Annotated in this window: 94 protein-coding genes, 2 tRNA genes and 1 riboswitch (1 of these 97 running past the window's edge); of the genes, 55 read left to right on the top strand and 41 right to left on the bottom strand. The window is 73.1% G+C overall.

Annotation, left to right across the window (positions count from 1 at the left end):
• Both ACZ4M8_RS20715 and ACZ4M8_RS20710 read right to left on the bottom strand, forming a co-directional pair.
• Positions 1-477: the 5' portion of an ABC transporter ATP-binding protein gene (locus tag ACZ4M8_RS20715; RefSeq protein ID WP_467609403.1), read on the bottom strand. 453 nt of this gene lie to the left of the window's left edge; only the first 477 of its 930 coding nucleotides appear in the window; it begins with the start codon at positions 475-477; its stop codon lies off the left edge, out of view.
• 161 nt (positions 478-638) lie between these two features.
• The gene (locus ACZ4M8_RS20710; RefSeq protein ID WP_467609401.1) at positions 639-1133 is read right to left on the bottom strand and encodes a GNAT family N-acetyltransferase; all 495 of its coding nucleotides are present in this window, start codon (positions 1131-1133) and stop codon (positions 639-641) included.
• Between the two features lie 141 nt (positions 1134-1274).
• On the opposite strand from ACZ4M8_RS20710, the gene ACZ4M8_RS20705 reads away from it, so the two are divergent.
• On the top strand, positions 1275-2078 hold the full coding sequence (locus ACZ4M8_RS20705; protein WP_467609399.1) for an exodeoxyribonuclease III: 804 nt from the start codon (positions 1275-1277) through the stop codon (positions 2076-2078).
• 224 nt (positions 2079-2302) lie between these two features.
• Here the strand turns inward: ACZ4M8_RS20705 and ACZ4M8_RS20700 are convergent, their stop codons facing one another.
• Positions 2303-3487 carry a helix-turn-helix domain-containing protein gene (locus tag ACZ4M8_RS20700; protein ID WP_467609397.1) on the bottom strand — a complete coding sequence of 395 codons (1185 nt, stop codon included), beginning with the start codon at positions 3485-3487 and terminating at the stop codon, positions 2303-2305.
• A 180-nt stretch (positions 3488-3667) separates the two neighbouring features.
• Here ACZ4M8_RS20700 and ACZ4M8_RS20695 point away from each other — a divergent pair, with 180 nt between their 5' ends.
• Complete coding sequence (locus ACZ4M8_RS20695; protein ID WP_467609395.1) at positions 3668-4120, top strand: glycine-rich domain-containing protein; 453 nt, start codon at positions 3668-3670, stop codon at positions 4118-4120.
• 64 nt (positions 4121-4184) lie between these two features.
• A complete protein-coding gene (locus ACZ4M8_RS20690) occupies positions 4185-4826 on the top strand; it encodes a class I SAM-dependent methyltransferase (RefSeq protein WP_467609393.1) in 642 nt (213 codons plus the stop codon).
• A 77-nt stretch (positions 4827-4903) separates the two neighbouring features.
• Here ACZ4M8_RS20690 and ACZ4M8_RS20685 read toward each other — a convergent pair whose 3' ends face one another.
• Entirely contained in the window at positions 4904-5716 is an 813-nt protein-coding gene (locus tag ACZ4M8_RS20685; protein WP_467609392.1) for a MerR family transcriptional regulator, read from the bottom strand.
• Between the two features lie 177 nt (positions 5717-5893).
• Here ACZ4M8_RS20685 and ACZ4M8_RS20680 point away from each other — a divergent pair, with 177 nt between their 5' ends.
• From ACZ4M8_RS20680 to ACZ4M8_RS20665, 4 genes are all read left to right on the top strand, one after another.
• Entirely contained in the window at positions 5894-7411 is a 1518-nt protein-coding gene (locus ACZ4M8_RS20680; protein ID WP_467609390.1) for a flavin-containing monooxygenase, read from the top strand.
• Positions 7408-8397, top strand: coding sequence for an alpha/beta fold hydrolase (locus ACZ4M8_RS20675; protein WP_467609389.1), 990 nt, complete (start codon positions 7408-7410; stop codon positions 8395-8397). The genes ACZ4M8_RS20680 and ACZ4M8_RS20675 overlap by 4 nt, the downstream gene beginning before the upstream one ends.
• Positions 8394-9275 (top strand): SDR family oxidoreductase, encoded by an 882-nt coding sequence (locus ACZ4M8_RS20670; RefSeq protein ID WP_399089799.1) that lies wholly within the window; start codon positions 8394-8396, stop codon positions 9273-9275. Before ACZ4M8_RS20675 ends, ACZ4M8_RS20670 begins: the two co-directional genes overlap by 4 nt.
• Positions 9276-9536: 261 nt before the next feature.
• The gene (locus ACZ4M8_RS20665) at positions 9537-9695 is read left to right on the top strand and encodes a hypothetical protein (protein WP_467609388.1); all 159 of its coding nucleotides are present in this window, start codon (positions 9537-9539) and stop codon (positions 9693-9695) included.
• A gap of 226 nt (positions 9696-9921) precedes the next feature.
• On the opposite strand, the gene ACZ4M8_RS20660 is transcribed toward ACZ4M8_RS20665, so the two are convergent.
• A complete protein-coding gene (locus ACZ4M8_RS20660; protein WP_467609993.1) occupies positions 9922-13275 on the bottom strand; it encodes a S41 family peptidase in 3354 nt (1117 codons plus the stop codon).
• Positions 13276-13831: 556 nt separating this feature from the next.
• Between ACZ4M8_RS20660 and ACZ4M8_RS20655 the strand changes: the two genes are divergently transcribed.
• Complete coding sequence (locus tag ACZ4M8_RS20655; protein ID WP_467609386.1) at positions 13832-15052, top strand: serine hydrolase domain-containing protein; 1221 nt, start codon at positions 13832-13834, stop codon at positions 15050-15052.
• Positions 15053-15102: 50 nt separating this feature from the next.
• On the opposite strand, the gene ACZ4M8_RS20650 is transcribed toward ACZ4M8_RS20655, so the two are convergent.
• From ACZ4M8_RS20650 to ACZ4M8_RS20635, 4 genes are all read right to left on the bottom strand, one after another.
• Complete coding sequence (locus tag ACZ4M8_RS20650; protein WP_467609385.1) at positions 15103-15951, bottom strand: EamA family transporter; 849 nt, start codon at positions 15949-15951, stop codon at positions 15103-15105.
• Positions 15948-16073: a hypothetical protein gene (locus ACZ4M8_RS20645; protein WP_467609384.1), complete on the bottom strand. Its 126-nt coding sequence runs from the start codon at positions 16071-16073 to the stop codon at positions 15948-15950. Before ACZ4M8_RS20645 ends, ACZ4M8_RS20650 begins: the two co-directional genes overlap by 4 nt.
• A 178-nt stretch (positions 16074-16251) precedes the next feature.
• On the bottom strand, positions 16252-17895 hold the full coding sequence (locus ACZ4M8_RS20640) for a penicillin-binding transpeptidase domain-containing protein (RefSeq protein ID WP_467609382.1): 1644 nt from the start codon (positions 17893-17895) through the stop codon (positions 16252-16254).
• Between the two features lie 203 nt (positions 17896-18098).
• On the bottom strand, positions 18099-20168 hold the full coding sequence (locus tag ACZ4M8_RS20635) for a S53 family peptidase (RefSeq protein WP_467609381.1): 2070 nt from the start codon (positions 20166-20168) through the stop codon (positions 18099-18101).
• 711 nt (positions 20169-20879) lie between these two features.
• Here ACZ4M8_RS20635 and ACZ4M8_RS20630 point away from each other — a divergent pair.
• Positions 20880-21005, top strand: coding sequence for a hypothetical protein (locus ACZ4M8_RS20630; protein ID WP_467609379.1), 126 nt, complete (start codon positions 20880-20882; stop codon positions 21003-21005).
• A 456-nt stretch (positions 21006-21461) separates the two neighbouring features.
• Here ACZ4M8_RS20630 and ACZ4M8_RS20625 read toward each other — a convergent pair whose 3' ends face one another.
• Complete coding sequence (locus ACZ4M8_RS20625; RefSeq protein ID WP_467609377.1) at positions 21462-23198, bottom strand: dolichyl-phosphate-mannose--protein mannosyltransferase; 1737 nt, start codon at positions 23196-23198, stop codon at positions 21462-21464.
• 83 nt (positions 23199-23281) lie between these two features.
• Here ACZ4M8_RS20625 and rsmI point away from each other — a divergent pair, with 83 nt between their 5' ends.
• From rsmI to ACZ4M8_RS20595, 6 genes are all read left to right on the top strand, one after another.
• A complete protein-coding gene (gene rsmI, locus ACZ4M8_RS20620; RefSeq protein ID WP_467609375.1) occupies positions 23282-24190 on the top strand; it encodes a 16S rRNA (cytidine(1402)-2'-O)-methyltransferase in 909 nt (302 codons plus the stop codon).
• A gap of 233 nt (positions 24191-24423) precedes the next feature.
• On the top strand, positions 24424-24858 hold the full coding sequence (locus ACZ4M8_RS20615; RefSeq protein WP_467609373.1) for an FmdB family zinc ribbon protein: 435 nt from the start codon (positions 24424-24426) through the stop codon (positions 24856-24858).
• Positions 24859-24929: 71 nt separating this feature from the next.
• Complete coding sequence (locus ACZ4M8_RS20610; protein ID WP_467609372.1) at positions 24930-25889, top strand: TatD family hydrolase; 960 nt, start codon at positions 24930-24932, stop codon at positions 25887-25889.
• Between the two features lie 107 nt (positions 25890-25996).
• Positions 25997-26935: a 16S rRNA (adenine(1518)-N(6)/adenine(1519)-N(6))-dimethyltransferase RsmA gene (gene rsmA, locus ACZ4M8_RS20605; protein ID WP_467609370.1), complete on the top strand. Its 939-nt coding sequence runs from the start codon at positions 25997-25999 to the stop codon at positions 26933-26935.
• Positions 26932-27831, top strand: a complete 900-nt coding sequence (locus tag ACZ4M8_RS20600; protein WP_467609368.1) for a 4-(cytidine 5'-diphospho)-2-C-methyl-D-erythritol kinase — start codon at positions 26932-26934, stop codon at positions 27829-27831. The genes rsmA and ACZ4M8_RS20600 overlap by 4 nt, the downstream gene beginning before the upstream one ends.
• Before the next feature lie 353 nt (positions 27832-28184).
• On the top strand, positions 28185-28697 hold the full coding sequence (locus tag ACZ4M8_RS20595) for a hypothetical protein (RefSeq protein WP_467609366.1): 513 nt from the start codon (positions 28185-28187) through the stop codon (positions 28695-28697).
• Positions 28698-28709: 12 nt separating this feature from the next.
• Here ACZ4M8_RS20595 and ACZ4M8_RS20590 read toward each other — a convergent pair whose 3' ends face one another.
• A complete protein-coding gene (locus ACZ4M8_RS20590) occupies positions 28710-28907 on the bottom strand; it encodes a DUF397 domain-containing protein (protein WP_467609364.1) in 198 nt (65 codons plus the stop codon).
• Positions 28908-28917: 10 nt separating this feature from the next.
• Entirely contained in the window at positions 28918-29772 is an 855-nt protein-coding gene (locus ACZ4M8_RS20585) for a helix-turn-helix domain-containing protein (protein ID WP_467609362.1), read from the bottom strand.
• A gap of 240 nt (positions 29773-30012) precedes the next feature.
• On the opposite strand from ACZ4M8_RS20585, the gene ACZ4M8_RS20580 reads away from it, so the two are divergent.
• Entirely contained in the window at positions 30013-30228 is a 216-nt protein-coding gene (locus ACZ4M8_RS20580; protein WP_467609360.1) for a hypothetical protein, read from the top strand.
• Between the two features lie 161 nt (positions 30229-30389).
• Positions 30390-30563, top strand: coding sequence for a hypothetical protein (locus ACZ4M8_RS20575; RefSeq protein WP_467609358.1), 174 nt, complete (start codon positions 30390-30392; stop codon positions 30561-30563).
• A 64-nt stretch (positions 30564-30627) separates the two neighbouring features.
• Here the strand turns inward: ACZ4M8_RS20575 and ACZ4M8_RS20570 are convergent, their stop codons facing one another.
• Positions 30628-31323: a flavin reductase family protein gene (locus tag ACZ4M8_RS20570; RefSeq protein WP_467609356.1), complete on the bottom strand. Its 696-nt coding sequence runs from the start codon at positions 31321-31323 to the stop codon at positions 30628-30630.
• Positions 31324-31379: 56 nt separating this feature from the next.
• Here ACZ4M8_RS20570 and ACZ4M8_RS20565 point away from each other — a divergent pair, with 56 nt between their 5' ends.
• From ACZ4M8_RS20565 to ACZ4M8_RS20555, 3 genes are all read left to right on the top strand, one after another.
• Entirely contained in the window at positions 31380-32108 is a 729-nt protein-coding gene (locus ACZ4M8_RS20565) for an ArsR/SmtB family transcription factor (protein WP_467609354.1), read from the top strand.
• A gap of 185 nt (positions 32109-32293) precedes the next feature.
• Entirely contained in the window at positions 32294-34090 is a 1797-nt protein-coding gene (locus ACZ4M8_RS20560) for an ABC-F family ATP-binding cassette domain-containing protein (RefSeq protein ID WP_467609352.1), read from the top strand.
• Positions 34091-34258: 168 nt separating this feature from the next.
• Positions 34259-34954, top strand: a complete 696-nt coding sequence (locus tag ACZ4M8_RS20555; protein WP_467609350.1) for a response regulator transcription factor — start codon at positions 34259-34261, stop codon at positions 34952-34954.
• A gap of 71 nt (positions 34955-35025) precedes the next feature.
• Here ACZ4M8_RS20555 and ACZ4M8_RS20550 read toward each other — a convergent pair whose 3' ends face one another.
• Together ACZ4M8_RS20550 and ACZ4M8_RS20545 are read right to left on the bottom strand one after the other, a co-directional pair.
• The gene (locus tag ACZ4M8_RS20550) at positions 35026-35337 is read right to left on the bottom strand and encodes a hypothetical protein (protein ID WP_467609348.1); all 312 of its coding nucleotides are present in this window, start codon (positions 35335-35337) and stop codon (positions 35026-35028) included.
• 15 nt (positions 35338-35352) lie between these two features.
• Positions 35353-37023, bottom strand: a complete 1671-nt coding sequence (locus ACZ4M8_RS20545; RefSeq protein WP_467609346.1) for a sodium:solute symporter family protein — start codon at positions 37021-37023, stop codon at positions 35353-35355.
• Between the two features lie 301 nt (positions 37024-37324).
• On the opposite strand from ACZ4M8_RS20545, the gene galT reads away from it, so the two are divergent.
• The 4 genes from galT to ACZ4M8_RS20525 all read left to right on the top strand — a co-directional run bounded on the left by galT (position 37325) and on the right by ACZ4M8_RS20525 (position 41746).
• Positions 37325-38395 (top strand): galactose-1-phosphate uridylyltransferase, encoded by a 1071-nt coding sequence (gene galT, locus ACZ4M8_RS20540; RefSeq protein ID WP_467609345.1) that lies wholly within the window; start codon positions 37325-37327, stop codon positions 38393-38395.
• A gap of 2 nt (positions 38396-38397) precedes the next feature.
• Positions 38398-39444: a UDP-glucose 4-epimerase GalE gene (gene galE, locus ACZ4M8_RS20535; RefSeq protein ID WP_467609344.1), complete on the top strand. Its 1047-nt coding sequence runs from the start codon at positions 38398-38400 to the stop codon at positions 39442-39444.
• On the top strand, positions 39444-40628 hold the full coding sequence (gene galK / locus ACZ4M8_RS20530; protein ID WP_467609342.1) for a galactokinase: 1185 nt from the start codon (positions 39444-39446) through the stop codon (positions 40626-40628). The genes galE and galK overlap by 1 nt, the downstream gene beginning before the upstream one ends.
• A gap of 314 nt (positions 40629-40942) precedes the next feature.
• The gene (locus tag ACZ4M8_RS20525; protein WP_467609341.1) at positions 40943-41746 is read left to right on the top strand and encodes a LuxR C-terminal-related transcriptional regulator; all 804 of its coding nucleotides are present in this window, start codon (positions 40943-40945) and stop codon (positions 41744-41746) included.
• Positions 41747-41903: 157 nt separating this feature from the next.
• Here the strand turns inward: ACZ4M8_RS20525 and ACZ4M8_RS20520 are convergent, their stop codons facing one another.
• Positions 41904-42401: a MarR family winged helix-turn-helix transcriptional regulator gene (locus ACZ4M8_RS20520; protein ID WP_399089873.1), complete on the bottom strand. Its 498-nt coding sequence runs from the start codon at positions 42399-42401 to the stop codon at positions 41904-41906.
• Between the two features lie 194 nt (positions 42402-42595).
• Between ACZ4M8_RS20520 and ACZ4M8_RS20515 the strand changes: the two genes are divergently transcribed.
• On the top strand, positions 42596-43411 hold the full coding sequence (locus ACZ4M8_RS20515; RefSeq protein WP_467609339.1) for a trans-aconitate 2-methyltransferase: 816 nt from the start codon (positions 42596-42598) through the stop codon (positions 43409-43411).
• An 88-nt stretch (positions 43412-43499) separates the two neighbouring features.
• Here ACZ4M8_RS20515 and ACZ4M8_RS20510 read toward each other — a convergent pair whose 3' ends face one another.
• Both ACZ4M8_RS20510 and ACZ4M8_RS20505 read right to left on the bottom strand, forming a co-directional pair.
• Positions 43500-44192 carry a TetR family transcriptional regulator gene (locus tag ACZ4M8_RS20510; protein ID WP_467609337.1) on the bottom strand — a complete coding sequence of 231 codons (693 nt, stop codon included), beginning with the start codon at positions 44190-44192 and terminating at the stop codon, positions 43500-43502.
• Positions 44193-44199: 7 nt separating this feature from the next.
• Positions 44200-45180, bottom strand: a complete 981-nt coding sequence (locus ACZ4M8_RS20505) for an acyl-CoA desaturase (protein WP_467609335.1) — start codon at positions 45178-45180, stop codon at positions 44200-44202.
• Between the two features lie 451 nt (positions 45181-45631).
• Between ACZ4M8_RS20505 and ppc the strand changes: the two genes are divergently transcribed.
• The gene (gene ppc / locus ACZ4M8_RS20500) at positions 45632-48421 is read left to right on the top strand and encodes a phosphoenolpyruvate carboxylase (protein ID WP_467609333.1); all 2790 of its coding nucleotides are present in this window, start codon (positions 45632-45634) and stop codon (positions 48419-48421) included.
• Positions 48422-48690: 269 nt separating this feature from the next.
• Here ppc and ACZ4M8_RS20495 read toward each other — a convergent pair whose 3' ends face one another.
• Complete coding sequence (locus ACZ4M8_RS20495) at positions 48691-49134, bottom strand: hypothetical protein (protein ID WP_467609332.1); 444 nt, start codon at positions 49132-49134, stop codon at positions 48691-48693.
• A gap of 175 nt (positions 49135-49309) precedes the next feature.
• Between ACZ4M8_RS20495 and ACZ4M8_RS20490 the strand changes: the two genes are divergently transcribed.
• Positions 49310-49915 carry a Uma2 family endonuclease gene (locus ACZ4M8_RS20490; RefSeq protein ID WP_467609330.1) on the top strand — a complete coding sequence of 202 codons (606 nt, stop codon included), beginning with the start codon at positions 49310-49312 and terminating at the stop codon, positions 49913-49915.
• Between the two features lies 1 nt (position 49916).
• On the opposite strand, the gene pth is transcribed toward ACZ4M8_RS20490, so the two are convergent.
• The 6 genes from pth to ACZ4M8_RS20460 all read right to left on the bottom strand — a co-directional run bounded on the left by pth (position 49917) and on the right by ACZ4M8_RS20460 (position 55053).
• Complete coding sequence (gene pth, locus ACZ4M8_RS20485; protein ID WP_467609329.1) at positions 49917-50504, bottom strand: aminoacyl-tRNA hydrolase; 588 nt, start codon at positions 50502-50504, stop codon at positions 49917-49919.
• Between the two features lie 155 nt (positions 50505-50659).
• Complete coding sequence (locus ACZ4M8_RS20480) at positions 50660-51250, bottom strand: 50S ribosomal protein L25/general stress protein Ctc (RefSeq protein WP_467609327.1); 591 nt, start codon at positions 51248-51250, stop codon at positions 50660-50662.
• Positions 51251-51439: 189 nt separating this feature from the next.
• Complete coding sequence (locus tag ACZ4M8_RS20475) at positions 51440-52414, bottom strand: ribose-phosphate diphosphokinase (protein WP_399089901.1); 975 nt, start codon at positions 52412-52414, stop codon at positions 51440-51442.
• A gap of 71 nt (positions 52415-52485) precedes the next feature.
• The gene (gene glmU / locus ACZ4M8_RS20470) at positions 52486-53928 is read right to left on the bottom strand and encodes a bifunctional UDP-N-acetylglucosamine diphosphorylase/glucosamine-1-phosphate N-acetyltransferase GlmU (RefSeq protein WP_467609991.1); all 1443 of its coding nucleotides are present in this window, start codon (positions 53926-53928) and stop codon (positions 52486-52488) included.
• 175 nt (positions 53929-54103) lie between these two features.
• A tRNA-Gln gene (locus tag ACZ4M8_RS20465) sits at positions 54104-54175 on the bottom strand.
• Positions 54176-54204: 29 nt separating this feature from the next.
• Positions 54205-55053: a hypothetical protein gene (locus tag ACZ4M8_RS20460; RefSeq protein ID WP_467609325.1), complete on the bottom strand. Its 849-nt coding sequence runs from the start codon at positions 55051-55053 to the stop codon at positions 54205-54207.
• Between the two features lie 155 nt (positions 55054-55208).
• On the opposite strand from ACZ4M8_RS20460, the gene ACZ4M8_RS20455 reads away from it, so the two are divergent.
• Positions 55209-56678 (top strand): sensor histidine kinase, encoded by a 1470-nt coding sequence (locus tag ACZ4M8_RS20455; RefSeq protein ID WP_467609323.1) that lies wholly within the window; start codon positions 55209-55211, stop codon positions 56676-56678.
• A 105-nt stretch (positions 56679-56783) separates the two neighbouring features.
• Here ACZ4M8_RS20455 and ACZ4M8_RS20450 read toward each other — a convergent pair whose 3' ends face one another.
• Positions 56784-57332 carry an SUKH-3 domain-containing protein gene (locus ACZ4M8_RS20450; RefSeq protein ID WP_467609321.1) on the bottom strand — a complete coding sequence of 183 codons (549 nt, stop codon included), beginning with the start codon at positions 57330-57332 and terminating at the stop codon, positions 56784-56786.
• A 5-nt stretch (positions 57333-57337) separates the two neighbouring features.
• Positions 57338-57850, bottom strand: coding sequence for a YwqJ-related putative deaminase (locus tag ACZ4M8_RS20445; protein ID WP_467609320.1), 513 nt, complete (start codon positions 57848-57850; stop codon positions 57338-57340).
• 293 nt (positions 57851-58143) lie between these two features.
• Here ACZ4M8_RS20445 and ACZ4M8_RS20440 point away from each other — a divergent pair, with 293 nt between their 5' ends.
• From ACZ4M8_RS20440 to mfd, 5 genes are all read left to right on the top strand, one after another.
• Complete coding sequence (locus ACZ4M8_RS20440; RefSeq protein ID WP_467609318.1) at positions 58144-59121, top strand: SMI1/KNR4 family protein; 978 nt, start codon at positions 58144-58146, stop codon at positions 59119-59121.
• A 5-nt stretch (positions 59122-59126) separates the two neighbouring features.
• Positions 59127-61811, top strand: coding sequence for an SUKH-4 family immunity protein (locus tag ACZ4M8_RS20435; protein WP_467609989.1), 2685 nt, complete (start codon positions 59127-59129; stop codon positions 61809-61811).
• Between the two features lie 119 nt (positions 61812-61930).
• Positions 61931-62980, top strand: coding sequence for an LCP family protein (locus ACZ4M8_RS20430; protein WP_467609316.1), 1050 nt, complete (start codon positions 61931-61933; stop codon positions 62978-62980).
• Between the two features lie 182 nt (positions 62981-63162).
• Positions 63163-64206 carry a cellulose-binding protein gene (locus ACZ4M8_RS20425; protein WP_467609314.1) on the top strand — a complete coding sequence of 348 codons (1044 nt, stop codon included), beginning with the start codon at positions 63163-63165 and terminating at the stop codon, positions 64204-64206.
• Between the two features lie 274 nt (positions 64207-64480).
• Positions 64481-68029 (top strand): transcription-repair coupling factor, encoded by a 3549-nt coding sequence (gene mfd / locus ACZ4M8_RS20420; RefSeq protein WP_467609313.1) that lies wholly within the window; start codon positions 64481-64483, stop codon positions 68027-68029.
• A gap of 70 nt (positions 68030-68099) precedes the next feature.
• Here the strand turns inward: mfd and ACZ4M8_RS20415 are convergent, their stop codons facing one another.
• Both ACZ4M8_RS20415 and ACZ4M8_RS20410 read right to left on the bottom strand, forming a co-directional pair.
• Positions 68100-68633 carry a chloramphenicol phosphotransferase CPT family protein gene (locus tag ACZ4M8_RS20415; protein ID WP_467609311.1) on the bottom strand — a complete coding sequence of 178 codons (534 nt, stop codon included), beginning with the start codon at positions 68631-68633 and terminating at the stop codon, positions 68100-68102.
• Between the two features lie 71 nt (positions 68634-68704).
• On the bottom strand, positions 68705-70207 hold the full coding sequence (locus ACZ4M8_RS20410) for a DUF2079 domain-containing protein (protein ID WP_467609309.1): 1503 nt from the start codon (positions 70205-70207) through the stop codon (positions 68705-68707).
• Positions 70208-70404: 197 nt separating this feature from the next.
• Between ACZ4M8_RS20410 and ACZ4M8_RS20405 the strand changes: the two genes are divergently transcribed.
• The 12 genes from ACZ4M8_RS20405 (at position 70405) to ACZ4M8_RS20350 (ending at position 85323) form a co-directional block, all read left to right on the top strand.
• A complete protein-coding gene (locus ACZ4M8_RS20405) occupies positions 70405-71136 on the top strand; it encodes an HNH endonuclease family protein (protein WP_467609308.1) in 732 nt (243 codons plus the stop codon).
• Positions 71137-71518: 382 nt separating this feature from the next.
• Positions 71519-72163 carry a SurA N-terminal domain-containing protein gene (locus ACZ4M8_RS20400; protein WP_467609306.1) on the top strand — a complete coding sequence of 215 codons (645 nt, stop codon included), beginning with the start codon at positions 71519-71521 and terminating at the stop codon, positions 72161-72163.
• A 321-nt stretch (positions 72164-72484) separates the two neighbouring features.
• Complete coding sequence (locus tag ACZ4M8_RS20395) at positions 72485-73525, top strand: nucleoside triphosphate pyrophosphohydrolase (protein WP_467609305.1); 1041 nt, start codon at positions 72485-72487, stop codon at positions 73523-73525.
• A gap of 639 nt (positions 73526-74164) precedes the next feature.
• A complete protein-coding gene (locus tag ACZ4M8_RS20390; protein WP_467609987.1) occupies positions 74165-75463 on the top strand; it encodes a cytochrome P450 family protein in 1299 nt (432 codons plus the stop codon).
• Positions 75464-75695: 232 nt separating this feature from the next.
• Positions 75696-76709 carry a transglycosylase family protein gene (locus ACZ4M8_RS20385; RefSeq protein ID WP_467609303.1) on the top strand — a complete coding sequence of 338 codons (1014 nt, stop codon included), beginning with the start codon at positions 75696-75698 and terminating at the stop codon, positions 76707-76709.
• A gap of 260 nt (positions 76710-76969) precedes the next feature.
• Positions 76970-77134: riboswitch (cyclic di-AMP (ydaO/yuaA leader) on the top strand.
• A gap of 4 nt (positions 77135-77138) precedes the next feature.
• On the top strand, positions 77139-77810 hold the full coding sequence (locus ACZ4M8_RS20380; protein ID WP_467609302.1) for a transglycosylase family protein: 672 nt from the start codon (positions 77139-77141) through the stop codon (positions 77808-77810).
• A 538-nt stretch (positions 77811-78348) separates the two neighbouring features.
• Entirely contained in the window at positions 78349-79638 is a 1290-nt protein-coding gene (eno, locus tag ACZ4M8_RS20375; protein WP_467609300.1) for a phosphopyruvate hydratase, read from the top strand.
• A 242-nt stretch (positions 79639-79880) separates the two neighbouring features.
• The gene (locus tag ACZ4M8_RS20370) at positions 79881-80336 is read left to right on the top strand and encodes an FtsB family cell division protein (RefSeq protein ID WP_467609298.1); all 456 of its coding nucleotides are present in this window, start codon (positions 79881-79883) and stop codon (positions 80334-80336) included.
• Between the two features lie 101 nt (positions 80337-80437).
• Positions 80438-80983 (top strand): DUF501 domain-containing protein, encoded by a 546-nt coding sequence (locus ACZ4M8_RS20365; RefSeq protein ID WP_467609296.1) that lies wholly within the window; start codon positions 80438-80440, stop codon positions 80981-80983.
• The gene (locus ACZ4M8_RS20360) at positions 80980-81930 is read left to right on the top strand and encodes a Ppx/GppA phosphatase family protein (RefSeq protein ID WP_467609294.1); all 951 of its coding nucleotides are present in this window, start codon (positions 80980-80982) and stop codon (positions 81928-81930) included. Before ACZ4M8_RS20365 ends, ACZ4M8_RS20360 begins: the two co-directional genes overlap by 4 nt.
• A gap of 500 nt (positions 81931-82430) precedes the next feature.
• Positions 82431-83813, top strand: a complete 1383-nt coding sequence (locus ACZ4M8_RS20355; protein ID WP_399089961.1) for an NAD(P)/FAD-dependent oxidoreductase — start codon at positions 82431-82433, stop codon at positions 83811-83813.
• 199 nt (positions 83814-84012) lie between these two features.
• Positions 84013-85323: a class I SAM-dependent methyltransferase gene (locus ACZ4M8_RS20350; RefSeq protein WP_467609292.1), complete on the top strand. Its 1311-nt coding sequence runs from the start codon at positions 84013-84015 to the stop codon at positions 85321-85323.
• A gap of 64 nt (positions 85324-85387) precedes the next feature.
• On the opposite strand, the gene ACZ4M8_RS20345 is transcribed toward ACZ4M8_RS20350, so the two are convergent.
• Together ACZ4M8_RS20345 and ACZ4M8_RS20340 are read right to left on the bottom strand one after the other, a co-directional pair.
• Positions 85388-87913 (bottom strand): ABC transporter permease, encoded by a 2526-nt coding sequence (locus ACZ4M8_RS20345; protein WP_467609290.1) that lies wholly within the window; start codon positions 87911-87913, stop codon positions 85388-85390.
• A 47-nt stretch (positions 87914-87960) separates the two neighbouring features.
• Positions 87961-88743, bottom strand: coding sequence for an ABC transporter ATP-binding protein (locus tag ACZ4M8_RS20340; RefSeq protein WP_467609288.1), 783 nt, complete (start codon positions 88741-88743; stop codon positions 87961-87963).
• 480 nt (positions 88744-89223) lie between these two features.
• Between ACZ4M8_RS20340 and ACZ4M8_RS20335 the strand changes: the two genes are divergently transcribed.
• The 4 genes from ACZ4M8_RS20335 (at position 89224) to ACZ4M8_RS20320 (ending at position 92562) form a co-directional block, all read left to right on the top strand.
• Positions 89224-89305, top strand: a tRNA-Leu gene (locus ACZ4M8_RS20335).
• 651 nt (positions 89306-89956) lie between these two features.
• On the top strand, positions 89957-91048 hold the full coding sequence (locus tag ACZ4M8_RS20330) for a baeRF2 domain-containing protein (protein ID WP_467609286.1): 1092 nt from the start codon (positions 89957-89959) through the stop codon (positions 91046-91048).
• 186 nt (positions 91049-91234) lie between these two features.
• Entirely contained in the window at positions 91235-92062 is an 828-nt protein-coding gene (locus tag ACZ4M8_RS20325) for a Bax inhibitor-1/YccA family protein (RefSeq protein ID WP_467609284.1), read from the top strand.
• A gap of 179 nt (positions 92063-92241) precedes the next feature.
• The gene (locus ACZ4M8_RS20320) at positions 92242-92562 is read left to right on the top strand and encodes a hypothetical protein (RefSeq protein ID WP_467609282.1); all 321 of its coding nucleotides are present in this window, start codon (positions 92242-92244) and stop codon (positions 92560-92562) included.
• Positions 92563-92601: 39 nt separating this feature from the next.
• On the opposite strand, the gene ACZ4M8_RS20315 is transcribed toward ACZ4M8_RS20320, so the two are convergent.
• From ACZ4M8_RS20315 to ACZ4M8_RS20305, 3 genes are all read right to left on the bottom strand, one after another.
• Entirely contained in the window at positions 92602-93552 is a 951-nt protein-coding gene (locus tag ACZ4M8_RS20315) for a hypothetical protein (RefSeq protein ID WP_467609280.1), read from the bottom strand.
• Positions 93553-94322: 770 nt separating this feature from the next.
• Positions 94323-95543: an acetyl-CoA C-acetyltransferase gene (locus ACZ4M8_RS20310; RefSeq protein ID WP_467609278.1), complete on the bottom strand. Its 1221-nt coding sequence runs from the start codon at positions 95541-95543 to the stop codon at positions 94323-94325.
• A gap of 270 nt (positions 95544-95813) precedes the next feature.
• Complete coding sequence (locus ACZ4M8_RS20305; RefSeq protein ID WP_467609276.1) at positions 95814-96827, bottom strand: SGNH/GDSL hydrolase family protein; 1014 nt, start codon at positions 96825-96827, stop codon at positions 95814-95816.
• A gap of 187 nt (positions 96828-97014) precedes the next feature.
• On the opposite strand from ACZ4M8_RS20305, the gene ACZ4M8_RS20300 reads away from it, so the two are divergent.
• On the top strand, positions 97015-98400 hold the full coding sequence (locus ACZ4M8_RS20300; protein WP_467609274.1) for a cystathionine beta-synthase: 1386 nt from the start codon (positions 97015-97017) through the stop codon (positions 98398-98400).
• Positions 98401-98817: 417 nt separating this feature from the next.
• Here the strand turns inward: ACZ4M8_RS20300 and ACZ4M8_RS20295 are convergent, their stop codons facing one another.
• Positions 98818-100236 (bottom strand): purine-cytosine permease family protein, encoded by a 1419-nt coding sequence (locus ACZ4M8_RS20295; RefSeq protein WP_467609984.1) that lies wholly within the window; start codon positions 100234-100236, stop codon positions 98818-98820.
• Positions 100237-101032: 796 nt separating this feature from the next.
• Here ACZ4M8_RS20295 and ACZ4M8_RS20290 point away from each other — a divergent pair.
• Together ACZ4M8_RS20290 and ACZ4M8_RS20285 are read left to right on the top strand one after the other, a co-directional pair.
• Complete coding sequence (locus ACZ4M8_RS20290; protein WP_467609272.1) at positions 101033-102040, top strand: MurR/RpiR family transcriptional regulator; 1008 nt, start codon at positions 101033-101035, stop codon at positions 102038-102040.
• 602 nt (positions 102041-102642) lie between these two features.
• Positions 102643-103230, top strand: a complete 588-nt coding sequence (locus ACZ4M8_RS20285; protein ID WP_467609270.1) for a hypothetical protein — start codon at positions 102643-102645, stop codon at positions 103228-103230.
• Positions 103231-103742: 512 nt separating this feature from the next.
• Here the strand turns inward: ACZ4M8_RS20285 and ACZ4M8_RS20280 are convergent.
• The 5 genes from ACZ4M8_RS20280 to ACZ4M8_RS20260 form a co-directional block, all read right to left on the bottom strand.
• On the bottom strand, positions 103743-105104 hold the full coding sequence (locus ACZ4M8_RS20280; protein ID WP_467609268.1) for a type III PLP-dependent enzyme domain-containing protein: 1362 nt from the start codon (positions 105102-105104) through the stop codon (positions 103743-103745).
• A gap of 65 nt (positions 105105-105169) precedes the next feature.
• On the bottom strand, positions 105170-106132 hold the full coding sequence (locus ACZ4M8_RS20275; RefSeq protein WP_467609266.1) for an ABC transporter permease: 963 nt from the start codon (positions 106130-106132) through the stop codon (positions 105170-105172).
• Between the two features lie 192 nt (positions 106133-106324).
• Entirely contained in the window at positions 106325-107269 is a 945-nt protein-coding gene (locus tag ACZ4M8_RS20270) for an ABC transporter ATP-binding protein (protein ID WP_467609264.1), read from the bottom strand.
• Positions 107266-107637 (bottom strand): transcriptional regulator, encoded by a 372-nt coding sequence (locus ACZ4M8_RS20265; protein ID WP_467609262.1) that lies wholly within the window; start codon positions 107635-107637, stop codon positions 107266-107268. The genes ACZ4M8_RS20270 and ACZ4M8_RS20265 overlap by 4 nt, the downstream gene beginning before the upstream one ends.
• Before the next feature lie 31 nt (positions 107638-107668).
• Entirely contained in the window at positions 107669-108190 is a 522-nt protein-coding gene (locus tag ACZ4M8_RS20260) for a hypothetical protein (RefSeq protein ID WP_467609261.1), read from the bottom strand.
• Positions 108191-108454: 264 nt separating this feature from the next.
• On the opposite strand from ACZ4M8_RS20260, the gene ACZ4M8_RS20255 reads away from it, so the two are divergent.
• Genes ACZ4M8_RS20255 through hutI form a run of 3 tightly spaced genes read left to right on the top strand, consistent with a single transcriptional unit; the run spans position 108455 to position 112295 of the window.
• Entirely contained in the window at positions 108455-109705 is a 1251-nt protein-coding gene (locus ACZ4M8_RS20255) for an allantoate amidohydrolase (RefSeq protein ID WP_467609259.1), read from the top strand.
• Positions 109702-111090: a formimidoylglutamate deiminase gene (locus ACZ4M8_RS20250; RefSeq protein WP_467609257.1), complete on the top strand. Its 1389-nt coding sequence runs from the start codon at positions 109702-109704 to the stop codon at positions 111088-111090. Before ACZ4M8_RS20255 ends, ACZ4M8_RS20250 begins: the two co-directional genes overlap by 4 nt.
• Before the next feature lie 35 nt (positions 111091-111125).
• Entirely contained in the window at positions 111126-112295 is a 1170-nt protein-coding gene (gene hutI, locus ACZ4M8_RS20245) for an imidazolonepropionase (RefSeq protein ID WP_467609255.1), read from the top strand.
• Between the two features lie 124 nt (positions 112296-112419).
• On the opposite strand, the gene ACZ4M8_RS20240 is transcribed toward hutI, so the two are convergent.
• Complete coding sequence (locus tag ACZ4M8_RS20240) at positions 112420-113370, bottom strand: RNA polymerase sigma factor SigF (RefSeq protein WP_467609253.1); 951 nt, start codon at positions 113368-113370, stop codon at positions 112420-112422.
• Positions 113371-113552 lie beyond the last annotated feature (182 nt).

Raw genomic sequence — 113552 nt, 5'->3', positions numbered from 1 at the left:
CGGCTCGTCGAGAAGCAGCAGGTCGGGCCGCTTGCCGAAGGCCAGCGCGAAGGCGACGCGGGTGCGCTGACCGCCGGAGAGCGTGCCGACCTTGGCGGTGAACGGGACGTTGCCCGCCTTCACGATCCGCTCGGCCAGGGCCTGGTCCCAGCCGGGGTTCAGCTCGCGGCCCAGCCGCAGTGTCTCGGCGACGGTGAAGCGCGGGTAGAGCGGCTTGTCCTGGGCGAGGAAGGCGATCCGCTGGAGGACGGCCGGGTCGGAGACCGGCACACCGAACAGCCGCAGCGAGCCGGCGGACGGCTGCACGAGCCGCGTCGCGGTCCCCAGGAAGGTGCTCTTGCCGGCGCCGTTGGGCCCGACCAGCGCGCAGATACGCCCTGCGGGGAGCCGGAACGAGCAGTCCTGCAGCGCCCAGCCGCGGCGGTACTTCTTCCCCAGACCGTCGGCCTCGATCGCCCATGGGCTCTGGTCACTCACCCGGCTCACCCCTTTAGCTAGTTGATTAGTGGAATGAGTATGGAGAGCGGGACGGAGCCATGTCAAACAGGGGACGGAGCGCCCGGCGGCACGTACGGAAAACGCCGCCCCCGGGCGAGAAGCCAGGGGCGGCGGACGGGGAAAGGCGGCGGAAAGCGGGCCTACACCAGCGCCTTCCGCATGCACCGGCTGTCCTCGTACGTCCGGAACTCCCCGAACTTCTCCGCCGCGGGGACCATCAGATACCCGCACGACGCGTACAGGGCCAGCGCCTCCGGCTGCTCGGTGCCGGTCTCCAGCACCATCCGGGCACGGCCCGCCGCCCGCGCGTCGGCCTCCAGGGCGGCCAGGATGCGCCGGGCCAGCCCGCGCCCCCGCGCCTCCTCGATCACGAACATCCGCTTGATCTCGGCGTCCCCGGCGGCGTACCCCTCGGCGGGGTCCTCCTCGGTCCGCCAGCCGCCGGTGGCCACCGGCCGGCCGCCGTCGTACGCGAGCAGATACCGGCCGCGCGGCGGGTCGAACATCGCGGCGTCGAGCGGTGTGAAGTCCGTCTCGCCGTAGCGGCGGGCGTACTCCCGCCGCACCAGCGCGTCGAGGACCACCGCGTCGGGGTGGTCGTAGCGGACCGCACGTATCTCCACACCGTTATCCATTCCGGACAGCGTACGGCGCGCCCGCCGGGCCCGGCGAGCGGCTTTGGAGACAGGCCGGGAGGGCTGGGTATCGTGCCGGGATGCTCACCGTGACGGGGAACGCGTGGGACCGCCGTCGCCTGCGAATCTGAGGAGCCCGCCTTGCTCACCGTGACCACCGTGAACGTCAACGGCATCCGTGCCGCCGCCAAGAAGGGCTTCGTGCCCTGGCTGGCGGAGACCGCCGCCGACGTCCTCTGCCTCCAGGAGGTCCGCGCGGAGCCCGCCCAGATCCCGGCCGAGGTCCGCGAGCCCGAGGGCTGGCACACCGTGCACGCCCCGGCGGCGGCGAAGGGCCGCGCGGGCGTCTCGCTCTACACCCGCCGCGAGCCGGACGCCGTCCGCGTCGGCTTCGGCTCGGCGGAGTTCGCCGCCAGCGGCCGCTACGTGGAGGCCGACCTCCCGGGCGTGACGGTCGCCTCGCTCTACCTCCCGTCCGGCGAGGTCGGCACCGACCGCCAGGACGAGAAGGAACGCTTCCTGAAGGAATTCCTCCCGTACCTCACCGACCTGCGCACCCGCGCTGCCGCCGACGGCCGCGAGGTCCTGGTCTGCGGCGACTGGAACATCGCCCACCAGGAGGCCGACCTGAAGAACTGGAAGGCCAACGGCAGGAAGTCCGGCTTCCTCCCCGAGGAACGCGCCTGGCTCACCGACGTCCTCTCCGAAACCTCCGGCGGCTACGTCGACGTCGTCCGCGCCCTCCACCCCGACACCACCGGCCCGTACTCCTGGTGGTCCTACCGGGGCCGCGCCTTCGACACGGACGCCGGCTGGCGCATCGACTACCACATGGCCACGCCCGGCCTCGCCCGCCGCGCGACCAAGGCGTTCGTCGAGCGCGCGGAGAGCTACGACACCCGGTGGAGCGATCATGCGCCGGTGACGGTGGTGTACGGGGACTGAGTGGCGCGGGGCGCCGGGCCGGACGCCCTCGCGGCCGCCTGGGCATCGGCTTGTTCGCCGGCGCGGAGGCGTTTTCGTGGGGGCGGGGTCAGGGGCCGGAGCGGTCGGCCTTGAACGCGGTGACGGAGGTCGGCCAGACGCCGTGACGGCCCTCTTCGACGTGTGGCCGGCCGGCCGCCGGGGGCAGCCTGTCTTCGCAGGTCGGATGGGCTGCCCCGCTCCCCTCAGACCTGGATCCCCGACAGCTTCGAGAGCCGCAGGAGCTCCGGGTTGCTCCTGCGGTGCAGGGATGACAGCACGCGGAACGCCTCCCGCGCCATGGGGTGGATGCGGGCCATCTGGGGTGCCGCCGCCCACGCGGCGGACAGGCTCTCCAGAGCCCCGTCACGGTCCCCGACATCGAGCCGGGCCCTGGCCAGATTCAGGTGCGAGGGAGCCACACGGGTGGCGGGCAGGCCCTCCAGAGCCGCATCCAGATCCTCCGCCACCCGCAGCGCCTCACGGGGCCGCCCCAGATCCAGCCGGGTGGCCAGAACGTGGGTGATCGTGTTCCGGGGCCCGAAGATCATGCTGTGCCGGTTCCGGTCCTGGTCGAACCATTCAGCGGCCTCCCAGGCCGACCTGATGTGCCGCTCCGCCTCCCTCTTGCCTTCCTTCTTGTCCTTGAGGCGTCCGGCGAGAGTCATCCCGCGCAGGTTGAGGAGTCCCACGGCGAAGGCCCTCTCCTGGCCCGACAGGGCGGCCTGAGCCCGGCCGATCGCCCGGTCCACGACCATGAGGCCGCCCTCGAAGTCCCCGCCGTTCAAGTACGCCCCTGCCCGGTCCCTGGCCGCGATCGCCACGCCCAGCGGGTTCGTCCTCTGCTCGACGGCCCACCTCTGGCGAGTCACGGCGAGCTCCGCCATGTCCATCCACCGGTGCCGGGCGGCCAGCCAGTAGACGCTGCTGTAAACCTCGGCCAGAGCCATCCAGCTCTCCACGGTGTTGGCCGTGTGCGCGTGCGTCGTGGCGTCCCTCAGCAGGTCAGGGAGTACGGCCAGGAGCCGGTCCACCTCCGCCGCGTCCCTGTGCCGCCCGGCGGCGCCCACGGACGCCGTGAGAGCGTCCTCCTGGACCTTCCGGCGTGCCGGCAGGTCGTAGTCCCGAACGGCCGATCGCAGGTCCGACAGGCGGCCTTCCTCGTTCCTGGCCACCGAGGCTCTGCCCAGGACCTCGGCCATGCTCAAGCCCATCGGCCTGCCCACCGCGGCGGCGATCGCGGGCGTGAGAGTGCGGTCGCCTACCTCGATCTTGGACAGCAGGGAGACGCTGACACCGGCCAGCCGCGCCAGCCGGTTCTGCGTGAGCCCCCGTTCCTTCCGGAGTGCGGCCAGGTTCGCGCCCGGTGGCAGTTCGGTGGCCTTGCTCATGTGATCAGCCCTACCCGTGGAGACAACCGCTGGAGCCATCCTCGCAAGCCCGGCACATACCCGTATCGGGTTCCAGCACGCCTGGAGCTGCCGTGTGCAAGGGGTGTGCAAGTTCCCTGTTCTCCAGGGCCGTTCACTGGATACAGACACCGGCGAGCACGACCGAGTGAAAGGTCCGTGATGGCTACAGCAGTAGAGGTCCGTAACCCCCGGAACTGTGTCTCCTCCCAGGTCTGGGAGCGGGAAGTCCGGCTCATCATGCGGGATCACGCCATGGAGCGTGACCTCGCGGAACGCATCTTCGGCCAGGCCGTCGCCTACCTGGTGACCTCCGCCGAACGCCCCGAGCTCCGCATGGGGCCGGCTCAGACCGTGGACCTGGGTGTCCACACGTTCGTGCTCGACACGGCCACCTACATGGCGTTCTGTGTCCAGCACGCGGGACGCTACATTCACCACATCCCGCACCTCCCGGAAGAGGGGGAGGAGCAGCCGCACGTCCTGAAGGGCACCGTCCAGGCCATCCGGGACTCCGGCTTCGCCATCGATCAGGAGTTGTGGGCCTCCCAGGGAGCCGACTGCTCCCAGTGCCACGCCGGGTGCCACGACAGTCCTAACAGCGGCAAGGTGTGAGAACGCGTGAATCATGGCAACTCCCCTGAGTTTAAGGGGAGTTGCCCCTACGGAAGGGAGCCGCATGGAGGTCGTGGAAGCCTGGGAGCGGTACGCGCGGGGGCGAACCCCACGGCGTGAGGTCAACGCCGTCGGCGCCCGCACGTGGTTGAACTGGACTCAGTACCCGGACCACGGCCCTGATGAATCGGTCCTTGGAGATCTCCAGGGCCGTACCGTTCTGGAACTGGGCTGCGGTACCGGCTGCAATCTGGCTCACCTGTCCACCCTCGGGGCCACCTGCAGCGGGGTCGATATCGCACCGAGTCAGTACAGGAAGGCTGTAGCTCGATGGGGGCACCTCCCCGGGCTCACCTTCCACACGGCTGAGGTGACGGACTACCTGACCCGCACGGAAGGCCCTTTCGACGTGGTTCTGTCGATCTTCGGGCCCGTCTGGTTCACGGACCCCGAACACCTCCTCCCTCTGATCCGTAAAAGGATGCCGTCCGGCGGTGTGCTGGCCTTCTCCCACAAGCCTTCTGTCGAGGGTATGAAGCCGGTGGGTCCGCTGAGGGAGGCCAAGGCGGTAATCAGGTGGGACCACTCGGCAGATGAATGGACGGCCCTCCTGGCGGCTGCCGGATTCTCGGGCATCCAAGCCGGGATCATTCCTCCCCCGGAAGGGCGAAGTGAGGGAACCCTCCTGGTCGTGGCCTGCGCGTAACGCGTACCGCTGGGACTTTCGCCGCTCACCCGCGAAACGCCCCTTCGTCGCCCCCCTTTGACCTGCGGCTTCCCGGGCTATCCGGCTGTGCCGTCCGCCGGTGTCCTCCCGTCGCCGGGCTCGTCGGTGTCCGGGCGTTCGCCCCGTAGCCAGCTGTCCAGTTCGGTGCGGACGCGGCGGTCCATGGCCATGGTGATCTCGGCGTCGATGACGGCCTGGAAGACGGGGCGGAGGGATTCGATGGTGTGGGTGAGGTGGTTGATGTCGCAGGCGTCGGGGGGTGTGCCGGTGGGCGGGTCGGTGAGGTGGGTGCGGATCAGGGTCGTCGCGATGGCGGCTATGGCGTCGGCGTGGGTGCGGACGGCGCGGCCCGCCTGGAGGACGGCGGCGAGGGGGATGCCGTGGGAGACGAGGGTGGTGGAGGCGTCCAGCAGGCGGCGGCTGGTGTGGACGAACTCGTCGCCGTCGACGGCGAGATAGCCGATGTCGAGGGAGGCGGCGAGGTTCTCGGCGGTGACGTCGCCGCTGAAGTGGTCGGCCAGTTCCTCGGGGGTGAGGCGGACGGGGGTCTCGTCCGACCAGGGGGCGACGAAGGTGCCCTCCATGCCGAGGAGTTCGCCGACGTCGCGGCCGTTCTCGAAGGCGGCGAGGAGTTCGGTGATGCCGCCGAGGGTGTGGCCGCGGTCCAGCAGGGCGGTGATGGAGCGGAGCCGGGCGAGGTGGTGCTCGTCGTACCAGGCGATGCGGCCCTCGCGGCGTGGCGGCGGGAGGAGTCTGCGCTCGCGGTAGAAGCGCAGGGTGCGGACGGTGATACCGGCTTCGGCGGCCAGTTCCGCCGTCCGGAACTCGCGCTTTTCGTGCTGGTGGTTGGGGTTCTCGTTCGCGGCCACCCGGTCACCCTATGTGCGGTGCGGGCGGCGGCCGCAGGTGCAACCGGCGGTAACTTCCCGGCGCGCGACCCCTACCGAACAGTACGGAGCTGCCTTACGCTCTCGATTGTGCCAGTGATTGCTGGCGCGATTGATGAAGTGTGATCGACGGAGTCTGCAGCCTGGGGAGGCGGTGGCATGTCCGAGCGGGAACATGTGCGGGTGGCGGTGATCGGATCGGGGTTCGGCGGTCTGGGCGCGGCCGTACGACTGCGCCGGGAGGGGATCACCGACTTCGTGGTCCTGGAGCGCGCCGGAGCGGTGGGCGGCACCTGGCGGGACAACACGTATCCGGGGTGCGCGTGCGATGTGCCGTCGCACCTCTACTCGTTCTCCTTCGCGCCCAACCCCCGGTGGCCGCGGAACTTCTCCGGGCAGCCGCACATCCGCGCCTACCTGGAACACGTCGCGGACACCTACGGCATCCGTCCCCACCTGCGCTTCCACGCCGAGGTGGAACACGCCAGGTGGGACGGTGACGCGCTGCGCTGGGAGATCACCACGGCCCGCGGACCGCTCACCGCCGACGTCCTCGTCTCGGCGACCGGGCCGCTCTCCGACCCGAAGATCCCCGACATCCCGGGGCTGGACACCTTCCCCGGCAAGGTGTTCCACTCCGCCCGCTGGGACCACGGCTACGACCTGCGCGGCAAGCGCGTCGCCATGATCGGCACCGGCGCCTCCGCCATCCAGATCGTCCCGGCGATCCAGCCCGAGGTCGGCCGCCTCAGCCTCTTCCAGCGCACCCCCGCCTGGGTGCTGCCGCGCGCCGACCGCCCGATCACCGGACTGGAGCGCTGGCTGCACGCCAAGGTGCCCGCCACCCGCGCCGCACGCCGCGGGCTCCTCTGGGGCATCCGGGAGCTCCAGGTCAGCGCCTTCACCAAGCGGACGGGCGAACTCGGTCTGGTCGAGACCGTCGGCCGGGCGCACCTGCGGCGGGCGGTCAAGGACCCGGCACTGCGCGCCAAACTCACGCCCGGCTACCGCATCGGCTGCAAACGCATCCTGCTGTCCAACAGCTACTACCCGGCGCTGGCCCGCCCGAATGTCGACGTGATCGCCGCCGGACTGCGGGAGATCGACGGCTCCACCCTCATCGGCTCCGACGGCAGCCGCACCGAGGCCGACGCGATCATCTTCGGCACCGGCTTCCACGTCACCGACATGCCGATCGCCGAGCGCGTCACCGGCGCCGACGGCGTCACCCTCGCCGAACGGTGGAAGGACGGTATGGCGTCGCTCCGGGGCACCAGCGCCGACGGGTTCCCCAACTTCCTCACCCTGATCGGCCCCAACACCGGCCTCGGCAACAGCTCGATGATCCTCATGATCGAGTCCCAGCTGAACTACCTCGCCGACTACCTGCGCCAACTCGACGTCCTCGGCGGCCGGATCGCGCTCGACGCCCGCCCCGAGGCGGTCGCCGCCTGGAGCGACCACATGCAGCGGCGGATGGAACGCACCGTGTGGACCACCGGCGGCTGCGACAGCTGGTACCTCGACGCCAACGGCCGCAACACCACCGCCTGGCCCGGCACCACCGCCGAATTCCGGCGCGAGACCCGCCAGGTCGACCTCGCCGAGTACGCCCTGCTGCGGCCGCGGGCCGCCCGCCGCCGCACCCCCGCCACCGCCGAGGAGGTCGCCGTATGAAGCGCCCCGGACACGTCATCAGCGGACCGTACGCCCCGCCGGCGCCCCGCCGGGCGCGGTACGTCGCCTCCGGCGGCTCCCGGCTGTACACCGAGATCCACGGGCCCGAGGGCGCCCCGGCGGTCGTCCTCGCCCACGGCTGGACCTGCTCCACCGCCTTCTGGGCGCCGATCGTCCGCGACCTCGCCGCCGACCACCGCGTCATCGTCTACGACCAGCGCGGACACGGCCGCAGCCCGGCCCCCGGGCCCGGCGGCTACAGCACCGCCGCCCTCGCCGACGACCTGACCGCCGTCCTGGAGGCGACGCTGGCACCCGGGGAGCGGGCCGTCATCGGCGGCCACTCCATGGGCGGCATGACGATCATGGCGGCGGCGGACCGGCCCGTCCTGCGCGAGCGGGCCGCCGCCGTCCTGCTGTGCAGCACCGGCGCGGCCGACCTGCCCGCCGAAGCGCGGGTCCTTCCGCTGCGCACCCCGCGCGGTCGGCGCCGGGCGCACCGGCTGATGCTCCACTCCCGCGCCCCGCTCGGCCCGGTCGGACCCGTCTCGAAGGCGGCCCTGAAGTACGCCACGATGGGCGCCGCCTCCGCCGCCGAACAGGTCGAGGCGTGCGCCCGTATCGTCCACGCCTGCCCGACCGGCGTCCGCGGCGGCTGGGGCCGGGTGCTGTACGGGCTCGAACTCACCGGCGGCGCCGCGCGGTTGGACGTCCCGTCGGAGGTGCTCGTCGGCACCGCGGACCGGCTCACCCCGGCGGTGCTCGCCCGGCGGCTGGCTTCGGTCCTGCCCGACTGCCGCCGGCTGACACAGCTGCCGGGGCTGGGCCACATGACGCCGCTGGAGGACCCGGGCGCGGTGACGTCCCGGCTGCGCGCGCTGGTCACCGCGCATCTGGCGGAAGAGGAGGCGGCCGGTGCGCCGTCCGGGAAGAAGGACGGCGCCGCGCGGCGCAAGGACGGCAAGGCGAAGGGGGAAGCGGCATGAGCGGACGTAAGGGGCTCCAGGGCCAGGTCGTGGTGGTGACCGGGGCGGCGCGCGGGGTCGGTGAGCTGCTGGCCCGCAAACTCTCCGCGCGCGGCGCCACCCTCGCGCTGGTCGGACTGGAGCCGGACGCGCTGCGCGAGGTCGCGGTGTCGCTGCGCGGACCGGCGCACCACTGGTACGCCGATGTCACCGACCATCTCGCGATGGCGCGGGTCGCCGCCGAGGTGAAGGAGCGCTTCGGGAAGGTGGACGCGGTCGTCGCCAACGCCGGGGTCGCGACCGGCGGCCCGTTCGCCGGCTCCGATCCGGACGCGTGGCGGCGGGTCATCGAGGTCAACCTCATCGGCGGCGCGGTCACCGCCCGCGCCTTCCTGCCCGTCCTCATGGAGTCGCGCGGCTACTTCCTCCAGATCGCCTCGCTCGCCGCGCTCACCCCGGCGCCGATGATGACGGCGTACTGCGCCTCCAAATCGGGCGTCGAGGCGTTCGCGCACAGTCTGCGCGGCGAGGTCGGCCACAAGGGCGTACGGGTCGGCGTGGGCTATCTGAGCTGGACCGATACGGACATGGTGCGCGGCGCCGACAGGGACGACCTGATGCGGGAGCTGCGCTCGCGGCTGCCCTGGCCGTCGAACAAGACGTATCCGCTGGGGCCCGCCGTCGACCGGATCGCGGACGGTGTCGAGCGGCGCTCCGCGCACGTCTACGGCCAGTGGTGGCTGCGCGGGATGCAGTCGGTCCGCGGCTACCTCCCGGCGCTCATCGGGACGGTCGGTCAGCGGGAGATGCGGCGGTTCGGCGACCGGCTCGACGGGATGCGCCTCGGTCTGGTCGGCGCCGGCGGCGAGGCGGACGAGAAGGCGCGCGTGGAGCGGTGAGGGGGCGGCGCCGGGGCGGGCGGTGAGCGGGGCGGCGGGTCCCGGGACGCCGGGTGCCTGGGCCCGTGGCCGGGGCGCCGGTCGGCGTGGTGCCCGCCGTGGCCGTCCGCGCTCCGGCCCGGTGGCCAACCGGCAACCCCCGCCGCCCTGTTGATCACCGGTCCGCCCGGTCCGCCGCCCCGGGGTGATCGAAATGCGGCCGGACGGAGCACATGCCAGGCTGGTCGCGTCCGGCACCCGACGTCCGACGGGAGGAACCGCATGGGGCTCAGGGAGCAGTTCCAGGCCAAGGCCGAACAACTGGCACAGCGGGCACGCGCGGAGGCCGACGCGGAAGCGGCCCGCCGCGGCGCACCGCCCGCCGACGGGACGGGCGAGAGCGCCCGCGACCCCGGCACGGAGGAGCCCGCCGGGTACTGACCCCGGCGGCCCGCCCGCACACCGAAGGCGCACCCGGACCACCGGTCCGGGTGCGCCTTCCGCGCTCCGGCCCGCACGGACGGAGACGTGACGGGCGGAGACGTGACGGACGGAGACGTACGGGGGCCGGGGCCCGTATCGCTGCTTCTGGGCGCTCCTGGTCGCTCCTGGGTGGCATCGCCCCTGGTCGGCGCGGTGCCGGTGCCAGGCGCCGGCACCGCGCGGATTACCCCTCCGCCCCCCGTGGCGGCAGCTCCGGTCGCCGCAGATCGGGGACGTCCGACAGGTCCGGCGGGACGGCCGCCGGGTGACGGTCGAGGAGTTCCAGGGCGGTGCGGACGGCGACGCCGAGTTGGGGGTGGCGGTTCTCGGCCCAGTCCAGGGGGGAGCGCAGGGCCTCGATGTCGGGTTCGACGCCGTGGTTCTCCACGCCCCAGCCGTAGACCTTGAACCACGCCGCGTTCATCGGCACCGTGATCGCCGTGCCGTCGCCGAGCCGGTGGCGGCCGGTCATCCCGACCACTCCGCCCCAGGTGCGCAGGCCCACCACCGGCCCGATGCCCTGGAGTTTGAACGCCGCGGTGATCATGTCGCCGTCGGACGAGGTCATCTCGTCGGCGACCGCGACGACCGGCCCGCGCGGCGCGTTCTGCGTGTACGACACGGGCTGCGCGTCGCGCGTCAGATCCCAGCCCATGATGGTGCGGGTCAGCTTCTCGATGACCAGCTCGGAGATGTTGCCGCCGGCGTTGCCGCGGACGTCGACGATGAGCGCCGGGCGGGACACCTCCATCCGCAGATCGCGGTTGAACTGCGCCCAGCCGGAGCCGCCCATGTCGGGGATGTGCAGATAGCCGCACCGGCCGCCGCTCAGCTCCCGGACCACCGCCCGCCGCCGCTGCACCCAGTCCTGGTAGCGCAGCGGCCGCTCGTCGACCAGCGGCACCACCGCCACCCGGCGCGGCGGCCCGGACCCCTCCGCCGGGGCGAACGTCAGCTCCACCGTCGTGCCGCCCGCCGCCGACAGCAGCGGGTAGGGCCCCGCGACCGGATCGACCCGGCGGCCGTCCACATGCGTCAGCGCCGCGCCCTCCCGGATGCCGGTACCGGCCAGCGGCGAGCGGGCCTTGGGGTCCGACGACTCGCCCGGCAGGATCCGCTTGAGCACCCAACGCCCCTCGCGGGGAACGAAGTTGGCGCCGAGCAGCCCCATCGCCCGCTGGTAGTGCGGCGGCCCCTCGTTGCGCCGCGCCCCGGCGACGTACGCGTGCGAGGTGCCCAGCTCGCCCAGGACCTCCCGCAGCAGATCGGCGAACTCGTCGGGGGTGGCGACCCGGTCCAGCAGCGGACGGTACTGCGCGAGCACCCCGTCCCAGTCGATACCGGACATCCCCGGGTCCCAGAAGTACGCCCGCACGATCCGGCCCGCCTCCTCGTACGCCTGCCGCCACTCCGCCTCCGGGTGCACCTCGTGCAGGATGCGCCGCAGATCGAGGTGGACGGTGGAGTCGCTGTCGGCCTGCTCGGTGGCGGGGACGGCCCGCAGGTCGCCCTCGTCATTGACGACGAGCCGGGTGCCGTCGCCGCTGAGCGCGAACCGGTCGAGCGCGGAGGTCAGTTCGGTACGCCGCGCCTTGACCAGGTCGAAGTGTTCGAGGGTGGGCTGGCCCGAGGTGTTGTCCGGGCTGGCGAACGTCTCGCCGAGCGCCCCGGAGATCGGCCACCGCAGCCACACCAGACCGCCGCCCGCGACCGGTTGCAGCGACGAGTACTTGGACGCGGCCACGGGGAACGGCGTGACCCGGTCCGCCAGCCCCTCCACCTCGACCAGCACCGGGCCCTCGGCCACCGGCGGGTTCTCGTCCGGGTCGAGCCCGCCGGCGGCCGGGCGGCCCTCCGGCGACAGGGCGAACGGTGACGGCGTCGCGGACGACAGCGGGACCAGATGCGGGCGGCAGCCCAGCGGGAACGACAGATCGCCGGTGTGCACGTCGTAGACCGGGTCGAAGCCGCGCCAGGACAAAAACGCCAGATAGCGGCCGTCGCGGGTGAAGACCGGCTGCTCGTCCTCGAACCGGCCGTTGGTGACGTCCACGATCATCCGGTCGGTGAGCCGGGCCATCTTGATCTGCCGCAGCGACCGGCCGATCCCCGGATGCGACCAGGTCAGCCACCGCGAGTCCGGTGAGAACGCCAGATCCCGCACCGGACCGTTGGCCGACCGGATCAACTCCGCGACTTCGTCCGGGAGTTGGGGATCTCCTGGCTCCTCGTCGCCCTCCACCGCGGGCGCCTCCTCGGCCGCCCGTTCCTCGGGCCGCCGTACGTCGACCAGCAGCAGCCGGCCGTCGTGGGCGGCCACCGCCAGCCGGGTGCCGTCCGGCGACGCCACCACCTCCTGGACCCGGCCCAGCCGCCCCGCCGCCAGCCGCCGCGGCGCGCCCACCCCGCTGGCCCGCGGCAGCCCGGCGATCTCGACGGCGTCCTCGCCCTCCGCGTCGGTGATGTACGCGATCCGCCCGGTGTCGCCGAGCATCTCCGGCAGCCGCACCCGGACGCCCGGTACGTCGTGCAGGGCGCGGGCCGGGCCGTCGCGGTGGGTGAGCCAGTACAGACTGCCGCGCACCCCGACCGCGCTGGCCCGCCCGGTGGTGTCCACCGCCAGCGAGGTCACGTTCGAGGCGGTCGGCACCTGGTACGTGCGGCGCCCGGTGCGCGGCCCGCCCAGCCGGACGGCCAGCTTCCGGGGCCGGGCCGTGGGGGAGAGGTCGTCGACCAGCCAGAGGTCACCGGCGCACTGGTAGACGATGCGGGAGCCGTCGGTCGAGGCGTGCCGGGCGTAGAAGTCACCGTGATCGGTGTGACGGCGCAGGTCGGAGCCGTCCGGCAGACAGGAGTAGACGTTGCCCACGCCCTCGTGGTCGGAGAGGAACGCGATCCGCCCGGCGGTGAACATCACCGCGTCCAGATGGCCCCGCAGCTTCGGCAGCAGCCGCGTGCCGTGCAGCCACATCCGGCCCATCGCGCCGCCCCGGTACCGCTTCCACGACGCCGGCTCGTGCGGCGGCTTCCCGCTGAGCAGCAGCGTGCGCCGCTCCCCGGCCACCTCGGCGACGGCGATGTCCGACACCGGCCCCCAGGGCAGCCGCAGTCCGGGCCCGCCCTCGGCGGACAGCCGGTACGCCCACGAGTAGTACGAGAACGGCTGGCCGTGCGAGGCGACCGCCAGGATGTGGCTGGCGCCGTCCTGGTCCGGCGGCGTCCAGCCGCAGACCCGGGCGTCCGTACTGCCCCAGTACGTCAGCCGTCGTGCGGGCCCGCCCTCGACCGGTACGAGATGCACCTCCGGGTCGAGCGACCGCCAGGAGGTGAACGCCAGATGGCGGCCGTCGGGGGAGAAGCGGGGATGGCCCACCCGGGTGCGGTCGGCGGTCAGCCGCCAGGCCCGTTCCGGCTCGTCGCCCTCGGGTACGAGGGGCGCGACCCACAGGTCGTCCTCGGCGGTGAAGCAGACCAGATCGCCGCTCAGATGCGGATACCGCAGGTAGGACGCGGGTGGCGGGCCCGGCGGCACCGGCATCCGGCGCAGCCTTCCGGGCGGTGCGGCGGGATCCGGTTCCGGGTGCGGCCCGACGGCCTCGCGTGCGTCGCTCACCCGTCTCATCGTTCCGCCGCCCGCCGGGGGCGGCAACTCGGCCGGGGCGCACGGCGGGGCCGCGGCGCGGGCCCGGCGGCTGGGGCACACGGGGCGCCGGGCGGTCCACAGGAGAACCGGCCGGTGCGGGGCGCGGTGCCCGTGACCGGACCGGACGCTCCGGGCCGGGCGCTCCGGGCCCGCGCCGGGCCGCCGTCCGCTCGCGCCGAGCCGTCCGGCCGCCGCGCCCCGCCGCCCGGCCGCCCGGCGGGGGAAGTGGGGCCCCGCGCCGCGTCATCCGGTCCGCGCACGTCCATCGCCCCGTACCGGGGCGCCGGTTCGGCCCGCCGCCGGTCACCAGGGGTGCCCGGCACGCCCGCTGACGTGGCCCCGGGCGGCTGTGACGAAGGCCACGCCGCCCGGCTCCGGTCATGAGCACCACTTCGCGCGAGGCACCATTGATGGGTCACCAAAGCGACGGAACAGTGGGAAGCGGGAAACAGTGGTGGACGTCCAGGGCAGGGTCGAGGACGGCTTCGAGCCGGTCCGGGACGCTTTCACGGCCAACTTCACCCGCCGCGGCGAGCGCGGCGCCGCCGTCGCCGTCTACCGCGACGGCCGCAAGGTCGTCGACCTCTGGGCCGGTACGAAGCACGGCGACGGCGGCGACGACCTCGGCCCCGCCGCCGACGGCCGCCCCGACGCCCCCTGGGAGCAGGGCACCGCCCAGGTCGTCCGCTCCGCCACCAAGGGCGTCGCCGCCGTCGTCCCGCTCCTGCTCCACCAGCGCGGACTCCTCGACCTGGACGCACCGGTCGGTACGTACTGGCCGGAGTTCAAGGCCGCGGGCAAGGACCGCGTCCTCGTCCGCCATCTGCTCTCGCACCGCGCCGGGGTGCCCGTCCTCGACACCCCGCTCACCCCCGGACAGGCCGTCGACGGCGTCAGCGGCCCCGCCGCCCTCGCCGCCCAGGCCCCTGTCTGGACGCCCGGTACCGACCACGGCTACCACGCCCAGACCTACAGCTGGCTCCTGGCGGAGCTGGTCCTGCGGGTCACCGGCCGCACCATCGGCGCCTGGATCGCCGACGAGATCGCCGGGCCTCTCGGCCTCGACCTCTGGCTCGGCCTGCCGCCCGGTCAGCAGGCCCGCGCCGGACGCCTCGCCGAGGTCAGGCCGCCCGAGACGGACCCGGCGGGCGGCCTGCGGGTGCGCCCCAAGCGCGCGGTCGCCGAGGCGTACCGCGACCCGGCGTCCCTCACCAGCCGCGCCTTCGCCGCCATCACCCCGGCGCCCGACGAGAACGCCCCGGCCTACCGCGCCGCCCAGCTGCCGGCTTCCGCCGGTATCGCCACCGCCCGCTCGCTGGCCCGCTGTTACGCCGCGCTCATCGGCCCGGTCGACGCCGACGGCACCGGCGCGGGACACCCGCGTCTCTTCGCGCCCGCCACGCTGACCCTGGCCCGTACCGAGGAGTCCGCCGGACCGGACCGCACCCTCGTCGTCACCACCCGCTTCGGCCTCGGCTTCATGCTGCACAGCGGCGCCTCCCCGCTGCTGGCGCCCGGCTCGTTCGGCCACCCCGGGCGCGGCGGCGCGCTCGCCTTCGCCGACCCCGAGTCGGGCCTCGCGCTGGGCTACGTCACCAACGGCATGCAGCGCGGCGTCACCGCCGACCCCCGCGCCCAGGCCCTCGTCCGGGCGCTGGCCACAGTCGGCTGAACGCCGCGGGGGCCCCGGCGCGGTACCGGAGCCCCCGTTCGTACGGCTGGTCAGCTGTGCAGCATCAGCCCGATGCCGACCACCATCAGCCCGGCGGCCGCGATCCGCGGCGCACCGAAACGCTCCTTGAAGAACACCGCGCCGATCGCCGCTCCGACGATGATCGACGACTCCCGCAGCGCCGCGATCGGCGCCAGCTCCCCTTGCGTCTGCGCCCACAGCACCAGCCCGTACGCGAAGACCGACAGCACCCCGCCGGCCATCCCGCGCCACGCGAACGGCCGGAGCTGGCCCAGGAGTTGACGCCGCCGCACCGAAAGTGCCCAGAGCGGGATGGCGATGCCCTCCAGCAGCATCAGCCAGGCGATGTAGCCGAGCGGGGTGCCCGACGCGCGGACCCCGAGCCCGTCGACGGTGGTGTACGAGGCGATGGCCAGGCCGGTGGCGAGGGCGGCGAGCAGCGCCGGCCACTGCGGGCGGGCCCCGGAACCGCGCAGCCCCCACAGGGCGACGCCGAGCAGTCCCGCGGAGGCCAGCGCCACCCCGGCGAGCGCCCAGGCACCCGGCACCTCACCGACGAAGAGCGCCGCGAGGACGGTGACGACCAGCGGCGCGGTACCGCGGGCGATCGGATACATCTGCCCGAACTCGCCCAGCCGGAACGACTGCATCAGCAGCATCTGGTAGACGACGTGCAGGACGGCGGAGCCGAGGAGATACGGCCAGGCACCGGCGGCGGGGAGCGGGGCGAACGGGAGGATGGCGAGGCCGCACACGGCGCCCGCCCCGCCGACCAGGGTGAAGGCGAGGAGCTGGTCGCGGATGCCGTGGGCGATGGCGTTCCAACTGGCGTGGGTGACCGCGGCGATGAGCACGGCCACGACGACGAGCGGCGTCATGCGGTGGGCTCGGCGGAGTTCGCCGCGGGGGCGGCGGCACGGCGCCGGCGGATGAGGGCGGCCCGCCGGGCACGCGCCCGATCGGCCGCCGGGACGGGGAGGTTGCGCGGGAAGACGCTCATGCCCCGCACGCTAGCGAAGGGTGTACGGGCCACGCGATGAAAAGGTGAGCAGTCTCTCACTGGAAGATCGGACGGTGGATTCCTGCCGGTCACTCCGTGTTCACCTGCGGGGTCTCACAACACCGCCCCGCCCCGCCGGGAAGGCGGGACGGGGCGGTGTGACGCGGACGCGGGGCGCTCAGCCCGCCGAGAGCAGGGCGCGGACCACCGGCCCGGCGTTGTCACCGCCGTGACCACTGGCCGGCACGAGCGCCGCGGCGGCCATGTCGTTGCGGTACGCGGTGAACCAGGCGTTCGGCTTCTTCTGGTTGTCGACCTCGGCGGAGCCGGTCTTGGCACCGATGTCACCGCTGAGCCCGGCCATCGGCTTGACCGCCGTACCGGCCACAGCGGTGGTGTGCATCATCGACTTCAGCCCGGCGGCGGTCTCCGGCTTCATCCGGCGCGCCGCGGTGGCCAGCTTCCGGTGGTCGAGGTCGGGGGAGACGAGGTAGGGCTGGCGGAAGACGCCCGCCTGCGCGGTCGCGGCGAGCGACGCGACGTTCAGCGGGTTCATCCGCACCCCGCCCTGGCCGATCAGGGACGCGCCCATCTGCGCGCCGTCCTGCACCGGCACCGTGCCGTCGAAGGTCGGGATGCCGGTCTTCCAGTCGAGCCCGATGCCGAAGACGTCCCGCGCCTCCACCGTCAGATCGTCGTTGTTGAGGTTCTTCGCCTGGCCGATGAAGGCGTTGTTGCAGGACGCGGCGAAGCTCTGCGCGAAGGTGCCGTCCGGGATCTCGCTCATCTGGTCGTTGTGGAACTTCCAGCCGGCGACCGTCGTGTACTTCGGGCACGGGTGCTGCTTGCCGGGCGAGGTCAGGCCCTTGTCCATGAGCAGCGCGGCGGTGACGATCTTCATCGTGGAGCCGGGGGCGAGGGAGCCGCCGGTGGCGACGTTGAAGCCGGTCGCGGGGGAGTGCGCGAGCGCGAGTATCTCGCCGGTGCTGGGCTTGATGGCGACGGCGGAGGCGTTCTTCCGGGCGTCGACCTGCTTCTGCGCGAGGGTCTGGAGCGAGGCGTCCAGCGTCGTCTTCAAAGTGCCGGGCGTGCCCTTGCCCAGGACCTTCAGCGTCGTGTCGTGCTTCAGGTCGTCCTTGCCGTCCGCGGTGTGGTGGATGGCGAGCGCCACCGCGGGGGTGCCGCCCGCCTTGTCGCCGTACTTGTCGCGCAGCCCCGTCAGGACGGTCCCCAGCTCGGGGTGGTCCTTGGCGGTCAGCTCCTTGCCGTGGCGGTCCACCGCCTTGATCGGCGCGGGGCCGGAGGGGCCGGTGCGCAGCGAGTCACCCTCGCCGAGGGAGGGGTGGAGCACCGCGAGGTTCCAGTCGACGCGGGGCTTGCCGGTGGCGCCGTCGCGCCGCACGTGCAGCGCGGAGGTGTAGGAGTACGGCGCCTGGTGGCCCTGGTAGGAGATCTGCGCGGTGACGGTGTAGGGCACCTTGTCGCCGTTGGGGGTGCCGGGTTTGACGGTGACGCGGCTGAAATGGGCCTCTTTGGCGAAGGAGGCGAGCGCGGTCTTCGCGGGACCGGGCTTGTCGGTCAGCTCCGCCGCCTTCGCGGCGTCGGCCGACTGCCAGGCGGCCAGGAAGTCCCGGGAGGTGGTGGCGATCTCCTGCGCGGTGGCCGGTCCGCTGCGGGGGGCGCCGCCGTTCTTGCCGTCGGCGGACGTCACGCCCGGCGCCGCCGGGTCGTTCGAACCGCCGCCGAACAGCGCGAACCCGGCCACCCCGGCGACCAACACCGCGGATCCGCCGATCAGCCCGTACTTCACCTCACGGCGCATACGACCGTTCCCCTCCCAATGCCTCACCCCGCGTCGCCGGGGCCTGATGGGCACTCTATGGGACGGCGGAAACCCGGAGAGTGCCGGTCCGTCTCGATCGGGGCACGGTCGCATGAACGGTCCGGTGCGCGGCGGGCCCCTTGTTGTAAAGGGGCAGGCCGGGGGCGCTCCGCGGCGGGGCGGGCCCCGCCGCGGAGCCGCGTTCACCGCCGCCCGGGGCCCGCGAACAGTGCGGGCGCGGGCGTGCCCAGACCGGTGATGTGGTCGTAGCCGGGGCCCGCGGTCAGCCCGGGATCCTGCCCGAAGGTGTGCACCAGGAGCTTCCCGGGGGTGTCCGCGGTGTACGACACGACGCCGCTGCGGACGCCCGGACCCTGCGGGGCGCCGGTGATGTCGTGCAGCGCGGGGCCGCCGCGCAGGGCGTAGAGGTACGGGTTGGCGAAGCCGACGGGCCGCCCGTCGCGCTCGCCGAGGACGGCGAGCATCCCGGCGAGCAGCGGCGCCGACGCGCTGGTGCCGCCGGCCACATCGGTCTCGTAACGGCCCGGTGCGTCGGAGGTGTTGAGGTAGCCGATGGCCGGCCCGGTCTGCGGGTCGCCGTCGACGGCGAGGTCGGGGACCGAGCGGGCGCCGCCGGGCGCGGCGCCGTCCTGGTAGGACGGGCGGCTGAACAGCGCGCTGACGCCGCCGCCCGAGCCGCCGGAGAGGACGCCGGGCAGCGGTGTGCTCCAGGTGCCCTTCTTCAGGTCGTACCAGCTGCTCGCCTCGCCCCAGCCGGTCTCGTAGCGGCGCCGGCCGTCCCGGTCGAGGACCAGGCTGGTGCCGCCGACGGCGGTCACCAGCGGGTCGGACGCCGGGTACTCGACGGCCGGCCGGTCGTGCGGGATGTCGCCGCGCGGGATGACCGAGTCGCCCGCGTCACCGGAGGCGAAGGTGAAACCGACGCCCTGGACGGCGCCGAGCGCGAAGAGCCGGTGCATGCTCGCGGTCACATCGCCGGACATCTGCTCCTCGACGCCGAGGAACCAGGAGTTGGAGACGACATCGGCGAGGTGCCGGTCGACGACCTTCGCCACCGCGTCGAACATCGGCGCCGGTGCGGGCGACGCCTTCGCCGCGGCGACGTACACGAGGTCCGCGCCGGGCGCCATGGCGCGGACGGACTCCAGGTCGAGTATCTGCTCGTGCTCGCCGTCCGGGGTCTCCCGCGGCGGCACCTCCGGCAGGTACTCCCGGTACTGGCCCGGCCGCAGCGCGGGGATGCCCTGCTTTTCGGCCCAGGCGTCCAGGTCCGCGGCCATGTTCTTCCGCGCCCCGGGCAGCACCACCGCGACGGTCCTCCCCTCGCCGGTGGCGCCGGCGCGGTCCACGCCGTACGCCCGCCGCAGCTGCCGCGGCGTGTAGCCCTCGCACAGCTGCCACGGGAAGGTCCGCCCGTACGGCCGGACGCCCTGCGCCGCACGCTCGCCGAACCAGCGGGAGCAGTGCGCGCCGTCCCCGGCGGCACGGGACGTGGCCGGGGCGGTGCGGGAACCGGACGGTGCACGGGACCCGCCGGGGGCACCGGTCCGGTCCGGGACGGCGGCCCGGCCCCGGTCCCGGGCGCTGCGGAACCCGGCCGCGCCCGTGCCCGCGCCCGGATCGTCCTCGAACGCGTCGCCCTGGAAGGCGCTGGGCGCGAGCCCGCCGACGGCCAGCACCGACGGCGCGACCCGCGCGGGAACGGTCACCGGCGTGACGGCGGTCGGGACGTGCACCGGCCTCTCCCGCCCGTTGGTGACGTCCTTGAGCGTGGTGCCGAGCGCCTTCTCCACCTGCCGCGCCGTCCCGGTCACCGGCACGTAGTACGAGGTCGGCGTGCCCGTCCGCAGCCCCGCCCGGCGCAGCCACCGGGTCACCGACGCCACCTGCTCCTCGCCCGGACCGAAACGCGCCCGTGCCTGATCGGCCGTCAGATACCGGCCGTGGTGGGCGGCGTCCCCCGGATCGGACACCTGGCGCGCGTACCGCTCCAGCCCCGCCTCGTCCCGCCCCTTGAGGTACACACGGAACGGCACCTGCCGCGTGGCCGGTACCCGCCCGCCGACCCGCGCCGCCCCGAAGGCATGGGCGATGTCCGCCTCCGGGAACCCGCCCGGCACCTTCCGTACGCCCGTACCGCCACCCCCCGGTGTCCGCGCGAGGACCGGCGCGCTCCCGGAGAACACCAGACCCACGGACAGCAACGGCACCAGGACCGCCCCCACCCGTCGCCGGCTGTGCCTACTCGCCATGACCAAGCTCCTTACGGACGGATCCTTACGGACAGACCCTTACGGGCAGCGCCGCGCCCGTCCCCGGACGCGGCGGGTGATACCTGGTCAACCAGCCGCAGGGCGAAGGGGGTTGCCCGGCGGACGGAAATCCGCGCGGGCGCGGCCGGGGCGGCCGGGGCCCGAGGCGGCGCGCACCGCGGTGGCCCGGCGCCGCCCGCGGACCGCCCGCCACCGGCGAAGACCCGATGCGTTCCGCCCCGGCCGGCCTTCGTTTCCCAGCCCGCCGGCGGGCGGCGGCCCTCCCCGCCCGGCCCGTGCGGAGCGGGCGGGGCAGGGGGACGCCTTTGTGCCTTCGATCTCAAAGCGGACGCTCAGCCCTGATCGGCATATGTGCACCGACGGAATTACCTGGTCAGAAAGGTGTGACATGGGTCTCTCCGGGCGAAGTTTGAGGTTCGCTTGAGGGAAGAGGCGACACGGGATGTCAGGTGCCTTCGATTGCAAGGTCACCAGGTCAGAGCGGTTCGGTAAGAGAGGTATGCCGGACGGGATGTCAGCCCCCAGGCACCCGGTGCCAGTTGGTCCGCCGGTGGTGTTCCGCGGTACGGACTGGCACGTCTGTGCGGCGCGCTACTCTACTGAGCTACCAACCCGCCTCTTCGACCGGAAGGCATTCGTGGCCGCCTATAGGGCCCACGACTGCTGGGTCCGGAGAGGAAGGTCGCCCTCATGTCTGCGAAGAAGGCACGGAAGGGCTACCGCCGCAGGTGGCGCCGGATCCGGTCCGGCGCCCGATGGCTGGGTCCGCTGTACGCGGTGTTCCGCATCGCGCGCGAGATCTGGTCCCACCTGTAGAAGGGGTGATCCCGGCCTCGTCGGAGACCGGGATCACCGGGCGCGGTAGGTAGAGGGCCTCACTCCGAACAGCTCTGGCCGGCCACAGGAGTTGGGGCCCTCGCGCGTTCGCGCGTATTGCGGGTCGGGGGAACAGCGTCGACCGGGGGGCCGCTGCGTGACTTCCGCCACTCGCTGCGCCTGACGCCGCCCCATCTTGCCGCTTCGCATGGCTGTTTGGCGAGTGGGAAACGGCGGGCGATGCCGGGGAACTGCTCACATCTCCACGACATAGGCCCAGGTCGGAGGGTTCACTCCGGCTCGGCGTGACGGGAATCACGGCTCCCGTAGGTGTGCACTCCGCATGCGGAAGGGGGAACGGCTGTCAGTGCCGGCCACTAAGATGCGCGCCCCCCTGCGGACCGCCGCCGGGGGAAGGGCGGCGCCGTACGCCTCCGGTCGCCGCCCGCCCGCGCCTCACACCCACGTGTCGAACCACATCCGCTTGTGCCAGTCCGACTTCGGGATCGGCAGGCCGCTGTAGATCGGATAGAAGTAGATGAAGTTCCAGACGATGAGCAGGACGAGGACGCCCGCGCCGACCGCGCCGATGGTGCGGCGGCGCTCCGAGGAGCCCGGCGGGCCGACGATCGCGCCGATCATCATCGCCAGCGCCAGGCAGAGGAACGGCACGAACACCACGGCGTAGAAGAGGAAGATCGTCCGTTCCTGGTAGAGGAACCACGGCAGATAGCCGGCGGCCACCCCGCAGAGGACGGCGCCCGCGCGCCAGTCGCGTCGGAAGGCCCAGCGATAGAGGACGTACGCGAGGGCGAAGCACGCCGCCCACCACAGCAGCGGCGTGCCGATCGCCAGCACCTCGCGGGCGCAGCCCTCCGCCGCCGTACAGCCGTCCTGCCCGGCCTTCGGGTCCTCGTAGAAGTACGACACCGGGCGGCCCAGGACCAGCCAGCTCCAGGGGTTGGACTGGTAGGTGTGCGGCGTGGTCAGGCCGGTGTGGAAGGAGTAGACCTCGGTCTGGTAGTGCCACAGGCTGCGCAGCCAGTCGGGCAGCCAGGTCCAGGAGCCGGTGTGGCCGTCCGGGGTCGCCGCCCACTGGCGGTAGTAGCCGCCCTTGGTGGCGAACCAGCCCGACCAGGACGCCAGGTACGTCGCCACGGCCACCACGACCGTCGCGCCGAACGCGGGCGCCACATCGCGCCGCAGCACCGACCGCAGCGGGTGGCGCGCCCCGGCGGTGCGGCGCGCCCCGATGTCCCAGAGGACCGACATCAGCGCGAACGCGGCGAGGAAGTACAGGCCGTTCCACTTGGTCGCCGAGGCCAGGCCCAGGCAGATCCCGGCGGTGATCCGCCAGGGCCGCCAGCCCAGTTTCAGCCGGTCGCCGACCGTGCCGTCCGGATGCGCCTGGCCCTCCGCGTCGACCGGCAGCGCCGCCGCCAGCCGGGCCCGGGTGCGGTCCCGGTCCAGCAGCAGCGCCCCGAACGCGGCGAGTACCCAGAACATCACGATGAGGTCCAGCAGCGCGGTCCGGCTCATCACGAAGTGCAGCCCGTCGACGGCGAGCAGGACGCCCGCCAGACAGCCCAGCGCCGTCGACCGCAGCAGCCGCCGTCCGATCCGGCAGACCAGCAGCACCGACAGCGTGCCGAGCAGCGCCACCGTGAACCGCCAGCCGAACGGGTTCATCCCGAACGCCCACTCACCGACGGCGATCAGCCACTTCCCCATCGGGGGATGGACCACGTACGACGGGTCGGAGTTCAGCAGGATCCGCGCGGGATGGCCGACCAGCGCGTCGTTGGCGTTCTTGTCCCAGGTGCCCTCGTAGCCGAACTGCAGCAGCGACCAGGCGTCCTTCGGGTAGTACGTCTCGTCGAATATCACCTTGTCCGGGCTGCCGAGGTGCCAGAACCGCAGCACCCCGGCGAGCAGGGTCACCAGCAGCGGCCAGAGCCAGCCCGACGCGCGGGCCAGCCGCGCGGCGAACGCCGGACGCACCCCGCACAGCTCCCACAGCCGGGTGCCGGGCTGCGGGAAGGGGGGCACCAGCCGCGTGCGGACGTCGGGCCGGGGGCCGCCGGCGTGGCCGAAGCGGCGCAGCCTGCGCTGCCACGCGGGCGGCCGCCGGTCGGGACGGTCGGCGCTGCGGGCTACGGCGTCGGTCGCGGTGTCACTGGTCACCCGGCCCATCGTAGGGAAGCGGCCTGTGGAGAGCCGGGTACGCCGCAGGCGGGGTGACGAGGGCGCCGGCCGCGGGCTGGGAGGATGGGGGCGTGACTGGAACGCTGGTACTTGCAGGGACGCCCATCGGCGACATCGAGGACGCCCCGCCGCGCCTCGCCGCCGAGCTGGCCGCCGCCGATGTGATCGCCGCCGAGGACACCCGGCGGCTGCGCCGCCTCACCCAGGGTCTCGGCGTGACGCCCGGTGGCCGGATCGTGTCGTACTTCGAGGGCAACGAGGCGGCCCGGACACCGGAGCTGGCCGACGCGCTGGCCGGCGGCGCCCGGGTGCTGCTGGTCACCGACGCCGGGATGCCGTCGGTCTCCGACCCCGGCTACCGCCTCGTCGCCGCCGCCGTCGAGCGGGACGTGAAGGTCACCGCGGTCCCCGGGCCGAGCGCCGTGCTGACCGCGCTCGCGGTGTCCGGGCTGCCCGTCGACCGCTTCTGCTTCGAGGGCTTCCTCCCCCGGAAGCAGGGCGAGCGCCTGAGCAAACTGCGGGAGGTCGCGGACGAGCGCCGCACCCTCGTCTACTTCGAGGCGCCGCACCGCCTGGACGACACCCTCGCCGCGATGGCCGAGGTCTTCGGCGCCGACCGCCGCGCCGCCGTCTGCCGCGAGCTGACCAAGACGTACGAGGAGGTCAAGCGCGGCGGGCTCGGTGAGCTGGCGGCGTGGGCGGCGGAGGGCGTGCGCGGGGAGATCACCGTCGTCGTGGAGGGCGCCCCCGAGGCCGGTCCGCAGGAGCTGGGGCCCGAGGAGCTGGTGCGCCGGGTGCGGGTCCGTGAGGAGGCGGGGGAGCGCCGCAAGGAGGCCATCGCCGCGGTCGCCGCGGACGCGGGGCTGCCCAAGCGGGAGGTGTTCGACGCGGTGGTGGCCGCGAAGAACGCCGAGAAGGCGGAGGAGAAAGCGGAAGGGAAAGCCGCGGGGAAGGCCGAAGGGAAGGGCGCGGGGGCCTGACCCCGGGGCCGGACCGGCGCCGTCCGCTGTCCGAAAGCCGCTGTCGGAAGGTAAACGGTCTGCCTCGAAGGGTAAAGGGAGCTTCCGGACGGCCGGGACTTTGGCCTGGAGTCGGCTAAATCTGGGCCAACAGGTAAGAACATCCGCCGCACCTCGCCCGGGACAGGAGTCCACTGGGATCCGGGACGCACGGTTCCCCGGAGACCTTGTCCTGCGGACAAGAGGAGCGGCACATGAGTGAGATCGCGGACACCCGCACCACCTACCCCGACACCCACCACACCACCGACGCACCCGTCCACGAGGCGTACGCCTTCGCCTGCATGCACTGCGGCCACGGCTGGGAGCAGGCGTACGAGATACAGCACCACGCGGACGTCAAGGGCGTCACGCACGCCGTCTACTTCGCGGACGGTGAGCGGGTGCCGTCCCCGCTGACCAGCCCGTCCTGCCTCAGCTGCGGCTCCACCGTGGTGCGGATCATGCGCGCCGGCGAGGTCTCGAAGGTGTCCCACGCGATCGCCGGGCTGCACCAGCGCGGCAGCGGTACGGCGAAGAAGTCCGCCGACCGGTCCGAGAACGCCGGCAGCTCCGCCGACGGCGCACCGCACCGCCACCACTGGCACCTCTCCGACCTCCTCCACCCCTTCCAGCACCACCGCCGCTGACCGGCGGGCCGGGCCCGGACGCCCGGTGACGCGAGGTGAGGCCGTGGCCGCGGCTTCGTAGAATCGCGGCCATGGCCCCGCACGACACCGGCTCCGCGCCCACCCCGCCCGCCTCCGCCCCGAGCGGCACCGCGCCGAAGGCGCGGGCCCCGAAGGGCGGGAAGGCCGCGAAGGACGCCCCGCCGCCGCTGCCCGCACCGCTGCGGGTGCCGGTCGCCGACTCCCACACCCACCTCGACATGCAGCAGGGCACCGTGGACGAGGCCCTGGCCAAGGCGGCGTCGGTCGGCGTCACCACCGTCGTGCAGGTCGGCTGTGACGTCGCCGGATCCCGGTGGGCGGCCGAGACCGCCGCCGCGTACGACGCGGTGCACGCGGCCGTCGCTCTGCATCCGAACGAGGCGCCGCGGATCGTGCACGGCGACCCCGACGGCTGGTCGAGGCAGAGTGCCCGGGAGCCCGGCGGTGACGCGGCCCTCGACGAGGCGCTGGCCGCCATCGACGCACTGGCCGCCCTCCCGCACGTCCGGGGCGTCGGCGAGACCGGTCTCGACTACTTCCGTACCGGCGCCGAGGGCATGGCCGCGCAGGAGCGTTCGTTCCGGGCGCACATCGAGATCGCCAAGCGGCACGGGAAGGCGCTGGTCATCCACGACCGGGAGGCCCACGCCGATGTGCTGCGGATCCTGCGCGAGGAGGGCGCCCCGGAGCGCACCGTCTTCCACTGCTACTCCGGCGACGCCGCGATGGCGCAGGAGTGCGCGGCGGCCGGGTACTTCCTCTCCTTCGCCGGGAACGTCACGTTCAAGAACGCGCAGCCGCTGCGCGACGCGCTCGCGGTGGCCCCCGCCGAACTGCTGCTGGTCGAGACCGACGCGCCGTTCCTCACGCCCGCGCCGTTCCGCGGCCGGCCCAACGCGCCGTACCTCATCCCCGTCACGCTGCGGGCGATGGCCGAGGTCAAGGGCGTGACCGAGGACGCGCTCGCCACCGCCGTCGCGGCGAACACGGCACGCGCCTTCGGCTACTGACCGCGGGCGGTCCCGTCCCTCTCCGGCCCGTAAGCTGCACCGGTGAACCAGCGCAGCGAGCGAACAACGGAAAGGCGCGTCCCGGCGGCGCGCGGCGAGGCTTCGGTATGAGTGAGAGCACCACCGGCGACGAGTCCGGCCCCCTGCTGGGCCCCGCCGACATCCGCGAACTGGCCGCCGCGCTGGGCGTACGCCCCACCAAGCAGCGCGGCCAGAACTTCGTCATCGACGCCAACACCGTCCGCCGCATCGTGCGGACCGCGGACGTACGGCCCGACGACACCGTCGTCGAGGTCGGGCCGGGCCTCGGCTCGCTGACCCTGGCGCTGCTGGAGGCGGCAGACGCGGTCACCGCCGTGGAGATCGACGACGTGCTGGCCGCGGCGCTCCCGGCGACCGTCGCGGCGCGGCTGCCGCACCGCGCCGACCGCTTCGCGCTGGTCCACAGCGACGCGATGCACGTCACCGAGTTGCCGGGGAACGCGCCGACCGCGCTCGTCGCCAATCTGCCGTACAACGTCGCGGTGCCGGTGCTGCTGCACATGCTGGCGACGTTCCCGACGCTGGAGCGCACCCTGGTGATGGTGCAGGCGGAGGTCGCCGACCGCCTCGCGGCCCGCCCCGGCAACAAGGTCTACGGTGTGCCGTCGGTCAAGGCCAACTGGTACGCCGAGGTCAAGCGCGCCGGTTCGATCGGCCGGAACGTCTTCTGGCCCGCGCCGAACGTCGACTCCGGTCTGGTGTCGCTTCTCCGCCGGCAGCCGCCGGAGACCACCGCGAGCCGCGAAGAGGTCTTCGCCGTCGTGGACGCCGCGTTCGCGCAGCGCCGCAAGACGCTGCGGGCGGCGCTGGCGGGCTGGGCGGGTTCGGCCGCAGCCGCCGAGGAAGCGCTGGTCGGCGCCGGTATTTCCCCGAAGGCGCGGGGCGAGGCGCTGACCGTCGAGGAGTTCGCCCGCATCGCGGAGCACGGGCCGCGCCGCGGACCGGGAAGCACGACGAGCCGGCAGGAACAGCAGGAGCAGCGGGAGCAGGGAGGCACGCGGTGAGCGCGGCGGTGACGGTACGGGTCCCGGCGAAGGTCAACGTCCAGCTGGCGGTCGGCGCCGCCCGCCCGGACGGCTTCCACGACCTGGCCAACGTCTTCCTCGCCGTCGGTCTGTACGACGAGGTCACCGCCGCCCCCGCCGACGGGCTGCGGATCACCGCCGAGGGAGAGGGCGTGGCGGACATCCCGCTCGACGCCACCAACCTCGCCGCCCGCGCCGCGACCCTCCTCGCGGCCCGCCACGGCCGCACCCCCGACGTCCATCTGCATCTGACGAAGGACATCCCCGTCGCGGGAGGTATGGCGGGCGGCAGCGCGGACGCCGCCGGTGCCCTGCTGGCCTGCGACACCCTCTGGGGCACCGGCGCCTCCCGCGCCGAACTCCTGGAGATCTGCGCCGAGTTGGGCAGCGATGTACCGTTCAGTCTGGTCGGCGGCGCGGCCCTGGGCACCGGCCGCGGCGAGGTCCTGACCCCGCTGCCCGTCGGCGGCACCTTCCACTGGGTCTTCGCCGTCGCCGACGGCGGTCTGTCCACCCCTGCCGTCTACGGCGAGTTCGATCGCCTCACGGCCGGAACCGACGTACCGGAACCGGCCGCCTCGCCCGCGCTCCTCGCCGCCCTCGCGGCGGGCGACGCGACGGCGCTGGCGGGCGAGCTGGCCAACGACCTCCAGCCCGCCGCGCTCTCCCTGCGCCCGTCGCTGGCCGCGACTCTCGACGCGGGCGCCGCCGCGGGCGCGCTGGCCACGCTGGTCTCCGGCTCCGGCCCGACGACGGCGTTCCTCGCCGCCGACCCGGAGGGCGCGGAGAAGGTCGCCGCGGCGCTGACGGCGTCGGGGACGTGCCGTGCGGTACGGATCGCGGTCGCGCCGGCACCGGGGGCGACGGTTCTCTAGCCCCGTGGCGGGCGGCGTCCGCCCCGGAGCGAGGTCCCGTCGGAGCGGTGCCGCAGCAAGATCGTGGCGGGGGTTTCGGGCCAAGTCCTGGACCTGTACCGTGGATCGCATTCGTTTACCAGAAGGTTTGTCGCATGCATGCACAGGATTCAGGTAAGGCTCCGAAAAGGGCGAAATCCCGGATACCCGCTTCGCGTACACCGGCGGGCGTGGCGAATACGGCGGCGCTTTCCCAAGGGGCCGCTCTCACACCGGACGCCGTGACGGCGCTCCAGCGGAGCGCGGGAAATGCGGCCGTCTCCCACGCTCTGCAACGTCAAGCACGTGGTGCGGGTCAGGGGAAATCCGCGCCCGTGCAGCGCGCCCCGGAGGCGCAGGGGCACTCCCGGGAGTACACCCACGTCGCTGTCGACAAGCAGGGCGCGGGCCTCGACCAGCTCCGCCTCTCCCTCAACGCGAACGGCCTGAAGACGGCCGAGAGTCTTGAGATAAAACTCTCCGCAGGCAGCGAGAAGATGGGGCACCACCAGCATGTTTTCATGTGGGACGCCACCGTCAAGGGGATCAAGGGCGCTGCGGGAATCGCCAAGGGCGTTGGGCCGGACAGCGCCGTCAACGTGAAAATCCGCAAGCTGGATATGAGCGAACCCGGAATGTTCTCGCAAGGCACCTTGAAGGGCGACCAGCCCAAGGGGCTGGGCGGCGCCTCGACGAATGGCGCGTGGGCGCACCCGGGCGACATCCCCCGCAAGTACCTCTTCATCGAGGGCCTCGACCAGCCCAATCTCCCCGGCTTCAAGGACTGGCTCGCCGGCAAGGGCTGGCCCGACGGCCACGCCGAACAGTTCCCGCGCGCAGCCGCGTGACCGAGCCGGCCCTCAGCTGACGAAATGGTCGAACTCGCCGTTCTTCACTCCGAGGATGAAGGCGGCGAGTTTTTCTTGCGTGGTGGTGACGATGACGGTGGGGTCGTCGCTTTCGCGCAGCAGGATTTCACCGTTGGCTATGGCGGTTTCGAGGCACTGCGCCCCGCTCCCGGAGAAGCTTGACTTCTGCCACTTGATTTCACTGTTCATGCTCGGACTCTCACAGTTCCTTTGTGATCTGGTGGATGAAGCTCTGCGAATTTTTGGGCGTGAGTGCCGCCTGCTCGGCGCGGTCGAGCAGTGTGCGGTATCGGACGAGGTCAGCGGCTGAGTCCAGAAAACGGCCGCCGAACGGGGTGTCGATGTGGACGGTGTCGAGCTGCGGAACGACACCGCTCGCGTACATCACCGTTTGCGTCACATCGATGAAGTCCTCGCTCGTGAAGGGGATGACCCGGATGCTCAAGCCAGGGCGCTTGGACATGGACAAGAGGTGTTCGAGCTGCCCACGCGCAACCTCTCGTCCACCTACGCGCATACGCAGCGCCGCTTCATGAATGATGGCCTGGATTTTCGGCGGGGTGTCTCGCTCCAGGACGCTCTGCCGCTTCATACGGTGTTCGACGCGGGCCTTCAGTTCCTCGTGGGGGAGTTGCGGAATCGCGCCGGCAAACAGGGTGTGTGCGTGGTCCTCGGTCTGGAGGACACCGGGGAACGTGGTGGGCTGTAGGTATCGCAGCTCTGTGGCGTGGTGCTCATGCTCGGCGACGTCGAGGAATGCGGGCGCAAGTACGCCGCGATAGTCGTCCCACCAGTACTGTCCGCGATGTTCGTGCGTTATGGCGCACAACGCCTCGACCAGGGCCTCGTCGTCGCAGGCATAGAAGACGGCGAGCCGACGGATGCGGTCCTCGCTGACTCCGACGCGGCCCGCCTCGATGTGGCTCATCTTGGATTGGGTGGTCGAAATCATCCCGGCCGCTTCACGGGCGGTCTTGCCTGCGCGCTCGCGCAACTTACGTAGCTCGCCGCCGAGTCGAGCCTGGCGGGCCGTTGGGTTGTCCCTCGGTGGCATGTCACCTTCCCCTTTTTGCGCACAGTCTCGCGCGTGACGGAGCGGACGGTCCACCTGGCTTCCACCCGACTCAGCTAACCCACGCCGAGAAACTTGCCCCGGGGTTCGTATGCCCCTACGGTCCAAGTAGTGCGGTGCAGCACGCGGGGACCTCCCAAGTGCCTTCTTCCGCATGCCCGTTGGGATCACCCGGGCCTACGTCAGCACGCCCCATTCCGCGCACAAGGAAGGTGCCTCCGCATGCCCACTCACCCCATCGCCCCCGACGACGTACACGACCTCGTCGAGAAGCTCCGTACCGCCCTCAAGGACCACGGCATCACGCTGCCGTCACTCGGCGTCGACCTGCCCAGCTTCGCGGGCAGCTACGGTGTCCCGCTCGTCGCGCTCGGCAACTGCAACGCGGCCACCGCGCACCAGCTCACCGAGGTACTGCGCAAGGCGGCCGACCGGTGAGCGGCGTGGCCGGGCTTGTCCGTACGCTCCTCGGGGCGCTGCTGGGCCGGTTACTTCCGGGGCGGGGTGATCATCGCGCGGCCCGTGGTACGGGCGCCCTCGCCGCGACGGCCCGGCCGCCGACCGTTCCTCCGCGGCGACGCCTCGTATACGCCCTCCGAGTGCCGCCCGGCCTGCTCCACCTGGGGGACGAGGGTGCCCGCCTCGTCCGGCCGTACGTACTCGCCGCGCAGGAGAGGCAACGCCTGGCGAAGCAGCGGGCCAGGCGGCGGGAGCTGGAGGAGGCCGTGCGGGCGCTCAACGCGTGGTCGTCCGGTGGCGGCGGGCGGGGCTGAGGCCGACCGGGACGGCGCGCGCCCAGGGCCCGGCTGCTGCCGGCTCGGGCCGGGCCGCCTGATCTCAGTTGGGCGCCATGTCGGCGAGTGCAGGCGCTGCGGCAGGTCCCTCGAAGTTGCGGGGTGTCTGGGTGCGGTAGGAGTGGCCGAGTTCCGGTCCGAGTCCGAAGTAGTGGCGGAAGTTGTAAATGAGGGGGCTCCAGGCGGCGGGGTCGATGTGGTCGGTGCCCGGAACGACGATGCGGGAGTCGGCGTGCACCTTGCACACGACGGCCTCGACGATGACGAAGTCCCCGGAGATATCCGGCTGCACCCGTTCGGCACGGGCCTCCAACTGGATCGGGCATCCGGCGACGCGAGGCGGCCGGACCAGACGGGAGGGCTCGCTGGTCATGCCTGCTGCGGCGAACTTGTCCGGCTCGAAGCGGCAGCCCTTGGGCTTGCCGGCGGGCACCGGATTCCGGCCGGTCAGCGGCGCCAGCCGCTCCACGGCCGGCCACTGGGCAGGGGCCGGCAGGCTGATGACCAGGTCGGGGCGGCTGCCGAGGTTGTACGCGGTCTGCCCCTCGCGGCCCAGTCCGATCACCACCGTCCGCCCGAGGGCCCATGCGGATGATATCGGGGCAAGATTGAACGAGCCGTCGTGATTCTCTGTCGACAGGAGCACCACCGGCGTTCCGAAGTACAGGACGCTCGGCTCGATCTCCAGGTGGGTGGCGACGGTCTGTGCGGGCAGGGCGCTGGGAGGTGCCGTGTTCATGGCGGGCAGCCTAGGGACCGGTTGTTTCGGCCGAGGCCGAAGTGTCACAGGGGACAATGGACCGCATGGACATGCAGCGTGCGCAGGTAGCCGGTCCTGACCTGGCTACCGTGGCGAAGCTTCTGGCCGATGGCACGCGGGCAGGTTTCTGTCTGGCTCTGCTCGACGGCCGGGCTTGGACAGCGACGGAATTGGCACGTCATGCGGGGGTGGCGCCCTCGACCGCGACTGAGCACTTGCACGCGCTCGTCCGTGGAAACCTGCTGGCCGAGGAACGGCAGGGCCGCCACCGCTACGTGCGGCTGGCCGGTCCGCACGTAGCCGAGCTGATCGAGAGCCTCGCCTCCATGGCACCTGAGCGCACCCCGGCACCCCGTTCCCTGTCGGCGGCCGGCCGCAGGCAAGCCCTCGCCCACGCCCGCACCTGCTACGACCACCTCGCCGGGACCGTCGGGGTCGCCATCACCGATGCGATGCTCGACCGCAGCCTGCTGGATCTGGAGCATGGACTCAGCCTCACCGGTGCCGGAGCGACCTGGCTCGAAGAGCTCGGCATCACGGTTCCGGCCGGCACGCGCCGGCCGTCGGTACGGTCGTGCCTGGACTGGACCGAACGCCGCCCCCACCTCGCCGGCGCCGTCGGTGCCGCCCTGTGCCGTCACGCGTTCGACGCGGACTGGATCACTCCCGTCGGCACCACGCGCGCCGTCGCAGTCACACCCCGCGGTCGGCAAGCGCTCCGCCGCCATCTCGGCTTGTCCGGTGAACTCCTTTCGCGGAAATGAGCAGCTCTGAGAGAGCGCGGACCCGCTGCGGCGCCCTCAACCGGGACCCGGCCCGCGCCCCCTTGCGGGCGAGGGCACCCGCCCCCGGGGCAGCGCCCCGGCCCCCGCGCGTGCCATGGGATCCTGGAAGGGCCCAGGGAGCGTGCGCCGTACCGGAGCCGCGCGGGCCGTCAGCAGGGAGAGCAATGGCCAGCAACCTCGTCAATCTGGAAGCCGTCGGCAAGGTCTACGGGACGCGTGCCCTGCTCGACGGTGTCTCGCTCGGCGTCAACGAGGGGGACCGGATCGGCGTCGTCGGGCGGAACGGTGACGGCAAGACCACCTTGATCCGGATCCTCGCCAAGCTGGAGGGCGCCGACGACGGGCGCGTCACCCACGCCGGTGACCTGCGGCTCGGCGTGCTCACCCAGCACGATTCGCTGGACCCGGAAGCCACGATCCGGCACGAGGTCATCGGCGATCTCGCGGACCACGAATGGGCGGGCAACGCCAAGATCCGCGACGTGCTGACCGGCCTCTTCGGCGGCCTGGACCTGCCCGGTTTCGGACAGGGCCTGGACACCGTCATCGGCCCGCTCTCCGGTGGTGAGCGCCGCCGGATCGCGCTCGCCAAGCTGCTCATCGCCGAACAGGACCTCATCGTCCTCGACGAGCCCACCAACCACCTCGACGTCGAGGGCATCTCCTGGCTCGCCCGCCACCTGCGCGCCCGCCGCTCCGCGCTGGTCTGCGTCACCCACGACCGCTGGTTCCTCGACCAGGTCTGCACCCGCATGTGGGACGTACAGCGCGGCGACGTCCACGAGTACGAGGGCGGCTACAGCGACTACGTCTTCGCGCGGGCCGAGCGGGAGCGCATCGCGGCGTCGGAGGAGGCCAAGCGGCAGAACCTGATGCGCAAGGAGCTGGCCTGGCTGCGGCGCGGCGCCCCGGCGCGCACCAGCAAGCCGCGGTTCCGCATCGAGGCGGCCAACGAGCTGATCGCGGACGTACCGCCGCCCCGCGACAGCGCCGAGCTGATGAAGTTCGCCAGCTCCCGGCTGGGCAAGACCGTCTTCGACCTGGAGGACGTGACCGTCCAGGCCGGGCCGAAGGTGCTGCTCAAGCACCTGACCTGGCAGCTCGGGCCCGGCGACCGGATCGGCCTGGTCGGCGTCAACGGCGCGGGCAAGACCTCGCTGCTGCGGGCGCTCGCCGAGGCGGCGCGCAGCCAGGGCGAGCGGCAGCCCGTCGGCGGGAAGATCGTGGTCGGCAAGACGGTGAAGCTGGCGTACCTCTCGCAGGAGGTCGCCGAGCTGAACCCGGCGTGGCGGGTCCTGGAGGCGGTGCAGGCGGTCCGTGAGCGGGTCGATCTCGGCAAGGGCCGGGAGATGACCGCGGGCCAGCTCTGCGAGAAGTTCGGCTTCACCAAGGAGAAGCAGTGGACGCCGGTCGGCGACCTCTCCGGCGGTGAGCGGCGGCGACTTCAGATCCTGCGGCTGCTGATGGACGAGCCCAACGTCCTCTTCCTCGACGAGCCCACCAACGACCTCGACATCGAGACGTTGACGCAGCTGGAGGACCTGCTCGACGGCTGGCCCGGCTCGATGATCGTCATCAGCCACGACCGGTACTTCGTCGAGCGCACCACCGACCGGGTCTTCGCCCTGCTGGGCGACGCCCGGCTGCGGATGCTGCCGCGCGGTCTGGACGAGTACATCGAGCGGCGCCAGCAGCTCGCGGAGAGCGCCGCCCCGGCGGCCGCACCGGCCGAGGCGCCGAAGAAGCCGGCCGCCGTCAACCGCGCGGCGCAGAAGGAACTCCAGCGCATCGAGCGGCAGTTGGACAAGATCGGCGACCAGGAGGCGAAGCTGCACGCGCAGATCGCCAAGCACGCCACCGACTTCGAGAAGGTCGCCGGCCTCGACGCCGAACTGCGCGAACTGGTCGGCCGCCGCGAGGAGTTGGAGCTGCGCTGGCTGGAGTTGGCCGAGGACGCCTGACGGGTACGGGGGCGGGGCCGGGCGCCCCGGCGTCCGGGAGCCCGCCCCGGCCCCCGGCATTCCGGCCGAGTTCCGGCCGGACGGGGCGCGTCCGGTGCGGTGAGCGTGTACCTTCCCGTGCACGGCGGGCCCGGCCAGGGCCCCGTGCGCCGGGAGGAGGCCCGCGGGATGGGCGTACGGCTCATGGTGGTCGACGATCACCGGCTGCTGGCCGAGGCGCTGGCCTCGGCCCTGAAACTGCGCGGGCACCGGGTGCTGGCGGCGGCCGCGCCGTGCGCCGGGGCCGCGGATCTGGTGGTGAGCCGGGCGCCGGAGGTCTGCCTGCTGGGCACGGCGGTGCCCGCCGAGCCCGGGGTGTTCGACCCGGTGGTGCGGATCAAGCGGGAGCGGCCCGGTATCGCGGTGGTGGTGCTGGGCCCCGTACCGTCCCCGCGCGGGATCGCCGCCGCGTTCGCCGCGGGCGCCTCCGGCTACGTCCGCCACGACGAGCGGATCGAGGGCGTCGAGCGGGCGATGCTCAAGGCGCGGGCGGGCGAGGTGGCCGTCGCGCCGCTCCTGCTCCAGCAGGCGTGCGAGGAGTTGCTGCACCCGGCGGCGGAGCCGGACGACGAGGGCGCGCGGCTGCTGGCGCTGCTCACCCCGCGTGAGGTCGAGGTGCTGATGCGGGTCGCCGACGGCGAGGGAACCCGCCAGATCGCGGCGGGTATGGGCACCGCCCCGTCCACCGCCCGCACCCACGTCCAGCGGGTCCTGATGAAACTGGAGGTCGGCTCCCGGCTGGAGGCGGCGGCGCTGGCCGCCCGCACCGGATTGCTGGACCGGGCCGCTCAGGCGGCGGCTCCGGATCCGGACCCGCGGGGGTAGCCCGGCCGGCCCTCGCGGGACGTGGCGCGGGCCCGGACCCGCGGCCGTGGCGCGGGCCCGGACCTGCCGGATCAGCTCACCGGGGCGTCGTCCCCCGGCGTCTGACCGGCCAGTTCCTCGGCCGTCGGCGGCACGGTGGGCCGCAGCTTCAGCCAGACCAGGAAGAAGACGCCGAGGGCGAGCATGCCCAGGCCGGTCCAGAGGTTGATGTTGATGCCCTGGGCCTTCTTCAGGTCGGCGTCCGAGGCGGTGAGGCCGGCGATCGTGACGATCACGCCGTAGACGGCGAAGAGCGCGCCGATGACACGCCGGACGTCGAAGAGCCGGGCGGCGGTCGCCGATTCCCGTTCGAGGGCGGCGACGTCGTGCTGGTGGTCGGACATGGCGGGCTCCCGGGCTCAGAAGGAGAAGGGGACGTAGCAGAGGGCGGCGAGGACGACCGCGCCCCAGCCCAGCAGGGCGGGCTTGCGGTACCACGCGTCGTCACCGTCGGCGGGCAGCTCCGCCATACCGGGCGAGCGCGTGCCGTAGACGAGTCCGGCGAGCGAGGCGGCCGGTCGGGGTTTGGTGACGAGGGTGACGAGGACCATCACCACCGCGCCGACGACGAACGCGACGATCGACGAGACGAAGTTGGCGCCCTGCTCGGACGGGATGGCGATGACGCCCTGCTTGTAGAGCCCGAAGTAGTTGACCATCGCGGCGACCGTGCCGGACAGCAGACCCCAGAACCCAGCGGCGGCGCTGGTCCGCTTCCAGAACATCCCGATGATGAAGACGACGAACAGCGGCACGTTGAAGAAGGAGAACAGCGTCTGGAGGTAGTTCATGATGTTGCTGAAGGACGAGGCGATGAACGCCGTCCCCATCCCGATCAGCACACCGACCGCGGTGACCACCCGCCCGGTCCGCAGGTAGTAGCCGTCCTCCCGGCCCTTCCTCAGATACGCGGCCCAGATGTCGTTGGTGAAGACCGTGTTGAACGACGAGACGTTCGCCGCCATACCGGCCATGAACGCGGCGAGCAGTCCGGTCACCGCGATGCCGAGGACACCGTTGGGCAGCAGATCCCGCATCAGCACCGGAATCGCGTCGTTGTACTGGAGCCCGCCCTTCGTCTTCCCGAGCGTCGGCTCCATGACCAGGGCTATCAGCCCGGGGACGACCACGACCAGCGGAATGAAGATCTTCGGGAACGCGGCGATCAGCGGGGTGCGCTTCGCGGCGGAGAGGTTCTTCGCGGACAGTGCGCGCTGCACCTCGGCGAAGTTGGTCGTCCAGTAGCCGAAGCTCATCACGAAGCCGAGCCCGAGAACGAGGGTGAGCCAGTTGGCGCCCAGCGGGTTGGCCTCGCCGATGCCGGTGCCCTGCCACGCGGTGAGGAACGCGTCCCCGTGCGAGGAGGTCAGCGAGGACGTCAGCCCGTCCCAGCCGCCGACCCGCTTGAGCCCGACGATCGTCAGGGGTATCAGCGCGGCGAGGATGACGAAGAACTGCAGCACCTCGTTGTAGATCGCCGAGGAGAGCCCGCCGATCGTGATGTACGCCAGGACGAAGAACCCGGCGACGACGATCGCCACCCACTGCGGCCACCCCAGCAGCGCCTGGAGCACGATCGCCATCGCGTAGAGGTTGACGCCCGCGATCAGCACCGACGACACGGCGAAGATCACCGACGACAGCAGGTGCGAGGACTTCCCGAAGCGGTGCAGCAGGAATTCCGGCACCGAGCGGACCTTGGAGCCGTAGTAGAACGGCATCATCACCAGGCCCAGGAAGACCATCGCGGGGATGGCGCCGATCCAGTACCAGTGGACGGTGTAGGCGCCGTACTGCGCGCCGTTGGCGGCCATCCCGAGGATCTCGGTGGCGCCGAGGTTGGCGGCGACGAACGCGAGACCGGTGACCCAGGCGGGCAGCGACCGGCCGGAGAGGAAGAAGTCCAGGCTCGTACGGACGCTGCGCCGGGCGGCGATGCCGATGCCGAGGACGACGGCGAAGTAGAGGGCCAGGATCGCGTAGTCGAGCGCGTTGGTGGGGAGCCTGAGCCCTTCGGCCAAGGTGATCATGGGGCACTCATTTCCGGGGCTGGGGGAGACCCCCAGGAGGACACATCGTTGTGCTCAGGTGGAACGCACAAAAACGTACGCGCGAGGTTCCGGAAACTGAACACTTGTGTTCGTTTCAGTTTGGACAAGGGGAGAAGGGTGGGGGTTTTGTCGGTTGAATCCCTGCGTGAGGCGCGTACGTCGCGCCACTCCCGGCCTTCGGTCCCGTGTTGACTGCCCTGTTCGCTTGTGATTCATTGTGTTTGTTTTTGTGTTCGGTCGAGGCTGTGGCGCCGACCGAGTGGCAGGCGGAGGAGCCCCCGTGAAGAAGACGACGACCCGGCTTGCCGACGGCCGGCAGCTCATCTACTACGACTCCCGCGACGACGCCGACCGCACCGCCCCCGACCGCCGCCCCCTCCCGCCGGTCGCCACCGCCTCCGAGATCCGCCACGATCCGCTGCTCGGCGACCACGTCGCCATCGCCTCACACCGCCAGGACCGCACCTACCTGCCGCCCGCCGACGCCTGCCCGCTCTGCCCCACCCGCGAGGGTCACCCCTCCGAGATCCCCGCCGACGGTTACGACGTCGCCGTCTTCGAGAACCGCTTCCCCTCCCTCGCCGGCGACTCCGGGCGCTGCGAGGTCGTCTGCTTCACCCCCGACCACGACGCGTCCTTCGCCGACCTCACCGAGGAACGGGCCGCACTCGTCCTCGCCGCGTGGACCGACCGCACCGCCGCCCTCCACCAACTCCCCGAGGTCGCCCAGGTCTTCTGTTTCGAAAACCGCGGCGCCGAGATCGGCGTCACCCTCGGCCACCCGCACGGCCAGATCTACGCGTACCCCTTCACCACCCCGCGCACCGCCCGCATGCTCGACGCGCTCGCCGCCCACCGCGCGGCCACCGGTGCCAACCTCTTCGACGCGACCGTCGCCCGCGAACGCGCCGACGGCATCCGTGTCGTCCTGGAGACCGCCCACTGGACCGCCTTCGTCCCGTACGCCGCCCACTGGCCGTACGAGGTGCACCTCTACCCGCGCCGCCGGGTCCCCGACCTGACCGCGCTCGACGACGCGGCGCGCACAGAGTTCCCACAGGTCTACCTGGAACTGTTGCGCCGGTTCGACCGGATCTTCGGCGCGGGCGACGGACAGGGGCCGGACGCGGACGCCACGGCCCGGACGCCGTACATCGCCGCCTGGCACCAGGCGCCGGTACGCGCCGACGACCGCGGTGAGTTCGCGCTCCATCTGGAGCTCTTCACCATTCGCCGTACCGCCGGAAAGCTGAAGTTTCTCGCGGGTTCCGAATCCGGCATGAACGTGTTCATCAACGATGTGCCGCCGGAAGCCGCGGCCCAGCGACTGCGAGAGGTAGCGACCAAGTGAGTGTGAGCGTGCCGCCCCAAAAGCCGACCACCCGAGCGAAGTGCCTGGTCACCGGGGGTGCCGGCTATGTCGGCAGCGTCGTCGCCGCCCATCTGATCGAAGCCGGGCACTCGGTCACCGTCCTCGACGACCTCTCCACCGGGCACCGCGAGGGCGTCCCGGCGGGCGCCCGCTTCATCGAGGGCCGCGTCCAGGACGCCGCCCGCCACCTCGACGCCTCGTACGACGCCGTCCTGCACTTCGCCGCGTTCTCCCAGGTCGGCGAGTCCGTCACGGACCCCGCCAGGTACTGGCGCAACAACGTCGGCGGCACCATGGACCTCCTCGACGCGATGCGCGGCGCCGGCGTGCGCGCCCTCGTCTTCTCCTCCACCGCCGCCACCTACGGCGAACCGGACACCACCCCGATCACCGAAGCCGCCGCCACCGCGCCCACCAGCCCGTACGGCGCCTCCAAACTCGCCGTCGACCACCTCATCAGCGGCACGGCGACCGCCCACGGGCTGGCCGCCGTCTCCCTGCGATACTTCAACGTCGCCGGGGCGTACGGCGACTGCGGTGAGCGCCACGACCCCGAATCGCACCTCATCCCGCTCGTCCTCCAGGTCGCCCAGGGCCGCCGCGAGGCGATCTCCGTCTACGGCGACGACTACCCGACCCCGGACGGCACCTGCGTCCGCGACTACATCCACGTCGCCGACCTCGCCGAGGCCCACCTCCTCGCGCTTCACGCGGCGCTCGCCGCGCACCGCCCGGCGCCGGAGGCCGGCGGACCCCGCCTCACCCCCGGCGAACACCTCATCTGCAACCTCGGCAACGGCAACGGCTTCTCCGTCCGCGAGGTCATCGACACCGCCCGCAAGGTCACCGGCCACCCGATCCCGGAACTCCGCGCCGACCGCCGCGCCGGCGACCCGGCCGTCCTCGTCGCCTCCGCACGGACCGCCGTCGACCGCCTCGGCTGGCGCCCCACCCGCGCCGACCTCGCCGGCATCATCGCCGACGCCTGGGAGTTCGCCCGCCGCACCACCCGGACGAAGGAGTCCTGATGCCCGCGCACGAGGCCGCCGGCCCGCCGCACGGCCCGGCCCGCACCGGCGCGGCCTTCCGCGCCGTGTACGGGGCCCGGCCCGCCGGTGTCTGGGCGGCGCCCGGCCGGGTCAACCTGATCGGTGAACACACCGACTACAACGACGGCTTCGTGCTGCCCCTCGCGCTGCCCCACACCACCCTCGCCGCCGCCGCACCCCGCACCGACGGGGCGCTGCGGCTGCACTCCGGCGACGCCCCCGGCGGCGTGGTCGAGGTCCCGTACGGCGCCCTGACGCCCGGCCGGGACCTCGGCTGGGCCGCGTACCCGGCGGGCGTGGTCTGGGCGATGCGCGCGGCGGGGCTGCCCGTCGGCGGCCTCGACCTGCACCTGGACTCCACCGTCCCCACCGGCGCCGGACTCTCCTCCTCCGCCGCCCTGGAGGTCGCCACCGCCCTCGCCCTCGACGGGCTGTACGGACTCGGGCTCGACCGTCAGGAACTGGCCCGGCTGGCGCAGCGCGCCGAGAACGCCTTCGTCGGCGTGCCCTGCGGGATCATGGACCAGACGGCCGCCGCGCGCTGCACCACCGGCCACGCCCTCCTCCTCGACACCCGCGACCTCACCGTCCGCCAGGTCCCCCTCGACCTGACCGGCCACGGACTGCGGCTCCTCGTCATCGACACCCGCGTCCGCCACGCCCTGGCCGACGGCGCGTACGCCGAACGCCGCGCGGGCTGCGAACGCGCCGCCCGCCACCTCGGCATCCCCGCCCTGCGCGATATCACCCCCGGCCAACTGCCGGACGCGCTCGATGAGTTGGCGCCGATCTCCGATGTGCGGCCACTGGTGCGGCACATCGTCACCGAGAACCACCGGGTCCAGGAGGTCATCGCCCGGCTCGACGCGGGCGACCCGCGCGCCGTCGGCCGGTCGCTCACCGCCGGACACGCCTCGCTCCGCGACGACTTCGCCGTCTCCTGCGCCGAACTCGACCTCGCCGTGGACACCGCGCTCACCGCCGGTGCGCTCGGCGCCCGGATGACCGGCGGCGGCTTCGGCGGCTCCGCCGTCGCCCTCGTCGAGGACGCGGCCCAGGGGGAGGTCACCGCGGCCGTCCACACGGCGTTCGCCGCCGCCGGACACGCCGCCCCGCGCGTCTTCACCGTCCGCCCCGGACCCGGCGCGCACCGCGTCGCCTGACGCCCCGTCCGTCCCGCGCCGCGCGGGGCGCGTCAACGCGGCGCACCTCCCCGCCGGTACGCACCGGCGCGGACCGGGGAGCGCGCCACGGGCGCGTGCGCCGGGACTTTCGGCAAAGGGGGCGCTGCCCGCCGGGCCCGTCCGTACCCTGAGACGAGCGCCGGTGGGGGCCGGTGCGTTCATCCGGGGGAGCGGCGCCGCACCACGCGCGCCGGGCGGCGGGTACCGGCCACGGCACGGTTCGTCCACAGACGGCGATCTTCACCCCGGGCCGCCTGCCCGCTAGGGTCCGTTCCCCACGACAGGGGGTCCACGTGCAACGTATCCGGGTTCTGGTGGCCGACGGTCACCGCATCTTCGCCGAGTCGCTGGCCGCGGCGCTCGCCGCCGAGGCGGACGTCTGTGTGGCGACGGCGGGCAGCGCCCACGCCGCGCTGCGCGCCCTCGAACGCGCCGCCGCCGAGGGCCGCCCCGTCGACGTCCTGCTGGCCGACGCCGACCTCACCGCCGTCCCGGCGGCGTCCCGCACCGTCCCCGCCCAGCCGGTGCGAGGGGGCGGGGCGGGCGGCGCGGCGCGGCCGCCCCGCGACGGCATCGCGCTGGCCGCGGCGGTCCGCGCCGCCCACCCGGAGCTGCGCACCGTCGTCCTCGCCGAACGTGACGACCCGCGCCGCGCCGCCGCCGCCCTCCAGGCGGGCGCCCAGGGGTGGGTGGCGAAGGACTGCTCGCTCTCCCGGCTGCTGGCCGTGATCCGCGGCGTGCTGCGCGAGGAAACGCATCTGCCGCCCGCCCTGCTCACCGGCGTCCTGCGCGAGCTGACCGCCGCCCGCAGGCACCGTACGGAGAGCGAACGGCTCGTCGAGACCCTGACGCCGCGCGAGCGCGAGGTGCTGCGCTGCATGGTGGCGGGTCTGGGCCGCAAGGCCGTCGCCGAACGCCTCTTCCTCTCCCCGCACACCGTCCGCACCCACATGCAGAACGTCCTCGGCAAGCTCGACGTCCACTCCACCCTCGCCGCCGTGGCCCTGGCCCGCCGCGCCGGCATCGGCCCCGCGGAGTCCCCGGACCCTCCGGTACCGGCCCGAGCGGGCGCCTCCCCGGCACTTCCGGCGGGCTGACCGGGGCTCGCCCGGCCGGGCCCCGACGCCGACGGGACCGGGCCCGCCGGATCCGGACAGCCGCCTGGCTTGCCGGTCCACGGGTGCTCCGCCCTTCAGCGGGCCGCCCGTCCCGCCGGCCCCGGGCACACGCGCCGGGCGCCGCCCGCCCCGCGGCTCAGCCGGGGATGTTGTCGAACGGTCCGGTCAACCGCCGTAGCAGACCGGCGAGTTCCCGGCGCTGCTCCCGGGACAGCTCGGCGAGAATCGCGCGCTCCTGGGTGAGCAGACCGGCCAGTGAGGCATCGGCCTTGTCCCGGCCCGCGGGCGTCAGCCGCACGAGGACGCCGCGCCGGTCGTTGGGGTCGGGCAACCGCTCGACGAGGTCCTTCTTGGCGAGCCGGTCGATACGGTTGGTCATCGTGCCGGACGTGACGAGCGTCTGGGTGAGCAGCGCGCCGGGGGAGAGCTGGTAGGGCGCTCCGGCGCGGCGCAGCGCGGTGAGGACGTCGAACTCCCAGGGCTCCAGACCCACCTCGGAGAAGGCCAGGCGGCGGGCCCGGTCGAGGTGCCTGGCCAGCCTGCTGACGCGGCTGAGGACCTCCAGTGGTTCCACGTCGAGGTCCGGGCGCTCGCGGCGCCATGCTGCGACCAGACGGTCGACCTCGTCCTCCATGGCGATCAGTGTAAGGGGTCTGTCGACATGAAGTCTCTTGACGTGATGCTTCTCGATGTCAATCATCTTGATGTCGAGATATAATTTTCGGTGCCAGTGGGCAGGTCGGCCTGAACCCGTCGTTCCGGCACCTTGGCCTGAACACGGTCCCCACCCACCCGGAACCGGCCGTACCAGCAGAGGGGTTACCTCCCATGCCTGACGCACCCACCTGGGACCCGCAGCAGTACCTCCGCCACGCCGCGCACCGCACCCGCCCCTTCCACGACCTCCTCGCCCGCATACCGGAACTGCCCGCCCGCGGCCGCCCCGCCCGCATCGCCGACCTCGGCTGCGGCCCCGGCAACGTCACCGCGCTGCTCGCCGACCGCTGGCCCGACGCCCGTATCACCGGCCTCGACAGCTCCCCGCAGATGCTCGCCGAGGCCGCCGCCCACGCCGGCCCCACCCCCGGCGGCGGCCACCTCGACTTCGCCCCCGCCGACGCCGCCGACTGGGCCCCCGCCGAGCGCTACGACCTGATCGTCTCCAACGCCGCCCTCCAGTGGGTCCCCAACCACCCCGAGTCCTTCGGCCGCTGGCTCGACGCCCTCACTCCCGGCGGCACCTTCGCCTTCCAGGTCCCCGGCAACTTCACCGCCCCCAGCCACGCCCTGCTGGGCGAACTGTGCGAGGCCCCCCAGTGGCGCGACCGCCTCGCCGGACACGGCCACCGCTACGTCCACATCCTCCAGCCCGCCGACTACCTCGACCTCCTCACCGGCCTGGGCTGCACCACCGACGTCTGGGAAACCACCTACGTCCAGCTGCTCCAGGGCGAGGACCCGGTCCTCGACTGGGTCAAGGGCACCGCCCTGCGCCCCGTCCTCACCGCCCTCGCCGACGACCCGCCCGCCCGCGACGAATTCCTCGCCCAGTACCGCGACCTGCTCCGCAAGGCGTACCCCGTGGGCCGCCACGGCACGGCCTTCCCCTTCCGCCGCATCTTCGCGGTGGCCCGCCGGGGGTAGCCGCCGGTGCCCAGGAGGGCGGCCGGTGACACCCCGCGGCCCGCACCGGGAATCCCCGGTGCGGGCCGCGGAACGCCGGAGTGCCGCTTCAGTTCTTGCGGTGGCCCACCAGGCGGGGCCTGGCCTCCAGACCGTCCAGGCCGTGCCAGGCGAGGTTCACCAGATGGGCGGCGACCTCCGCCTTCTTCGGCTTGCGGACGTCGAGCCACCACTGGCCGGTCAGCGCGACCATGCCGACCAGGGCCTGCGCGTACAGCGGCGCCAGCTTCGGATCGAAACCGCGGGCCTTGAACTCCAGGCCCAGGATGTCCTCGACCTGAGTGGCGATATCGCTGATCAGCGAGGCGAACGTGCCCGTCGACTGGGCGACGGGGGAGTCCCGCACCAGGATGCGGAAACCGTCCGTGAACGTCTCGATGTAGTCGAGCAGCGCGAACGCCGCCTGTTCCAGGAGTTCACGCGGGTGACCGGCGGTGAGCGCGCCCGTCACCATGTCCAGGAGCTGGCGCATCTCGCGGTCCACGACCACCGCGTACAGCCCCTCCTTGCCGCCGAAGTGCTCGTACACCACCGGTTTGGAGACGCCCGCCTTCGCGGCGATCTCCTCCACCGACGTGCCCTCGAAGCCCCGCTCGGCGAAGAGGGTCCGGCCGATGTCCAGCAGTTGCTCCCGGCGCTCCGCGCCCGTCATCCGGACCCGGCGGGGCCGCCTCGCACCCCCGCCGGCGGGAGAGGACTTGCCCTTGTTGCCGTTGCTCACGCTGCTGCCGTCGATCGCCACCCGACAATCATGCCGCCTGGGCGGCCTTCCCCTTGCGGCGGGCGTCGATGCGGGACGTCTGCGGCCACCGCACGTCGTACGCCCAGCCCGCCTTCTCGAACCAGCGGATCAGCCGCGCACTCGAATCCAGCTGCCCGCGCAGCACCCCGTGCCGCGCGCACGTCGGATCCGCGTGGTGCAGGTTGTGCCACGACTCGCCGCACGACAGGATCGCCAGCCACCACACGTTCCCCGACCTGTCCCGGGAGCGGAACGGGCGCTTGCCCACCGCGTGGCAGATCGAGTTGATCGACCACGTCACGTGGTGCAGCAGCGCCACCCGTACCAGCGAACCCCAGAAGAACGCCGACAGCGCACCCGTCCACGACAGGGTGGCCAGACCGCCCACCAGCGGCGGGATCAGCAGCGACACCGCCGTCCACAGCACGAACTGCCGGGAGACCGCCCGCAGCGCCGGGTCCTTGACCAGATCCGGCGCGTACTTGTGCTGCGGCGTCTGCTCCTCGTCGAACATCCAGCCGATGTGCGCCCACCACAGGCCCTTCAGCAGCGCCGGGACCGTCTCGCCGTACCGCCACGGCGAGTGCGGGTCGCCCTCCGCGTCGGAGAACCTGTGGTGCCGGCGGTGGTCCGCCACCCACCGCACCAGCGGGCCCTCCACGGCCAGCGACCCCATGATCGCCAGCGCGATCCGCAGCGGCCGCTTCGCCTTGAACGCGCCGTGCGTGAAGTACCGGTGGAAGCCGATCGTGATGCCGTGGCAGCCGACGTAATACATCACCACCAGCAGTCCCAGATCGAGCCAGCTCACCCCCCACCCCCACGCCAGCGGCACCGCCGCGGCCAGCGCCAGGAACGGCACGGTGATGAACAGCAGCAGCGTGATCTGCTCGACGGAACCCTTGCTGTCACCCCCCAGCGTCGCCGACGGCAGCGGCTCACCGGCGGGCCTGGGTGACTCTTCGACGGTCTGCGGACCAGCGGTCATGTGGTGTCCCTCGTCGGGGGCTCGGGGGCACGGCTACGGAACCGTAACCTACGGTTTCGTAAGTATGGCAGCGCGTGAGCTCCGGACAAGCCGGTGACAGGCCCGTACCCGCCAAGCGGGGGTGCTCCCGTACCGCACCGCCGCACCCCGCGCCCGCGCCCCCGCCCGGCCCTGACCTGCGCCCACCGCCCGGACGGCGCGTTCCCAGCCGGTGGACGGTGTGACCACCCTCCGAACGGGAGACCTATCCTGGTGGGCGTCGGACAGCGCGGTCCGCAACCCGCCCACCCGCCCGGACGTGCACCCCGTCGCCCGCGCCCATCCGCACGAAGGAGCCGCGAGGCGACGCACCTCCCGGGCCGTCGCGCCCGCCGCCGCGCCCCGGGCCCGCACCGGGCCCCGGCCGGCACGGCACGACGCCCCGCCCAGATCGCCGCAAGGAGCCGCACCTGTGAGCAGTGCCGACAAGACCTCCGCCGCCGAGATCAGCGCCCCCGGAAACAGCGGGCCCGACACGCCGGACACCACCGGCGACAACGGCGACCACACCGCCCTGCGCGCCGACATCCGCCGCCTGGGCGATCTCCTCGGCGAAACGCTCGTCCGCCAGGAAGGCCCCGAACTCCTCGACCTCGTCGAGCAGGTCCGCGCCCTGACCCGCTCCGACGGCGAGGCCGCGGCCCGGCTCCTCGGCGACACCGACCTCGCCACCGCCGCCAAGCTGGTCCGCGCCTTCTCCACCTACTTCCACCTCGCCAACGTCACCGAGCAGGTCCACCGCGGCCGCGAACTGCGCGCCCGCCGCGCCGCGGAAGGCGGCATCCTCAGCCGCACCGCCGACATGCTCAAGGACGCCGACCCCGAGCACCTGCGCGAGACCGCCGCCCACCTCGGCGTCCGCCCGGTCTTCACCGCGCACCCCACCGAGGCCGCGCGCCGCTCCGTCCTGACCAAGCTCCGCCGCATCGCCGAACTGCTGGAACACACCGACGCCACCGAGCGCCGCCGCACCGACCTCCGCCTCGCCGAGAGCATCGACCTCATCTGGCAGACCGACGAACTCCGCGTCGCCCGCCCCGAGCCGACCGACGAGGCCCGCAACGCCATCTACTACCTCGACGAACTCGGCCGCGGCGCCGTCGGCGACGTCCTCGAAGACCTCGCCGCCGAACTCGAACGCGCCGGCGCCCCGCTGCCCGCCGGCACCCGCCCCCTCACCTTCGGCACCTGGATCGGCGGCGACCGCGACGGCAACCCCAACGTCACCCCGCAGGTCACCTGGGACGTCCTGATCCTCCAGCACGAGCACGGCATCACCGACGCGCTGGAACACATCGACGAACTGCGCGGCGCCCTCTCCAACTCCATCCGCAACAGCGGCGCCACCGAGGAACTGCTCACCTCCCTCGGCAACGACCTCGAACTCCTCCCCGAGATCAGCCCCCGCTACAAGCGCCTCAACGCCGAGGAGCCCTACCGCCTCAAGGCGACCTGCATCCGCCAGAAGCTCCTCAACACCCGCGACCGCCTCGCCGCCGACACCCCCCACGTCCCCGGCCGCGACTACCTCGGCACCGCCGAACTCCTCGACGACCTCACCCTCATCCAGACGTCGCTCCGCGCCCACCGCGGCTCCCTCGTCGCCGACGGCCGCCTGGAGCGCACCCTGCGCACCCTCGCCGCCTTCGGCCTCCAGCTCGCCACCATGGACGTCCGCGAACACGCCGACGCCCACCACCACGCCCTCGGCCAGCTCTTCGACCGCCTCGGCGAGGAATCCTGGCGCTACGTCGACATGCCGCGCGAGTACCGCCGCAAGCTGCTCGCCAAGGAACTGCGCTCCCGCCGCCCCCTCGCGCCCAGCCCCGCCCCCCTCGACGAGGCCGGCGCCAAGACCCTCGGCGTCTTCCGCACCATCCTCAAGGCGAAGAAGACCTTCGGCCCCGAGGTCATCGAGTCGTACATCATCTCCATGTGCGCCGGCTCCGACGACGTCTTCGCCGCCACCGTCCTCGCCCGCGAGGCCGGCCTCATCGACCTGCACGCCGGCTGGGCCAAGATCGGCATCGTCCCGCTGCTGGAGACCACCGACGAGCTGAAGATCGCCGACCAGCTCCTCGACGAGATGCTCTCCGACCCCTCCTACCGCCGCCTCGTCGCCCTCCGCGGCGACGTCCAGGAGGTCATGCTCGGCTACTCCGACTCCTCCAAGTTCGGCGGCATCACCACCAGCCAGTGGGAGATCCACCGCGCCCAGCGCCTGCTGCGCGACGTCGCCCGCCGCCACGGCGTACGGCTGCGCCTCTTCCACGGCCGCGGCGGCACCGTCGGCCGCGGCGGCGGCCCCTCCCACGACGCGATCCTCGCCCAGCCCTACGGCACCCTCGAAGGCGAGATCAAGGTCACCGAGCAGGGCGAGGTCATCTCCGACAAGTACCTCGTGCCGTCCCTGGCCCGCGAGAACCTGGAGCTGACCGTCGCGGCCACCCTCCAGGCGTCCGCCCTGCACACCGAACCCCGCCAGTCCGACGAGGCGCTCTCCCGCTGGGACGCGGCCATGGAGACCGTCTCCGAGGCCGCCCACGGCGCCTACCGCCGCCTCGTCGAGGACCCCGACCTGCCCTCGTACTTCTTCGCCGCCACCCCCGTCGACCAGCTCGCCGAACTCCACCTCGGCTCCCGCCCCTCCCGGCGGCCCGACTCCGGCGCCGGACTCGACGGCCTCCGCGCCATCCCGTGGGTCTTCGGCTGGACCCAGTCCCGCCAGATCGTCCCCGGCTGGTACGGCGTCGGCACCGGCCTCAAGGCCGCCCGCGAGGCCGGCCTGGACACCGTCCTCGACGAGATGCACACCCACTGGCACTTCTTCCGCAACTTCCTGTCCAACGTCGAGATGACCCTGGCCAAGACCGACCTGCGGATCGCCCAGCACTACGTCGACACCCTCGTCCCCGACGAGCTCAAGCACGTCTTCGAGACCATCAAGGCCGAACACGCCCTGACCGTCCAGGAAGTCCTCCGCATCACCGGCGAGAGCGAACTCCTCGACTCCAACCCGGTCCTGCGCCAGACCTTCCACATCCGCGACGCCTACCTCGACCCGATCAGCTACCTCCAGGTCTCCCTGCTGGCCCGCCAGCGCGAGGCCGCCGCCCGCGGCGAAGAGCCCGACCCGGTCCTCGCCCGCGCCCTGCTCCTCACCGTCAACGGCGTCGCCGCCGGCCTCCGCAACACCGGCTGACCCACCCCGCTCACACGGACGGCCCGTCCCCGGCCCCGGGGGCGGGCCGCCGCCGTTTCCCCTGCTCCGCGGCTTGCTCCACCACTGCCGCGGCGCGTACGGGCACGCCGTACGCAGGCCGTCACGGCAAGCTCGGGCAGGCCCGCTCGCGCCTCCGGATCCAGGCCCGTACACCGCACCAACGACGAGGCGGCGGCTGTTCCACGTGAAACAGCCGCCACTCGTACGCCTCGTACGTCCCGTACGGACGCCTCGTATCTCCGGCGGACCTACAGCGCCACCCACGCCCCCACCAGCAGCACCGCCCCGGCGAGACCCATGCCCCACGCCGTACGCCGCCATCGCAGCCCGCCGGCCACCACCAACGACGCCAGCAGCAGCGCCCCCGCGAACGGCACCCACGCGTACAGCACGCCCGCCGGACCCGTACGCACCGCCCGGTCGCCCTCCGGCCGCAACGCCACCGTGACCCGCTCACCCGCATCCGGCGACGCCGCCTCCGTCAGCGACACCTGATCGCGCGGACGCCCCGAGCCCTCCGGTGTGAACGGCCCCGTACACCGCTCCTCGTCACACGACGCGATCTTCACCGTGCCGTGCTCCCGCCCCGACACCCCCATCGCGTACCGGGCCGAACCCCACGACGTCCACCCGCCCGCCACCAGCAACACCAACGCCACCAGCGCCAGCAGCCCGTTCCGGACGAGCAGCATCACCCCGAAAGCACTCTCACCCGCCCGCCGCGTACGACTGCGCCTGACCGGTCTGGACCCCGCACTGCCTCTGGACATGCCCGGGATCCTTGGCCATCGCCCTACGTACGGTCAACCTCCGGCGGTCTCCTCGGCCCGCATCCGCAAGTGCCCCATACTGAAGACAGGAGGAACGATGACATCGACCAAGCAGACGATCTACCGGCAACTGCGTGACCTGCGCGATCACTTCACCCCGCAGCCAGGATTCACCTGGCCCGAGATCAGCGACGGCAAACTCCTCATGATGATGAGCCCGCGGCCCCGCCACCAGCTCACCGCATCCGATGTACGGGACCAACTCGTGCGACAGGACCTCGGGGGCATGGGCGTATTCGAGGCCACCGATATCGATGACGGAAACCTCGGCAAACTCCGTATCCCCGACCTCATCGTCTGCCCCCGCACAGCCATGGACACCGACGCCCCCCTCGACCCCCACGACATCGCCCTCGCCGTCGAGATCGTCTCCCCCTCCAACCCCGACAACGACTACGAGGACAAAACGCGCGACTACCCCGCCATGGGCATCCCGCACTACCTCATCGTCGACCCCCGCGACGGCACCACCACCTACCAGTGGAGCATCGGCCACGCAGAAGGACGCCCCGCCTACGAGAACCGGCTCCACCAGCCGTACGGCACCCCCCTCACCCTCACCACCGACCTCGGCACCTGGACGCTCGACACCACCGACCTGCCCCGCTACAGCGCCAAGGACCTGGGCCGCACAGCGGAATGAGTCACGAGTTGTACGAACTCTGCGCCCGCTCCAACCCCTCCAGCACCAGCGCCTCGACCGCGTCCGCCGCGCGGTCCACGAAATAGTCCAGCTCCTTGCGCTCCGCCGCACCGAAATCCTTCAGCACGAAATCCGCCACCGGCATCCGCCCCGGCGGCCGCCCGATCCCGAACCGCACCCGGTGATACTCCGCACCCGACGACTTCGTGATCGACTTCAGCCCGTTGTGCCCGTTGTCGCCACCCCCCAGCTTCAACCGCAGCGCACCGTAATCGATGTCCAACTCGTCATGGACCGCCACGATCCGCTCCACCGGCACCTTGTAGAAGTCCCGCAGCGCCGCCACCGGACCACCCGACAGATTCATGAACGACATCGGCTTGGCCACCACCACCCGGCGACCCCCCGGACCCGGCGGACCCACCCGGCCCTCCACCACCTGCGCCCGCGCCTTGTGCGACTTGAACTTCCCCCGCATCCGCTCCGCCAGCAGATCCGCCACCATGAAACCCACATTGTGACGATTGCCCGCATACTCCGGACCCGGATTACCCAGCCCCACCACGAGCCACGGCTCGGTGTCCGCCATCTCCACCACTCCCGCATCCACCCGGCACCGCACCGGGCACCCGACCGGCCCGCCACACCGCGCGACGAGCCACCAAACAACCCAACCGCCGCCCCGCACCCGAAGGCGCGCGGCGGCGGTTGGAAAAACACCCCGCCGAGCGGCGGGACGACGGATCAGCCCTCGGCCGACGCGTCCTCACCCTCGGCCGACTCCGCAGCGGCCTCGGCCTGCGCCGCGACGACCTGCAGCACGACCGCGTCCTCCTCGACGGCCAGCGACGAACCGGCCGGCAGCACGACATCCTTCGCCAGCACCGAGTCACCCGCGTTCAGACCCGCGATCGACACCGTGACCGACTCCGGCAGGTGCGTGGCCTCGGCCTCGACCGGCAGCGTGTTCAGCAGGTGCTCCAGCAGGTTCGCACCCGGGGCCAGGTCGCCCTCGGTCACGATCGGCACCTCGACGGTGACCTTCTCGCCCTTCTTGACGGCCAGGAAGTCCACGTGCACCAGGAAGCCACGGATGGCCTCACGCTGCACGGCCTTCGGGATGACCAGCTCGTCCTTGCCGTCCACGTCCAGGCGGATCAGCACGTTCGGGGTCTTCAGCGCCATCATCAGCGCGTGGTTGTGGATCGCCACGTGCTTCGGCTCCGCGCCGTGACCGTAGACAACCGCGGGAACCAGGTCCGCACGGCGGGCACGACGCGCCGCACCCTTACCGAAATCGGTACGCACCTGGGCGGAAAGCTTGACCTCAGCCATAACTGCACTCCTCGTATCTCAGGAAACCGCTGACCGTCACCCGGCCCACGACAGACCTGCTACGAAGAGCGCGTCGATTACGGACCCACCGCACACACAGGTGCGGCCTCCCTCGCCGAGCAACTCCGTGAGTCTACCCGGCCCAGGAGGCCGCCCCAAAGTCGATCAGCACACCGCTGATCAGCAGTCCTACTGCTCGTCGAACAGGCTCGTCACCGAACCGTCCTCGAACACCTCACGGATCGCCCGCGCCACCGTCGGCGCCATCGACAACACCGTGATCTTGTCCAGCTCCAGCTCCGAAGGCGTCGGCAGCGTGTTCGTGAACACGAACTCGCTCACCTTCGAGTTCTTCAGCCGGTCCGCCGCCGGACCCGACAGCACACCGTGCGTCGCCGTCACGATGACGTCCGCCGCACCGTTCGCGAACAGCGCGTCCGCCGCGGCGCAGATCGTGCCACCCGTGTCGATCATGTCGTCGACCAGGACACACACACGGCCCTTCACATCACCCACGACCTCGTGGACCGTGACCTGGTTCGCCACGTCCTTGTCACGCCGCTTGTGCACGATCGCCAGCGGCGCGCCCAGCCGGTCACACCAGCGGTCCGCCACCCGCACACGGCCCGCGTCCGGCGACACGACCGTCAGCTTGTCCCGGTCGACCTTCGCACCCACGTAGTCCGCCAGCACCGGCAACGCGAACAGATGGTCCACCGGACCGTCGAAGAAGCCCATGATCTGGTCCGTGTGCAGATCAACGGTGACGATACGGTCCGCACCCGCCGTCTTCATCAGATCCGCGATCAGCCGCGCCGAGATCGGCTCACGGCCACGGTGCTTCTTGTCCTGACGCGCATAACCGTAGAACGGCACGACCACGGTGATGCTCCGGGCCGAAGCCCGCTTCAACGCATCAATCATGATCAGCTGTTCCATGATCCACTTATTGATCGGAGCCGTGTGGCTCTGAATCAAAAAGCAGTCCGCACCACGCGCCGACTCCTGATAACGGACGTAGATCTCACCGTTGGCGAAGTCGAACGCCTTCGTCGGGACCAGGCCGACACCCAGCTGGTGCGCGACCTCCTCGGCCAGCTCGGGGTGGGCGCGGCCGGAGAAGAGCATCAGCTTCTTCTCGCCGGTCGTCTTGATCCCGGTCACAGCAAATCTCCTCGAATTCCTGTTTGCGTGCGCTCAACACGGTACGCCCCGCACGGCGCACCACAGCACGGTCAGCGCTCGCCCTCGGACTCCTGGCGAGCGGACGAAGCGGCCTGCGCGGCGGCGCTCCCGGGCCGCTTACGCGCGACCCAACCCTCGATATTCCGCTGCTGGCCACGCGCGACCGCCAACGAACCCGGGGGCACATCCTTGGTGATGACCGAACCCGCCGCGGTGTACGCGCCGTCCCCGATCGTGACAGGAGCCACAAACATGTTGTCCGACCCCGTCTTGCAATGCGAACCGACAGTCGTGTGATGCTTCGCCTCACCGTCGTAATTCACAAAGACACTCGCCGCGCCGATATTGGTGTACTCACCGATCGTCGCATCCCCCACATACGACAGATGAGGCACCTTCGTCCCCTCACCGATCGTCGCGTTCTTCATTTCCACGTACGTACCGGCCTTGGCCTTCGCCCCCAGCACCGTCCCCGGACGCAGATACGCGTACGGACCCACCGACGCCCCCGCGCCGATCTCGGCACCCTCGGCCACCGTGAACGACGCCACCGCGCCCGCACCCACGACCGTATCCGTCAACCGCGTATGCGGACCCACCTCGGCACCCGACGCGACCCGCGTCGCACCCAGCAACTGCGTCCCCGGATGCACCACCGCGTCCGCCTCGAACCCGACCGTCACATCCACCCACGTCGACGCCGGATCCACCACCGTCACGCCCGCGAGCATCGCCCGCTCCAGCAGCCGCTCGTTCAGCAGCCGCCGCGCCTGCGCCAGCTGCACACGGTTGTTGATCCCCAGGATCTCCCGGTGATCCGCGGCCACCGCCGCACCCACCCGGTGCCCGGCCTCCCGCAGGATCCCCAGCACATCGGTCAGGTACTCCTCGCCCTGGCTGTTGTCCGTCCGCACCTTGCCCAGCGCCTCGGCCAGCAGCCGCGCGTCGAACGCGAACACCCCCGAGTTGATCTCCCGGATCGCCCGCTGCGCCGGAGTCGCGTCCTTGTGCTCGACGATCTCCGTCACCGCGCCGCCCGCGCCGTCCCGCACGATCCGGCCGTACCCGGTCGCGTCCGGCACCTCGGCGGAGAGCACCGTCACGGCGTTCCCGTCCGCGGCGTGCGTCTCGCTCAGCCGGCGCAGCGTCTCACCCGTCAGCAGCGGCGTGTCCCCGCACACCACGACGACGGTGCCGTCCAGCGCCGCACCGCCGGAGGTCAGCTCCTCCAGCCCCATCCGCACGGCGTGCCCGGTGCCGTTCTGCTCGTGCTGCACGGCGGTACGGACCGCCGGGTCGATCTCGCTCAGATGGGCCCGGACCTGGTCACGGGCGTGGCCCACGACGACGACGAGGTGCTCGGGGGCCAGCTCACGGGAGGCGGCGACGACGTGCCCGACGAGGGAGCGTCCGCAGATCGCGTGGAGGACCTTGGGGGTCGTCGACTTCATGCGGGTTCCCTCACCCGCGGCGAGGACGACGACGGCCGCCAGTGGGGTCTCCCCCGTCCGAGCGGAGCCGAGAACGGGAGGAAGGTTGGCGCTCACGGAGGTGCCCTTCGGCTTCTTGGCTACTTCGGGTGGTGGACATCCGAAGGATACCGGGGCGTATTCCTGGCGAAACGCAGGCGGGTCCCGACCGACAGGTCGGGACCCGAACTTTGCTCTGCTCCCCCGAGAGGACTCGAACCCCTAATGATCGGACCAAAACCGATAGTGTTGCCCATTACACCACGGGGGATGGTAAAGCGCGTCAAATCGGACAGTTCATCAGGCTGTCCGCTTGACGTGCTCCACTATGCCGTACCACCAGCCCTCGATGCGACGGTACAGCGCGGCGCCTTGCAGTACGCGGACGGTCAGACAGCCGTGGTACTCCTCTCCCACGTTCTTCCGTACCGTCTTCGGGTTGTGTTTTTTCAGCGTCGTCTTGCCCAGGGCGGATGCCTCGATGCCGACCAGATCGGCCCAGTAGCGCTCGGCGCCGGCGACATCGGCGGACTCGTGGATCGTCACGGTGAATCGGAGATACGTGTCCTCCACGCCGAGCAGCCTCAGCCAGGCGAGATAGACCCGGATCATGTCGGGGTCGCTGTTGATGAAGATGACGCGCTCGCTTCTGCGGTACGGCTTGCTCTTCGACCCCTCGGCCCAGTACAGCCCCACGCCGAGGAGGAACAGCTCCCGGTCCGTGAGTGTGCCGATCTCCTGCGTCGCCGCCGCTTTGGTCTCCGCGGTCCGCCGGTCGCGTTCCTCGCGGTAGGGCGCCCAGCGGGCCTCCCGCATGCGGTGCATCTCCTCCGGTGACTTCGTGGGTTTGGGCAGGTCGCGGACCCAGAGGGAGACCGAGCTCTTGGAGACGCCCAGCTCCGCGACGATCTCGTCGTAGGTCCGGCCCGCGCGGCGCAGGTCGCGGGCGGCTGCGCGCAGGTCGTCCTTGGCGTTGGGGCGCTTGGTCCACTCGGGGGGCGGTTCGCCTTCGAGGAGGTCGGTGAGGGTGCCGTCGGCGAGCGGGCCGAGCCGGTCGCGGATCTGGCGGCGGCTGAGGCCCGCGCGGCGGAGGGCGACGGCTTCGGCGCGTAACGCTGCGTGGTCGGGGTGGGTGCTGTTGTGTGTCATGGGAACAGGTTGGCGGGGGCGTGTGTGCGGGTGGGCGAATATGTGGACGATTCAGTAGTTCGAGGGATAACCATGGGTAAGGGCGCGTAACGGGTCGGGAACGTGCAGGTGTGCGTTTCGGGGGGGCCGGGGCGGGCGCCCGTACGCTGGTCGGTATGAGCGCGACGGGGGCAGAGGGAGAGGCCGGAGCGCGGGTGCGTGGGGTGCCCGCGCGGGGGCCGTGGTGGTGGGGGCGGCGGCGCAGTGCCGTGCTGGACGTGGTGCTGGCGTTGTTGTCGACGCTGGAGTGCGTGGTGGAGGGCGCGTCGTTCTCGGACGATGCGGGGTTGCCGGGTGCGGCGGGGGTGGTGCTGGGGCTGGTGGCCGGGCCGGTGTTGTTGGTGCGCCGTCGGTGGCCGGTGGCCGTGGTGCTGGTGTCGATCGCGGTGACGCCCGCGGACATGGGTGTGCTGCTGGGGGTGGTGGGCCTTTACACGCTGGCGGTGTCGGACACGCCGCGGCGGACGACGGCGCTGCTGGCGGGCATGACGGTGGCCGGGACGTTGGTGACGACGTTCTTGAACCTGCGGCAGGAGGTGGCCGCGGATCCGGATTTCCAGCCGCCGTTGTGGTTCGTGCCGGTGGTGTCGGTGGCGATGGGGCTGGTGGTGACGGCCCCGCCGGTGCTGTGGGGGCTGTACGTGGGGGCCCGGCGGCGGTTGGTGGAGAGCCTGCGGGAGCGGGCGGACGGTCTGGAGCGTGAGTTGTCGCTGCTGGCGGACCGCGCGGAGGAGCGGGCGGAGTGGGCCCGTAACGAGGAGCGGACGCGGATCGCGCGGGAGATGCACGACGTGGTGGCGCACCGGGTGTCGTTGATGGTGGTGCATGCCGCGGCGTTGCAGGCGGTGGCGTTGAAGGACCCGGAGAAGGCGTCGCGGAACGCGGGGCTGGTGGGGGACATGGGGCGTCAGGCGTTGACGGAGCTGCGGGAGATGCTGGGGGTGCTGCGGACGGCGGAGACGTCCGGTGGGCGTTCGGCGTCGGGGGCGTCGGACGAGCCGGAGCGGTTGGCGGCGGTGGCGTCGAAGGCGGCGGCGCAGGCGGGGGTGAAGGCGCCGGTGCCGGGTGTGGCCGGGGTGGCCGTGGCGGGTGCGGTGGCGCCGGGCGGTGAGGGCGAGGGGCCGTCGTTGGCGGAGCTGGCGGAGTTGGTGGGGCAGTCGCGGGCGGCGGGGATGGCCGTGGTGCTGTCGGTGGACGGTGCGGAGGGTGCCGGTGGTCCGGGGCGGTATGCGGCGGGGGTGGAGCAGACCGTGTACCGGGTGGTGCAGGAGGCGTTGACGAACGTGCACAAGCATGCGCCGGGGGCGCGGGCCCGGGTGCGGTTGGCGCATCGGGCGGCGGAGGTCGCGGTGCAGGTGGAGAACGGTCCGTCGGACGGTGCGGCGCCGCCGGCGGGGTTGCCCAGTGGGGGGAACGGCCTGGTGGGGATGGAGGAGCGGGTGTTGGCGCTGGGTGGTGTGTTCGTGGCCGGTCCGACGGAGGCGGGGGGTTTCCGGGTGTCGGCGGTGGTGCCGGCGGGCGGTGCGGGTACGGCGCCGGGCGCGGGTGTGGAGTCGGCTTCCGGCGGGGCGGTCGCCGGGGGGTGAGGTCCGGGGTGTCGGGTCTCGCCCGGTGGCTGTCCCTCCTTGTGGGGGCGCCGGTGGGCGGGTGAGTGCTTCGGGGCGGGGGTTCTCCGGCCGGGGAGCGTCGGGTCAGGTGCCTTCCGGGCGGGAGAGGCGGGTGGGGCGGGTGCCGAGGATGAGGGTGTTGAGGGCGTGGTCGATGGTGGGGCCGAGGTACCAGTCGCCGGTGTGGTCGAGGCTGTAGACGCGGCCTTCGGTGTCGATGGCGAGGAGGGCCTGGGGGTGGCCGGCGGTGTGGGTGCCGCTGAGTTCCTCGCGGCCGAGGGGGGCGACGTCGGTGGCGAGGGCGCGGCCGAGGTCGCCGAGGGTGCGGGCGAGGTGGAGGCCGTGGAGGGGGTCGATGGTGAAGGGGGTGGGGGCGATGTGGCGGCCGGGGCCGGTGCCGGTGAGGTGGAGGCCGCCGAATTCGGCCCATGCCTCGACGGCGGCGGGGAAGACGGTGTGGCGGTGGCCGGCGGGGGAGGTGTGGTCGCGGAGGGTGTCGGCCCAGTGTTCGGCGTGTTTGATGTCCCAGCGGCCGGGGGTCCAGCCGGCGTGCTGGAGGGCGACGTCGACGGCTGGTGGGAAGCGGGTGGAGCCGGCGCGGTCGCGGGGGTCGTGGGTGTCGGTGGCGGGCATGGTGGTCAGCTCCCTGCGGGGGTGATGCCGATGGGCATCACGCCGAAGTGGGCGAGGAGCGCGTCGCAGGAGCGGCAGGGGGGTGCGTAGCTGCCGTGCAGGGGGTCGCCGTCCTCGCGGATGTGACGGGCGGTGATCTTGGAGTGTTTCAGGGAGCGGCGGGCCTCGCCGTTGGTGAGGGGTTTGCGGGAGGCACGTTTGCCGCGGTTGTTCTCGACGGCGGTGAGGTGGCGGGAGAGCAGGACGGCTTCGGGGCAGCGGCCGGTGAACCGTTCGCGCTGGGCGGTGGCGAGGGTGTCGAGGAAGTCCTGGACGAGGGGGTGCAGGGCGGGGGGCTGTTCGGCCTTGCTCGCGGTGCAGGTGAGGGTGGCGCCGCGGACGGAGAGGGCGGCGCCGACGGTGGGGAGGATGCCGTCGCGGCGGTGGTGGAGTGTGGGGGTGTGCCCGTCGTCGGCGGTCTCGCTCCAGCCGATGCGGGGGTCGCCGGTGGCGGCGGTGTGGTGTGCCGTGGTGCTCATGCGGTGCTTCCCTCCCTGCAAACCCCCCGGTTGCGGGGGTCAGCCTGCCAAATGTCCCGGGTGTTCCGGTAGTCGGGCATGCCGTGGAGGGCGTCACGGGCGGGTGACAGTGTGTTGCGGATGTGGCAACGGAGCTGGTTGGGGCGGGTGTGGCGGGTGGGGTGAGGTGGTGGGGGTGGCGGCGTTTGTAGGGGTTCGGTGGGTGGTGCGGAGGGCGTCCGGTACCTGCGGTACGGCCTTGCGGTACGGCATAGGCTGTGCGCAGTAGCCAGATTCAGCCAGGGGGCACCGCGATGACGACAGGTCGGCTCGGGCAGCATGCCGCGCCACCGAACACCGCTTATGCCGGGCAGCTCGTGCGTTTCCCGGATCCGGTCCGTGCCGCCCGGCACCCCGCGGGTGTGCGGATGGACGGGCGGGGTTTCCCGTCGTTCTCGCCGTACGCGCGGGCGGCCGTGGAGATCGCCGAGCCGCCGGAGGGTTTCGGCGTCGATGAGCTGCGGTTGACGGACTACGTGTCGGCGAACGCGGCGATGCACGCGCAGCGGCACGAGTTGTGGGCGGACGGTCCGGCGGTGGCGACGCCGCACGGCTGGACGTGGCATCACGTCGCGGGCACGCGGCGGCTGGAGCTGGTGCCGGTCGAGGTGAAGGCGTTGCTGCGGCATCACGGCGGGTTGGCGACGGCGGCGGTGGCGCACGACAAGCGGGGCACCCGGCCGTTGCAGGAGACCCGTCCGGTGCATTTCGGGTTGGCGCACCGGGGGATCTCGGTGGGTGAGGAGCAGGTGGCGCAGGCGGAGGAGGCGCTGGGCTACCGGCTGCCGGGCGCGTACCGGTCGTTCCTGAAGGCGGCGGGGGGCTGTGCGCCGGTGGGTGTGGGGCTGGACGCGGAGCTGGGGTTGCTGGTGGACCAGCCGTTCTTCACGGTGCGTGATGACGCGGCGGTGAACGATCTGGTCTACATCAACAAGTGTCTGCGTGATCATCTGACCAAGGACTACCTGGGTGTGGCGTTCGTGCAGGGCGGTCTGCTGGCGGTGCGGGTGCGGGGCGCCGACGTCGGTTCGGTGTGGTTCTGTCCGTACGACGACGCGCGTGATCGTGACGGGTGGACGGTGCAGGAGCGGGTGGAGCGGCTGCTGTTGCCGTGCGGGGCGGATTTCGACGCGTTCCTGGAGCGGCTCGCGGGGAACCCGCCGGAGTTGGAGACGGTGGCGAATCTGATGGTGGACGGTGGCTTCGCGCAGGTCGTCCCGGTGGAGGGGTGAGCGCGGTGGTGACGTTCGCGCAGGCGCAGGAGCGCGCGGAGCTGTGGGTCAACGGTGAGGTGGCGGCGGAGCTCCAGCGTGAGGTGCGGGTGCGGGAGTTCGACCTCGGGTTCGTCGCGTGGGCGGAGGACCGGGAGGACGGAGCGGGGCCGGGCGGGGGCCGCAGCCGGCTGGTGATCGCGCGGGACAGCGGGGAGACGACGCTGTGGCCGGGGTTGCCGGTGGGTGAGGTGATCCGGCGGTACGAGGAGGAGTACGGCGCGGCGGCGGCGCGGACGCCGTCGGCGGTGGCGCCGCGGATCGATCTGGAGGCGACGTCGTTCCTGCTGACGCCGCCGGAGTGGTTGCAGGAGGCGGCGGACGCGCGGGCGGCCGAGGAGTCCGGTACGGGTGGCGGGGCGTCCGGTGGGGCGGCGGTGGCCGCGACGCCCGCTTCGGCGACGCCCGCGCCCGCGGCTCCCGTCGGTGGGGACGGTGCGGCCGACGCCTGGGCCGGGGTGAACGTGACGGCCGGTGGCGGGCCGGGCGCGGCGGCGGACGACGACCGTTCCGTGGCGCCGCCGCGGACGGTGTTCGCGCCGCCGTTGAGCGGGCTCGACGAGGTCGGCGAGGAGGACGGTACGGACACGTCCGCGCCGCGCAGCAGCCCCGAGGCGAAGACCCAACTGCTTCAGGGCGGCAGCCAGTTGCCGCCGACGCGGGAGGCTCCGGCGCTGCGGCGGCCGGGGGACGACGCGCCGGGTGACGGGGCGTCCGGTGCGGGGACGCCCGGTGGCGTGGGTGCGGCGTCCGGTGGGCGGTCGGTGCCGCCGATGCCGTCGGCGCCGCCCGCGGCTCCGGGGCTGGCGGATCTGCCGCCGCCGTCCGGTGCGCCGGTCGCCGATGTGCCGCCGCCGCAGGGCGCGGTGTCCGGCGCGTCCGTGCCGCCTGCGCCGCCGGTGGCCGGTGGCACGGACGGCGGGGTGCACGCGGCGGCGACGATGCTGGCCGCCGGTGCCGCGGTGCCCGCCGACGCGGCCGGTCCGCCGCCGCCCCCGGGGGTGCCCGGTGCGCAGAAGGCGGCGTCCGGCGGCGCGGGTGCGCCTGCCGGGGGGTACGTACGGACGCAGTTGGTGTCGCAGCTCGACGGTGACGGGCTGGATCTGAGCGCGGTGGACGGCGCCGGTTCCGGGGCGCCGGGTGGCGCCGAAGGTGGTGGTGGGGGCGGGGTGCACGCGGCGGCGACGATGCTGGCGTCCGGCGCCGCGCTGCCCGGTCCGGCGGCCGGTGGTCCCGGCGCGGGCGGTCCCGGTGTGCCGCCGCCGCCCGGTCCGCCGGGTGCGCCGAAGCCGCCGGGGGCGCCCGGTGTGCCGGGTGCGCCGAAGCCTCCCGGCCCGCCCGGCGCTCCCAAGTCCGGTGCTGCGGGCGGGAGTTCGGGTGCGGGGCCGGACGGTCCGCCGCCGCCTCCGCCGGTGCCCGCGGCCGGTGGCGGCGGGGGCGGGGTGCACGCGGCGGCGACGATGCTGGCGTCCGGCGCGGCGGTGCCCGGTCCGGCGGCGCCCGGTCCGGTCGGCGGTCCGCAGGGCGCGGGTCCGGCGGGCCCGCCCGCGCCGCCGCAGGGTCCCGGTCCGGTGGCGCAGCCCGCGCCGCCGCAGGCTGCGGCTCCCGCCGCGCCGCCGCAGGGCGCCCCCGGTGCGTACGGCTATCCGCAGCCCGCGGGCGGGGTGCCGACGGTCGGGCCCGGCTACATGGCGGTGCTCAGCTACCGCGCGCCGGACGGGTCCGAGCAGAAGATCGTGCGCAGGTCCGCGCCCGGTACGCCGCACCCGGAGTGGCAGCTGCTGCACGAGCTGCGGGGGATGAACATCCCGCCGCAGCAGGTGCTGGAGCTCCACACCGAGCTGGAGTGCTGCGAGGTGCCCGGCGGTTACTGCGCCCGGCTGGTGCGGGAGACCTGGCCGCAGGTGCGGATCAGCCACACCGCCGCGTACGGCCGCGATCACGCCTCGCGGCAGCAGGGCGTGCGTCATCTCGTCGAGCACCAGGGTGAGTTGCACCAGGTGGCGGACGGTCCGGCGCGGCCGGCTCCGGTGCGGGCGCCGTTGCCGCACCCCTCGCAGGTGCAGCCGGTGCCGCCGGCGCCGCCGCAGGTCATCGGCCAGGAGCTGGAGCAGGCGTTCGGTCCGCAGGCGCTGTTCCGTTTCGATCAGCGGGCGGTCTCCCGGCAGGGCGTGCCGGAGGTCGTCGCGCAGATGCTGGTCTGGGCGGGGCTGCCGGTCGACTTCGGGCCGTTCTTCTGGGCGCAGGCGCAGCCGGGCCGTCCGGTGCCGACGCTGGCGGAGCTGGCGGCCGAGCGCGGGGTGCAGCCGTCCGCGGACGCCGGTTCGTACCTGGTGATGGGCAATGATTTCGGGCGGCAGCTGTGTGTGCAGTACGGCACGGCGCACATCGTGGCGGTGCCGCTGGAGGGGGCGCCGGGCGGGCGGCCCGCGCCGGCGCAGTTCGTCAACAGCGGGCTGCCGGAGTTCACGCGCTGCCTGGCGATGCTGGGCCGGATGTGGCGGCTGCGGTACGGGCTGACCCCGGAGCAGGCGGGCCGCTGGACGGTCGACTTCCAGGCGCAGCTGGTGGCGCTCGACCCGCCGGCGCTCGGTTCGCCGGAGACGTGGTGGTCGGTGCTGCTGGAGCAGATGTGGGACGGGCTGCTGTAGCGCCCGTCCGCAAGTTGTGGCCGCGAGCGCGCCGCTGACCTCGGGTTTTCCGGGGTCGGCGGCGCTTCGTCGTACCGGCTCGGGCTGCGGGGACGGCGTGGCGCGCGGACCATACCGGTATGGAGCAGCTCGGGCAGGAGCCGCCACCGCCGGCCGCGGCGACGTACCGCGCCGGACGGCGGGGCGGGCGCGGGACCGGGCGCCGTCGCCGCCGGTGGCTGCGCCGGACGCTGCTGGCACTGCTGGTCGTGGTGGTGCTGCTGGTCGCCGGAGGTGTGACGGCGTACGTATGGGCCGGCGGGCAGGTGCGGCACGTCGCGGCGATCGGTACGTACCCGGGGCGCCCGTCGGCGGGCGCGGGCACCAACTGGCTGCTGGTCGGCTCCGACAGCCGCGCCGGGCTCACCCCCGAGCAGCGCGAGGAGCTGCACGTCGGCAACGACGGCGGGCGGAACACCGACACCGTGATGGTGCTGCACACCGGCGCCCACGGCCCGTATCTGGTGAGCCTGCCGCGCGACAGTTACGTACCGGTGCCGGGGCACGGCCGCCGGAAGATCAACGAGGCGTACGCGGACGGCGGGCCGCGGCTGCTGACCCGCACCGTGGAGCAGGCGACGGGGCTGCGCATCGACCGGTACGCGGAGGTGAACTTCCTCGGTCTGGTGCAGGTCGTCGACGCGCTCGGCGGCGTCCGGATCTGCCCGGCGAAGCCGCTGAAGGACGCGCGGTCGGGCGCGGACTTCCGGGCCGGGTGCCAGCAGGTCGACGGGCGGCGGGGGCTGGCGTACGCGCGGGCCCGCTACAGCGACCCGGAGGGGGATCTCGGACGGGTGAAGCGGCAGCGGGAGCTGATGGCGGCGGTCGCGGACCGGATGCTCGGCACGGACATGCTCCGGCACCCGTCCCGTCCCGTGCCGGTCGCGCGCACCACGCTCGCCGCGATCCGGGTGGACGAGGGCGCGGGCATCCGGCAGCTGTGGGATCTGGGCTGGTCGATGCGGAAGATCACCGGCGGCAGCGGGCGGGCGGTGACGGTGCCGGTGGCGCGGCCCGGGGTGAGCGTCAGCGGCGCGGGCGACGTCCTGCTGTGGGACGAGGCGAAGGCCCGGCAGCTGTTCCAGGCGCTCCGCAAGGGTGATCCAATTCCGACTTCTGCCACCAATTGACGCATCCTGGTGGGTGGAGCGGGCCACCGTCGGGTGACGGGCGGCCCGTCCGCCGAGTCGGGTGCGGGACGGCGCACCGGCCGGACGGTGCGGTCCGGGCGGCGGGCCGTCGCGAAGGGCGTGACATGCGCGCGCCGGAGAGGGGCTTGAGAATGAGTGCGTCGGTTTCGCCGCACGGTTTCATGACCGTACGCGGACGCGGCTACCGCCCGGACGAGGTGGACCGCCGCGTCGCGGGCCTCACCGTCGACCGGGACTCGTGCTGGGAGCGGGCCGCGCAGCTCACCGAGACCGCCGAGGAGCTGGCGGCACAGCTGTCGGAGCTGCGCGCGTACGTCGCCACGATGCCGCCGCAGACGTACGAGTCCCTGGGTGAACAGGCGCGGCTGATCCTCACCACCGCCGAGTCCGAGGCGGCCCGGCTGCGCGCCGACGCGGAGCGCGCCGCCGAGGAGCTGCGGGACGCGACGGTGGCGTACGCGCGCGACACGGGGGAGGCGGCCGACGAGGTCGCGCACGCCCGCCGCAAGGACGCCGAGGAGCGCGGGCAGCGGACCGTCGACGCGGCGCGGGCGGACGCGGCGGCGCGGGTGAAGGCGGCGGAGAAGGACGCCGCCGAGTGGCGCGCGGAGGCCGCCGAGGCGCTCGCGGAGATGCGGCGCAACACGGCGGCGATGCTGGCCGAGGCCGAGCAGCGGCGGGCCGAGGCGTGGGAGGAGTGCGGCCGGGAGATCGCCGCGCGGGAGGCGGAGACGGCCCGCCGGATCGCGGAGCTGGAGGAGCGGGGCCGCGAGGTGGTGGCGCTGGCGGAGCGGCGGCACGCCGAGACCGAGGAGGCCGCCCGGCACCGGCAGGAGGACGCCGAGGCCCGCGCCGCCGAGCTGCTGGCCCAGGCGGGTGTCGAGGTCGAGCGCATCGAGCGGGCCACCGCCCGCATCCTGCGCGAGCACCAGGAGGAGCGCGACGAACTGCGCTCCCACATGACCCACGTCCGCAACAGCCTCGCCGCCCTGACCGGCAAGGACCCGGGCGATCTGCCGGGCCCGGACGGGGACGGGCCCGCGGGGGCGGCCGACGGCCCGGTCGACGGCCCGGCCCCCGAACCGGCCTCCGCCGGGGACGCCGCCCAGGAGCCCGGGGCCGGCCGCGACGGTGGTGACCCGCGCACCCCCGTCAACCCGGACGACGAGGACACCATCGAGACGGAGCTGCCGCGCACGGGGTGAGGGGGCGGGGGAGGGGTGAGAACCCGCTCCGGCCGGCCCCTCGCAGGCCCCCGGGGCCACGCCCGGCGCCGGCCCGCGGTCCGGGTACGGGCCCGGTGCGGGCCGCTCGCCGCCGCCGTCCGGCCGGTGGTCGGGGCGTCCCGTTCGCGCGGCGGGTTGTCGGTGGTCGGGCGTAAGGTGGGCAACCCCGGCCCGTTCGACATGGGGACCGCTCCGGCCCAGATCGACGCGTCGGGCTGTTCGCGTTGTTCACCTCGCTGGGACGGAACCCCTCATGAGCCTTGCTGGTCTGCTCGACGCCGTCGTCAAGGATCCGGCGCTCGCCGAAGCGGTGCAGGCCGCCACCGACGGCCACCGCCCGCATGTGGACCTCGTCGGCCCGCCCGCCGCCCGTCCCTTCGCGGTGGCGGCGCTCGCCCGGGACGCCGGGCGGCCGGTGCTCGCGGTCACCGCCACCGGCCGGGAGGCCGAGGACCTCGCCGCCGCGCTGCGCACCCTCGTGCCGGCCGGCCAGGAGCACACCGTCGTGGAGTTCCCCTCCTGGGAGACGCTGCCCCACGAGCGGCTCTCGCCCCGCTCGGACACCGTCGGCCGCCGCCTCGCGGTGCTGCGCCGCCTCGCCCACCCCAGCCCCGACGACCCGGCGACCGGCCCGGTCTCCGTCGTCGTCGCGCCGATCCGTTCCGTGCTCCAGCCGCAGGTCAAGGGGCTCGGCGATCTCGTGCCCGTCAGTCTGCGGACGGGGCAGAGCGCCGATCTCGGCGAGGTCGTCGACGGGCTCGCGGCCGCCGCGTACACCCGGGTCGAACTGGTCGAGAAGCGCGGTGAGTTCGCCGTCCGCGGCGGCATCCTCGACGTCTTCCCGCCCACCGAGGAGCACCCGCTCCGCATCGAGTTCTGGGGCGACGACGTCGAGGAGATCCGGTACTTCAAGGTCGCCGACCAGCGGTCCCTGGAGGTCGCCGAGCACGGACTGTGGGCGCCGCCGTGCCGCGAGCTGCTGCTCACCGACGCCGTCCGGGAGCGCGCCGCGGAGCTGGCCGAGGCCCACCCCGAGCTGGGCGAACTCCTCGGCAAGATCGCCGAGGGGATCGCCGTCGAGGGCATGGAGTCCCTCGCGCCGGTCCTCGTCGACGAGATGGAACTGCTGCTCGACGTGCTGCCCGCCGGGAGCATGGCCGTGGTCTGCGACCCGGAGCGGGTCCGCACCCGCGCCGCTGACCTCGTCGCCACCAGCCAGGAATTCCTCCAGGCGTCCTGGGCGGCGAGCGCCGGTGGGGGCGAGGCGCCGATCGATGTGGGCGCGGCGTCGCTGTGGGGTATCGCCGACGTCCGGGCCCACGCCCGGGAGCTGGGGATGATGTGGTGGTCGGTGAGCCAGTTCGCCGCCGACGAGGACACCGCGCCCGACTCCGGCGACACCCTCACCCTCGGGATGCGCGCCCCCGACACCTACCGCGGTGACACCGCCCGCGCCCTCGCCGACACCAAGGGCTGGCTCGCCGACGGCTGGCGCACCGTCTACGTCACCGAGGGCCACGGCCCGGCCGCCCGTACCGTCGAGGTGCTGGGCGGGGAGGGCATCGCCGCCCGCCTCGACGCCGAGCTGACCTCGCTCGCCCCGTCCGTCGTCCATGTGGCCTGCGGCTCCCTCGACAACGGCTTCGTCGACGCGGCGCTGCAACTCGCCGTCCTCACTGAGACCGACCTGTCCGGGCAGAAGGCGGCGGCCAAGGAGCTGGGCCGGATGCCGGCCCGCCGCCGCAAGACCATCGACCCGCTGACGCTGAAGGCGGGCGACTTCATCGTCCACGAGCAGCACGGCGTGGGCCGCTACATCGAGATGGTGCAGCGCACCGTCCAGGGCGCCACCCGCGAGTACCTCCTCGTCGAGTACGCGCCCGCCAAGCGCGGTCAGCCCGGCGACCGGCTGTACATCCCCACCGACCAGCTGGAGCAGGTCACCAAGTACGTCGGCGGTGAGGCACCGACGCTGCACCGCCTCGGCGGCGCCGACTGGACGAAGACGAAGGCGCGGGCGAAGAAGGCGGTCAAGGAGATCGCCGCGGACCTCATCAAGCTGTACTCCGCGCGGATGGCGGCGCCCGGCCACACCTTCGGCCCGGACACCCCCTGGCAGCGCGAGCTGGAGGACGCCTTCCCGTACGCGGAGACGCCCGATCAGCTCACCACCATCGCCGAGGTCAAGGAGGACATGGAGAAGTCCGTCCCGATGGACCGGCTGATCTGCGGCGATGTCGGCTACGGCAAAACTGAGATCGCAGTGAGAGCCGCCTTCAAGGCGGTGCAGGACGGCAAGCAGGTCGCCGTCCTCGTCCCGACGACCCTCCTCGTCCAGCAGCACTACGGCACCTTCACCGAGCGGTACGGACAGTTCCCCGTCAACGTCCGCGCGCTCTCCCGCTTCCAGACGGAGGCGGAGTCGAAGGCGACCCTCGAAGGGCTCAAGGACGGCTCCGTCGACATCGTCATCGGCACCCACCGCCTCTTCTCCTCCGAGACGAAGTTCAAGGACCTCGGTCTCGTCATCGTCGACGAGGAGCAGCGGTTCGGCGTCGAGCACAAGGAGCAGCTGAAGAAGCTCCGCGCCAACGTCGATGTGCTGACGATGTCCGCGACGCCCATCCCCCGCACCCTGGAGATGGCCGTCACCGGCATCCGCGAGATGTCGACGATCACCACCCCGCCCGAGGAGCGCCACCCGGTCCTCACCTTCGTCGGGCCGTACGAGGAGAAGCAGATCGGCGCGGCCATCCGGCGGGAGCTGCTCCGCGAGGGCCAGGTCTTCTACATCCACAACCGCGTCGAGTCGATCGACCGGGCGGCGGCGCGGCTGCGCGAGATCGTCCCCGAGGCGCGGATCGCGACGGCCCACGGCCAGATGTCCGAACAGGCGCTGGAGCAGGTCGTCGTGGACTTCTGGGAGAAGAAGTTCGACGTGCTGGTCTCCACCACGATCGTCGAGTCCGGTATCGACATCTCCAACGCCAACACCCTCATCGTCGAGCGCGGCGACAACTTCGGCCTCTCCCAGCTGCACCAGCTGCGCGGCCGGGTGGGCCGGGGCCGCGACCGCGGCTACGCCTACTTCCTCTACCCGCCGGAGAAGCCGCTGACCGAGACCGCCCACGAGCGGCTGGCGACGATCGCGCAGCACACCGAGATGGGCGCCGGTATGTACGTCGCCATGAAGGACCTGGAGATCCGCGGCGCGGGCAACCTGCTGGGCGGCGAGCAGTCCGGCCACATCGCGGGCGTCGGCTTCGACCTGTACGTCCGGATGGTCGGCGAGGCGGTCGCCGACTACCGCGCGTCGCTGGAGGGCGGGGCGGAGGAGGAGCCGCCGCTGGAGGTCAAGATCGAGCTGCCGGTCGACGCGCACGTCCCGCACGACTACGCGCCCGGTGAGCAGCTGCGCCTCCAGGCGTACCGCGCCATCGCGGCGGCGTCGAGCGAGGAGGACATCAAGGCGGTCCGCGAGGAGCTGACCGACCGCTACGGCAAGCTGCCCGAGCCGGTGGAGAACCTGCTGCTGGTCGCCGGACTGCGGATGCTGGCGCGGGCCTGCGGCGTCAGCGACATCACCCTCCAGGGCGTAAACATCCGCTTCGGCCCGGTGGAGCTGCGCGAGTCCCAGGAGCTGCGCCTCAAGCGCCTGCACCCGCGCGCCGTCCTCAAACCCGCCACCCACCAGGTCCTGATCCCCCGCCCCACCACCGGCAGGATCGGCGGCAAGCCGCTGGTCGGCCGGGAACTCCTGGCCTGGGTCGGCGAGTTCCTGACGACGATCCTGGGGGCGTGAGGCGGCGGCAGGCGTACGGGCCGGAGGCGGCGGATCGCCCCGCCGGCCCGTACGCGGCAGGCGGGGCGGCTCACCCCACCCGCGCCGCCACCTCCCGCGCGCACTCGCGCGCCGTGCGGCGGCCGGTGTCGACCTCGATGTCGTACGTCATCCCGCGGTGGACGAGGGACGCCTGGGCGGCGGCCATGCCGGGGACGCGGTCGGGGCGGGTGCGTTCGCGGGCGGTGGCGGTGGCCGCGTCGCAGCGGACGCCGACCCACAAGGCGGGCAGGTCGCCCAGGACACGCTCCCAGGCGCGGCGCCCCTCGACGCCGCCGAGGAACACCTCGTCGAGGATGACCGGCGCCCCGGCGCGGACGACCGCCGCGACGCCGTGCCGCCAGCTGTCCTGGAGCGCCTGGAAGGCGGCGCCCGGCGTGACCGAGCCGTCCGCGCCGAGGACCAGCCCGTCCGGGTCGTCCATCAGTCCGGGCGGCAGCGCCTCGATCAGACTGTCCACGCCGAACGTCAGCCACGGGCGCGGCAGGACTTCCTGGAGGGCGCGGGCCAGCGACGACGTACCGGAGCTGGAACCACCGTTGAGAACGATCACCTGGATGGACATCGCGCCACCGTAACCAGCGGCGGCCGCCACCGCCCCCGGTTTTTCCGCCCGGTGCCGGGGCCCGCCCGGAGTCAGGGCCCGGACGTCCGCCGCAGGACCACGAGGTCGGCGGTGGTACCGGAGACCGCGTAGCCGGTGTGCGGATGCCGCTGCTCCGCCTCGGCGACGGCCTGCTGCGGCGTGCGGCCGTCGGCCAGCTGCACGGCGACGTAGTCGGGGGCGATCCCGCGGGTGTCACCGATCCAGAACACCCGGGTGCGGGAGACCAGCCGGGACAGCGGGCGGATGTCCGCCTCGACGCTCGCGCCGTCCGGGACGGTCGCCAGCAGCCGGTTCACGGCGACGGTCTGCGGCGGAACGCGGTAGGTGGCCGCCTCGGTGAGCCGGGACAGCGGCAGGGTGCAGGTCAGCGCGAGCGCCGCGGCCAGGCACGCGGCCGGCAGCTGGCCCGCCAGTGACCGCAGCCACGGCCGCGGTGAGCGCCCCGACCGCTCCAGCGCGTCGACGAGGGCGAGGAAGACCACCGGCATCAGCACCGCGTTGTAGTGCCAGTCGATGCCCCAGTAGTGCGGCTCGTGGGAGACGAACCGCCAGCCGAGCGTCGGGACGGCGGCCAGCAGCAGCGGTGAGCGCAGCGCCAGCAGCGCACTGGTCGGCAGCAGCACCCACAGCAGTGTGTGCAGCGCCTCGCCCGCCCCGATCCCCGGCCCCGCCGCGCCCGCACCGCCGAGCTTCGTCCAGTAGTCGTACGAGCCGGTGCCGTTGAACCCGGGGATGATCACGCCGAGGGTGACGGCGGTGGCGGCGAGCCCGAAACCGACGAGCGCCACGGCGAGCGGCACCGCCCGCCGGGCCCGCACCAGCACCACCACACCGATGGCGGCGGCGGTGACGCCCAGATCCTCCTTGACCAGCACCAGCGGCGCGGCCCAGCACACCGCCGCCGTCCACCGCCCGCGCACCACCGCCTCCAGCGCGAACGCCAGCAGCGGCAGTGCGAACGCGATCTCATGGAAGTCGAAGTCGACGGCCTTCTGCAGGCCCCACGACAACCCGTAGGCGACACCGACCGCCAGCCCCCGGGCGCGCCCCAGGAAGCGTGCGGCGGTGCGGGTGACCGGCACCGACGACAGCGCGAACAGCGCCGCCTGCGCCGTCAGCAGCGTCATCGGCGACGGCAGCAGCCGGTAGAGGGGCGCGAGCAGGACCAGCACCGGGCTGAAGTGGTCGCCCAGGATGTTGGTGCCCGGCCCCTTGAGGTCCACGATCGGCGCCCCGAGACGGGCGTAGCCGCGCACCGCCTGCTCGAAGATGCCCAGATCCCACGAGGCGCTGCCCGCCGTGAGGTTCCGCAGCAGCGACAGCGTGGCGTACGCGGCGAAGAGCAGCAGCGCCGTCCAGTACGGATCGAGACGCGGGGCGCCCAGCGCCGCGAGGCGGCGGGGGCGGCGCGCACCGGGGCGGTCGGCCGACGGGGAGCCGGGCGGGGCGGTCCGTTGTCCGGGCGGCATTCCGGTCGCCGGGCCGGTCACGCCGGGGCCGGCGCCCGCCGCCGTCGCTGCGGCCGTATCCATGCGCGTCCTCCGTCTCGGCTCCCGAAAAGATACTCGAAACCGCCGAACCGGACGGTGACGACGGCACGGGCGGCGGGTTCGCCGGGGCGTTTTCCCGCCGGGCCGTCAGACATGCCCGCCCCGCGCCGCGTACGCTCCTTCGCCGGACCGGCCACCGGGCGCCCCGGCGGCCCAGCTCTTGAGGAGGGGACCCCGACGTGAACCGCATACGGACCGTGCTGCCCGCCGCAGCCGTCGCCGCTCTGCTCGCCCTGACCGGCTGCTCGCCCGCCGACGGGACGGACGGCAAGGACGCCAAGGACGGCGCGTCGGCGTCCGGCGCACCCGGCGCGGCCCTGTCGGCGCTGGCCGAGCTGCCCGTCAAGAAGCGCGGCTCGCAGGACGGTTACGCCCGCGCCCGCTTCGGCAGCGGCTGGGCCGACACCGACGGCAACGGCTGCGGCACCCGCGACGACATCCTCGAACGCGACCTGGAGAACGCCAAGCACCGCGGCAGGACCTGCGCGGTCGTCTCCGGGACGCTCACCCACGACCCGTACACCGGCGGCACCATCCGCTACCGGCGCGGCAGCAGCAAGGTCGACATCGACCATGTCGTGGCCCTCTCCGACGCCTGGCAGAAGGGTGCCGCCCGCTGGGCGCCCCGCAAGCGGATCGCGCTCGCCAACGATCCGCTGAACCTCATCGCCGTGGAGGCGTCCGCCAACCGCAGCAAGAGCGACGGCGACGCGGCCGCCTGGCTCCCGGAGAACCAGGGATACCGCTGCGCCTACGTCGCCCGGCAGGTGGCGGTGAAGAAGAAGTACGGCCTGTGGGTCACCCGCGACGAGAAGACCGCGATGACGAAGGTCCTCAACGGCTGCCCGAGCGAGAAGCTCCCCTCCGGCGGCAACCCGACCGAGGCGCCGGAGCGGTTCACGGCGAAGTAAGGAGTAAGGGGAGAGCGGGGCGGCGGCCGGGGCGCGGTGCGTCCGGGGGCGCCGCGCACCGGCCGGGCTTCCGTCCGGTGACGGGCCGGACGCGCACCCTGGGCGCCCCGGCGCCGCGGGGCGTACGGCGGATGACGGGCCGGCCCCGGCCACCCCGTGTGCCGCGGGTGCGCGGGGCGTCCGGCGGCCCTGTCCCGCGTACCCAAAAACCTGGGGAATCGTTGGCCAACCGGTGGCCCGGGGCATCCGGACTCCCTACTATCGATCAACGCCAGATCGATGAGATGCCCGCTCCCGGCACCCGCCGGGAGCGCCCCGCCCACCGCCGCCGCACGGCGTTCGCGCCGCGCCGTCTCGTTCACGATCTCTGCCGGGAGGCCCCGTGCTCCGCCGTAGGACAGTGCTCTCCGTATCCCTCTCCGCCGCCCTGCTGGCCGCGACCCCGCTGCTCACCGCCTGCGGCAGCGACGCGCACCCCGGTGCCGCCGCGATCGTCGACGGCGAGCGGATCACCGTCGCCCAGCTCCAGGCGAAGGTGAAGGACGTACGCCAGGCGCAGAGCAGGTCCCCGCAGGGCGGCCAACTCATCTCCAACACCGGCCAGTTGAGCCTGGCCACCCTCAACGGCATGATCTTCCAGCGGGTCCTGGAGCGCAGCGCCGACCGCGCCGGGGTCACCGTCACCCGCGCCGATGTGCAGCGGTGGCGCACCACCGCCGAGAAGGAACTGGGCGGCCCGGAGCGGCTGAAGGCCGTCTGGCTCCAGCAGCAGTCCGTCGCCCCCGACGAGGTCGACGCGACCGTCCGCAACCAACTCCTCCTGGACGGCCTGGCCAAGAAGATCGGCGCCGACCGCACCAGCCCCGGAGGCCAGCGCCGCCTCGTCGACAACCTCGCCCGCACCTCCCGCGCCATGGGCGTCGACGTCAACCCGCGCTTCGGCTCCTGGAACGACCGCCGCGTCATCCTCGGCGCGACCAAGGACCCCTGGCTCACCCCCGCGACGAGCGCCCGGCAGGAGGCGTAGCCGGTCCGTACGCGTACGGGGCGCGGCCCCGGCGCCCGGCCCACCGCTACGGCGGGCCGGGGCCGGGGCCGGGGCCGCTGCCGTGCGTTGCCGGGGCGCCGCCGGATCCGGGGCGGCCCGGTCCGGCGCGTGCCCCGTCGCCGGGGCCGCTGCCCGTGTGCGGCACGGGGCCGGTCCGGGGCGAGAGGCCGTCGGCAGGGGCCGGTCCGGGCCGAGGCCGTCGGCAGGGGCCGGTCCGGGCCGAGGCCGTCGGCGCCGGGCCGGGGCGGCTCCGTCCCGCGGCCGCGCGGCGCTGTCAGTGGGGTGCGTTACGTTCGAGGGGTGAACGCTGACGTGCCCTTCGCCGACTCCGGAGCCGCCGGCCGCCCCGAGGGCGGCACCGGACGCCTGATCCTGCTCACCACCAGCCACCGCGTCGCCCCCGGGCTGCTGTCCTGGCCCGCCTGGCAGGCGCTGCGCACCGCCGACCGCGTGTTCTGCGCCGACCCCGCCCACCCGCAGCTGCCCTATCTGCGCGAGGCCCGGATCACGGTGGAGCCCGCCGTCCCCACCGCCCGCGAGCTGGTCGACGACTGCGTCGCCGGGGACCGCACGGCCGTCGTCCTCACCTCCGCCGACGGCGAGAGCGCGCTCACCGACGGTCTGGCCCGCCTCGCCGGCTCCGGCCGCGAGACCATGCCCGACCTGGAGCTGCTGCCCGGCGCGTACGACCTGCCGGGCGCCCGGCTGCTCGACCTCGTCCAGGTCATGGACCGCATCCGCGCCGCCTGCCCGTGGACGGGCGTCCGCACCCACGAAGACCTCGCCAAGTACGCCCTGGAGGAGGCGTACGAGCTGGTCGAGGCCATCGAGAGCGGGGACCGCGAGGAGCTGCGGGAGGAGCTGGGCGACGTCCTGCTCCAGGTCGTCCTGCACGCCCGCATCGCCGAGGACGACCCCGACGCGCCGTTCTCCGTCGACGATGTCGCCGGGGCGCTGGTGGAGAAGCTGATCCACCGCCATCCGCACGTCTTCGGGGACGAGTCCGCCGAGACGCCCGAGGAGGTCCGGGCGCACTGGCTGCGCACCAAGGCCACCGAGAAGCGGCGCGCCTCGGTCACCGACGGCGTCCCGCTCACCCAGCCCGCGCTGGCCCTCGCCGCGAAGCTCGCCTCCCGCGCCCGCACCGCCGGCCTCGACGTCCGCCCGTCGGCCCCCGGCATCGGCTACGAACTCCTGGCCCTGGCCGCCCGCGCCGAGGCCGAGGGTACCGACCCCGAAACCGCCCTCCGCGCCGCCGCCCGCACCTACCGCACCGCGATCCGCGCGGCGGAGGGCCTGCCCCCGTCGGAGGAGCCGGCGCCGGAGGAGATACCGGAGTAGAGGGAAGCCCTTCCCGGCGGGGCGCGGGACGGTCCCTCCCTCGGCGGTCCGCCCTCACCCACAGGGGGAGGCCCGTTCTTACGGGGAGGCAAAGGCCCGCTCTTACGGGAGGCAAAGGCCCGCTCTTACGGGGCGGACGCCGGGGCACCTGCCCGTACGGGGCGGGCGCCGGGCCGCGCAGTCCGTGCCTCCCCGGGCAGCGGTTACCGTCGAAAGGTGCACCACACGCCCGACACCACCCCTGACGCGCCCCGCACCGCCCCGGGCCCCGCCGCCCGCCTCGCCGGACCGCCCGCCCCGGACCGCCCGTCCGCCACCGGGCCCGGCGCGACACCCGCGCCTCCGGAAGCCGCCACGGACCGCGTCCCCTCGGCCCCGGGCTGCCCCATGCACCCCACCTCCACCGGCGCCGGCGTATCCCCGGCGGCGTCCGCGCATCCCGGGACCGCCGGGCCCGAGGCGATCCCCGCATCCGGAGAGGCCGCTACGGACCGCGCCCCCTCGGCCTCCGGGTGCCCTGCGCATCCCACCACCGCCGGCATCGGCACATCCCCCGCGACGCCGGCGCACCCCACCTCCACCGGCGTCGGCGTATCCCTGGCGGCGTCCGCGCATCCCGGGACCGCCGGGCCCGAGGCGATCCCCGCGCCCCTGGAAGCCGCGCCGGACGGGGCCGCCGCCCCTGCCCTCTTCACCTGGGAGTTCGGTGCCGATCCGTATCCGGCGTACGCCTGGCTGCGGGAGCACGCGCCGGTGCGCCGGACCGCGTTGCCCAGTGGTGTCGAGGCGTGGCTGGTGACGCGGTACGCGGACGCGCGGCAGGCGCTCGCCGACTCCCGGCTGTCGAAGAATCCGGTGCACCACAGTGAGGGCGCCCACGGCAAGGGCAAGGTCGGCATCCCGGGCGAGCGCAGCGCCAACCTCATGACGCACCTGCTCAACATCGACCCGCCGGACCACACCCGGCTGCGCCGGCTGGTCTCCAAGGCGTTCACCCCGCGCCGCGTCGCCGCCTTCGCGCCGCGCGTCCAGGAGCTGACCGATACGCTCATCGACTCCTTCGCCGCCCGCGGTGAGGCCGACCTCATCCACGAGTTCGCCTTCCCGCTGCCGATCTACGCCATCTGCGATCTGCTCGGCGTCCCGCGCGAGGACCAGGACGACTTCCGGGACTGGGCCGGGATGATGCTCCGCCACACCAAACCGGGCGGCACCGGCGGCGGTCCGCGCGGCGGCGTCGCCAAGGCGGTCAAGAAGATCCGCGGCTACCTCGCCGAACTGATCCACCGCAAGCGCGCCGCCCTGCCGCCCGAGCCCGAGCCCGGCGAGGACCTGATCTCCGGCCTGATCCGTGCCTGGGACCACGGCGAACACCTCACCGAGAACGAGGTCGCCGCGATGGCGTTCATCCTGCTCTTCGCCGGTTTCGAGACCACCGTCAACCTCATCGGCAACGGGATCTACGCCCTGCTGCGCGCCCCCGACCAGCGTGAACTCCTCCAGAAGTCGCTGGCCTGCGGCGACGCGGACGTCCTCGCCACCGGTATCGAGGAGCTGCTGCGCTACGACGGGCCGGTCGAACTGGCCACCTGGCGGTTCGCGACCGAGGAGCTGACGATCGGCGGCGAGCGGATAGCCGAGGGCGATCCGGTGCTGGTGGTGCTGGCCGCCGCCGACCGTGACCCCGCACGCTTCGACGCCCCGGACACCCTCGACCTGCGCCGCACCGACAACCCGCACCTCGGCTACGGCCACGGCATCCACTACTGCCTCGGCGCGCCACTGGCCCGCCTCGAAGGACAGACCGCCCTCGCCACCCTCCTGACCCGCCTGCCGGACATCCGTCTTGCGGCGGAACCGGACGATTTGCGGTGGCGGGGCGGGCTCATCATGCGCGGTCTGCGGACCCTCCCCGTGACGTTCACCCCGGCCCCCTGACGACACGCCGCCCGGCCGCGCGGACGGCCTTCCGAGGCCCATGAGTTGACGCCTCGTCAGCCACGTGACCTGCACGTGATCTCCGCTACACCGGCTTGTGACGCCCCGTGAGCCCGGTTACCTTGCCACCGAACAAGCGCCCCGCCGCTCGGTGGTGGCCGCACCGGACCCCGGGCGGCCGTGCCGGGACGCCCGGGGCGGACAACTCAACCGCCGCTCGAAAGGCAATCGCATGCGCACCGGCAACGGCAGACACCGTCGCCCCCGCCAGGCACCGGCCCTCTTTGTCACGGCGGGAGTGACCGGCGCGGGCCTCGCCCTGCCCCTCCTCGGCGCGGGCGCCGCCCACGCCGCCGATGCCACCACCTGGGACCGGGTCGCCCAGTGCGAGTCCGGCGGCATCTGGTCCAGCGCCCCCGGCAACGGCTTCTACGGCGGGCTCCAGCTCACCCTCGACATGTGGCGCGACCACGGCGGTCTGGAGTACGCGGCCCGGCCCGACCTGGCCAGCCGCTCCCAGCAGATAGCCGTGGCCCAGGCGATCCTCGCCGAGCGCGGTCCGGACGCCTGGCCGCGCTGCGCCGCCGGCGCCGGGCTCACCGAGGACGGCGGCACCCCCGACGTCGACCCCGGCGGCACACCCCCCGCCGACACCGACGGCAGGCTCCCCGACACCGGCACCGACCCCGGCACGGACTCCGGTACGGACGCCGGCACCGACCCGGGCACGGACACCGGCCAGGACGGGACCCACGCCCCCAGCACGCCGGATCCGGACGCCACCGGCCCGTCCACCCCCGAGGACGCCCCGGACCCGTCCACCACGCCCGACCCCACCGACTCCCCGAAGCCCCCCGGTGAGCCGGACCGGCCCGGCGGCGCCGACCCCTCCGCCGACCCGTCCGGCCACGCCACCGGCCCCGCCGAGCCCTCGCACCCGTCCCGTACGACGCCCCCGGCGGACGACGAGGGCTCCCGCGGCGACGGCTCCGGGCGCCACCGCGGCGGCGGCGATGCCGAGGAGGACGGCGACCACACCCCGGGGCGGCGCGCCTCGCGGGGTGGCGAGCGGACGGAGCCGGGCGACGGCACGTACGCCGTGCGCCCCGGTGACAACCTGTCAGCGATCGCCGAGGCGCGGGAGCTGCCGGGCGGCTGGCCCGCGCTGTACGAGCGCAACGAGGACGTCATCGGCGACGACCCGGACCTCATCCACCCCGGTCAACTCCTCGATCTGGGCCGCTGATCGAGGCGATAGGCGGCTTTTGCCCGTTTTGGCGAAAGTGAGATATGGCTCTCGTCGCGCTCCGTGGTGTCCGACCCGTCCGGGGAAATCCGCACCACGCCCCACCTGCGGAAATGTGACCCCTCTGTGATCATTGGCGGTCAACTGGGCGCAGAAAGCGGGGTTTGAACGAAACGGAGGGTTCTGCTTACGGTCAGCACCGCTCGCCAAAGCGGGCCCTTCGTTCACACGCCGAATCCTGCCGGTGGGCGAAGGTGGTCGACGCGCAAGCGCCGAAGGCAGGAGCGGGGGACCCAAGGTAAGCGCCGGCCCCACCCGTGAAAGCGGGTCAACCGGCTTGGGGTGAAGCCGTGCACAAGCACGGCCGGGCAATCCACGCCGCCCGAACCCGACAGCTCACCTCGCAGGCGTCGGTGAGGAAAACGAACCATGCTGAGCAACAAGGCCAAGCACCGCCGTCCCTCCAAGGCCGTCCGCGTCGCGACCCTCGCCGGTGTCGCCGGCGCCGCCGTGGCCGTCCCGCTGATGGGCGCCACCAACGCCTCCGCCGCCTCCGTCGCCACCTGGGACGCCGTCGCCCAGTGCGAGTCCGGCGGCAACTGGTCGATCAACACCGGCAACGGCTACTACGGCGGCCTGCAGTTCTCCGCCTCCAGCTGGGCGGCCGCCGGCGGCACGCAGTTCGCGCCCCGCGCCGACCTGGCCACCAAGGCCCAGCAGATCCAGGCCGCCGAGAAGCTCCTCGCCATCCAGGGTCCGGGCGCCTGGTCCTGCGCCGGCGCCGGCAACCTCACCGCCGGTGGCCCGTCCCCCGACCTGAACACCGGCGCCACCAAGGCCGCCCCCAAGCAGCAGGCGCCCAAGCAGGCCCAGCCCAAGGCGGCCCCGAAGCAGCAGGCCCCGCGGACCGAGGCCGCCCCGAAGCGCGCCCCGCAGCACCACGTCATGGGCCACGGCAACTACACCGTGAAGTCCGGCGACACCCTGGCCAAGATCGCCAAGGCGCACGGCAAGAACTGGAAGTCGGTCTACGCGGACAACAAGTCCACCATCGGCTCCAACCCGAACCTCATCTTCCCGGGCCAGAAGCTCCACGTCTGATCCCCGCGGCCCGATCCCCGCGCGGGGCACCGCTCACCGCCCCGCCCTCCGGGCACCGGCCCGCCGTCCCCGTCCCCACCGCCGCGAGGCGCGCCGGGACGTGACGGCCCGCCCCTCCCGCTCCGCTTCCGTACGTACGGCGGTACGTACGGCGCGCCGGAGCGGGGGGCGGCACCGGCGCCCGGACCTCGCGGGCCGCGGCCCCGGCACCGTCCGGGTCCCGCGCCCGCCGCACCACCCTCCCCACGCGACGCCCCGTCCGGCGCGCACGTCCCCGGGGCGGCACCTGCTTCGCAGCCGGTGCCGCCCGCCGTGCGCCGAGGCGGGGTTTCGCCGTTCCGTACTCTGGTGCCGGACACACCGTCGTGGCCTGCCCTTTATCCGCCCGCTTTTCCGTTCCGCGGCCTTCGCTGCCGAAAGGCCGGAACCCGGCGTCCGAGGCACCTTTCGTCCCGTACTGCGGGCCGCGAGGCGGTCGAGGACCCGGGGGCCGTTAGGCTCGTGCCGCAGAACTCCAGACACCCATGAAGGAGACAACGTGCCGTCCATCGACGTCGTCGTAGCCCGGGAAATTCTCGACTCGCGAGGTAACCCCACGGTCGAGGTCGAGGTCGGCCTCGACGACGGCTCCACCGGCCGGGCCGCCGTTCCGTCCGGCGCCTCCACCGGCGCCTTCGAGGCCATCGAGCTGCGCGACGGGGACCCCAACCGCTACCAGGGCAAGGGCGTCGAGAAGGCCGTCCTCGCCGTCATCGAGCAGATCGGCCCGGAGCTGGTCGGCTACGACGCCACCGAGCAGCGCCTCATCGACCAGGCCATGTTCGACCTGGACGCCACCGACAACAAGGGCTCGCTGGGCGCCAACGCCATCCTCGGCGTCTCCCTCGCCGTCGCGCACGCCGCCTCCGAGGCGTCCGACCTGCCGCTCTTCCGCTACCTCGGCGGCCCGAACGCGCACCTGCTGCCCGTCCCGATGATGAACATCCTCAACGGTGGGTCGCACGCCGACTCCAACGTCGACATCCAGGAGTTCATGATCGCCCCGATCGGCGCGGAGTCCTTCTCCGAGGCGCTGCGCTGGGGCGCCGAGGTCTACCACACCCTCAAGAAGGTCCTGAAGAGCAAGGGCCTGGCCACCGGCCTCGGCGACGAGGGCGGCTTCGCCCCCGACCTCGGCTCCAACCGCGAGGCCCTCGACCTCATCCTGGAGGCCATCAAGGAGGCCGGTTACGCCCCCGGCCAGGACATCGCGCTCGCCCTGGACGTCGCCGCCTCCGAGTTCTACAAGGACGGCAAGTACCAGTTCGAGGGCAAGGAGCGCTCCGCCGCCGAGATGACGGAGTACTACGAGGAGCTGGTGGACGCGTACCCGCTGGTCTCCATCGAGGACCCGCTGTTCGAGGACGACTGGGCCGGCTGGAAGGTCATCACCGACAAGCTCGGCGCCAAGGTCCAGCTCGTCGGCGACGACCTCTTCGTCACCAACCCCGAGCGGCTGGCCCGCGGCATCGAGGAGGGCTCCGCCAACGCCCTCCTGGTCAAGGTCAACCAGATCGGTTCGCTCACCGAGACCCTGGACGCCGTCGAGCTGGCCCAGCGCAACGGCTTCAAGTGCATGATGTCGCACCGCTCCGGCGAGACCGAGGACGTCACCATCGCCGACCTGGCCGTCGCCACCAACTGCGGCCAGATCAAGACCGGCGCCCCGGCCCGCTCCGAGCGCGTCGCCAAGTACAACCAGCTGCTGCGCATCGAGGAGATCCTGGACGACGCGGCGGTCTACGCCGGCCGCTCCGCGTTCCCCCGGTTCCGCTCCGCGAACCAGTAGGCACAGCGCTCCGCGCACCGGTGAGCGCAGCGTTCGCGCGCACCGGTGAGCCAGCGAGGGCTGACGCCCCGGCGCGGTGCGCCCCGCCCCACCCGACCGAGGGCGGGCCACCCGCCGTTCACGGCCTGCGTTCGTCCCCGGCGACGGTCCCGTACCGTTGCCGGGGACGGCTGCGCTTCCGACCGGCCCCGCCCGGCCGGAAGCGCGGGAACTCCATCACGGTCGGCCCAAGGGGAGGCGACGTGTCCGCGGACCGGTTCTCGACCGCGACCCGGCTCAAGGCGCTCGGCGAACAGGCGGCGGCCCGCGTGCAGCGCGTCCGGCGCCCCCGCCGCAACCGCCTCACCGGCCGGGCCGCCCTGCTGGCCCTCGTCATGTGCTCCCTCGTCGTGGCCCTGGCCTACCCGATACGGCAGTACGTCTCGCAGCGCTCCGACATCGCCGACCAGCGCCGCAAGGCCCAGGAGGCGGCCCGGACGCTGGACCGGCTGCGCGATGAGAAGTCCCGCTGGCGCGACCCCGCCTACGTCGAGCAGCAGGCCCGCCTGCATCTGCACTTCGTCCGCCCCGGCGAGACGGGCTATATCGTCCAGGACGGCTCGCGCGCCGACGGCGGCGCTCCGCACGAGGACGCGGCAGCGGCCTCCACCCCCTGGTACGAGACCCTCTGGACCGACGTCGACACCGCCGACCGGTGACGCGCCGCGCTCCGGAACCACCCGCCCCGCACCGCTCCCGTCGCCCGCCCGCGGCCGTGAGCCCACCGAAGACCTCACCGAAGATCCCACCGAAAGCGCACATGGACACGCCTCCGCCCCAGACCGAGCCCACCGAGCCCACCGCCGCGGACATCGCCGCCTTCAAGGAGCAGCTGGGCCGCCCGCCGCGCGGCCTGCGGGCCATCGCCCACCGCTGCCCCTGCGGTCAGCCGGACGTCGTCGAGACGGCCCCGCGCCTGGAGGACGGCACACCGTTCCCGACGCTGTACTACCTGACGTGCCCGCGCGCGGCCTCCGCCATCGGCACGCTGGAGGCCAACGGCGTGATGAAGGAGATGACGGAGCGGCTGGCGACCGACCCCGAGCTGGCCGCCGCCTACCGCGCCGCCCACGAGGACTACATCCGCCGCCGCGACGCCATCGAGGTGCTGGCGGGCTTCCCCAGCGCCGGCGGGATGCCGGACCGGGTCAAGTGCCTGCACGTCCTCGTCGGCCACTCCCTCGCGGCCGGCCCCGGCGTCAACCCGCTGGGCGACGAGGCGCTCGCGATGCTGCCCGAGTGGTGGCGCAAGGGCCCGTGCGTGAGCCCCTGCCAGGACACCGCCGCCGAAGGAGGTGCCGAATGACCCGGGTCGCCGCCGTCGACTGCGGTACCAACTCCATCCGGCTGCTCGTCGCCGACGTCGATCCGGCCACCGGTGAGCTGACCGAGCTGGACCGCCGGATGCAGATCGTCCGCCTGGGCCAGGGCGTGGACCGCACCGGACGGTTCGCCCCCGAGGCGCTGGAGCGGACCTTCGCCGCCTGCCGCGAGTACGCCGCGGTGATCGAGGAGCTGGGCGCCGGACGCACCCTGTTCGTGGCCACGTCCGCCTCCCGCGACGTGGCCAACCGCGACGACTTCGTCCGCGGTGTGCGGGACATCCTCGGCGTCGAGCCCGAGGTCATCACCGGTGACCAGGAGGCGAAGTTCTCCTTCACCGGCGCCACCCGCGAACTGGCCGCCACCGACCTGCCCCGCCCCTTCCTGGTCGTGGACATCGGCGGCGGCTCCACCGAGTTCGTCCTCGGCGACGGCACGGTCCGCGCCGCCCGCTCCGTCGACATGGGCTGCGTGCGGATGACCGAGCGCCACCTGGTGCGCGACGGCAAGATCAGCGACCCGCCGGCCCCCGACCGGATCGCCGCGATCAAGGCCGATGTGGCCGCCGCGCTCGACGAGGCGGCCGCCGCCGTCCCGCTCGGCGAGGCCGCCACCCTCGTCGGTCTGGCCGGTTCGGTCACCACCGTCGCCGCCATCGCCCTCGGCCTCGACCGTTACGACTCGGACGCCGTCCACCACGCGCGCATCTCCCGCGCCCGCGTCGCCGAGATCACCGAGCGCCTGGTCACCTCCACCCACTCCCAGCGCGCCGCGATCCCGGTCATCCACCCCGGCCGCGTCGACGTCATCGCCGCCGGCGCCCTCGTCCTCCTCGCGATCATGGACCGCACGGGCGCCGAAGAGGTCGTCGTCAGCGAACACGACATCCTGGACGGCATCGCGATCAAGGCGGCCGAGGAGGGCGCGTAGTACGGGCGATACGCCCCCCGGACGACGCCCGCCGGTCCCGGCGGGCAGTTCCCGGAACCTTCGGCCCCCGTGTCCTCCAGGGCACGGGGGCCGCGTGCAATGCACCCCGCCCACCCCCGTTCTCACGCCAGGTCAGCCCCTTCCGGGGCCGCCGCGCCCCGGTCCGCCGGGAAAGTTCGTGAAACTCTTCACATGAAAAAAGTGGCCGATGGTCGAAGAAAGGGGTCCTACGGGCCTCAATCGAAGGTCCTAGGACCTCTTGAACCGGTGAAAGCGCGGTGAGGCGGAAGTGGCGTCGGCGCTCACCCGGTGTGTGGTTCGGTCGCCCGTGTGTTCACAAGCCCTGATCACAAGGGGTCTCAACGGGTCGCGGCGCCGGGTGGTTCCCTCAAGGCGGTATGGCGTCCGTCACGGGGGCGGCGCAGTGTAGCAGACCCCCCTGCGGTTCTTGTGAAGGGGCTCACGAGCAGCCCCCCAAGGGGAGGTGGATACTCGATTGCATGAGCACCACGGAGCGTCCCAGGATCCTCGTTGTAGGCGGTGGGTACGTAGGCCTGTACGCGGCACGCCGCATCCTCAAGAAGATGCGGTACGGCGAGGCGACCGTCACGGTCGTCGACCCGCGCTCGTACATGACGTACCAGCCCTTCCTCCCTGAAGCTGCGGCCGGCAGCATCTCCCCGCGCCACGTCGTGGTTCCGCTGCGGCGTGTGCTGCCCAAGGCGGAGGTTCTCACCGGCCGGGTGACCACCATCGATCAGGACCGCAAGGTCGCCACCGTCGCGCCGCTGGTCGGCGAGGCGTACGAGCTGCCCTTCGACTACCTGGTCATCGCGATGGGCGCGGTCTCCCGTACCTTCCCGATCCCCGGCCTCGCCGAGAACGGCATCGGCATGAAGGGCGTCGAGGAGGCCATCGGCCTGCGCAACCACGTGCTGGAGCAGCTCGACAAGGCCGACTCCACCACCGACGAGGAGGTCCGCCGCAAGGCGCTGACCTTCGTCTTCATCGGCGGCGGCTTCGCCGGTGCGGAGACCGTCGGCGAGGTCGAGGACATGGCCCGCGACGCCGCGAAGTACTACAACAACGTCAAGCGCGAAGACATGCGCTTCCTGCTGGTCGACGTCGCGGACAAGATCCTTCCCGAGGTCGGTCCGAAGCTCGGCGCGTACGGCAAGGCCCACCTTGAGGGCCGTGGCGTCGAGGTCTACCTCAAGACCGGTATGGACTCCTGCGTCGACGGTCACGTCGTGCTCAACAACGGCCTTGAGGTCGACTCGGACACCATCGTGTGGACCGCGGGCGTCAAGCCGAACCCGGCGCTCTCCCGCTTCGGTCTGCCGCTGGGCCCGCGCGGTCACGTCGACACCGCCGCCACCCTCCAGGTGCAGGGCACCGACTACATCTGGGCCGCGGGCGACAACGCCCAGGTGCCGGACATGGTCGGCCGCAAGGCCGGCAACGAGAACGCCTGGTGCCCGCCGAACGCCCAGCACGCGCTGCGGCAGGCGAAGGTCCTCGGCGACAACGTGGTCTCCGGTATGCGGGGCTTCCCGCAGAAGGAGTACAGCCACGCGAACAAGGGCGCCGTCGCGGGTCTCGGCCTGCACAAGGGCGTCGCGATGATCGTCATGGGCAAGATGAAGATCAAGCTCAAGGGCCGTCTCGCCTGGTACATGCACCGCGCGTACCACGGCATGGCGATGCCGACGTTCAACCGCAAGATCCGGGTCTTCGCCGACTGGACGCTCGCGATGTTCCTCAAGCGTGAGGTCGTCTCGCTCAGCGCCATGCAGAACCCCCGCGAGGAGTTCTACGAGGCGGCGAAGCCGGCGCCGAAGCCCGCCGCCGAGGCCGACAAGCCGAAGGCCAAGGCTTCTTGATCTCCAGGCCGGTGTAGTCCGGTCGGCCCGAAGGGCGTCCGCCATCCGTGGGGCGGACGCCCTTCGGCATGTCCGCCGTCGGAGCCGTTGCGCGCTTTGCCGTCCCCTTACGCGGGAACGGGATTATCCGGGCGCCTGTACGGCGTTTACGTGGTCGGTGAAACTGTTTCGCCGACTCGTCAAGACGGAGGTGTGCGACATGGCCGACGCCGCTGGACGGCTCACCAAGCTCGCCGAGGAGGTGCTGGGGGCGAGGCTCCCGGTCCGTATCCGCGCGTGGGACCGCAGCGAGTTCGGCCCTCCGGGCACCCCGGTCCTCGTCTTCCGCAATCGCCGCGCACTGCGCCGCCTGCTCTTCAAACCCGGCGAACTGGGCCTGGCCCGCGCCTGGGTCGCCGGTGACCTCGACATCGAGGGCGATCTCTACGAGGCGCTCGATCTGCTGGCCGGCCTCATCTGGGAGCGCGGCACCGCCGCCCCCGCCCCGCAGCGCGCACCCGTTCTGCGCGCCCTGGCCCGGCCCGAGGTCCGCGCCGCCGCCAAGGAGTTGCTGGCCCTCGCGGGCGCGCCGCTGCCGCCGTCGCCGCCCGCCGAGGAGGCCCGCCACCGCCGCGGTCCGCTCCACACCCTGCTGCGCGACAAGGACGCCATCAGCCACCACTACGACGTCGGCAACGACTTCTACGCGCTGGTCCTCGGCCCGTCGATGGTCTACTCGTGCGCCTACTGGCCGGACCCCGACGCGACGCTGGAGGAGGCGCAGCGCGACAAGCTCGATCTGATCTGCCGCAAGCTCGGCCTGACGGAGGGTCAGCGGCTGCTGGACGTGGGGTGCGGCTGGGGTTCGATGGTGCTGCACGCCGCCCGCGAGTACGGCGTCCGGGCGGTCGGCATCACCCTCTCCGAGGAGCAGGCGGCGTACGCCCGTAAGCGGGTCGCGGAGGAGGGCCTGGCCGACCGGATCGAGATCCGGGTGCAGGACTACCGCGAGATCCATGACGAGCCGTTCGACGCGATCTCCTCGATCGGGATGGCCGAGCACGTCGGGCGGGCCCGCTACGCCGAGTACGCGAGCGCGCTGTACGCCCTGCTCAAGCCGGGCGGGCGGCTGCTCAACCACCAGATCGCGCGGCGGCCGCTGGAGGACGAGGACGCCTACCACGTCGACGAGTTCATCGACCGGTACGTCTTCCCCGACGGGGAGCTGTCGCCCGTCGGGCGGACCGCGGGGGCGCTGGAGGACGCCGGGTTCGAGGTGCGGGACGTCGAGGTGCTGCGGGAGCACTACGCGCTGACGCTGCGGCGGTGGGTCGCCAACCTGGAGGCGGGCTGGGAGGAGGCGGTGCGGCTGACGTCACCGGGCCGGGCCCGGGTGTGGCGGCTGTACATGGCCGCGTCCGCGCTGTCCTTCGAGCGCAACCGTATAGGGGTCAACCAGGTGCTCGCGGTGCGAACGCCGGAGTCCGGGGCGTCCGGGCTGCCGCTGCGGCCACGCGCCTGGCAGGGCTGAGGCACCGTACGGCGCAGGGCCCCGGACCGGGTGCGGTCCGGGGCCCTGCCGGGTGTCAGGGCGGCTACTCCGCCTTGAGGGCGGTGAGCATGTTGAGCTTCGCCGCGCGGCGAGCCGGCCACAGGGCCGCGACCACGCCGACCACCGCGGCCATGGCGAGGAAGATGCCCATCCGGCCCCAGGGCAGCACCAGTTCGTAGGTGTCGAGCGAGCCGGAGACGAGTTGACCTGCGGCCCAGCCGAAGAAGACGCCGAGGCCGATGCCGAGGATCCCGCCGAAGAGCGAGATGACCAGGGACTCCAGGCGGACCATCCGCTTGACGCCGGTGCGGTCCAGGCCGATGGCGCGGAGCATGCCGATCTCCTGGGAGCGTTCGAAGACCGACATGGCCAGGGTGTTGACGACGCCGAGGACGGCGACGATCACGGCCATGGCGAGCAGGGCGTAGACCATGTTCAGCAGCAGGTTGATGGTCTGGGAGATGCCGTCGGAGACGTCCTTCTTGTCCTGGACGCTGAGGGCCGGGTTCTTGCCGAGCGCGTCGATCAGGTGCTGCTTGGCGGTGTCGGTGGCGCCGCCCGTGGTCTTCAGCATCACCTGCGTGTCGGTGGCGTGCTTCTGGTGGGGGCCGGCGACGCCGTTGTCGACGACGAGCTGGTGGATCATGTCGTTGGCGCGGTAGACGCCGGAGACGGTCAGGGTCTTCTCCGTACCGTCCTCGAACGTCACCGGGACGCGGCTGCCGGGCCGCCAGCCCTTCTCGCGGGCGGTGTCCTCGTCGGCGAGCAGGCCGCCGGAGGTCAGGCCGGAGAGCGAGCCGGAGGTGAGGTCGAGGCGGGTCAGCTCGCCGAAGTCCTTGCCGTTGACGCCGGTCAGGGAGGTGGCGGTGCCGCCGATGGTCGCCTCGGAGCTGCGCAGCGGGCTGACGGCGGTGACCTCGTCCAAGGTGGCGAGCTTCTGCGCCACCTCGGGGGAGAGCGGCGTCATGGAGGCCATCGACACGACGTAGTCGGCCTTGAGGGAGTCGGCGGCCATCTTGTCGACGCCCTTCTGGACGCTGGTCGCGATCACCGTCAGACCGGTGATGAGCGTCAGGCCCACCATCAGCGCGGAGGCGGTGGCGGCCGTGCGGCGCGGGTTGCGGACCGCGTTCTGCCGGGCGAGCTTGCCGGCGACGCCGAACGTCCGCAGCAGCGGCGTGGCCAGGGCGATCAGCGGCCGGGACAGCAGCGGCGTCAGGACGAACACGCCGATCAGCAGCAGGACCGCGCCGAGCCCCATGACGAGCTTGCCGTCGTTCATACCGGTGGCGGCGAGGACCGCGGCGGTGCCGGCGCCCGCGAGGAGCGCGCCGAAGGTGTTGCGGACCACGAGGGTCTTGGTGGTGGCGGTGGCGTGGACGCTGTTCATCGCGGCGACCGGCGGGATCTTCGCGGCGCGGCGGCCCGGCAGCCAGGCGGCGAGGACGGTGACGCCGACGCCGACCACCAGCGCGGTGACGACGGTGGAGGCGCCGATGACCAGCGGGCCGTCGGGCACGGTGGCGCCGGCCCCGTTCATCAGGGCGCGCATCCCGGCGCCGATGCCGATACCGGCGGCCAGACCCGTGAGGGCGGCGACCGCGCCGACGACGGCGGCTTCGATCAGCACCGAGCGGGTGACCTGGCGGCGGCTGGCGCCGACCGCGCGCAGCAGCGCCAGTTCCTTGGTGCGCTGGGAGACCAGCATGGTGAAGGTGTTGGCGATGAGGAAGATGCCGACGAACAGCGCGATACCGGCGAAGCCCAGCAGCGCGGTCTGCATGTTCTGCATGCTCCTGGCGATCATCTCGGCCTCGTCGTCGGCGAGCTGACGGCCGGTGGTGGCCTCGGCGCCCTTGGCGGGCAGCACCTCGCGGATCTGCTTCTCCAGGGCCTGCTGCGAGGTGCCCGGCGCGGCCTTGACGTGGATCTCGCTGTACGTACCGGGGGTGAGCAGCAGCTTCTGGGCGCTGGCGTTGTCGAACAGCGCGAGGCTGCCGCCGGCCGAGACGGCACCGTCGGTGGTGGTGAAGATGCCGGTCAGCCGGGCCGTGTGGACCGGTCCGTCGAAAGAGACGCGGACGGTGTCGCCGACCTTGTACCCGGCCTCGTCGGCGGTCCGGGCGTCGAGGGCGAGCTGGCCGGTGCCGTGCGGGGCGGCGCCGTCCCGCATCGGGTAGCGGGCGTCCTTGCCGTCGGCGCCGGGGTAGTAGTTGCCGCCGCGGGTGGCGAAACCGCTGCCGACCAGCTTGCCGTGCTTGTCGGCGATGGCGGTGAAGCCGGTGACGGTGCCGGTGGCCGAGGCGGCGCCGGGTACGTGGGCGGCCGCATCGAGCAGCTTCTGGTCGAGGGCGGGGCGGCGGCCGGGGGCGGAGTCGTCGCCGCGCGGCTGGATGGCCACGTCGACGTCGGCGTAGCCCTCCTGGGCGCTGGTGCGCAGGGCGCCGGAGATGGTCGAGGTGAAGACCAGGGTGCCGGAGACGAAGGCGACGCCGAGCATGACGGCGAGGACGGTCATCAGCAGCCGGGCCTTGTGCGCGAGGACGTTGCGCAGTGCGGTGCGGAGCATGGGTCAGTAGTCCTGGGGGAGAGGTCCGAAGTGCGGTCGGCGGGGCGTCAGCTGGTGCGGCCCTTGGCGTCGAACCCCTTCATCCGCTCCAGTACGCGGTCGGCGGTGGGGTCGGCCATGTCGTCGACGATGCGGCCGTCGGCGAGGAAGACGACGCGGTCGGCGTAGGCGGCGGCGACCGGGTCGTGGGTGACCATCACGACGGTCTGGCCCAGTTCGCGGACGGAGTTGCGGAGGAAGCCGAGGACCTCGGCGCCGGAGCGGGAGTCGAGGTTGCCGGTCGGCTCGTCCGCGAAGATGATCTCCGGCCGGGAGGCGAGGGCGCGGGCGACGGCGACGCGCTGCTGCTGGCCGCCGGAGAGCTGGCCGGGCCGGTGCTTGAGACGGCCGCTGAGGCCGACGGTCGTCACGACGCGGTCGAGCCAGGCGCGGTCGGGCTTACGGCCCGCGATGTCCATCGGGAGGGTGATGTTCTCCAGCGCCGTCAGGGTCGGCAGCAGGTTGAACGCCTGGAAGATGAAGCCGATCTTGTCGCGGCGCAGCTGGGTGAGCTTCTTGTCCTTCAGGCCGGTCAGCTCGGTCTCCCCGATGCGGGCGCTGCCGCCGGAGATCGCGTCGAGCCCCGCCATGCAGTGCATCAGCGTCGACTTGCCGGACCCGGAGGGGCCCATGATCGCGGTGAACTGCGCCTGGTGGAACGTGACGGAGACGGCGTCGAGGGCGACCACCCGGGTTTCGCCCGCTCCGTAGACCTTGGTGAGATCCGTCGCGCGGGCGGCCGCCGCGGTGGCGCGGGTGGCGGTGGGGACGCCGGAGGGGATGGTGGTCACGGAAACGTGCTCCTGTCGGGACGGGGTGGCGCTCGGCCGGGGTCTGGGGACCCTTCCATCGTCGGCCGGGCGCAGGGCCCGGGAGGTCAGCCCGGATGACCGTCCTGGGCCAGCCCTGCGGCGTAGCGGGGTGGGCGGTCGTCATCCCTGGGGATGAGGGGCGCCCCTGAGGCGCGCGGGTGGTCCGGGGGCGGACGGCGGGTGTCCGGCGCGGTGGGATTCGTGCCGGAGTGTCGGGGGAGCACATATCGGGGTGCGACGGCGATGAGGTACGGCGACTTTCCGTCATTCCGGGTCCCGAACGTGTTTCAGGGCGTTACGCCGGAGGTGCACCGTGGGCATGCGGCATCGGACCGAAGCAGGGACTGACGCACCCTCAGTTGCCAATAAAATAAGACAACCTCGGGATGAGCGGCCGGGCCTCCGGTGGCCTGCGGGCTACGCTCGTGCTGCCTCTGTGTGGGGCATGGGGGAGTCCACGCCCGGATGGTGGAATGCAGACACGGCGAGCTTAAACCTCGCTGGCCTTCGGGCCGTGCCGGTTCAAGTCCGGCTCCGGGCACTTCCGGCAATCGGCCGCCCGTTCCGAAGAGTTTTCCCGCCCTCCGCCCCGCACCGCACACCCTCCTGACGAATCCCGTCCGCCCGGCGCCCCGGAGCGGGCTGCCCGCTGCCGCCGTTCACCGCGTTCTCCCTGTCCGGACGGGGGATGCGCGGGTCCGGGGCGGTCCGCCCGCCGGGGCGCCGCCACCGCGCGACCGGACCGGCCGGGCGGGCCCCGGGGGAATTGCGGCGGGCGTTTGCCGGGCCCTGCTCCTTCGTACGGGCCTTTCCGTAACCCTCCGATTCCGTCGGGTCACGCTGTGGTGCGAGTGTTTTGTCTCCGTATCACGATGCGGACGCCCGGAATACCGGAAGGCGGGCGCGGGCGGGCGATTTCCCGGGCCTCTTCCGCGGTATTCCGCATTCGCTCGTTCCGGGGAATTCGCCGCCCCGCCGACCGGATTTCACCGCCTGGCGGAGAGTCCGCCCTTGCCGGGCGGCGCCGCCGGCCACCATCGCCGTGGCCCGTGCGGCGGACCGGCGAATTCCGGGCGAAGGACCATTGCGGGCGCACCCCGGGGCGCCGGTCGCCGGGTCCCGGATGCCGCACCCCTTCCCCGTAGGGTCGCTTTGTTCCCCTTCAGGCGTTATGAGGACGGTGGCTCACGGCATGGAACTCTCCTTCCTGCGTCCCCTCTACACGGAGGGCGCCCCGGTCGCCTCGGTGTACCTCGACACCACCCGCGCGGTGCCGGACGCGGACGAGCGGATCGCCACGCGCTGGCGGGACGCCCGGCGCACGCTGGCCGAGCGGGGCGCGGACGACGCGACGCTCGAAGCGCTGGACGCCACGGTCGGCGGCGTACCCGATCTGCCGGGCCCGCAGGGCGAGGCGCTGTTCGCCGCCGGCGGCCGGCTCCTCGGCGCCTTCACCCTGACCGAGCCGCCCGCCTCGGACCTGGCGCTCTGGTCGGCGGTGCCGGACCCGCTGCTCCTCGCCTTCGACCGGGGCCACCAGGTGCCCCATGTGATCGTCGCGGTGGACCGGGAGGGCGCCGACGTCGAGGGCTGTCCGGCCGCCGCGCACGAACCGGCCTTCCGGCGCACCTTCCACGGCAGCACCCTGCACATCACCCGCGTACGCGGCGGGGCCGAGGCCCAGGCGTCGTTCCACCGCCGCTCCCGCAACCTCTGGGCCGAGAACGCCGAGCAGGCGGCGCAGGACGTCCGCGCCGCCGTCGACGCGGTCGGCGCCGAGGCGGTCCTGGTCGCCGGGGACCCGAAGGCGTTCGGGCTGCTCCGGGACCATCTGGCGGGCCTGTCCGTGCCGTTGGTGAAGGTGGGCGGCGGCCGGACCGATGCCCCGGCCCGCGCGGCGCTGCGGGAGGCGGCCGATACCGCGCTCCGCGAGATTTCGGCCGAGTCCCACCGTGCCGCCTTGCGGGAACTGGAGCAGGCGCTCGCCGGCGGGCGGGCCCTCCAGGGCATCCCGGCGGTGAAGGAACCGCTCGCCGAGGGCCGGGTGGAGACCCTCTACATGGCGCCGCCCGCGGACACCTCGGGCGTCCGGCTGTTCGCGTCGGAGCGCGACCCCCGCGCCCTGGCCACCGACCGGGCGGGCCTCGGCGACGACCCGACGGTGTTCGAGGCGCCCGCCCCGCTCCTGCTGCTGCGCGCCGCCGTCCTCGGCGACGCCTCCTTCACCGAACTCCTGCCGCCGGCCGACTGCACCGACGGCGTCGCCGCCCTGCCGCGCTACTGAGCGGGCGGGGCCGGTCCGGGAACCGCCCGGCGCCGGGCACGATCGCGGCGCCCCGTTCGTACTCCCCGTGGTGTAGGTGAGCCCCCGGATGGCGGGGGAAGATCGTGCTCAGGAAGTAGCCCCGCGTCTTTGCCAAGCCATTACCCTTGTGGCGAGGTCGCGCAGGGCGGCCATGGAGGAGTGAGGATGAGGAGCAGCAACCCGGTCTTCTCGCGACGGGGGTTCAGCCGCGACACCGGCTACGCGGGCTTCAACGCGCCGCCGCAGGCCGGGGGCGTCGGAACCAACCCGTACGCCGGGGCCAACCCGTACGCGCAGACCGCCACCCAGACACCGCAGTACACGCCGCAGACCCGCCCGATGACGATGGACGACGTCGTCATCCGCACGGCGTTCACCCTCGGCACGGTCATCGTCGGCGCCGTCGTCGGCTGGCTGTACCTGTCGGACAAGCTCGGCTTCGCGATCGGCGCGGGCATCGCCGCGATGGTGCTGGGCTTCGTCCAGTCCTTCAAGAGCAAGCCGTCGCCCGCGCTGATCCTGGCGTACGCGGCGCTGGAGGGCCTCTTCCTCGGCGCGCTCAGCGGGAACCTCAACAGCATCCCGAAGATGAGCGGCGCGCCGATGCAGGCGGTGCTGGGCACGATGGCGGTCTTCGTCACGATGCTCATCGCCTACAAGACGCGCATCGTGCGGGTCACCGCCCGCTTCACCCGCTTCCTGATGATCGCGACGATGGGCTTCGTGCTGCTGTCGCTGGTCAACGTCCTGTTCATGGTGTTCGGCGGCGGTGACGGCCTCGGCTTCCGCAGCGGCGGCCTCGGCATCGTCTTCGGTCTGGTCGGCGTCGTCCTCGGCGCGCTGTTCCTGGCGCTGGACTTCAAGCAGGTCGAGGACGGCATCGCGTACGGCGCTCCGCGCGAGGAATCCTGGCTGGCCGCCTTCGGCCTGACGGTGACGCTGGTGTGGGTCTACATGGAGATGCTGCGGCTGATCTCGATCCTGCGCGACTGACGGACCGTCACCCCGTTGCCCGGCCGGCACGCCGAACCGCGCCACCGCGAAGCCCCGCGGGCCACCCGCCCGCGGGGCTTCGCGCGTTCCCGGGGGCGGGCCGCGGCGCCCGCACGGCCACCTGCCCGGCGCCCCCGGGCAGTACGCGCCGACCACGGGCCGTCGCATAGGCTCGCGCCGTGCCTGACGTAACGCCGCTGCTCCACGCCGTGGACGCCTTCGCCGACCGCCTCCGTTCGCTGCCGCAGAGCGCCCTGCGCCGGGGCGCCGCCGCCGACGGGCTCGCCCTGGCGCGGGAGCTGACCGCCCGCGCCCAGCGCCTGGAGCGCCCGGACCAGGAGCCGTACGAACTGCCCGACGCGGGGCTGTTCGCCGCCGGTGACCAGCTCTCCGTCGCCGGACACGACCTCGCCGAAGCTTTGCGGCACGCGGCAACGGCCTCCGCCGAGGAGGTGGCGGAGGCCGTGGCGCTGATCGGGGAGACGGCGCGGCGCTGGTAGCGCGGGCCCGGACGGCGGCCGGGGCGTGCCGCCCGCGGGTCAGAGCGAGGCGATGACGCGGTCGGCCAGGATGTAGACACTCTCCTGCCGGGCCTCGCCCCACGCGAACGTCAGGGCGTACGCCCCGGCGATGGCGGAACCGCCCAGCAGCACCGGGGCGTGCCCGTCCCGCAGCGCCTCGGCGACGCTCTCGGACGTCTCGCGGTGGCCCGGCGTCAGACAGAGCGTGGTGCCGTCGGTGAAGACGTACACGTCGAGGGTGCCCAGCGGTCCCGGGCGGACGTCGGCCAGCGGCACGCTCCGCTCGGCCAGCTCCTCCAGGCAGGCCACCGTCCGCTCGTGGTCGGTGACGGCGGCGACCGGTGTGAAGTCCGGGTGCGAGGGGTGGCGGCGGCGGGCGGCGGCCAGCTCCGCCGACTCGCCCTCCTCGGCGGCCTCCCACTCGGCGGCGCGCAGCGCCTCCGACGCCTCCAGCGCGGGCTCCACCACGGTGAACGGTTCCGGCACGGTGAACGGCTCCAGCGCGTCCGGGCCGAGCACCGGCTCCAGACCGGCCAGGTCCGCCTGGCGCGGCAGGAACGGCCGCGCGTCGAACCGGTCGTCCAAGAGGTCGCGGGGGTCCAGCGGGCTCTCGTCGCCGACGCCGGTCACCCCGCCCAGCAGCGACGGGGCGTCCGCGGCGTCCCGGGCCTCCTGCGCGGCCCAGAACGCCCGCGCCTCGGCCAGCTCCCGCTCCCGCTCCTCGGCGAGGGCGTCGGCGACCGCCGCGCGTATGTCGGCCAGCGGCGTCGCGTCGGCCTCGGTCCGCCGGGCGGCCGGGATCGCGCAGAGCGCGTCGGCACGGGCGGAGAGGGTCTCGCGGGTGGTCACCAGCTCGGTACGCATCTCGGTGAGCTGGCGGCGCAGCCCCCGGACGGTGTGCAGCGCCGCGGCGCCGACCGCGACGGCGCCGGCCGCGGCCACGAGGAGGACGAGGTTCATGACGCTCATGCGCCCTCCCCGTGTCGCTCCGTGGCACGGGGCGCGCGCCGGTCGACGGCCCACTCCCGGCCGACGACCGCAAAGGCGGCCTTGCTGGGTTCGCTGCGCTCGCTCACTGGTGTACTCCCCATAGCAGAAGGTCTTTCGACTTCTACCTCAGCCTGCCGGTCGTCGGCGACCGTTCCCAGAGCGCTTTGTCCCGAAATAGTGGGGGCTTGGGGCCTCGTATGAACGAGTGACCCTCAACTGACCTGCAAAAACCCTGCTCCGACGGGGCGTTGGTCACAATCCTGACGGCGATTGGGTCGCGATCTTGTCACCGGGTGACCCATCTCACGCGGTCTTGCCGAGCGTGCCCGTACGGCGACGAAGGGTGCGCGGGAAAAGGTCAGTTGACCTCTCGCTTTCCCACGCACCCTCAACGGCGCCCCGGACCGACGGCGTACGCCGACAGGCGGCCGAGACCCGACCACGCGCCGTTCCCGGTCGCGTTCCGCTGCGGCTCAGCTCAGCCGCGCGTGCTCGTGGTCGCGCTGAGCTTCGCCTCCGCTGCGGGCGGGTGCCCTCCTCCGCTGCGGCTCAGCTCAGCCGCGCGTGTTTGTGGTCGCGTTCCGCTTCGCCTCCGCTGCGGGCAGGTGCCGCCCTCCTTCGTCGGGCGACCCCTACCCTCCGCTGCGGCTCAGCTCAGCCGCGCGTGCTCGTGGTCGCGCTGAGCTTCGCCTCCGCTGCGGGCAGGTGCCGCCCTCCTTCGTCGGGCGACCCCTACCCTCCGCTGCGGCTCAGCTCAGCCGCTCGATGACCATCGCCATGCCCTGGCCGCCGCCCACGCACATCGTCTCCAGGCCGAACTGCTTGTCGTGCCACTGGAGGGAGTTGATCAGGGTGGTGGTGATGCGGGCGCCGGTCATGCCGAAGGGATGGCCGACGGCGATGGCGCCGCCGTTGACGTTCAGCTTGTCCAGCGGGATGTCGAGGTCCCGGTAGCTCGGGATGACCTGCGCGGCGAACGCCTCGTTGATCTCGACCAGGTCGATGTCGGACATGGTCAGACCGGCCCGGCGCAGCGCCTGCTTGCTGGCCTCGACGGGGCCGTAGCCCATGATCTCGGGGGAGAGGCCGGAGACGCCGGTGGAGACGATCCGGGCCAGCGGGGTCAGACCCAGCTCGCGCGCCTTGGTGTCGGACATGATCACCAGTGCGGCGGCGCCGTCGTTCAGCGGGCAGCAGTTGCCCGCGGTGACCAGCCCGTCCGGGCGGAACACCGGCTTCAGGCCCTGGACGCCCACCAGCGTGACGCCCGCCCGCGGACCGTCGTCCTGCGAGACGACCGTGCCGTCCGGCAGCGTGACCGGGGTGATCTCCCGCTCCCAGAAACCGGCCGCGATGGCCTTCTCGGCGAGGTTCTGCGAGCGGACGCCGAACTCGTCCATGTCCTGGCGGGTGACGCCCTTGAGCCGGGCGAGGTTCTCCGCCGTCTGCCCCATCGCGATGTACGCGTCCGGGGCCAGGCCGTCCTCGCGCGGGTCGTGCCAGCCCGCGCCCGCCTGCTCCGCGCGGGCCGCGGTGCGCGCCTCCGCGTCGGCGAAGAGCGGGTTGTGGGTGCCGGGCATCCCGTCCGAGCTGCCGTTCACCGACCGCGAGACGGTCTCGACGCCCGCCGAGATGAAGACGTCGCCCTCGCCCGCCTTGATCGCGTGCAGCGCCATCCGGGAGGTCTGGAGCGACGAGGAGCAGTAGCGGGTGATGGTGCAGCCCGGCAGGTGGTCCATGCCGAGCTGGACGGCGACGATCCGGCCGAGGTTGTGGCCCTGCTCGCCGCCGGGCAGACCGCAGCCGAGCATCAGGTCGTCGATGTCCTTCGGGTCCAGCTCGGGCACCTTCGCCAGCGCCGCCTCGACGATCTTCGCGGTCAGGTCGTCCGGCCGCAGCTCCTTGAGCGAGCCCTTGAAGGCGCGGCCGATCGGGGAGCGGGCGGCTGAGACGATGACGGCTTCGGGCATCACGGCTCCAAGGGGTCGTAACTGCGGCGACGCGAGACCCTGGGGCCTCGTCGGGCGCGGGCGGGCTGGACTCTCAGGGAAGTTACCGGTACGTACCGCCAAGGTCACGGGGTGCGCGCTGTGATGCGGGACTCTTTTCTAAGCGGACGCTTATGTGTGCCCCGCCGGGGAGCCGGCCCGGCGCGGCCGGGGCCGGCCCCGGGGCCTGTGTCCGCGACGGCGCGGGGCGCCGGACGGCTCCCGCCCGGCGCCCCGCGTCCGCTCCGTCCCTCACCGCGCCACCGGCGGCCGGTCCGACTTCTCGGGGACGGGGATACGGCGCCGCCTGCGGTGCTTGAGCAGGGCCCAGGGGGCGCGGGCCGAGGTGACCTCCGTACCGGCCTCGGACGCCGCCTCCGCCGCCGCCTGCTCGACCGGGAGCACGCCCTCGTACCGGGCGGGCTCGGGGTGCTCGCCCTCCGGCCACAGGCCGAGGGACGCGCAGAGCGTCGGCAGCACCGCCATCGCGGCGGTGGCGTATCCCTCCGCCGACGGGTGGTAGTTGTCCGGGCCGAACAGCTCCCGCGGCCGGGCCTCGAACTCCGGGCCCAGCAGATCGCCGAGCGAGACCGTCCGGCCGCCGTTCTCCACCACGCCGATGGTCTGCGCCGCCGCCAGCTGCCGCGACAGCCGCCGGGCCACCCAGCGCAGCGGCTGGTAGACCGGCTCGATGGTGCCCATGTCCGGGCAGGTGCCGACGACGACCTCGCTGCCGGCCGCCCGCAGCCGGCGGACCGCGTCCGACAGCAGCCGGACGGAGCGGGCCGGCGGCATCCGGTGGGTGACGTCGTTCGCGCCGATCATGATCACGCAGACGTCCGGGGCGGGCGCGCCGTCCGCCAGCAACAGGCCGACCTGCCGCTCCAGGTCGTCGGACTGCGCCCCGGGCAGCGCGACGTTGCGGAAGTCGACCGGCCGCTCCGACAGCGCGGCGAGGCCGGAGGCGAGCAGGGCGCCCGGGGTCTCGCGGGCCCGGCGGACGCCCTGGCCCGCCGCGGTGGAGTCGCCGAGGAAGCCGAGCCGCAGCGGCGGCCGGTCGGTGCCGTGGCCGAACGCGGCGCCGTAGCGGCCGTCGGCGCACGGCGGGATGTCGCCGGAGCCGCCGACCGTGCGGCGCGCCAGCTGGACCTCGGTCAGCAGCACCCCGGCGGCGGCCACCCCGAGCAGGCCGATCCCGCCGCCGCCGTACGCCGCGGCGGCGGCGATCCGCCGGGCCACCCTCGCCCTGGACAACGTCATCGGCATAGGCCGGGCACCTCCCCGTGCAGTGCGTCGGCGCGCCCCGTACCGGAGGTCGGCGCGCGCCGGGAACTCGTACAACAGGTTGTTGCCCCGTAGGGCACCGAACGCAACGCGGCGGTCCCCGGGACGGCCGGGCAATAGGCTGAAGTGATGGGCGCAGGACAGCGTGCCCCCGACCGCGGAGACCACCGTGCAGTTTTACGAATCGATGATTGAGCTTGTCGGCAACACCCCGCTGGTGCGGCTCAACAACGTCACCCAAGGCATCCAGGCGACCGTGCTGGCCAAGGTCGAGTACTTCAACCCCGGCGGCTCGGTCAAGGACCGGATCGCGGTGCGGATGATCGAGGCGGCCGAGGAGTCGGGCGCGTTGCAGCCGGGCGGCACCATCGTCGAGCCGACGTCCGGCAACACCGGCGTGGGCCTGGCGATCGTGGCCCAGCAGAAGGGCTACAAGTGCATCTTCGTCTGCCCCGACAAGGTCTCGACGGACAAGATCAATGTGCTGCGGGCCTACGGCGCCGAGGTCGTGGTCTGCCCGACCGCCGTCGACCCCGAGCACCCCGACTCGTACTACAACGTCTCCGACCGGCTGGTCCGTGAGACGCCGGGCGCCTGGAAGCCCGACCAGTACAGCAACCCGAACAACCCGCGCTCGCACTACGAGTCGACCGGCCCGGAGCTGTGGGAGCAGACCGACGGGAAGATCACCCACTTCGTGGCGGGCGTCGGCACCGGCGGCACGATCAGCGGCACCGGTCGCTATCTGAAGGACGCCAGTGACGGCCGCGTGAAGGTCGTCGGCGCCGACCCGGAGGGCTCCGTCTACAGCGGCGGCTCCGGGCGGCCTTACCTGATCGAGGGCGTCGGCGAGGACTTCTGGCCGACCGCGTACGACCGGACCGTCGCCGACGAGATCGTCGCGGTGTCGGACAAGGACGCCTTCCAGATGACCCGGCGGCTGGCCAAGGAGGAGGGGCTGCTGGTCGGCGGCTCCTGCGGGATGGCCGTGGTGGCCGCCCTGGAGGTCGCCTCCGGGCTCGGGCCGGACGACGTGGTGGTCGTCCTGCTGCCGGACAGCGGCCGCGGCTACCTCTCGAAGATCTTCAACGACGAGTGGATGGCCGACTACGGCTTCCTGGAGGAGGGCGGCACCACCGCCGTCGGCGAGGTGCTGGCCCACAAGGAGGGCGCGCTGCCGTCGCTGGTGCACATGCACCCGGAGGAGACCGTCGGCGAGGCGATCGAGGTGCTGCGCGAGTACGGCGTCTCCCAGATGCCGATCGTCAAGCCGGGCGCCGGGCACCCGGACGTGATGGCCGCCGAGGTCGTCGGCTCCGTCGTCGAGCGGGAACTCCTCGACGCGCTCTTCGCCCAGCGCGCCTCGCTGTCGGACCCGCTGGAGAAGCACATGTCGGCGCCGCTGCCGCAGGTCGGCTCCGGTGAGCCGGTCGCCGACCTGATGGCCGTCCTGGAGGGCGCGGACGCCGCCATCGTCCTCGTGGAGGGCAAGCCGAAGGGCGTCGTCAGCCGCCAGGACCTGCTGGCGTACCTGGCGCGCGAGGCCGGGAAGTAGGGAACGGGGCACGGCCGGTGGCCGGGCTGCCGGTACGGGGGCGCGGCGCCGGACCGCCGGTGGCCGGGCTTCGGGCGCGGGCGCGGGGCCGTGCCCGGGGCCGGTGGCGGGCCCCGTACCGGGCGGCGGGGCCGGCGGGCGGCCGGTCCGCCGTCCGGCACACCGCCGGTCCGCCGCGCAAGATGTACGGATGCGTCATGTGTACGCAGCACGGACTTAACACGGCTCCGGCAGATTACTGAGCACGGCGATCGGAACTCCGGAGCGGCTCCCGGACCTCCAGCTTCGCCGGGACGCCTTCCGGACCTGGCCCGGAAGGTCTCCCTCACGGGGACCGCCGTCGTCCCGACTCCGGCTGCGGCCGGGGTGCGGCGGTCCCCGTCCCCTCTTTCCGGCGTCTTCCGGCGGGCGCCCCGCTCAGCGGGGCATGGCCGGTTCCGGCCCCTCGGCGGGGGCCGCGTCCGGCTCCGGCGGCACCATCCGTCCCGTGTCGCGCCGGGCGAGGACCCCGTACAGCGCGGCGGGCACCAGCAGGCCGACGAGCCAGGAGAGGTCGGCGCCGCCGAGCGGGGCGACCAGCGGGCCGGTGTAGAACGCGGTGGCCAGGAACGGCAGCTGGGCCAGGACGCCGAGGGCGTAGACCGAGAGCGCCGTGCCGTTCCACGCGCCGTAGCGGCCCTGCGGATCGGTCAGCGCCGGGATGTCGTACCGCTCCTTGGAGATCAGGTAGTAGTCGACGAGGTTGATCGCCGACCACGGCGTGAAGAACGTCAGCAGGAACAGCAGGAAGTCCTTGAACGCGGTGAGGAACGAATCCTTGCCCAGCAGCGCCACGACGGTCCCCGCCACCATGATCGCGGCGATGTACGCGGCACGGGCGCGCGGCGACAGGGTGCGCTGCCCGCGGAAGCCGCTGACGCCGGTCACCAGCGACATGAAGCCGCCGTACGTGTTGAGGATGTTGATCGTGAGCTTGCCGAGCGCGATGACGAAGTAGAGCAGCGACGCGATCAGCCCGGCGCCGCCGAGCCCCACGATGTACGTCACCTCGTGCCCGACGAACGCGGCGGGCGCCGCGGCCGCCGCCAGCGCGCCGAACGTCATCGACCACTGCGCGCCGAGCACCGAACCGGACAGCGTCCACCAGAACGTGGCACGGGCCGACGTACGGCGCGGCAGATAGCGCGAGTAGTCGGCGACGTACGGCCCGAACGCCAGCTGCCAGGAGGCGGAGAGCGAGACGGCCAGCAGGAAGACGGGCAGCCCGAACCCGCGCGGGTGCAGCAGCGCACCGAGGTCGGCGTGGTCGAGGAGGCGGACGCCGAGGTAGACGAAGGCGAGCGCGCACACCAGCCCGGCGACCTTGCCGAGCAGATGGATCAAGCGGTACCCGACGGTCGCGGCGACGCCTGTGACCAGCGCGAACACGATGATCCCGGTGGTGTCGCCGAGATGCGTCAGCTCCCCGACGGCCTGCCCGGCCAGCACCGTGCCGCTGGCGAAGAAGCCGATGTACATCACGATGACCAGCGCCAGCGGAACGACGGCGCCGCGCACCCCGAACTGCGCCCGGGACGTGATCATCTGCGGCAGTCCGAGCCGCGGGCCCTGCGCGGAGTGCAGCGCCATCACGGTGCCGCCGAGCAGATTGCCGACGAGCAGACCGGCCAGCGCCCACAGGGGCGTCGCGCCGAAGACGACGGCCAGGGCGCCGGTGACCACCGCGGTGATCTGCAGATTGGCGCCCAGCCAGAGCGTGAACTGGCTGAACGCACTGCCGTGCCGCTCCTCGTCCGGAACGACATCGATCGAGCGTCTCTCCACCACACCGGCCATGGACACCACCTCCCTGTATGAAGTCATTCAGGTTTAAGGGGGAATGAATGGGAGGTCAATAGGTCGGGGGGAGTGGGATGGGGGGACGGGGGAGCGGATGGGGGAACGGGTGGTGGTGGCTTGAGCGGGGGGAGTGGAGTCGGGGCGCGCGGTCGCGGTGGCGTGGCGGATGTCGTCGGTCGGAGTTTCCGTAGAGTCGGGCGGTAGGCGAGAGGCCCCCGACCGGGCCAGGAGGTTAGAGGCGATGCGCGGGGATGGGGACAGCGGTACGGGGGCTGACGGCGAGGCCGAGGGGGCGGGCGGAGCTGGGGCGGCCGAGGGGCCTGGTGAGGGCGAGGGCTGGGTGCCTGCGGTGAGTGGTGAGGCTGGGGAAGTGCGTGAGGCTAAGGCGTCCCGTGGGGCCGAGGCGTCGCACAGGGCCGGATCCTTCGGTGAGGCCGAGGCGGCGGGTAGGTCTGGGGCATCCGGTGAGGCCGAGGCGTTGCGTGAGCCTGGGGTAGCTCGGGTGGGCGGTGAGGTCAGGGCGCTCGGTGAGGGCGAAGTGGCCGGTGAGGCGGAGATCTCGGCCGGTGCCGTCGGGGCGTCGGGTGCGGCTGGAACTTCGCGTGGGGCCGGTATGGCCGGTATGGCCGGTGAGGCCCGGGGAGATGGTGGGGGTCGAGTGTCTGAGGTGGCCAGTGGGTGGCGAGTGTCGGGTGGAGGTGGCGTGTCCGGTGAGGCTGAAGCTTCGGATGGGGTTGAAGCTTCGAGTGGGGACGGCGTGTCCGGTGAGGCCGAGGCGGATGGTGGGAGTCCGATGTCCGAGGGAGGCGTTGAGAGCCGGGCGTCGGCTGGAACCGGAGCTTCGCACGGGCCCGGAGTGCCTGGAGCGCTCGGACCGCCCGGACTGCCCGGGACGTCTGGGGCGCCCGGAGCGTCCGGCGACGCCAGAGCTGTGGCCGGGGCTTCGGCGGAGGGAGCGCTTCCGGGGGGTGGTGGTGCGGCGGGCGCGCGGTTGCAGCGGCTCTTCGAGGGGCGGCGGCTGACGCCCACCCAGCGGCGTATCGCGCACTGCATGGTGCGCCGGGCCGCCGACGCGCCGTTCCTCTCCAGCGTCGAACTCGCCGAACTCGCCGGGGTCAGCCAGCCCTCCGTCACCCGCTTCGCGGTCGCCCTCGGCTTCGACGGCTACCCGGCGCTCCGCCGCCACCTGCGCGACACCGCCCCGGCCGGGCCGGACGCCACGGCCGTGGCCAACGAGTACCAGCAGGCGGTCCAGGCGGAGATCGACAACCTCCGCCACCTCGCGGCCGTCCTCGCCGACCCGGAGCCGGTCGCTCGGGCGGGCCGGCTCTTCGCCGCCTCCCGGCCGCTGCCCGTCCTCGGCCTTCGCGCGGCCACCGCCCAGGCCGCCGGCTTCGTCTACTTCGCCCGCAAGGTGCACCCGGACGTCCGTCTCCTCGACGAGGGCGGCTCCCTCCTCGCCGACCGCATCGACGCCGCCGTACGCGCCGGGGCGACCACCCTCCTCTGCTTCGCGCTGCCCCGCCACCCGCGCGAGGTGGTCGAGGCCCTGGAGTACGCCCGCGCCGCCGGGCTGACCGTCGTCACCGTCGCCGACAGCGCTTTCGCCCCCGTCGCCCACCACACCGACCTGCTCCTCCCCGCCCCCGTCGGCACCGGCCTGGCCTTCGACACGGTGTGCGCCCCGATGCTCCTCGGCCGCGTCCTCCTGGAAGCGATGTGCGACGCCCTCCCCGACGCCCAGGCCCGCCTGGAGGAATTCGACGCAAGAGCCGCGGCCCGGGGACTGTTCGTGGAGTGAGGACAGACCCGGACGGCGCGGGCGGCGGCTGCGCGGAACCTGCATGGTGGGGGCGCGGTGCCGGACGGGGCTGTGCGGGGTGGTTTTCGGGTGCCGCGCTAGGGCCTCCCGGACGGTGCCGGGCCGGGCGGGACTGTGCCGGTCGGGGCGCGGCTGTGGCCCGGTGTGGGGTCAGCCCCCGCTCCGGGGCCCGGCCTCTCCCTTTCGGGCGGACGCTGATGGGCGTCAGGCGTGGGAGCCGCAGGTGCAGATGGAGGAGCCGGCGCGCGGTCGGTCCGGTCCGTACGGAGCGGGGCGGTGCGGGCGTGAGCCGGGGCCCGTTCCGGGCCGTACGGGGAGGCAGGCCGTACGGGGCGGGCAGCCGGGGGCGTTCGGGTGGCCGCGGCCTCGGGGCGTGGGCGCGCCGGGTGCGGTGTTCTCGTGTGGCGGGCGGCCGGAGCGCCGCCGGTTGCCGGGCCCCGTCGCTCATCTCAGGGAATCCTCATCCGGGCTTACTACGCTCCGCGTCCGGTACGGGGGTGTCGGTACAGGTGTGGCGGTACGGACGTGCCGGAACGCGTACCGGCACGTCCGTACCGTGATCGAGGTGAGGAGGTCCCGGCGTGGGGCGTGGGGCTTACGGGCTGGCGCGGGTGGCGGTGATCGTCCGGGCGCCGGCCGGGTGGCTGTGGTGGTCCGGACTGTTCGCGGCCGGAATCGGTGCGCTGCCGACGGGGCTGACGGGGCGGCGGATCGGGGTGCTCGCCGGGCTCGCGCTCGGCGTGATCGCGGCGTTCGCCGTGTACGCCGCGCGCCATCGCCGCTGGAAGACGCTGGTGGGCGCGGCGGAACGGGCCGGCCGGGCCGTCGTCCTCCAAGACCGTGCGGTCACCCTCCGCACCTGGCGCCGGGCCCACCGCTGGTGGCTGTTGCTCACCTTTCTGGCCGCCGTCGCCTCGTCGTCCGTCCTGCCCGCGGCGGGTGGCCTGCTGATGGCCGGTGCCGCGCTCGGGCTGTGGGCCAAGGCGCTGCGGCTCGGCCGCTGGGAGCGGGAGCACGAGGCCCTGCTCTGGGTCCGCACCGAAGCGGCGGTACGCGGCGGTGCCGCCGGCCGCACCGTCCCCGGTCACCGGACCACCGGCCTGGCCGCAGGCGACGCGTCCCCTGGCGGCGCCCGCGCCCGCACCCGTACCCCGCGCCGCCCGTCCTGACCGGGCGTGGGCGGCGTCCGGCAGGGCGTCCTGCTTCGGGGCGGTCCGGCCGGAGCGGTCTGTTCGCGACGGTTCGTTCGGGTGGGTCCGTCCGGGCCGGTTCGCGCGGAGCGGTTGGCTTGAGCTGATCTGCCTGAGCCGGTGGGACCGGGGGCTTGGGAGGTGGTCCGGGTTGGTGCGCCCAGCTCGGCTCCCTCCTCCCCGCCCGGTTCGTCTGAGCGGGGCTGTCTGTCGCGGACCGCTCCGGTGGGGCTGCCCGTGAGCGTTCGCCCTGGTCGGAGCGCTCTTTCATCTGTCCGGCCGGTTTCCGGCCGGCCCGGCCGGGTCACGTGTTTCCGTTCGCCTCGGCCGGGCGCCCGGTGGTTCCGAGTCCGGGCGTGGTGCTTCCCTCGCGGGGCGGGGGACGTGTCGCGGGTGCGGCCTCCCGGCGGCGGTGCGGCCCGCGCCGGCCGGCCGGCCGAGGGCCGGGATGCCACCGGGCGGACACACCAGCTGCTCCACCGTCCTACCGCTCACCGCAACGTGCGCAGCTCCTCCCCGTGCGCCGCGCCGCTCTCCGCCGTCAGCTCCTCCAGGGTCTGCGGCGCGCGGACGGTCGCGAAGCGGACCTCGCCCGACGGGGCCGCCGTATAGCCGTAAACCCCGGGGCGGGGCAGGGAGTTGTAGGCGAAGTGGGTGGAGAAGTAGTACGCGCCGGTGTCCAGCAGGGCGGCGTGGTCGCCGGACTCCAAAAGGGGCAGGGAGCGGTTCCGGGCGACCAGGTCGCCCGCGAAACAGCACGGCCCGGCGACATCCTGGGCGACCGGCGGCCCCTCCTTACGGAGCCCCCGCGCGTCGTAGGCGGCGACCCGGATCGGCCAGGCGTCCGGGGCGAACACCGTCCGGGTGGCGACCTGAGCCCCCGCGTGGGTGACCGCGATCGGCCGCCCGCCCGCCGACTTCGCGTACTCCACCCGCGCCAGGACCGTGCCGTGCTTGGCCAGCAGGGACCGGCCGAACTCCGTCACCAGCCCGTACCGCCCCCGGAACAGCCCCGGCGCCCGCTCCCGCAGTACCTCCACATACTCCCGGTAGGTGGGCGTGACCCGGTCCGACGAGAAGTTCACCGGCAGTCCGCCACCGATGTCGAGGGTGGTGACCTGTGTCCGGCCCGCCCGCGCGTTGATCTCCTCGGCGAGGTCGTACAGGGCCCGGACGCCGTCGGCCATCACCGGCAACGCCATGCCCTGCGACCCGACGTGGCCGTGCAGCCGGGTCAGCCAGGGGCGGTCCAGGTAGGCCCGCACCACCCAGGCGCGGGCACCCTCGTCACGCAGGGCCACCCCGAACTTCGAGGTGTCCGTGGCGGTGCTCATCGCGCCGATGCTGCCGCCGCCGAGCTGCGGATTGACCCGCAGCCCCAACGGCGCGGCGGTCGGCGCCGACGCCACCAGCGCGTCGACCCGGGCCAACTCCTGCGGGTTGTCGATATTGACCGCGATGCCCAGCGCCAAAGCCTCCCGCAGTTCGGCCGGGGTCTTGGCGGGCGAGTCCAGCACCGTGCGCCGGACCGGGACCCGCGCCGCGCGGGCCAGCGCCAGCTCCCCGGGGCTGGCCACCTCGCAGCCGAGCCCTTCGTCGACGAGCAGCCGCAACACCGGCACCAGCGACGCCGCCTTGACCGCGAACGCGTGCAGCACGGGCACCCCGGCATCGCTGAACTCGGCGAACGCGGCACGGAGCTCGGCCGCCGAACGCCGCACGCCCGCGACATCCAGCAACCCGGCGACGGGTGCGGCGGGGCCCACGAGCCCCTGCTCGACGGCTGCCCGTACGGCATGGTCCCGGTCCGTGAGGCCCGGAACGGTCGGAGAACCAGAGGTGAGGCCAGTCATACCGTCACTCCATCATCGCCGCGGCGCAGGGCGCCACAGGTGTCCGGGGAGCGGTCACCGAGCTGTTACACCACTCCGGCGCCGCTCAGCTCCGCCTTCCGCCGCCGCGCGGACAACCGCGACCCCGACTCCCGCCGGGTGGCCCGCCGCAACAGCGGTACGGCCAGCAGGAACCCGAGGACCGCCCACGCCGCCGGCACCAGCGCGACCCACGGCAGATCCCAGGACCCGGCGGGCTCCGCCACCCGCGCCGCGTCCGGCAGCAGCGCCGACCGTATGCCCTGCGCCATCCACCGCAGCGGGAAGCAGGAGGCCACCCGCTGGACCACCTCGGGCAGCGCGGTCAGCGGGAACACCGCCCCCGAGGTCACCAGTAGTGCCATCACCGGAAGCATCAGCAGCGCCAGCGCTTCCCGCGGGTTGGGGAGCACGGCTCCGATGGCGGCGCCCAGCGGTATGACGGCGAGCAGGCCCAGCACGGTCACCCACAGCAGCGTCAGCCAGCCGCCCACTCCGTGCGGCAGCGGCCCGTCCACCAGCAGCGCGCCCGCCACCAGCAACACCACCAGCGTGCCCACGGCCATCGCCGTCATCAGCAGTGCCTTGGCCAGCAGATAGGCCGGTATGCCACCCGGTGTGACCCGCAGCCGCAGCAGCGTGCCCTCCTCCCGCTCGGTCACCATCATCTGCGGCAGGTTCATCAGCCCCACCTGGAAGAGCAGATATGCGGCGAAACCGGCGAGGGCGAGATGGCCCAGCGGGATTCGGGTGCCGGGCACGGTGCCGCTCAGCGTCCCCGCGATCAACAGCGCGATCACGACGTTGAACAGCTGCCCGCTCATCTCCTTACGGTTGCGCAGCAGATGCCGTACCTCGATGACCCCCCGCGCCCACCCGGCCCGCCAGATCCGCCCTCGCGCACCGGCGTTCCGCGTGTCGGCGTTCCGCTCCCGCACCGGAGCCCGGCCGGGTACCCCCTCCGCGGCTGTCTCCGTACCTGTGCCTACCTCTGCGCCTGTACCTGTCATGGCGTCATTCCCCCTTGTGGTTCTCGTCGTTCACGCTCGTGCGGGGCCTCCAGCCGGGAGGTCCACCGGCCCAGGCCCGGACCGGGCCGCGTCCCGCCTCGGCGCGGCTCCGCCCCGCGTTCTCCGCAGCCGTGGGCCCGGTCCATCGGTGCCCGGGGGCGCGGATCTCCTGCAGCCCGCGCCCGCGCGCGGTCAGGCCGCTCGTCTCCCGTGGCCTGCGGTGTCCTGCGCACGGCCGGCTGACGGGGCGGCCGTGGTGTCCTTCCCGTGCAGCATGTGGAGGTAGGTGTCCTCCAGTGTCGGGCGGCGTACCTCCAGGTCAGGGAGGGGGCCGTCGGTCGAGCGGTGCAGTTGCCAGACCAGTTGGGAGGGGTCGGCGGTCCGCTCCCGGCGCGGCGTACCGTCCGGGTCCGTCCAGCGGACCTCCGCCTGCGCGGCGGCTCGCCGGGCCAGTTCGTGCGGTGTGCCGCAGGCGCGTATCCGGCCGCTGACCAGCATCGCCATGCGGTCGGCGAGCCGTTCGGCCTCGGCGAGGTCGTGCGTGGTGAGCAGGACCGTCACCCCCTCGTCCCGGGCGAGGCGTTCGACCAGGTCGTGGAAGTCGCGGCGGGCCTCGGGGTCGAAACCGGTGGTCGGCTCGTCCAGGAAGAGGAGTTCGGGGCGGCCGATGATGCCGAGCGCCACGTCGAGGCGGCGCCGCTGGCCGCCCGAGAGCCGGGCCGCCTGCCGGCCGGCGTGGTCGGTGAGTCCGACGAGCCGCAGCAGCGCTTCCGGGTCACGCGGCTCGCGGTAGTAGCGCGCGAAGTGGGCCAGGAGTTCGCCGACCCGCCAGCGTCCGTGATCCCGCCAGGTCTGGAGGACCAGGCCGAGGCGGGCGCGCCATGCCTCGTCGCCGTGGGCCGGATCGGTGCCCAGTACCTCGACCTCGCCCGCCGAACGCCGCCGGAAGCCCTCCAGGATCTCCACGGTGGTGGTCTTGCCCGCGCCGTTCGGCCCGAGCAGGGCGAGGATCTCGCCGCGGTGCACCTCCAGGTCCACACCGCACAGCACCTCCCTGCCGCCGTACGTCATCCGCAGCTCGCGCGCCCGGATCACCGGGGCGCCGCCGGGACGCGCGGACACCGTGGGCGCCGTCATCGGGTCGCCTCGGCGGCGGTGGCGGGCACCGGAGTGGCGTCCTCGGCGGGCGGGGTGGCCGGCGGGATGGCGGTCGGGGCGTTCTCCACGATGGCCCGGAGCGCCGCCACATGGCCCTCGAACGCGGTCCTGCCGCGGCCGGTGAGCCGGACCTTGGTGCGGCGCCGGCGGCCGCCACCCTCCTTGCGGATCTCCAGGTATCCGGCCTCCTCCAGGGTGTGCAGCTGCTTGGAGAGCGCCGAGTCGCTGAGCGAGAGGCTGTCGCGGATGAACGGGAAGTCGGCCCATTCGGCGGTCGCGAGCAGGGCCACCACGGAGAGCCGGGTCGCCGGATGGATCAGTTCGTCGAAACCTGTCGGGGTGCTCATCGGGTGTTCCTCTCCTCGCCGAGGGGGCGGATCATCGGGCGGCCGGTGCGGCGGGGGCCTCGCCCGGGGCGGGCCCGGCGCCGTGCCCGCGCAGCGCGGTCAGCGTCCAGCGGTTCATCGGGCCCGCGCAGAGTATGAAGACGCCCGCGGAGACGGTGGCCTGGATCACGGTGGGCAGCGGCAGCCGCAGGGTCTCGGCGGCGTACCCCGAGAGCAGGATCGTGGTGAGCGTCACCGCGGCGCCCAGCAGGGCGGAGACGCCTGAGCGCCAGGTGTACCGGGAGCGGTGCAGCCGGACCCGCGCGCGGCGGGCACGGAGGCCGATCAGGGTGCCGAGCAGGGCGACGTAGGCGACGGTCAGCAGCAGGAAGGCCCAGCGCGGCAGGGTCAGGCCCCAACTGGCGACGAAGAGCCACATGAGTGCGGCCGTGGTGTAGGTGGTGGCCGCGTCGCCGGACGCGCAGCGCTCCATCTCGTCGTAGACCCGCTCCTGCGGCACCCGGATGCGCTGGAGGTCCTGCCAGGCGCGCTCCGCATCGACCGGTGTGGTCATGGTCGTCCCCTCCCCGTGACGTTACTTTCCCAGTAGGAAAGCTAACACCGGCTTTCCTGGTGGGCAAGTCGAAAACGGGGTGAATCCTCGCGTGGGTCCGGTCCGGTTGCTCTGCCCTGCCCCTTACTGATCCTGTTGACTAGCCATATTCAACGAAGCCAATATGTGAATATCCCGATCCAATCCATGCCGGGAGGCACCCGTGCCAGGACCTCGTCCCGTTCCGCGTGAAGGCGCCGCCGACCCCACGACGGGAGCGCGCGCATGACCGGCCGGCCCGCGTCGTTCCACACCATGTGGCGGGAGCTGCGACCCCTCGGCCGTAACGCCTCCTCCGGCGGCTACCGCCGCCACGCCTGGACCGCCGCCGACGCCGACTGCCGCGCGTGGTTCCGCGCCCAGGCCGAGTCCCGCGGGCTCACCTGCGAGACGGACCGCAACGGCAACCAGTGGGCCTGGCTCGGCGTCCGCTCGTACACCGAGGTCGCCCCCGGCGCCGCCGTCGTCACCGGCTCCCACCTGGACTCCGTACCCGACGGCGGCGCCTTCGACGGCCCGCTCGGCGTCGTCTCCGCCTTCGCCGCTCTCGACGAACTCCGCCGCAGGGGAGTGGAGTTCGGCGCGCCGCTGGCCATCGTCAACTTCGGGGACGAGGAGGGCGCCCGCTTCGGGCTGGCCTGTGTCGGCTCCCGGCTCAGCGCCGGTGCCCTCACCCCCGAGGACGCCCGCGAACTGCGCGACGCCGACGGTGTCAGCCTGCCGCAGGCGATGGAACGCGCCGGGTACGACCCCGACGCGATCGGCCCCGACCGCGACCGGCTGGCGCGGATCGGCGCGTTCGTGGAACTCCACATCGAGCAGGGCCGCGCCCTCGACCTGACCGGCGACCCCGTCGGCATCGCCTCCGCCATCTGGCCGCACGGCCGCTGGCGCTTCGACTTCCACGGCGAGGCCAACCACGCGGGCACCACCCGCCTGGAGGACCGCCACGACCCCATGCTCAGCTACGCCCGGACCGTCCTCGCCGCCCGCGAGGCCGCCCGGACCGCGGGCGCCCTGGCGACCTTCGGGAAGATCAGCGTCGAGCCGAACGGCGTCAACGCGATCCCCTCGCTCGTCCGGGGCTGGCTCGACTCGCGCGCCGCCGACCAGGACATCCTGGACACCGTCGTCAAGGAGATCGAACGCGCCGCCGCGGAGAGCGCCGCCCGGGACGGCGTCGACCTCCGCGTCGTCCGCGAATCCTTCACCCCCGTCGTCGAATTCGGGCACGCCCTCCGCGACGAGCTGGGCACTCTGCTGGCCCGCGCCGGCGGCGGGCGGCCCGTGCCCGTCCTGGGCACCGGCGCCGGACACGACGCGGGCATCCTCTCCGCGAGCGTCCCGACCGCCATGCTGTTCGTACGCAACCCGACCGGCGTCTCGCACTCGCCCGCCGAAACCGCGGCCGAGGACGACTGCGTCGCCGGGGTCACCGCACTCGCCGACGTACTGGAAGGTCTCGCGTGCCCATGACGCCGCAGGACGCCACGCCGCAGGACCCGGCCCCCGCACCGCAGGGCGCGGCGGTCTACTGGCTCGAACACGCCTGGCTCGGCACCCACACCGAGCCCGGTGTGACCGTCGAGACCGCGCAGGGGCGGATCACGGCCGTCCGCACCGGCACCGCCGCCCCGCCGCCCGACGCCACCGTCCTGCGCGGACTGACGCTGCCCGGTCTCGCCAACGCCCACTCGCACGCCTTCCACCGGGCGCTGCGCTCCACCGTGCAGGTGGGCTCCGGCACCTTCTGGACCTGGCGCGAGGTCATGTACGACACCGCCGCCCGCCTCGACCCGGACAGCTACCACGCCCTCGCGCGGGCCGTCTACGCCGAGATGGCGCTCGCCGGCATCACCTGCGTCGGCGAGTTCCACTACCTCCACCACCGGCCCGGCGGCGGCGCCTACGCCGACCCCAACGCCATGGGTGAGGCGCTGATCGCCGCCGCCGGCGAGGCCGGTATCCGCATCACCCTCCTCGACACCGCCTACCTCTCCGCCGGCTTCGGCACCCCGCCCGCCCCGCACCAGCAGCGGTTCTCCGACGGGACCGCCGACGCCTGGGCCGAACGCGCCGCGGCCCTCAAGAGCGGCGGGCACGCCCGTATCGGCGCGGCGATCCACTCCGTACGCGCCGTGCCCGCGGCCCAGCTGGGCACCGTCGCCGACTGGGCCCGCGAGCGCGGTGCCCCGCTGCACGTCCACCTCTCCGAGCAGACCGCGGAGAACGACGCCTGCCACGAGGCGCACGGCTGCACGCCCACCCGACTCCTCGCCGACCACGGCGTCCTCGGCCGCCGCACCACCGCCGTGCACGCCACCCACCTCACCCCGGAGGACATCGGGCTGCTCGGCGGCGCCGGCACCGGCGTGTGCATGTGCCCGACCACCGAACGCGACCTCGCCGACGGCATCGGCCCCGCCGCCCGCCTCCAGCACAGCGGCAGCCCGCTCTCCCTGGGCAGCGACAGCCACGCCGTCATCGACCTGCTCGAAGAGGCCCGCGCCATGGAGCTGAACGAGCGGCTGCGCAGCCGCGCCCGCGGCCACTGGACCGCCGCGGCGCTGCTGCGCGCCGCCACCACCGACGGGCACGCCGCCCTCGGCTGGGACGACGCGGGCACCCTGACCCCCGGCGCCCTCGCGGATCTCACCACGATCGCGCTGGACTCCGTACGCACCGCGGGCCCGCTGCCCCGCCTCGCCGCGGAGACCGCGGTATTCGCGGCGACGGCGGCCGATGTGCGGCACACCGTCGTCGGCGGTCGCCAGATCGTCCGGGACGGTGTGCACACGCTCGTGCCGGACGTGCCCACCGAACTCGCCTCGGCCATCGCCGCCGTGCGCACGAGCAACTGACGCGCCCCCAGCGGACGAAGGAGAACACCCCCGCGATGAGCACCACCGCCCTGACCCACCTCACCCAGCTCGTCACCAACGACCCCTCCCTCGGCGAAGGCCCCCTCGGTCTGATCCAGGACGCGGCCGTCGTCATCGACGGCGACCGCATCGCCTGGGTCGGTCCGTCCAGCAAAGCACCCGCCACTGACAACGCCGTCGACGCGGACGGCCGCTCCGCGCTGCCCGGCTTCGTCGACTCCCACTCCCACCTGGTGTTCGGCGGCGACCGCACCGAGGAGTTCAACGCCCGGATGTCCGGCCGCCCCTACGAGGCCGGCGGCATCCGCACCACCGTCGCCGCCACCCGCGCGGCCACCGACGCCCAGCTCTCCGCCAACGTCGCCCGCTACATGGCCGAGGCGCTGCGCCAGGGCACCACCACCTTCGAGACCAAGTCCGGCTACGGCCTGACCGTCGAGGACGAGGCCCGCGCGCTGCGCATCGCCGCCGAACACACCGACGAGGTCACCTACCTCGGCGCGCACATCGTCCCGCCCGACCACGCCGACGACCCGGCCGGCTACGTCGGCCTCGTCACCGGCCCGATGCTGGACGCCTGCGCCCCGCACGCCCGGTGGATCGACGTCTTCTGCGAGAAGGGCGCCTTCGACGGCGACCAGGCCCGCGCCATCCTCACCGCGGGCAAGGAGCGCGGTCTGCTCCCCCGTATCCACGCCAACCAGCTGTCCTACGGGCCCGGTGTGCAGCTCGGCGTGGAGCTGGACGCGGCCTCCGCCGACCACTGCACCCACCTCACCGACGCCGATGTCGACGCGCTGGCGAACTCCGCCACCGTCGCGACGCTGCTGCCCGGCGCGGAGTTCTCCACCCGCGCCACCTGGCCCGACGCGCGCCGCCTCCTGGACGCCGGGGCGAGTGTCGCGCTCTCCACGGACTGCAACCCCGGCTCGTCCTTCACCTCGTCGATGCCGTTCTGCATCGCCCTGGCCGTACGGGACATGGGGATGACGCCGGACGAGGCGGTCTGGGCCGCGACGGCGGGCGGCGCGCGGGCGCTGCGCCGCACCGACGTCGGCCGGATCGCCCCCGGCGCGCGCGCCGACCTCACGCTGCTGGACGCGCCCTCACACGTCCACCTCGCCTACCGGCCCGGCGTCCCGCTGGTGTCCGGTGTCTGGCACAAGGGCGTCCGGGTGGTCTGAGCGGCGTCACAGGGGCCCCTGGCGGCCCCGGACACGGAGGAGGGCCCGCCCCGAGTCGCCCGGGGCAGGCCCTCCTTCGCGCGGGCGGGCACCGGCCGGTGGACCGGTGGCGACCGCGGGTGTCTCACTCGTCGATCATCAGGCCCTTGCGCAGCCGCACCAGGGTGCGCGAGAGCAGCCGGGAGACGTGCATCTGGGAGATGCCCAACTCCTCGCCGATCTCGGACTGGGTCATGTTGGCGACGAAGCGGAGCGAGAGGATCTTCCGGTCGCGCGGCGGGAGTTCGGCGATCAGCGGCTTGAGGGATTCGACGTACTCGATGCCTTCGAGTCCGTGGTCCTCGTAGCCGATCCGGTCCGCCAGCGCGCCTTCGCTGTCGTCCTCCTCGGGCTGGGCGTCGAGCGAACTCGCGGTGTACGCGTTGCTCGCCGCCATGCCTTCCACGACCTCCTCCCGGGAGATGCCGAGGCGTTCGGCCAGTTCGCCGACGGTGGGCGCGCGGTCCAGCTTCTGCGCCAGTTCGTCGCCGGCCTTCGCGAGGTCGAGGCGGAGTTCCTGCAACCGCCGCGGTACGCGCACCGACCAGCTGGTGTCACGGAAGAAACGCTTGATCTCGCCGACGATCGTCGGCATCGCGAACGTCGGGAACTCGACGCCGCGGCTGAGTTCGAAACGGTCGATCGCCTTGATCAGACCGATCGTGCCGACCTGGACGATGTCCTCCATCGGTTCACTGCGGGAACGGAACCGGGAGGCCGCGAACTTGACCAGGGCGAGGTTGAGTTCGACCAGGGTGTTACGGACGTAGGCGTATTCGTGGGTGCCTTCTTCGAGCGATTCGAGCCGCTCGAAGAGGGTTTTGGACAAGGCCCTCGCGTCGACCGGGCCCACCTCGTCGAACGGCGGGATCTCGGGCAGTCCGTCGATCTCGGGCACCGCGGTCAATTCGGGTTCGGCGGTGGCCGGCTGGGAAGGGATCTGCCCGGACGGGTCGGACGGGGGTGTCGACGAGGTGTGCTGCCGGGTGTCGTCGGTGCGCATTTCGTCGAGCCGGGGTGACATGGTCTCCTCCATCGTTCTCGGCATATGGCTGCCGATGCCTCTACGTGAAGCTGCGGTGTGCGGCGCCTCCGAAGCCGGCCGTGGTGAATGTGTCTGCATCTACGCCTACCTGGCTTTGCGGGAAGATGGCAAGTACGCGATGTCCGTATTTGGTGTTATATGAGGATTGTTCGGCTACCCCTGTGTGAAGCGAA

It is taken from the genome of Streptomyces sp. NPDC027185 (assembly GCF_055567035.1).
The sequence above is the reverse complement of the archived record's forward strand: the minus strand, read 5'-3'. Positions and strand labels throughout refer to the sequence as shown.

Excerpts from the sequence above, each read along its gene's own strand:
- ACZ4M8_RS20640 (WP_467609382.1), bottom strand. The coding sequence starts at position 17,895 with ATGCGCCGTGAGGTGAAGTACGGGCTGATCGGCGGATCCGCGGTGTTG.
- rsmA (WP_467609370.1), top strand. The coding sequence starts at position 25,997 with ATGAGTGAGAGCACCACCGGCGACGAGTCCGGCCCCCTGCTGGGCCCC.
- ACZ4M8_RS20630 (WP_467609379.1), top strand. The coding sequence starts at position 20,880 with ATGTCTGCGAAGAAGGCACGGAAGGGCTACCGCCGCAGGTGGCGCCGG.
- hutI (WP_467609255.1), top strand. The coding sequence starts at position 111,126 with ATGAGCACCACCGCCCTGACCCACCTCACCCAGCTCGTCACCAACGAC.
- ACZ4M8_RS20660 (WP_467609993.1), bottom strand. The coding sequence starts at position 13,275 with ATGCCGGTGCCGCCGGGCCCGCCACCCGCGTCCTACCTGCGGTATCCG.
- ACZ4M8_RS20570 (WP_467609356.1), bottom strand. The coding sequence starts at position 31,323 with ATGAACACGGCACCTCCCAGCGCCCTGCCCGCACAGACCGTCGCCACC.
- ACZ4M8_RS20670 (WP_399089799.1), top strand. The coding sequence starts at position 8,394 with ATGAGCGGACGTAAGGGGCTCCAGGGCCAGGTCGTGGTGGTGACCGGG.
- ACZ4M8_RS20580 (WP_467609360.1), top strand. The coding sequence starts at position 30,013 with ATGCCCACTCACCCCATCGCCCCCGACGACGTACACGACCTCGTCGAG.
- ACZ4M8_RS20710 (WP_467609401.1), bottom strand. The coding sequence starts at position 1,133 with ATGGATAACGGTGTGGAGATACGTGCGGTCCGCTACGACCACCCCGAC.
- ACZ4M8_RS20680 (WP_467609390.1), top strand. The coding sequence starts at position 5,894 with ATGTCCGAGCGGGAACATGTGCGGGTGGCGGTGATCGGATCGGGGTTC.
- ACZ4M8_RS20615 (WP_467609373.1), top strand. The coding sequence starts at position 24,424 with ATGAGTGAGATCGCGGACACCCGCACCACCTACCCCGACACCCACCAC.
- ACZ4M8_RS20445 (WP_467609320.1), bottom strand. The coding sequence starts at position 57,850 with ATGAGCACCACGGCACACCACACCGCCGCCACCGGCGACCCCCGCATC.
- ACZ4M8_RS20675 (WP_467609389.1), top strand. The coding sequence starts at position 7,408 with ATGAAGCGCCCCGGACACGTCATCAGCGGACCGTACGCCCCGCCGGCG.
- ACZ4M8_RS20260 (WP_467609261.1), bottom strand. The coding sequence starts at position 108,190 with ATGACCACACCGGTCGATGCGGAGCGCGCCTGGCAGGACCTCCAGCGC.
- ACZ4M8_RS20290 (WP_467609272.1), top strand. The coding sequence starts at position 101,033 with ATGTCCGAGGGAGGCGTTGAGAGCCGGGCGTCGGCTGGAACCGGAGCT.
- ACZ4M8_RS20490 (WP_467609330.1), top strand. The coding sequence starts at position 49,310 with ATGACATCGACCAAGCAGACGATCTACCGGCAACTGCGTGACCTGCGC.
- ACZ4M8_RS20385 (WP_467609303.1), top strand. The coding sequence starts at position 75,696 with ATGCGCACCGGCAACGGCAGACACCGTCGCCCCCGCCAGGCACCGGCC.
- ACZ4M8_RS20305 (WP_467609276.1), bottom strand. The coding sequence starts at position 96,827 with ATGCCGATGACGTTGTCCAGGGCGAGGGTGGCCCGGCGGATCGCCGCC.
- ACZ4M8_RS20425 (WP_467609314.1), top strand. The coding sequence starts at position 63,163 with ATGACCGTACGCGGACGCGGCTACCGCCCGGACGAGGTGGACCGCCGC.
- ACZ4M8_RS20585 (WP_467609362.1), bottom strand. The coding sequence starts at position 29,772 with ATGCCACCGAGGGACAACCCAACGGCCCGCCAGGCTCGACTCGGCGGC.
- ACZ4M8_RS20250 (WP_467609257.1), top strand. The coding sequence starts at position 109,702 with ATGACGCCGCAGGACGCCACGCCGCAGGACCCGGCCCCCGCACCGCAG.
- ACZ4M8_RS20480 (WP_467609327.1), bottom strand. The coding sequence starts at position 51,250 with ATGGCTGAGGTCAAGCTTTCCGCCCAGGTGCGTACCGATTTCGGTAAG.
- ACZ4M8_RS20665 (WP_467609388.1), top strand. The coding sequence starts at position 9,537 with ATGGGGCTCAGGGAGCAGTTCCAGGCCAAGGCCGAACAACTGGCACAG.
- ACZ4M8_RS20515 (WP_467609339.1), top strand. The coding sequence starts at position 42,596 with ATGCCTGACGCACCCACCTGGGACCCGCAGCAGTACCTCCGCCACGCC.
- galK (WP_467609342.1), top strand. The coding sequence starts at position 39,444 with ATGCCCGCGCACGAGGCCGCCGGCCCGCCGCACGGCCCGGCCCGCACC.
- ACZ4M8_RS20325 (WP_467609284.1), top strand. The coding sequence starts at position 91,235 with ATGAGGAGCAGCAACCCGGTCTTCTCGCGACGGGGGTTCAGCCGCGAC.
- ACZ4M8_RS20280 (WP_467609268.1), bottom strand. The coding sequence starts at position 105,104 with ATGACTGGCCTCACCTCTGGTTCTCCGACCGTTCCGGGCCTCACGGAC.
- ACZ4M8_RS20695 (WP_467609395.1), top strand. The coding sequence starts at position 3,668 with ATGGCTACAGCAGTAGAGGTCCGTAACCCCCGGAACTGTGTCTCCTCC.
- ACZ4M8_RS20270 (WP_467609264.1), bottom strand. The coding sequence starts at position 107,269 with ATGACGGCGCCCACGGTGTCCGCGCGTCCCGGCGGCGCCCCGGTGATC.
- ACZ4M8_RS20550 (WP_467609348.1), bottom strand. The coding sequence starts at position 35,337 with ATGTCCGACCACCAGCACGACGTCGCCGCCCTCGAACGGGAATCGGCG.
- ACZ4M8_RS20635 (WP_467609381.1), bottom strand. The coding sequence starts at position 20,168 with ATGGCGAGTAGGCACAGCCGGCGACGGGTGGGGGCGGTCCTGGTGCCG.
- ACZ4M8_RS20265 (WP_467609262.1), bottom strand. The coding sequence starts at position 107,637 with ATGAGCACCCCGACAGGTTTCGACGAACTGATCCATCCGGCGACCCGG.
- ACZ4M8_RS20295 (WP_467609984.1), bottom strand. The coding sequence starts at position 100,236 with ATGGCCGGTGTGGTGGAGAGACGCTCGATCGATGTCGTTCCGGACGAG.
- ACZ4M8_RS20650 (WP_467609385.1), bottom strand. The coding sequence starts at position 15,951 with ATGACGCCGCTCGTCGTCGTGGCCGTGCTCATCGCCGCGGTCACCCAC.
- ACZ4M8_RS20625 (WP_467609377.1), bottom strand. The coding sequence starts at position 23,198 with ATGGGCCGGGTGACCAGTGACACCGCGACCGACGCCGTAGCCCGCAGC.
- ACZ4M8_RS20350 (WP_467609292.1), top strand. The coding sequence starts at position 84,013 with ATGGCCGACGCCGCTGGACGGCTCACCAAGCTCGCCGAGGAGGTGCTG.
- ACZ4M8_RS20450 (WP_467609321.1), bottom strand. The coding sequence starts at position 57,332 with ATGCCCGCCACCGACACCCACGACCCCCGCGACCGCGCCGGCTCCACC.
- ACZ4M8_RS20440 (WP_467609318.1), top strand. The coding sequence starts at position 58,144 with ATGACGACAGGTCGGCTCGGGCAGCATGCCGCGCCACCGAACACCGCT.
- ACZ4M8_RS20240 (WP_467609253.1), bottom strand. The coding sequence starts at position 113,370 with ATGGAGGAGACCATGTCACCCCGGCTCGACGAAATGCGCACCGACGAC.
- ACZ4M8_RS20430 (WP_467609316.1), top strand. The coding sequence starts at position 61,931 with ATGGAGCAGCTCGGGCAGGAGCCGCCACCGCCGGCCGCGGCGACGTAC.
- ACZ4M8_RS20505 (WP_467609335.1), bottom strand. The coding sequence starts at position 45,180 with ATGACCGCTGGTCCGCAGACCGTCGAAGAGTCACCCAGGCCCGCCGGT.
- ACZ4M8_RS20610 (WP_467609372.1), top strand. The coding sequence starts at position 24,930 with ATGGCCCCGCACGACACCGGCTCCGCGCCCACCCCGCCCGCCTCCGCC.
- mfd (WP_467609313.1), top strand. The coding sequence starts at position 64,481 with ATGAGCCTTGCTGGTCTGCTCGACGCCGTCGTCAAGGATCCGGCGCTC.
- ACZ4M8_RS20520 (WP_399089873.1), bottom strand. The coding sequence starts at position 42,401 with ATGGAGGACGAGGTCGACCGTCTGGTCGCAGCATGGCGCCGCGAGCGC.
- ACZ4M8_RS20255 (WP_467609259.1), top strand. The coding sequence starts at position 108,455 with ATGACCGGCCGGCCCGCGTCGTTCCACACCATGTGGCGGGAGCTGCGA.
- ACZ4M8_RS20415 (WP_467609311.1), bottom strand. The coding sequence starts at position 68,633 with ATGTCCATCCAGGTGATCGTTCTCAACGGTGGTTCCAGCTCCGGTACG.
- ACZ4M8_RS20645 (WP_467609384.1), bottom strand. The coding sequence starts at position 16,073 with ATGAGCGTCTTCCCGCGCAACCTCCCCGTCCCGGCGGCCGATCGGGCG.
- ACZ4M8_RS20460 (WP_467609325.1), bottom strand. The coding sequence starts at position 55,053 with ATGACACACAACAGCACCCACCCCGACCACGCAGCGTTACGCGCCGAA.
- ACZ4M8_RS20275 (WP_467609266.1), bottom strand. The coding sequence starts at position 106,132 with ATGACAGGTACAGGCGCAGAGGTAGGCACAGGTACGGAGACAGCCGCG.
- ACZ4M8_RS20455 (WP_467609323.1), top strand. The coding sequence starts at position 55,209 with ATGAGCGCGACGGGGGCAGAGGGAGAGGCCGGAGCGCGGGTGCGTGGG.
- ACZ4M8_RS20545 (WP_467609346.1), bottom strand. The coding sequence starts at position 37,023 with ATGATCACCTTGGCCGAAGGGCTCAGGCTCCCCACCAACGCGCTCGAC.
- ACZ4M8_RS20360 (WP_467609294.1), top strand. The coding sequence starts at position 80,980 with ATGACCCGGGTCGCCGCCGTCGACTGCGGTACCAACTCCATCCGGCTG.
- pth (WP_467609329.1), bottom strand. The coding sequence starts at position 50,504 with ATGGCGGACACCGAGCCGTGGCTCGTGGTGGGGCTGGGTAATCCGGGT.
- ACZ4M8_RS20410 (WP_467609309.1), bottom strand. The coding sequence starts at position 70,207 with ATGGATACGGCCGCAGCGACGGCGGCGGGCGCCGGCCCCGGCGTGACC.
- ACZ4M8_RS20365 (WP_467609296.1), top strand. The coding sequence starts at position 80,438 with ATGGACACGCCTCCGCCCCAGACCGAGCCCACCGAGCCCACCGCCGCG.
- ACZ4M8_RS20345 (WP_467609290.1), bottom strand. The coding sequence starts at position 87,913 with ATGCTCCGCACCGCACTGCGCAACGTCCTCGCGCACAAGGCCCGGCTG.
- ACZ4M8_RS20310 (WP_467609278.1), bottom strand. The coding sequence starts at position 95,543 with ATGCCCGAAGCCGTCATCGTCTCAGCCGCCCGCTCCCCGATCGGCCGC.
- ACZ4M8_RS20330 (WP_467609286.1), top strand. The coding sequence starts at position 89,957 with ATGGAACTCTCCTTCCTGCGTCCCCTCTACACGGAGGGCGCCCCGGTC.
- ACZ4M8_RS20315 (WP_467609280.1), bottom strand. The coding sequence starts at position 93,552 with ATGAGCGTCATGAACCTCGTCCTCCTCGTGGCCGCGGCCGGCGCCGTC.
- ACZ4M8_RS20690 (WP_467609393.1), top strand. The coding sequence starts at position 4,185 with ATGGAGGTCGTGGAAGCCTGGGAGCGGTACGCGCGGGGGCGAACCCCA.
- ACZ4M8_RS20355 (WP_399089961.1), top strand. The coding sequence starts at position 82,431 with ATGAGCACCACGGAGCGTCCCAGGATCCTCGTTGTAGGCGGTGGGTAC.
- ACZ4M8_RS20700 (WP_467609397.1), bottom strand. The coding sequence starts at position 3,487 with ATGAGCAAGGCCACCGAACTGCCACCGGGCGCGAACCTGGCCGCACTC.
- ACZ4M8_RS20565 (WP_467609354.1), top strand. The coding sequence starts at position 31,380 with ATGGACCGCATGGACATGCAGCGTGCGCAGGTAGCCGGTCCTGACCTG.
- ACZ4M8_RS20555 (WP_467609350.1), top strand. The coding sequence starts at position 34,259 with ATGGGCGTACGGCTCATGGTGGTCGACGATCACCGGCTGCTGGCCGAG.
- ACZ4M8_RS20380 (WP_467609302.1), top strand. The coding sequence starts at position 77,139 with ATGCTGAGCAACAAGGCCAAGCACCGCCGTCCCTCCAAGGCCGTCCGC.
- ACZ4M8_RS20495 (WP_467609332.1), bottom strand. The coding sequence starts at position 49,134 with ATGCTGCTCGTCCGGAACGGGCTGCTGGCGCTGGTGGCGTTGGTGTTG.
- ACZ4M8_RS20590 (WP_467609364.1), bottom strand. The coding sequence starts at position 28,907 with ATGAACAGTGAAATCAAGTGGCAGAAGTCAAGCTTCTCCGGGAGCGGG.
- ACZ4M8_RS20560 (WP_467609352.1), top strand. The coding sequence starts at position 32,294 with ATGGCCAGCAACCTCGTCAATCTGGAAGCCGTCGGCAAGGTCTACGGG.